Source organism: Micromonospora sp. NPDC005979 (genome assembly GCF_040614415.1).
In the GTDB taxonomy this organism is placed as follows: Bacteria; Actinomycetota; Actinomycetes; order Mycobacteriales; family Micromonosporaceae; genus Micromonospora.
In genome coordinates this window covers 111,066-226,408 of the sequence record NZ_JBEXUR010000006.1, presented here as the reverse complement: position 1 = coordinate 226,408, position 115,343 = coordinate 111,066, and the positions used below count along the sequence as shown (strand labels likewise).

At 71.2% G+C, this 115,343-nt stretch carries 91 protein-coding genes and 2 riboswitches (2 of these 93 cut by a window edge); of the genes, 53 read left to right on the top strand and 38 right to left on the bottom strand.

Features of this window, described 5'->3' with window-relative positions; translation table 11 throughout:
* The 4 genes in view from ABZ272_RS12940 to ABZ272_RS12925 are tightly spaced (at most 32 nt apart) and all read left to right on the top strand, a layout consistent with a single transcriptional unit that may run on beyond the window.
* Nucleotides 1–806, top strand: the 3' portion of a protein-coding gene (locus tag ABZ272_RS12940) for a multicopper oxidase domain-containing protein (protein WP_355050114.1). Its footprint begins 199 nt before the window's first position; the window shows 806 of its 1,005 coding nt (coding positions 200–1,005); the start codon falls outside the window, past its left edge; its stop codon occupies nt 804–806.
* A gap of 19 nt (nt 807–825) precedes the next feature.
* Nucleotides 826–4,776, top strand: a complete 3,951-nt coding sequence (locus tag ABZ272_RS12935; RefSeq protein ID WP_355050113.1) for a ThuA domain-containing protein — start codon at nt 826–828, stop codon at nt 4,774–4,776.
* Between the two features lie 8 nt (nt 4,777–4,784).
* Entirely contained in the window at nt 4,785–6,314 is a 1,530-nt protein-coding gene (locus ABZ272_RS12930) for a plastocyanin/azurin family copper-binding protein (RefSeq protein WP_355050112.1), read from the top strand.
* A gap of 32 nt (nt 6,315–6,346) precedes the next feature.
* Nucleotides 6,347–7,324 carry a hypothetical protein gene (locus ABZ272_RS12925; protein WP_355050111.1) on the top strand — a complete coding sequence of 326 codons (978 nt, stop codon included), beginning with the start codon at nt 6,347–6,349 and terminating at the stop codon, nt 7,322–7,324.
* 659 nt (nt 7,325–7,983) lie between these two features.
* Here the strand turns inward: ABZ272_RS12925 and ABZ272_RS12920 are convergent.
* Together ABZ272_RS12920 and ABZ272_RS12915 are read right to left on the bottom strand one after the other, a co-directional pair.
* Nucleotides 7,984–8,562 (bottom strand): HD domain-containing protein, encoded by a 579-nt coding sequence (locus tag ABZ272_RS12920; protein ID WP_355050110.1) that lies wholly within the window; start codon nt 8,560–8,562, stop codon nt 7,984–7,986.
* A complete protein-coding gene (locus ABZ272_RS12915; RefSeq protein ID WP_355050109.1) occupies nt 8,559–9,686 on the bottom strand; it encodes a helix-turn-helix transcriptional regulator in 1,128 nt (375 codons plus the stop codon). The genes ABZ272_RS12920 and ABZ272_RS12915 overlap by 4 nt, the downstream gene beginning before the upstream one ends.
* Nucleotides 9,687–10,090: 404 nt before the next feature.
* Here ABZ272_RS12915 and ABZ272_RS12910 point away from each other — a divergent pair, with 404 nt between their 5' ends.
* The gene (locus tag ABZ272_RS12910; RefSeq protein WP_355050108.1) at nt 10,091–10,333 is read left to right on the top strand and encodes a hypothetical protein; all 243 of its coding nucleotides are present in this window, start codon (nt 10,091–10,093) and stop codon (nt 10,331–10,333) included.
* A gap of 172 nt (nt 10,334–10,505) precedes the next feature.
* Here the strand turns inward: ABZ272_RS12910 and ABZ272_RS12905 are convergent, their stop codons facing one another.
* Nucleotides 10,506–11,636 (bottom strand): DUF1996 domain-containing protein, encoded by a 1,131-nt coding sequence (locus ABZ272_RS12905; protein ID WP_355050107.1) that lies wholly within the window; start codon nt 11,634–11,636, stop codon nt 10,506–10,508.
* 695 nt (nt 11,637–12,331) lie between these two features.
* Between ABZ272_RS12905 and glsA the strand changes: the two genes are divergently transcribed.
* The 4 genes from glsA to ABZ272_RS12885 all read left to right on the top strand — a co-directional run bounded on the left by glsA (nt 12,332) and on the right by ABZ272_RS12885 (nt 17,008).
* Nucleotides 12,332–13,969, top strand: a complete 1,638-nt coding sequence (glsA, locus tag ABZ272_RS12900) for a glutaminase A (RefSeq protein ID WP_355050106.1) — start codon at nt 12,332–12,334, stop codon at nt 13,967–13,969.
* A 63-nt stretch (nt 13,970–14,032) separates the two neighbouring features.
* Nucleotides 14,033–15,052: a glutamine synthetase gene (gene glnII, locus ABZ272_RS12895; protein WP_355050105.1), complete on the top strand. Its 1,020-nt coding sequence runs from the start codon at nt 14,033–14,035 to the stop codon at nt 15,050–15,052.
* A gap of 80 nt (nt 15,053–15,132) precedes the next feature.
* Nucleotides 15,133–16,452: an ammonium transporter gene (locus ABZ272_RS12890; protein WP_355050104.1), complete on the top strand. Its 1,320-nt coding sequence runs from the start codon at nt 15,133–15,135 to the stop codon at nt 16,450–16,452.
* A 178-nt stretch (nt 16,453–16,630) separates the two neighbouring features.
* Entirely contained in the window at nt 16,631–17,008 is a 378-nt protein-coding gene (locus ABZ272_RS12885; RefSeq protein WP_355050103.1) for a MerR family transcriptional regulator, read from the top strand.
* Here the strand turns inward: ABZ272_RS12885 and ABZ272_RS12880 are convergent.
* A complete protein-coding gene (locus tag ABZ272_RS12880; RefSeq protein ID WP_355050102.1) occupies nt 16,984–18,141 on the bottom strand; it encodes an ROK family protein in 1,158 nt (385 codons plus the stop codon). The two genes, ABZ272_RS12885 and ABZ272_RS12880, sit on opposite strands and share 25 nt — an antisense overlap.
* Before the next feature lie 41 nt (nt 18,142–18,182).
* Between ABZ272_RS12880 and ABZ272_RS12875 the strand changes: the two genes are divergently transcribed.
* On the top strand, nt 18,183–19,403 hold the full coding sequence (locus ABZ272_RS12875; RefSeq protein WP_355050101.1) for an MFS transporter: 1,221 nt from the start codon (nt 18,183–18,185) through the stop codon (nt 19,401–19,403).
* A gap of 16 nt (nt 19,404–19,419) precedes the next feature.
* Here the strand turns inward: ABZ272_RS12875 and ABZ272_RS12870 are convergent, their stop codons facing one another.
* Nucleotides 19,420–20,805, bottom strand: a complete 1,386-nt coding sequence (locus tag ABZ272_RS12870) for a serine hydrolase domain-containing protein (protein ID WP_355050100.1) — start codon at nt 20,803–20,805, stop codon at nt 19,420–19,422.
* A gap of 228 nt (nt 20,806–21,033) precedes the next feature.
* On the opposite strand from ABZ272_RS12870, the gene ABZ272_RS12865 reads away from it, so the two are divergent.
* Nucleotides 21,034–22,410, top strand: coding sequence for an FAD-dependent oxidoreductase (locus ABZ272_RS12865; RefSeq protein WP_355050099.1), 1,377 nt, complete (start codon nt 21,034–21,036; stop codon nt 22,408–22,410).
* 51 nt (nt 22,411–22,461) lie between these two features.
* Here ABZ272_RS12865 and ABZ272_RS12860 read toward each other — a convergent pair whose 3' ends face one another.
* Both ABZ272_RS12860 and ABZ272_RS12855 read right to left on the bottom strand, forming a co-directional pair.
* Nucleotides 22,462–22,938, bottom strand: coding sequence for a heme-degrading domain-containing protein (locus ABZ272_RS12860; protein WP_355050098.1), 477 nt, complete (start codon nt 22,936–22,938; stop codon nt 22,462–22,464).
* 17 nt (nt 22,939–22,955) lie between these two features.
* Entirely contained in the window at nt 22,956–24,407 is a 1,452-nt protein-coding gene (locus ABZ272_RS12855; protein ID WP_355050097.1) for an SDR family NAD(P)-dependent oxidoreductase, read from the bottom strand.
* Nucleotides 24,408–24,558: 151 nt separating this feature from the next.
* Here ABZ272_RS12855 and ABZ272_RS12850 point away from each other — a divergent pair, with 151 nt between their 5' ends.
* Nucleotides 24,559–27,735: a BTAD domain-containing putative transcriptional regulator gene (locus ABZ272_RS12850; protein WP_355050096.1), complete on the top strand. Its 3,177-nt coding sequence runs from the start codon at nt 24,559–24,561 to the stop codon at nt 27,733–27,735.
* On the opposite strand, the gene ABZ272_RS12845 is transcribed toward ABZ272_RS12850, so the two are convergent.
* A complete protein-coding gene (locus ABZ272_RS12845; RefSeq protein WP_355050095.1) occupies nt 27,736–28,563 on the bottom strand; it encodes an ABC transporter permease in 828 nt (275 codons plus the stop codon). It lies immediately after the preceding gene.
* Nucleotides 28,560–29,540 (bottom strand): ATP-binding cassette domain-containing protein, encoded by a 981-nt coding sequence (locus ABZ272_RS12840; RefSeq protein ID WP_355050094.1) that lies wholly within the window; start codon nt 29,538–29,540, stop codon nt 28,560–28,562. The genes ABZ272_RS12845 and ABZ272_RS12840 overlap by 4 nt, the downstream gene beginning before the upstream one ends.
* A 229-nt stretch (nt 29,541–29,769) precedes the next feature.
* Here ABZ272_RS12840 and ABZ272_RS12835 point away from each other — a divergent pair, with 229 nt between their 5' ends.
* The 3 genes from ABZ272_RS12835 (at nt 29,770) to pdxY (ending at nt 31,818) form a co-directional block, all read left to right on the top strand.
* The gene (locus ABZ272_RS12835) at nt 29,770–29,913 is read left to right on the top strand and encodes a hypothetical protein (RefSeq protein WP_355050093.1); all 144 of its coding nucleotides are present in this window, start codon (nt 29,770–29,772) and stop codon (nt 29,911–29,913) included.
* A gap of 122 nt (nt 29,914–30,035) precedes the next feature.
* The gene (locus tag ABZ272_RS12830; RefSeq protein WP_355050092.1) at nt 30,036–30,821 is read left to right on the top strand and encodes a serine protease; all 786 of its coding nucleotides are present in this window, start codon (nt 30,036–30,038) and stop codon (nt 30,819–30,821) included.
* Nucleotides 30,822–30,966: 145 nt separating this feature from the next.
* The gene (pdxY, locus tag ABZ272_RS12825) at nt 30,967–31,818 is read left to right on the top strand and encodes a pyridoxal kinase PdxY (protein WP_355050091.1); all 852 of its coding nucleotides are present in this window, start codon (nt 30,967–30,969) and stop codon (nt 31,816–31,818) included.
* 24 nt (nt 31,819–31,842) lie between these two features.
* Here the strand turns inward: pdxY and ABZ272_RS12820 are convergent, their stop codons facing one another.
* Nucleotides 31,843–32,769, bottom strand: a complete 927-nt coding sequence (locus ABZ272_RS12820) for an acetamidase/formamidase family protein (protein WP_355050090.1) — start codon at nt 32,767–32,769, stop codon at nt 31,843–31,845.
* 94 nt (nt 32,770–32,863) lie between these two features.
* Nucleotides 32,864–33,931, bottom strand: coding sequence for a hypothetical protein (locus tag ABZ272_RS12815; RefSeq protein ID WP_355050089.1), 1,068 nt, complete (start codon nt 33,929–33,931; stop codon nt 32,864–32,866).
* 352 nt (nt 33,932–34,283) lie between these two features.
* Between ABZ272_RS12815 and ABZ272_RS12810 the strand changes: the two genes are divergently transcribed.
* The gene (locus tag ABZ272_RS12810) at nt 34,284–35,027 is read left to right on the top strand and encodes a cellulose binding domain-containing protein (protein WP_355050088.1); all 744 of its coding nucleotides are present in this window, start codon (nt 34,284–34,286) and stop codon (nt 35,025–35,027) included.
* A 33-nt stretch (nt 35,028–35,060) separates the two neighbouring features.
* Here ABZ272_RS12810 and ABZ272_RS12805 read toward each other — a convergent pair whose 3' ends face one another.
* The 8 genes from ABZ272_RS12805 to ABZ272_RS12770 form a co-directional block, all read right to left on the bottom strand.
* Nucleotides 35,061–35,858 (bottom strand): SAM-dependent methyltransferase, encoded by a 798-nt coding sequence (locus ABZ272_RS12805; protein ID WP_355050087.1) that lies wholly within the window; start codon nt 35,856–35,858, stop codon nt 35,061–35,063.
* A 108-nt stretch (nt 35,859–35,966) separates the two neighbouring features.
* Nucleotides 35,967–36,347, bottom strand: a complete 381-nt coding sequence (locus ABZ272_RS12800) for a YccF domain-containing protein (protein ID WP_355050086.1) — start codon at nt 36,345–36,347, stop codon at nt 35,967–35,969.
* Nucleotides 36,348–36,398: 51 nt separating this feature from the next.
* On the bottom strand, nt 36,399–37,133 hold the full coding sequence (locus tag ABZ272_RS12795) for a cellulose binding domain-containing protein (RefSeq protein ID WP_355050085.1): 735 nt from the start codon (nt 37,131–37,133) through the stop codon (nt 36,399–36,401).
* Nucleotides 37,134–37,204: 71 nt separating this feature from the next.
* A complete protein-coding gene (locus tag ABZ272_RS12790) occupies nt 37,205–37,585 on the bottom strand; it encodes a DUF742 domain-containing protein (RefSeq protein ID WP_355050084.1) in 381 nt (126 codons plus the stop codon).
* The gene (locus tag ABZ272_RS12785; RefSeq protein WP_355050083.1) at nt 37,563–38,012 is read right to left on the bottom strand and encodes a roadblock/LC7 domain-containing protein; all 450 of its coding nucleotides are present in this window, start codon (nt 38,010–38,012) and stop codon (nt 37,563–37,565) included. Before ABZ272_RS12785 ends, ABZ272_RS12790 begins: the two co-directional genes overlap by 23 nt.
* Nucleotides 38,009–39,985: a nitrate- and nitrite sensing domain-containing protein gene (locus tag ABZ272_RS12780; protein ID WP_355050082.1), complete on the bottom strand. Its 1,977-nt coding sequence runs from the start codon at nt 39,983–39,985 to the stop codon at nt 38,009–38,011. The genes ABZ272_RS12785 and ABZ272_RS12780 overlap by 4 nt, the downstream gene beginning before the upstream one ends.
* 25 nt (nt 39,986–40,010) lie before the next feature.
* Entirely contained in the window at nt 40,011–42,578 is a 2,568-nt protein-coding gene (locus ABZ272_RS12775) for a LuxR C-terminal-related transcriptional regulator (RefSeq protein WP_355050081.1), read from the bottom strand.
* Nucleotides 42,579–42,583: 5 nt separating this feature from the next.
* Entirely contained in the window at nt 42,584–43,855 is a 1,272-nt protein-coding gene (locus ABZ272_RS12770) for an Hsp70 family protein (protein ID WP_355050080.1), read from the bottom strand.
* Between the two features lie 296 nt (nt 43,856–44,151).
* On the opposite strand from ABZ272_RS12770, the gene ABZ272_RS12765 reads away from it, so the two are divergent.
* From ABZ272_RS12765 to ABZ272_RS12750, 4 genes are all read left to right on the top strand, one after another.
* Nucleotides 44,152–45,039: an IniB N-terminal domain-containing protein gene (locus tag ABZ272_RS12765; RefSeq protein WP_355050079.1), complete on the top strand. Its 888-nt coding sequence runs from the start codon at nt 44,152–44,154 to the stop codon at nt 45,037–45,039.
* 115 nt (nt 45,040–45,154) lie between these two features.
* Entirely contained in the window at nt 45,155–47,011 is a 1,857-nt protein-coding gene (locus ABZ272_RS12760) for a dynamin family protein (RefSeq protein ID WP_355050078.1), read from the top strand.
* A complete protein-coding gene (locus ABZ272_RS12755) occupies nt 47,008–48,468 on the top strand; it encodes a GTP-binding protein (protein WP_355050077.1) in 1,461 nt (486 codons plus the stop codon). The genes ABZ272_RS12760 and ABZ272_RS12755 overlap by 4 nt, the downstream gene beginning before the upstream one ends.
* Before the next feature lie 218 nt (nt 48,469–48,686).
* On the top strand, nt 48,687–54,308 hold the full coding sequence (locus tag ABZ272_RS12750) for a GH92 family glycosyl hydrolase (protein WP_355050076.1): 5,622 nt from the start codon (nt 48,687–48,689) through the stop codon (nt 54,306–54,308).
* A gap of 12 nt (nt 54,309–54,320) precedes the next feature.
* Here ABZ272_RS12750 and ABZ272_RS12745 read toward each other — a convergent pair whose 3' ends face one another.
* The 4 genes from ABZ272_RS12745 to ABZ272_RS12730 are packed head-to-tail and all read right to left on the bottom strand — an operon-like array spanning nt 54,321 to nt 56,109.
* Nucleotides 54,321–54,470: a hypothetical protein gene (locus tag ABZ272_RS12745; protein WP_355050075.1), complete on the bottom strand. Its 150-nt coding sequence runs from the start codon at nt 54,468–54,470 to the stop codon at nt 54,321–54,323.
* A 15-nt stretch (nt 54,471–54,485) separates the two neighbouring features.
* Nucleotides 54,486–55,118, bottom strand: coding sequence for a histidine phosphatase family protein (locus ABZ272_RS12740; protein ID WP_355050074.1), 633 nt, complete (start codon nt 55,116–55,118; stop codon nt 54,486–54,488).
* The gene (locus ABZ272_RS12735) at nt 55,115–55,915 is read right to left on the bottom strand and encodes a CbtA family protein (RefSeq protein ID WP_355050073.1); all 801 of its coding nucleotides are present in this window, start codon (nt 55,913–55,915) and stop codon (nt 55,115–55,117) included. The genes ABZ272_RS12740 and ABZ272_RS12735 overlap by 4 nt, the downstream gene beginning before the upstream one ends.
* The gene (locus tag ABZ272_RS12730; protein ID WP_355050072.1) at nt 55,906–56,109 is read right to left on the bottom strand and encodes a CbtB domain-containing protein; all 204 of its coding nucleotides are present in this window, start codon (nt 56,107–56,109) and stop codon (nt 55,906–55,908) included. The genes ABZ272_RS12735 and ABZ272_RS12730 overlap by 10 nt, the downstream gene beginning before the upstream one ends.
* 58 nt (nt 56,110–56,167) lie before the next feature.
* A riboswitch (cobalamin riboswitch) is annotated at nt 56,168–56,241 on the bottom strand.
* 186 nt (nt 56,242–56,427) lie between these two features.
* A riboswitch (cobalamin riboswitch) is annotated at nt 56,428–56,641 on the top strand.
* Nucleotides 56,642–56,834: 193 nt separating this feature from the next.
* Between ABZ272_RS12730 and ABZ272_RS12725 the strand changes: the two genes are divergently transcribed.
* Both ABZ272_RS12725 and ABZ272_RS12720 read left to right on the top strand, forming a co-directional pair.
* Nucleotides 56,835–59,171: a ribonucleoside-diphosphate reductase subunit alpha gene (locus ABZ272_RS12725; protein WP_355050218.1), complete on the top strand. Its 2,337-nt coding sequence runs from the start codon at nt 56,835–56,837 to the stop codon at nt 59,169–59,171.
* A 50-nt stretch (nt 59,172–59,221) separates the two neighbouring features.
* Complete coding sequence (locus ABZ272_RS12720) at nt 59,222–60,217, top strand: ribonucleotide-diphosphate reductase subunit beta (RefSeq protein WP_355050217.1); 996 nt, start codon at nt 59,222–59,224, stop codon at nt 60,215–60,217.
* Between the two features lie 159 nt (nt 60,218–60,376).
* Here the strand turns inward: ABZ272_RS12720 and ABZ272_RS12715 are convergent, their stop codons facing one another.
* Nucleotides 60,377–62,104, bottom strand: a complete 1,728-nt coding sequence (locus ABZ272_RS12715; RefSeq protein ID WP_355050216.1) for a family 43 glycosylhydrolase — start codon at nt 62,102–62,104, stop codon at nt 60,377–60,379.
* A gap of 491 nt (nt 62,105–62,595) precedes the next feature.
* Complete coding sequence (locus tag ABZ272_RS12710) at nt 62,596–63,366, bottom strand: FadR/GntR family transcriptional regulator (protein WP_355050071.1); 771 nt, start codon at nt 63,364–63,366, stop codon at nt 62,596–62,598.
* Between the two features lie 150 nt (nt 63,367–63,516).
* On the opposite strand from ABZ272_RS12710, the gene ABZ272_RS12705 reads away from it, so the two are divergent.
* From ABZ272_RS12705 to ABZ272_RS12670, 8 genes are all read left to right on the top strand, one after another.
* On the top strand, nt 63,517–64,785 hold the full coding sequence (locus ABZ272_RS12705) for an extracellular solute-binding protein (RefSeq protein ID WP_355050070.1): 1,269 nt from the start codon (nt 63,517–63,519) through the stop codon (nt 64,783–64,785).
* A 4-nt stretch (nt 64,786–64,789) separates the two neighbouring features.
* A complete protein-coding gene (locus ABZ272_RS12700) occupies nt 64,790–65,770 on the top strand; it encodes a sugar ABC transporter permease (RefSeq protein WP_355050069.1) in 981 nt (326 codons plus the stop codon).
* Nucleotides 65,770–66,597 carry a carbohydrate ABC transporter permease gene (locus tag ABZ272_RS12695; protein WP_355050068.1) on the top strand — a complete coding sequence of 276 codons (828 nt, stop codon included), beginning with the start codon at nt 65,770–65,772 and terminating at the stop codon, nt 66,595–66,597. Before ABZ272_RS12700 ends, ABZ272_RS12695 begins: the two co-directional genes overlap by 1 nt.
* A 1-nt stretch (nt 66,598) precedes the next feature.
* Nucleotides 66,599–67,834, top strand: a complete 1,236-nt coding sequence (locus ABZ272_RS12690) for a mandelate racemase/muconate lactonizing enzyme family protein (protein ID WP_355050067.1) — start codon at nt 66,599–66,601, stop codon at nt 67,832–67,834.
* 137 nt (nt 67,835–67,971) lie between these two features.
* The gene (locus tag ABZ272_RS12685; RefSeq protein WP_355050066.1) at nt 67,972–69,000 is read left to right on the top strand and encodes an alcohol dehydrogenase catalytic domain-containing protein; all 1,029 of its coding nucleotides are present in this window, start codon (nt 67,972–67,974) and stop codon (nt 68,998–69,000) included.
* On the top strand, nt 68,997–69,758 hold the full coding sequence (locus tag ABZ272_RS12680) for an SDR family NAD(P)-dependent oxidoreductase (protein ID WP_355050065.1): 762 nt from the start codon (nt 68,997–68,999) through the stop codon (nt 69,756–69,758). The genes ABZ272_RS12685 and ABZ272_RS12680 overlap by 4 nt, the downstream gene beginning before the upstream one ends.
* Nucleotides 69,755–70,633, top strand: a complete 879-nt coding sequence (locus tag ABZ272_RS12675) for an amidohydrolase family protein (protein ID WP_355050064.1) — start codon at nt 69,755–69,757, stop codon at nt 70,631–70,633. Before ABZ272_RS12680 ends, ABZ272_RS12675 begins: the two co-directional genes overlap by 4 nt.
* Nucleotides 70,630–71,601, top strand: a complete 972-nt coding sequence (locus ABZ272_RS12670; RefSeq protein ID WP_355050063.1) for an aldo/keto reductase — start codon at nt 70,630–70,632, stop codon at nt 71,599–71,601. Before ABZ272_RS12675 ends, ABZ272_RS12670 begins: the two co-directional genes overlap by 4 nt.
* An 84-nt stretch (nt 71,602–71,685) precedes the next feature.
* On the opposite strand, the gene ABZ272_RS12665 is transcribed toward ABZ272_RS12670, so the two are convergent.
* On the bottom strand, nt 71,686–75,240 hold the full coding sequence (locus ABZ272_RS12665) for a ThuA domain-containing protein (protein ID WP_355050062.1): 3,555 nt from the start codon (nt 75,238–75,240) through the stop codon (nt 71,686–71,688).
* Between the two features lie 525 nt (nt 75,241–75,765).
* Here ABZ272_RS12665 and ABZ272_RS12660 point away from each other — a divergent pair.
* From ABZ272_RS12660 to ABZ272_RS12630, 7 genes are all read left to right on the top strand, one after another.
* Nucleotides 75,766–77,283 carry a sugar ABC transporter ATP-binding protein gene (locus ABZ272_RS12660; protein ID WP_355050061.1) on the top strand — a complete coding sequence of 506 codons (1,518 nt, stop codon included), beginning with the start codon at nt 75,766–75,768 and terminating at the stop codon, nt 77,281–77,283.
* Between the two features lie 120 nt (nt 77,284–77,403).
* A complete protein-coding gene (locus ABZ272_RS12655) occupies nt 77,404–78,378 on the top strand; it encodes an ABC transporter permease (protein ID WP_355050060.1) in 975 nt (324 codons plus the stop codon).
* 2 nt (nt 78,379–78,380) lie between these two features.
* Nucleotides 78,381–79,358 (top strand): ABC transporter permease, encoded by a 978-nt coding sequence (locus ABZ272_RS12650; RefSeq protein WP_355050059.1) that lies wholly within the window; start codon nt 78,381–78,383, stop codon nt 79,356–79,358.
* Nucleotides 79,359–79,368: 10 nt separating this feature from the next.
* A complete protein-coding gene (locus ABZ272_RS12645; RefSeq protein WP_355050058.1) occupies nt 79,369–80,559 on the top strand; it encodes a substrate-binding domain-containing protein in 1,191 nt (396 codons plus the stop codon).
* Between the two features lie 6 nt (nt 80,560–80,565).
* Nucleotides 80,566–81,417, top strand: coding sequence for a sugar phosphate isomerase/epimerase family protein (locus ABZ272_RS12640; protein WP_355050057.1), 852 nt, complete (start codon nt 80,566–80,568; stop codon nt 81,415–81,417).
* A gap of 73 nt (nt 81,418–81,490) precedes the next feature.
* Nucleotides 81,491–83,887: an RICIN domain-containing protein gene (locus ABZ272_RS12635; RefSeq protein WP_355050056.1), complete on the top strand. Its 2,397-nt coding sequence runs from the start codon at nt 81,491–81,493 to the stop codon at nt 83,885–83,887.
* Nucleotides 83,888–84,150: 263 nt separating this feature from the next.
* Entirely contained in the window at nt 84,151–85,827 is a 1,677-nt protein-coding gene (locus ABZ272_RS12630; RefSeq protein ID WP_355050055.1) for a ricin-type beta-trefoil lectin domain protein, read from the top strand.
* Nucleotides 85,828–85,956: 129 nt separating this feature from the next.
* On the opposite strand, the gene ABZ272_RS12625 is transcribed toward ABZ272_RS12630, so the two are convergent.
* Nucleotides 85,957–86,982, bottom strand: a complete 1,026-nt coding sequence (locus ABZ272_RS12625; protein WP_355050054.1) for a LacI family DNA-binding transcriptional regulator — start codon at nt 86,980–86,982, stop codon at nt 85,957–85,959.
* A 360-nt stretch (nt 86,983–87,342) separates the two neighbouring features.
* Between ABZ272_RS12625 and ABZ272_RS12620 the strand changes: the two genes are divergently transcribed.
* From ABZ272_RS12620 to ABZ272_RS12605, 4 genes are read left to right on the top strand one after another with little or no spacing between them, the layout of a single operon-like run.
* On the top strand, nt 87,343–88,698 hold the full coding sequence (locus ABZ272_RS12620; protein ID WP_355050053.1) for an extracellular solute-binding protein: 1,356 nt from the start codon (nt 87,343–87,345) through the stop codon (nt 88,696–88,698).
* A complete protein-coding gene (locus ABZ272_RS12615; protein ID WP_355050052.1) occupies nt 88,695–89,666 on the top strand; it encodes a sugar ABC transporter permease in 972 nt (323 codons plus the stop codon). The genes ABZ272_RS12620 and ABZ272_RS12615 overlap by 4 nt, the downstream gene beginning before the upstream one ends.
* Nucleotides 89,663–90,487, top strand: a complete 825-nt coding sequence (locus tag ABZ272_RS12610; protein WP_355050051.1) for a carbohydrate ABC transporter permease — start codon at nt 89,663–89,665, stop codon at nt 90,485–90,487. The genes ABZ272_RS12615 and ABZ272_RS12610 overlap by 4 nt, the downstream gene beginning before the upstream one ends.
* Nucleotides 90,488–90,490: 3 nt before the next feature.
* A complete protein-coding gene (locus ABZ272_RS12605; RefSeq protein ID WP_355050050.1) occupies nt 90,491–91,645 on the top strand; it encodes a serine hydrolase domain-containing protein in 1,155 nt (384 codons plus the stop codon).
* A gap of 85 nt (nt 91,646–91,730) precedes the next feature.
* Here ABZ272_RS12605 and ABZ272_RS12600 read toward each other — a convergent pair whose 3' ends face one another.
* On the bottom strand, nt 91,731–93,158 hold the full coding sequence (locus ABZ272_RS12600) for an endo-1,4-beta-xylanase (RefSeq protein WP_355050049.1): 1,428 nt from the start codon (nt 93,156–93,158) through the stop codon (nt 91,731–91,733).
* 669 nt (nt 93,159–93,827) lie between these two features.
* On the opposite strand from ABZ272_RS12600, the gene ABZ272_RS12595 reads away from it, so the two are divergent.
* Genes ABZ272_RS12595 through ABZ272_RS12585 form a run of 3 tightly spaced genes read left to right on the top strand, consistent with a single transcriptional unit; the run spans nt 93,828 to nt 96,737 of the window.
* Complete coding sequence (locus ABZ272_RS12595; protein ID WP_355050048.1) at nt 93,828–94,835, top strand: ABC transporter permease; 1,008 nt, start codon at nt 93,828–93,830, stop codon at nt 94,833–94,835.
* Nucleotides 94,836–94,875: 40 nt separating this feature from the next.
* The gene (locus ABZ272_RS12590) at nt 94,876–95,928 is read left to right on the top strand and encodes an ABC transporter substrate-binding protein (protein WP_355050047.1); all 1,053 of its coding nucleotides are present in this window, start codon (nt 94,876–94,878) and stop codon (nt 95,926–95,928) included.
* The gene (locus ABZ272_RS12585) at nt 95,928–96,737 is read left to right on the top strand and encodes an ATP-binding cassette domain-containing protein (protein WP_355050046.1); all 810 of its coding nucleotides are present in this window, start codon (nt 95,928–95,930) and stop codon (nt 96,735–96,737) included. Before ABZ272_RS12590 ends, ABZ272_RS12585 begins: the two co-directional genes overlap by 1 nt.
* Nucleotides 96,738–96,828: 91 nt before the next feature.
* Here ABZ272_RS12585 and ABZ272_RS12580 read toward each other — a convergent pair whose 3' ends face one another.
* Nucleotides 96,829–97,524, bottom strand: coding sequence for a FadR/GntR family transcriptional regulator (locus ABZ272_RS12580; RefSeq protein ID WP_355050045.1), 696 nt, complete (start codon nt 97,522–97,524; stop codon nt 96,829–96,831).
* Nucleotides 97,525–97,532: 8 nt separating this feature from the next.
* Nucleotides 97,533–98,927 carry an enolase C-terminal domain-like protein gene (locus tag ABZ272_RS12575; protein WP_355050044.1) on the bottom strand — a complete coding sequence of 465 codons (1,395 nt, stop codon included), beginning with the start codon at nt 98,925–98,927 and terminating at the stop codon, nt 97,533–97,535.
* A 407-nt stretch (nt 98,928–99,334) separates the two neighbouring features.
* Between ABZ272_RS12575 and ABZ272_RS12570 the strand changes: the two genes are divergently transcribed.
* Entirely contained in the window at nt 99,335–99,829 is a 495-nt protein-coding gene (locus tag ABZ272_RS12570) for an N-acetyltransferase family protein (protein WP_355050043.1), read from the top strand.
* 70 nt (nt 99,830–99,899) lie between these two features.
* Here ABZ272_RS12570 and ABZ272_RS12565 read toward each other — a convergent pair whose 3' ends face one another.
* Together ABZ272_RS12565 and ABZ272_RS12560 are read right to left on the bottom strand one after the other, a co-directional pair.
* On the bottom strand, nt 99,900–100,253 hold the full coding sequence (locus ABZ272_RS12565; RefSeq protein ID WP_355050042.1) for a TraR/DksA C4-type zinc finger protein: 354 nt from the start codon (nt 100,251–100,253) through the stop codon (nt 99,900–99,902).
* 37 nt (nt 100,254–100,290) lie between these two features.
* Complete coding sequence (locus ABZ272_RS12560) at nt 100,291–101,241, bottom strand: ion transporter (protein WP_355050041.1); 951 nt, start codon at nt 101,239–101,241, stop codon at nt 100,291–100,293.
* 164 nt (nt 101,242–101,405) lie between these two features.
* On the opposite strand from ABZ272_RS12560, the gene ABZ272_RS12555 reads away from it, so the two are divergent.
* Nucleotides 101,406–102,098, top strand: coding sequence for a TetR/AcrR family transcriptional regulator (locus ABZ272_RS12555; RefSeq protein ID WP_355050040.1), 693 nt, complete (start codon nt 101,406–101,408; stop codon nt 102,096–102,098).
* Between the two features lie 228 nt (nt 102,099–102,326).
* Here the strand turns inward: ABZ272_RS12555 and ABZ272_RS12550 are convergent, their stop codons facing one another.
* Entirely contained in the window at nt 102,327–103,184 is an 858-nt protein-coding gene (locus tag ABZ272_RS12550) for an SDR family oxidoreductase (RefSeq protein WP_355050039.1), read from the bottom strand.
* A gap of 96 nt (nt 103,185–103,280) precedes the next feature.
* Here ABZ272_RS12550 and ABZ272_RS12545 point away from each other — a divergent pair, with 96 nt between their 5' ends.
* Entirely contained in the window at nt 103,281–103,667 is a 387-nt protein-coding gene (locus ABZ272_RS12545; protein ID WP_355050215.1) for a helix-turn-helix domain-containing protein, read from the top strand.
* Nucleotides 103,668–103,697: 30 nt separating this feature from the next.
* Here the strand turns inward: ABZ272_RS12545 and ABZ272_RS12540 are convergent, their stop codons facing one another.
* Together ABZ272_RS12540 and ABZ272_RS12535 are read right to left on the bottom strand one after the other, a co-directional pair.
* Complete coding sequence (locus ABZ272_RS12540) at nt 103,698–104,333, bottom strand: DUF6624 domain-containing protein (RefSeq protein WP_355050038.1); 636 nt, start codon at nt 104,331–104,333, stop codon at nt 103,698–103,700.
* A 55-nt stretch (nt 104,334–104,388) separates the two neighbouring features.
* Entirely contained in the window at nt 104,389–105,351 is a 963-nt protein-coding gene (locus ABZ272_RS12535) for a helix-turn-helix transcriptional regulator (RefSeq protein WP_355050037.1), read from the bottom strand.
* Between the two features lie 366 nt (nt 105,352–105,717).
* Between ABZ272_RS12535 and ABZ272_RS12530 the strand changes: the two genes are divergently transcribed.
* The 3 genes from ABZ272_RS12530 to ABZ272_RS12520 all read left to right on the top strand — a co-directional run bounded on the left by ABZ272_RS12530 (nt 105,718) and on the right by ABZ272_RS12520 (nt 110,098).
* Nucleotides 105,718–106,380: a hypothetical protein gene (locus ABZ272_RS12530; RefSeq protein WP_355050036.1), complete on the top strand. Its 663-nt coding sequence runs from the start codon at nt 105,718–105,720 to the stop codon at nt 106,378–106,380.
* An 84-nt stretch (nt 106,381–106,464) separates the two neighbouring features.
* Entirely contained in the window at nt 106,465–108,417 is a 1,953-nt protein-coding gene (locus ABZ272_RS12525) for a Xaa-Pro dipeptidyl-peptidase (RefSeq protein ID WP_355050035.1), read from the top strand.
* Nucleotides 108,418–108,589: 172 nt separating this feature from the next.
* Nucleotides 108,590–110,098, top strand: a complete 1,509-nt coding sequence (locus ABZ272_RS12520) for a phosphoesterase (RefSeq protein WP_355050034.1) — start codon at nt 108,590–108,592, stop codon at nt 110,096–110,098.
* Between the two features lie 73 nt (nt 110,099–110,171).
* Here ABZ272_RS12520 and ABZ272_RS12515 read toward each other — a convergent pair whose 3' ends face one another.
* Nucleotides 110,172–110,696 carry a MarR family winged helix-turn-helix transcriptional regulator gene (locus ABZ272_RS12515; protein ID WP_355050033.1) on the bottom strand — a complete coding sequence of 175 codons (525 nt, stop codon included), beginning with the start codon at nt 110,694–110,696 and terminating at the stop codon, nt 110,172–110,174.
* Between the two features lie 113 nt (nt 110,697–110,809).
* On the opposite strand from ABZ272_RS12515, the gene ABZ272_RS12510 reads away from it, so the two are divergent.
* From ABZ272_RS12510 to ABZ272_RS12500, 3 genes are read left to right on the top strand one after another with little or no spacing between them, the layout of a single operon-like run.
* On the top strand, nt 110,810–112,402 hold the full coding sequence (locus tag ABZ272_RS12510; protein WP_355050032.1) for an LLM class flavin-dependent oxidoreductase: 1,593 nt from the start codon (nt 110,810–110,812) through the stop codon (nt 112,400–112,402).
* Nucleotides 112,403–112,442: 40 nt separating this feature from the next.
* Nucleotides 112,443–113,039 carry a helix-turn-helix domain-containing protein gene (locus tag ABZ272_RS12505; protein WP_355050031.1) on the top strand — a complete coding sequence of 199 codons (597 nt, stop codon included), beginning with the start codon at nt 112,443–112,445 and terminating at the stop codon, nt 113,037–113,039.
* Nucleotides 113,036–114,292, top strand: a complete 1,257-nt coding sequence (locus ABZ272_RS12500; RefSeq protein WP_355050030.1) for an MFS transporter — start codon at nt 113,036–113,038, stop codon at nt 114,290–114,292. The genes ABZ272_RS12505 and ABZ272_RS12500 overlap by 4 nt, the downstream gene beginning before the upstream one ends.
* A 227-nt stretch (nt 114,293–114,519) precedes the next feature.
* Here ABZ272_RS12500 and ABZ272_RS12495 read toward each other — a convergent pair whose 3' ends face one another.
* On the bottom strand, nt 114,520–115,215 hold the full coding sequence (locus ABZ272_RS12495) for an alpha/beta hydrolase (protein ID WP_355050029.1): 696 nt from the start codon (nt 115,213–115,215) through the stop codon (nt 114,520–114,522).
* 39 nt (nt 115,216–115,254) lie between these two features.
* Nucleotides 115,255–115,343, bottom strand: the end of a protein-coding gene (locus tag ABZ272_RS12490) for a VOC family protein (RefSeq protein ID WP_355050028.1). It continues 292 nt past the right edge of the window; only the last 89 of its 381 coding nucleotides appear in the window; the start codon falls outside the window, past its right edge; its stop codon occupies nt 115,255–115,257.

Below are 115,343 nucleotides of genomic sequence, written 5' to 3'. Positions count from 1 at the left end.
GCTACGGCCTCGCACCCGGCCAGGCCACCGTGCCCGGGCCGGTGCTGGAGATCTACGAGGGTGACACCCTGGAGATCACCCTGGTCAACACCACCGACCAGCGGCTGTCCATCCACCCGCACGGCGTGGACTACAGCACCGACTCGGACGGTAGTCCGTTCAACGACTCCTTCAACAACCCCGGCGAGACACGGACGTACGTGTGGCGCTCGCACGAGATGGTGGCCGCGTCGGGTCGCCGGTACATGCCCGGCAGCGCCGGCTACTGGCACTACCACGACCACGCCATGGGCACCGACCACGGCACCGCCGGCGTCGCGAAGGGACTGTACGGCGCGCTGATCGTCCGGCGTCGGGGCGACATCCTGCCGGAGAAGCAGTTCACGGTCGTGTTCCACGACATGACGATCAACAACCGGATGGCACCGAACACGCCCATGTTCGAAGCGAACCTGGGCCAGCGGGTGGAGTGGCTCGCCATCGGGCACGGCAACCTGTTCCACACCTTCCACCTGCACGCCCACCGCTGGGCGGACAACCGCACCGGGATGCTCGAAGGGCCGGCCGATCCGAGCCTGGTCGTCGACAACAAGGACCTCAACCCGGGCAGCTCGTTCGGGTTCCAGGTGCTGGCCGGGGAGGGCGTCGGGCCCGGCGCGTGGATGTACCACTGCCACGTGCAGAACCACTCCGACGGCGGCATGGCCGGGATCTTCCTGGTGCGCAACGCCGACGGCAGCATGCCCCCCGGCGCCGAGGAGGCGATCCACCGGTTCCAGGGCCACACCCACACGCACGGAAGCTGACCGAAAGGTGGGGACGGGGATGACAAGAGACCTACGACGAACCCTCGCCGCGATAGCGGCCTTCGCCACGCTGATCCCGGCCACGACCACGGCATCGGCGGCGGCAGCCGCGCCGCGAGCGGAGACCGCGGCACCAGCGCCGGCGCAGCAGAGCGGCACGGCCGTGCTCGTGTTCCACGGGCCGGTGGCCGAGCAGCAGGACCCGGTGGCGCGCGCGGTGGACACCATCCGACAACTTGCGGCCAGTCATGACATCGATGTCATGGCCACCACGGACCCGGGTGTGTTCACTCCGACCAAGCTGTCCGCGTACCGGAGCGTGGTGTTCCTCTCCGCGACGGGCGCCGCGCTCAACCGCGACCAGGAGTTGGCGCTCCAGGCCTACATGAAGGCCGGCGGCGGCTTCGTCGGAATCGCCGACGCCGCCCGCGCGCAGGTCGACTCGACCTGGTTCACCGGCCTGATCGGCGCCCGCCCGGCCGGCGCGATCCCGGTGGCCGAGCCGGTGGCCCGGGTGACCGCCAGCGGCGAGAACCCGCCCACCGAGACCAAGGAGAAGCTGACCGACGGCGACGCCAACACGAAATGGCTGGTCCGCACGCCCACAGCCTGGGTGACCTACGAGCTGGCCGCGCCGAAGAGGATCACCGGGTACGCGCTGACGTCGGCAAACGACTTCGTCGGACGGGACCCGAAGGACTGGACCCTCCAGGGCTCCACGGACGGCCAGAGCTGGACCGATCTGGACCGGCGCACCAACCAGACGTTCGCCGAACGGTTCCAGACCCGGCGGTTCGACATCGCCTCGCCGCAGGAGTTCAGCCGATACCGGCTGAACATCACCGCCAACAGCGGTGAGCCGCTGATCCAGCTCGCCGACCTGCGTCTGTTCACCGGCACGGCCACCGCGCCGCCGCCGACCCCGGTGAACCGGGCGGTGGTCGACATTCTGGACCGCAAGCACCCGGCCACCGCGTCGCTGCCGCTGACCCTCACCCGGTCGGACCGCTGGGACAACTGGGAGACGAACCCGATCGGCGCGGTGCACACCCTCGCCCAGGTCGAGGAACGGCACTACGACCCGGGTCCGGGCGCGAACGGCCCGTTCCACCCGGTGTCCTGGTGCCGGGACTACGACGGCGGGCGGTCGTTCTACACCGGCATGGGCCACACCGAGGGCAGCTACGGCGAGGAGGCGTTCCGGGCGCACCTGACCGGGGCGCTGAACTGGACCACCGGTCGCGTACGCGGTGACTGCCAGGCGACGATCGCCGCGAACTACAAGGTCGAGCGGCTGACCGCCGCGAACCAGACCGGGCAGCTCGACCAGATCGGCGAGCCGCACGGGCTCACCATCGCCCCGGACGGCACCGTCTTCTACGTCGGCAAGGCGGCCTGCCCGAGCGGCCCGATCGCGGACTGGAACGACCCGAACGTCGGCAAGGGCTGCGGCACCATCCACTCCTACGACCCGCGCAGCAAGCAGGTCAAACTGCTCACCACCCTGGAGGTGATGGGCAACCGGGGCAGTGGCTCGGAGTTGGTGAAGAACGAGGAGGGTCTGCTCGGCATCGTGCCCGATCCGACGTTCGCCGAGAACGGCTGGCTCTACGTCTACTGGATGCCACACGAGTCGATCGACCGGGTCAAGCGGGTCGGGCAGCGCACCATCTCCCGCTTCACCTACGACCGGACGACCCAGACGATCGACCAGGGCACCCGCAAGGACCTGTTGCGGTTCCCGGTGCAGATCCACAGCTGCTGCCACGCGGGTGGCGGCATGGCGTTCGACGCCAAGGGCAACCTCTACGTCGGCTCCGGCGACAACAACTCCTCCGAGGGGTCGCAGGGCTACTCCGGCAACAACTGGACCGAGGAGTACCAGGGGACCTCGTTCCAGGACGCCCGCCGTACGTCGGGCAACACCAACGACCTCGCCGGAAAGATCATCCGGATCCACCCGGAGGCGGACGGCACGTACACCATCCCGCCGGGCAACCTCTTCCCGCCGGGCACGGAGAAGACCCAGCCGGAGATCTACGTCATGGGCGTGCGCAACATCGCCCGCCTCCAGATCGACCCGGTGCACCAGTGGCTGACCGCCGGCTGGGTCGGCCCGGACGCCTCATCGCCCAGCCCGACCCTCGGTCCGGCGAAGTACGAGACGGCCACCATCATCACCTCGGCCGGCAACCAGGGCTGGCCGTACTGCATGGGTAACCGGCAGCCGTACCGGGACCGCAGCAACACCGACGCCAGCGTGCTGACCGGCTGGTACGACTGCGACAACCTGAAGAACACCTCGCCGCGCAACACCGGGCTTGAGGACATCCCGGCGGCCCGGGACAACATGATCTGGTACTCGCCGGACGGCGGCGGCCCGGTCTTCCCGAAGCGGACCGACGGCAGTGGCCTCCCGACCTACGTCGCGGCCGACGCCACCTACACGCAGCCGTACCTGCGCGGCGGCGGGCAGGCCATCATGTCCGGCCCCACCTACCACCGCAGCCTCGTCGACACCGACAGCGGCGTCGCGTGGCCGGAGCACTGGGACGGCAAGTGGCTCATCGGCGACCAGTCGAACCCGGTCAACCGGGTCGCGGTCACCGTCGACGAGGCCGGCGTGCCGCAGGCCGCCCCGCCGGTGTACGCCGAGTCGCTGCGGGCCATCATTCCCAGCGGCAACGGCGACAACCGGTTGCAGAGCTGGATGGACGCCAAGTTCGGCCCGGACGGCGCGCTCTACCTGCTCGACTACGGAGGCGGGTTCTTCAGCCTGCACCCCAACCAGAAGCTGATCCGGGTCACCTACACCGGTGGCGCACCCACCCCGGCGCCCGCGGCGACCTCGGTGGCCGTGCAGAACAAGCCGCTGACGATCGCCTTCACCGGCTCGAAGTCCGGCGGCGTGAGCCACCGGTGGGAGTTCGGCGACGGCGCCACGTCGACCGAGGCGGACCCCCGACACACGTACGCCAAGGTCGGCACCTACACCGCGAAGCTCACCGTCAGGTACGCCGACGGCGAGACGGCGATCGTGCGGACCACCGTCACGGTCGGCTGCGCGGTGCCCGACGCCCGGGCCACGGTCTGGCTCGGCGACACCGACACCGGCGTGCCCAGCCGGACGGTCGGGCAGGGCTGCACGATCAACGACCTCGTCGACGACGAGAGCACCTGGCCCGACCACAACGCCTTCGTCCGGCACGTCACCGCGGTGACCCGCGGATTGCAGGACGACGGCCTGCTCAACGCCCGCGAGGCGGGCACGCTCACCCGCCTGGCCGCCGCCTCCGACATCGGCCGGGACGGTCGCACCGGGTACGAGCCGCTCTACGACGGCACCGCCGAGTCGCTGCGCGGTTGGGAGCAGGCCCCGACGGGCTCGTTCAGCATCCAGCCGGACGGGGCGCTGCGCTCCAGCGGCGGCCTCGGCATGCTCTGGCACACCAGGGAGCTGGGCGACTTCTCGCTGAAGGTGCAGTTCAAGGACATCGCGCCGGGCACCAACCGGGCCAACACCGGTGTCTTCATCCGCTTCCCGGACCTGCGGGTGCCGCTGGAGCAGCGGCCAGAAGGCAGCTGCGGCACCATCGGGTCGGCCCGGACCTCGACCGCCTGGATGGCGATCTACTGCGGACACGAGATCCAGATCTACGACGGCGAGAGCGGCGAGCCGCAGAAGACCGGCTCGGTCTACAACTTCGACCCGGTGCCGCTCGCCCAGGCCGGCGTCACCCCGAAGAACGTGTGGAACGACTACGAGATCCGGGTGGTCGGGCAGCACTACACGATGATCCGTAACGGCGTAGTGATCAACGAGTTCGACAACACGCCGGGCAAGCAGTCCTCCCGGGCCGGCGACCCGCCGACCGACCTGCGGCAGTTCCTGCGCGGCTTCATCGGCCTGCAGAACCACGGTGACAACGACCTGACCGAGTTCCGCAACATCCGCGTGCGCGAGCTCTAGGAGAGACGATGATCCGACGACTCACGGCCGCGCTGGCGGCGGTCCTGCTCACGGTCGCGCCGTTGGCCGCGCCACCCGCCTCCGCCGCCCCGCGTGCCGCCGCGGACCAGGTGCTCACCTGGACCGCCGACGACAACATCACCCGCTACAAGTCCGTCCCCACCACCGCGGTGGCCGGTGCGACGACGATCATCTGGGAGAACAGCGCGGCCACCGGCAACACCACCGGGATGCCGCACACGTTGACCTTCGACACGTCCACCGAGGGTTACAACCACGACGTCACCCTCAACATCCTGGCCAGTCCGTTCGACGCCAACAACGGCCGCCACGAGGCGACCGTCACGCTGACGCCGGGCCGCTACCGCTACTTCTGCTCGATTCCCGGCCACAGCCAGATGGTCGGCGAACTGGTGGTCACCGACGGCGGGGGAGGGGGCGACACCACGCCACCGACCGTCACGGCCGCCGTGTCCGGTGACCGCGACGGCGACGGCAACTACGTGGGCGCGGCGACGGTGACCGTCACGGCCACCGACGCGGGCTCCGGCGTGGACACCGTCGAATATCAGGTCGACGACACCAGCTTCCAGCCGTACACCGAGCCGGTGCAGGTGAACGCGGTCGGCGACCACTCGGTCCAGTTCCGCGCCACCGACCGGGACGGCAACACCAGCGCCGTCGGCTCGGTGTCGTTCCGGGTCGTCGAGCCGACCGAGGAGGACACCACCGCGCCGACGGTCACGGCCGCGCTGACCGGCGACCGCGACGGCGACGGCAACTACATCGGTACGGCCACCGCCACGCTGACCGCCACCGACGCCGGGTCGGGGGTCGCCACCATCGAGTACGCCCTCGACGGGGCCGCCTTCACGGCGTACACGAGTCCCGTCGTAGTGACCGCCACCGGGATGCACATGCTGCACTACCGGGCCACCGACGTCGCCGGCAACACCTCGGCCGAGCAGATGGCCCACTTCACCGTCGTCGCGCCGCCGGCCGAGGACACCACCCCACCCACCGTGACCGCCACGGTGGCCGGCGACCGGAACGGCGACGGCGCGTACGTCGGCGGCGCGACCGTGACCGTCACGGCCACCGACGCCGACTCGGGCGTGGCACGGACCGAGTACGCCCTCGACAGCGGCGCGTGGACCGCGTACACCGCGCCGGTCGTCGTCCGCGCCGTCGGGGCGCACACCCTGCGCTACCGGGCGACGGACACCGCCGGAAACACCGCCGCCGAGCAGTCGGCGACGTTCACCGTCGTGGCCGACGGCACCGACGCCTGCCCCGCCTCCGACACGCGGGACACGGTGGTCATCGACGGCATCGACACCGGAGTGGCGAACGTCGACACCGGGAACGGCTGCACCATCAACGATCTGATCGACGAACACGCCGACTATCCCGGCCACGCCGACTTCGTCCGGCACGTCGAGGCGGTCACCACCGCGCTGGTGACCGCCGGAACGCTCAGCAAGCGCCAGCAGGGCGCCATCGTCCGGGCCGCGGCCCGATCGGACGTCGGCGCATGAGCCCCCGCATCTCATTCAGAGGGAGAACCACGATGCCCGGACGTACCGTCGCCAAGCTGGCCACCGTGAGCGCCGTCATCGCCGCCTCGGTGTTCGCCGTGGCGCCCACCGCCCACGCCGACCTGGTCACCCACTGCATCGGCACCGGCGGCGCGGTGACCGTGCCCAACGACCTGCTCGTCCCGGCCGGCGAGTCCTGCGCGCTGACCGGCACCACGATCACCGGCAACGTCACCGTCGCCGCCGGGGCCAACCTGGTGGTCACCGGCGGGCGGGTCAGCGGAGAGGTACGGATCGCCGCCGACGGCTACCTCGACGCCACCGAGACGACCGTCGACGGCCAGGTCGTGCTGGCCGCCGGGGGCTACGGCGTCTTCCTGTCCGACGCCCGGACCGGCGCGTTGACCGTCCGGCCGAAGGGCTCGGCGACCATCGACAGCTTCCTGTTCGCCGAGGCGTCGACGATCAGCGGAAACGTCACCGTCGGCGCCGGTGAGGTACGCCTCGACGGGGGTACCCAGGTGACGCGCAACGTCAGCAGCACCGGCACGTACTACACCGATGTGCACGACTCGTTCGTCGACGGCACGCTCTCGGTGCTCAACAGCGCCACCGGCAGTGTCGTGTGTGGCAGCGCCGTCCGGGGCAAGGCCACCTTCGCCGGCAACCTCGGCGGCGTCCAGCTCGGCCCGAACGGAACCCTGGACAGTTGCGCCTCGGGCGGCTACTGGGGCGCGGACGTCAGCGTCACCAACACCACCGGTGGCGTCACCGTCGACGACAACATCATCAACGGCCAGTTGACGGTGACGGGCAACGACCCGGCCGCGCAGGTGGCGACGAACAACCGCATCCGGGGCGGCGTGACGGGCGACCAGGCCGCGCCGAGCGCCAACCGGGCGGCCCGGATGTCCGCCGCCGACCGGGAGGACGCGGGCGACGAGCGGGCCGAGGTCCGTCGTACCTCAGCGGTGCAGGAGGCCACCGAGGCGGGCGCGGCGAAGCTCTAGACGAGTAAGTCCCAACGCAAGACGGGCTAGGGCCGGGGCTGGGGCGAAGCGCGCCGGTCAACCCGCTCTGGCTGCCCGCCGTGTCGATGTGCTGGTGAGCGGTATACCTCAGAGGTATAAATATGACTCTGAGGTATACCGCTTACTACCGCAGCCGCCCCAACGAAGGCCACCTAGCGTCACCGTCAGCGGCCGGTCACCCTAGATGACCGGCCGCGGCCGTCGTACCAGGTCGGCCCCGTCACGCGGCGTCTGCCTGGTCGGTGCCGGCGTCTATGGGGTTCAAATTCCGTCGTCGTCTGGCGCAATGGCAGTCCAGGTAGGGAGTGGGTCGACCTCGGACGGAAGTCCGGTAGTACAGCAGCGAAGTACAGCAACCGACGAGACCGCATGAGGTCACTGCGACATCGATCCAGATGCCGTGCAGCGAGGCGAACCTCACCCGACCACCTCGCCGAGTTCTGGGGGACATGCGGTAGCCCTGGCACGGGGTCCAAGGGAGACCCAAGATCAGGCCGTCCCCAGGCCGGCAAAGGCGGACCGAAGGCAGCCGACGTTGACCATTGATGGCAGGTGTAGCAGCAGTTCAGGCGGCATCTCGTCCGCTTTGGCAGCCGATGATTGCGCGCCGAATTAATGCAATGCCAAGTACTGAACGCTTACAGCTGCGGCGGGGGAGTGAGCCAGGCGAGTGGTTGTCCGGTGAGTGCGGCGTCGGCAAGGCGGTGGGCGCTGGCGGTCTTGAGTGCCGCTCGTGAGCTGTCGATCCAGCGCTGCACGTTGTCGATGCCCTGGTGCCGGTACTCGACGGCTTGGACGAGGCATTCCAACTTGTCGGCGTCGCGGGCGACGACAGCCTCGAGTGTCTCGCCGGCTTCGTATTCGGCGACCGCGGCAGTGATGACGTCGGCGACGGCCGGTGGGCAGGCGGCGACCTGGTCGGCGGTGACGGCGGTGTTGGGTACGGCGGTGAGATAGCGCTTGGCGATGTGGGGGATGTCGGTGATTCGGGTTTCCTGGGTGTCGTGCAGGGTGCAGAGCATTGACACGCGGGCTGGGTCAGCGCCCTCCATGGCGGCGAGCATCATTCCGATGAGCGCGGTTCGGAACGAGTGTTCGGCTATGGACTCGGGTTGCTTGACGCCGGCGAACCACCAGCCGGTGCGGGCTGCGCGTTTGAGGACGCCGGCTTCGAAGATGAAGTTCATCGCTGCGGCGGCGTCGTGGTCGTCGGTCATCTGCCCGTCCCTGTGCCGGTGAGTCCGTCCGCCCGCAGGCGATAGACGATTGAGGTTAGTTCCTGCCGTGACTGCGCGGAGATCCGGTCACCGTCCAGGAGCGGGACGCTGCGGTCGAGGAGCGCCCGAGTCGCGGCGGGGTTGTGGAGAGCGATTCCGCGCCGTGCCATCAGCAGAGCCCAGATGTTGTGGATGTTGAGATCCACGAAGGGATGCGCTGGTTCGAGGCGATGAACCAGGTGCCGAAGAAGGGTGGAGCCGTGCCAGTCCGCGAGCGGTTGGGGCATGAAGGAGTCGTCGCGGTGGCGGTACGGGACCTCGCCTACCCAGTAGGCCGAGTAGTTGAGGGCCGCTCGCTCGCAGGCGTCGTCGGGATGCGCCCGAGCGATGAAGTCGCGCAACGGCTCCGGGTCACCCTGGTTGGCGAGGGACGTGACGACGGAGCGGGCCTCTGGCCACAGCGGTGACCAGGTGCGAAAGGTCGTCTTGCGGTGTGCGCGCGTGGTGGTCTGGGTGAGCCAGCCTGCTGCTGCCTTGGTGGGGTCCATGCCGGCGAGGAAGCAGGCTTGCCGGTGTAGCAGCACGTTCGGGTGCCGTCCGGCGGCGGCGCGTTCGGCGAGTAGGTGAAGGTGAGCGAAGAACGCGCGTTGCTGGTCGACGGGCAGGGTGGGCCCGGACGCGACTGGACCTCGGCGGGGATGGGCGAGAGGTAGTCCTCTGGTGATTGTCGGTGGCTGCCGGAGGACGGCCCAGAGGATCAGGTCGGTCAAACGGTGGGTGAGTACGGACCAGCCCAGCGGCGTTTCGGCGATGTCGCAGCGGTCCACGTGTTCGTTGAGGACTGCGGCGAGGATGAGATCCGCCTCGGCGGCATCGTCGAGCGCGGCGAGGAGGAGTGTGTTCGCGCCGAGCCGTCCGAGCCTGCCTCGGACGGTGATCGCCTGTCCGAGCGGTACCGCGGTTAATGGTCTTCGCCCGGATTCCCAGCTCTGCACGGTCACGCGATCGACCTCCAACTCGACGGCGAGCTGCTCCTGCGTGAGCGGGATGGATTCCCGGATCAGCTTCAACAGGTAGCCGGTTATCTCGCCGCGATGTGGCGCTGATCGTCCGCGACCCTGCATGCGTCATCCCTACATTGACCCGTGGTCGACGTTCCGCCGAGAAACGAATGCTGCGGAAGCCCATCTCGCCTGTTCAGTCGTACTGCGGGTGAGTCCCATCGCCGTCGTCGTGATCGTAGCGTCGCAGTTACCGAACGTTCCAGATCCGGTCCCGTGGTTCGGGGTCGGCCACGGCGTGCTGCGCGGTGGAGGGAGCCAGCGATGCGGAACAGGACACCACCAGGGCGACGAGTCACCTACGAGCAGTACCTGATTGCCGTCGCGATGACCCTGGCGCGGCGACACCGCCCGGCCTGGTCGTGGCCGCAGTGGAGGTGGATTTGTCGCTGTGGGGGTGACCTGCCCTGCCGTAGCCGACACCGAATCCCGATCGGTCGGGGCCACTGGCCCGCCGAGGAGGAGCAGTGAGCAACCAAGCGCTGCCGAGCATGACCATGCACGATCCGGTGCTGCCGATCTGGAGCTGTGGCGGCTGCGATGCGCCCTGGCCCTGCCGCACGCGGCAGCGCGAGCTACGTGCGGAGTTCGACGACGCTCCGCTCGCCCTGGCTTTCTACCTGGGTGCCCAACTGGTGCGGGCCTCCGAAGACCTGACCTGGGTGCCGCCGGAGACGCTGCACAGACGCTTCCTTGGTTGGCTTCGGTGAGCATCCTGCGGTCCGGCGACGAGAAGTTCCACTACAGCGACGGCTTCCGCCGACTACGCGAGGTGTCCGGTCTCCGATTCGCTGCGGTGGCTGAGCCGTCCACCGGCGACCTCGTTACGTGTCGATCGCTGGCCCGCGACGAACCGCGGGCCAGCTTAGATCGACGACCGCTCTAGAAGTTGCCGGCGGAGTTGCACTTCACTTTCTGGTCCAGGCAGTTGCGGACCCGTGCGGCCAGCGCCTCGTCCTTCCAGGCGTTGAAGAAGTCCGCGTGCATCGAGAACGAGGTGCCGGACGCGAGGGTGATGCCGTCCGTGTTCGCGCTCAACGGGTACGAGATCACGAATGACACCGACGGGACGGGCACCGGGTGGCTCTTCGGGCAGGCTCCGGTGTGGTCGCCGTTGGCCATGTGCGCCTTGTGGTCGGGGCTGTCCAGGTGCTTGCCATCCCAGCAGTCCGGGAAGGTGATCTGCCGGACGACGTGCGCGGTCTTGGCGCAGACCGGGAAGGTCTTGTCGGCGCTGCGGCCGATCTCGCCGCCGATGCCGGCGCACCAGAAGTGGTTGCCCTGCTTGTCCGGGGTGTCCACCTGGTTCTTGGCATTGCCGGTGATCATCCGCAGACCGAACGGGAAGGGCTGGGTCTTGCTCGGGTCCTTGAGCCGGGAACCGTAGTAGACGGTCACCTCGGTCGGGTCGACGACCTTGCCGTTCTGGTACATGGTCGGCACCCAGTAGGCCGACTGGTCGTCGGGCGAGTTGCAGGTGGTCGCCTTCGACGCGCGCAGCGACTCCGCCGTCGAGTTGGCGTCGGTCGACCTGTTGCCCCAGAAGGTGTGGTTGTGCGAGCCGCCGGCCAGCTTGGGCAGGACGATCGGGTCGTCACCGTTGTGGTGGCTGACCGTGCAGCCGACGTTGAACTCGGCAACCTTCACCGGGTTGCCGGTCACCGGCTTCGGCTTGCGCGCGAAGAACGCCCTCGTCGCGGCGGCCTGCGCGGCGGCGTCGACGGTGATCCAGCCACCCGACGCGGTGGGTGGGGCGGCGGTCGTGGACGAGCTGCCCGGCTTGGCCGGAGTGGACGGGCTGGTCGAGGTGCCCGGGGCGCTCGGTGTGGTCGCCGCGCCCGCCGGGGCGGTCGGCGTCGCGGGCCCGGACGAGCCGATGCCGGTGTCGCTGGACGGGCCGGAAGCGCCGGGCGTGCCCGGAGACTCCTTGCACCCGCCGGTGAAAGCCAGGCCCACCACCAGCAGGGCGGTCAGGGCGCGACGGTGTCGAGGGGTGGATCGCAGATGTGTCAACGAGGGTGCACCTTCCTTCCGAGAAGAAAGAGTACGAGTCGACCTCCTGCGCCTATCCGGCCGCGCCGATTAAATATGCCTTAAATATCGCTCCGGGATTGCCATGTCAGCTCTGCGCGACGGTCTGTCCTGTCGATTTGATATCGATTCTCGAAAAGACGTAATCGGCGGGTTCGTCGGCAGTCCATCCCCGCCGCCGCGCGGGTTCCGGTGATGTCGCCAGCATCCCACGGGGTCGTCCGCCCCGGTGCCCCTCGGCCGCACGAGGCGTCGCGACAGATGCCGTGCCGGCCCGGGCAGCCGCGGTCGCCTTCGTCGACGACGGGCGGACCGGCGGCTACCCGGGCGCGTACGGACGGCTGGGTGACCGCGTGCGCGCGACCATGACATCGGAGGCGTGCGCCCAACGGGATTCACACAACCTGTTCAAAAATGTGCGGGGAATCACCCTAGCGGTAGTGCTGGCCCTATTCACTCACGTGTCCCGGCGCCCCCCGATGGAGCGGTTGGGGGCGGCAGTCGCAGGTAAGAGGAAATCAAGCGGTCGTACACCGGCCCCTCCTAGTCTTCGAAAGGTCGGTGGTTCGACCGTCACCGGAGCGCGACTGCCGGGCGATGGCGTCGCCACCGCGTTGTCACCATTAATTACGGAGTAGTTGAAACCCGCTATGCCCGCGACCAGGAAAACCAGAGCCGTGCCACGTCGCCCCGATCAGGCGTGGTCCCGCGGTCCCGAGCCGTCCGGCTTCGACGATTTCGCGGCCACGGAGTACGGGAAGTTGTTCGGGTCCTTCACTGTCGACGCCGACGGGACGGTCGCGGTGGCGGAACTCGTCGGCCGGCTGCGCGCCGCAGGCATCTCGGAGACGGACCCGCGCCTGGTCGAGGTGCGGTCCGCCACCAGCGGCGACGGTCCGGCCCGCTTCGACATATCCCGTTTCGTCGCGTGGTGCAGGACGGGTGGCGGTGTCATCGAGAGGTCCCTTCGCGGAGACCTCGTCATTCCGGACTTCGCCGCCTTGCAGACGGAGATCTTCTCGATCTACGAGGGCCTCCGGGGTGAGGACGGGGGGCAGGTCGCCGATTACATCCCGCAGCTCGGCCGCGTCGATCCGGAGAATTTCGGGATCGCGTTGTGCACGACCGACGGCCAGCGTTTCGCAGTGGGGGACGCGGAGACCCCGTTCTGCGTCCAGTCGGTCTGCAAGCCGATCAACTATTGTCTGGCGCTGGAGCAGCACGGTGCCGAACAGGTCCACCGGCACGTGGGGCGGGAACCCAGCGGTCGCGGGTTCAACGAGCTGACATTGAACAACGAGGGCCTTCCGCACAACCCGATGATCAATTCGGGGGCGATCATGTGCTGCTCGCTGCTGCGCCCGAGATGGGAGATGGCCGACCGTTTCGACCACGTCGCCGAAACGTGGCGCAGCTTGGCCGGCGGCGGGACGGTCGGCTTCAACAATGCCGTCTACCTCTCGGAACGGCGTACGGCGGATCGGAACTTCGCTCTCGGGTACTTCATGCGCGAGCACCAGGCCTTTCCGGACGGCACCGACCTCACCGAGACGTTGGAGTTCTACTTCCAGTGTTGTTCGATCGAGGTCGACGCGCGGTCGCTGTCGGTCGTTGCCGCCTCGCTCGCCAACGGCGGTGTCAACCCCCTCACCCGGGAGCGGATCTTCTCCGCTGACACCGCCCGCAAGTGCCTGTCGCTGATGTCGTCGTGCGGGATGTACGACTATTCGGGGGAGTTCGCCTTCACCATCGGTCTGCCGGCGAAGAGCGGTGTCTCCGGCGGACTGATGATCGTGGTTCCCGGCGTGATGGGCGTCTGCGTCTGGTCGCCCCGCCTCGACGCGCTCGGCAACTCCGTTCGGGGAGTCGCGTTCTGCAAGGAACTCATCAACCGGTTCAACTTCCACGTCTACGACTCGTTGGCCGCCGGGGAGGACTCTGGCAAACGCGACCCGCGTCGCGGCAGGAACGAGGACGAGGTGGCGTCGACCACGCGGTTGCTGTGGGCCGCCAGTCACGGCGATCTGGAGTACGTCCGGCTCGCGCTGGCCGCGGGGAAGGATCCGAACTCCGCCGACTACGACCGGCGGACGGCGCTGCACCTGGCCGCCTCCGACGGAAACCTCGACGTGGTCCAGTACCTCCTGGACCGGGGGGCCGATCCAACTCTGCGGGACCGCTGGGGAGGGACGGCGCTCTCCGATGCCGAACGCGGAGCACATGACAACGTTGTCGCGCTGCTCACGTCGACGCTGGGCGAGGGCCCTGCGTCCGCCACCCTCGTGCGAACCGACGCGCCGCTCGCGGCGGTCTGAACCGTCCGTTCCACGGATCACGATTTCGTGGGCCATCCGGCCCGATCACAGGAGAAGAGACCCATGGCGTACAAGGCTGAATACATCTGGATCGACGGCACCGCGCCGACCGCGAAGCTGCGGTCGAAGACGAAGATCATCGAGGACGGCGTCACGCCGGGCACGTGGGGCTTCGACGGCTCCAGCACCAACCAGGCCGAGGGCAGCAGCTCCGACCGCGTCCTCGATCCGGTCGCCACCTACGCCGACCCCATCCGCGGCGGGGCGCACCTGCTGGTGCTCTGCGAGGTGTTCAACACCGACGGCACCCCGCACGAGTCCAACACGCGGGCGCTGCTGCGCCCGGTGGCCGAGCAGTTCGCCGGCCAGGAGTCGCTGTTCGGCATCGAGCAGGAGTACACGTTCTTCAAGGGCTCCCGCCCGCTGGGCTTCCCGGACGGCGGCTACCCGGCTCCGCAGGGCGGCTACTACTGCGGTGTGGGCGCGGACGAGATCTACGGCCGCGCCGTGGTCGAGAAGCACCTGGACAACTGCCTCGCCGCGGGCCTGTCCCTCTCCGGCATCAACGCCGAGGTCATGCCCGGCCAGTGGGAGTTCCAGGTCGGTCCGCTGTCCCCGCTGGAGGTCGCCGACCAGCTGTGGATCGCCCGCTGGCTCCTGCACCGCACGGCCGAGGACTTCGGCATCTCCGCGACCCTGGAGCCGAAGCCCGCGCGGGGCGACTGGAACGGCGCCGGCGCCCACACCAACTTCTCGACGCGCGCCATGCGGGAGAACTATTCGGCGATCATCGAGGCCTGCGAGGCCCTCGGCCGGGGCGACAAGCCCGCCGAGCACATCCGCAACTACGGCGCCGGCGTCGAGGCCCGCCTGACCGGCGCGCACGAGACGGCGCCCTGGAACGAGTACAGCTACGGCGTCTCGGATCGCGGTGCTTCCGTCCGCATCCCGTGGCAGGTGGAGATCGACAAGAAGGGCTACATCGAGGACCGCCGGCCCAACGCCAATGTCGACCCGTACACCGTGACCCGCCTCATCGTCGACACCTGCTGCAGCGCCCTGGCGGCCGCCGACCTCGTGTGAGGCGGGCGGACCACGGTCCGCGGACGACATTCACCACGCCGCGGTGCTGCGGCAGCTACCACGACATGGAGTGCATCTCGATGCCAGACGGCTTCGACGCGGGGGATACCGCATTCGTTCTGATCAGTGCCGCGTTGGTCATGCTGATGACCCCCGGCCTGGCGTTCTTCTACGGCGGAATGGTTCGCGTGAAGAGCGTTCTCAACATGCTGCTGATGAGTTTCATCAGCCTGGGCATCGTCAGCGTGCTCTGGGTGACCTACGGATACTCGCTCGCCTTCGGCGACGACGTCGGTGGGCGCGGACTCGTCGGCGACCTGAGCAACGTGGGCCTGAGCGGCATCTCGGACACCACGTTGACGGGCAGCATTCCGGTGCTCGCGTTCGCGGTGTTCCAGATGATGTTCGCCGTCATCACGCCGGCCCTGATCAGCGGCGCGATCGCCGACCGTGCCAGGTTCGGCGCGTGGATGCTGTTCGTCGCGCTCTGGGTGACCGTGGTGTATTTCCCGGTCGCCCACTGGGTGTGGCAGGCCGACGGTTGGATCTTCAAGCTCGGCGTGAAGGACTTCGCCGGAGGCACGGCGGTCCACATCAACGCCGGCATGGCCGCCCTCGGCGCGCTCCTCGTCCTCGGCAACCGGGTCGGCTTCCGGCGTGAGTCGATGCGGGCGCACAGCCTGCCGCTCGTGATGCTCGGCTCCGGCCTGCTGTGGTTCGGGTGGTTCGGGTTCAACGCCGGATCGGCCCTCGCCGCCAATGGCACCGCCAGCGTCGCCTTCATGAACACCCAGGTGGCGGCCGGTGCCGGCATGATCGGATGGCTCGTCTGGGAGCGCGTACGCAAGGGTGGCTTCACCTCCCTGGGCGCCGCGTCGGGCGCGGTCGCCGGCCTGGTGGCGATCACCCCCGCCTGCGCGGTCGTGAACACCTGGGGTGCGACCGCCATCGGTGTCATCGCCGGTGTCGTCTGCGCCTGGGCCGTCGGCCTCAAGGACCGCTTCGGCTATGACGACTCACTGGACGTCGTGGCGGTTCACGCGGTCGGTGGCTTCGTCGGAACGCTGCTCATCGGAGTGTTCGACACCACCGACGGCCTCGTCGCCGGCGCCGGTGCCGGGCAACTGGGGAAGCAGGCGGTCGGCGCCTTCGCCGTCGCCGCGTATTCGGTGGCGCTGACCTGGCTGCTCGTCAAGATCATTGATGTGACGGTCGGCTTCCGGGTGCCGCGATCTGACGAGGTCGCCGGCATCGACCAGGTCCTGCACGCGGAGAGCGCCTACGACTTCGACGTGAGCGAGGGGCGGGTCGACCCGGTCGGCTCGACCGGCGGCCGGGCGCAGGACAGGACCGCCCAGCATCCGATCATGGACGTCGTCAACGGCCCGTACACCCGCTGACCGACTGCGACGGACATCGCCGTGGTCCGGACCGGGAGGGGTGCGCCAACCCCTCTCGGTCCGCCGGCGTACGTCGACGGGAGCCGTCGCGCTGGCAGCCGTCGCGTGGACGACGCTAGAATCTGACGCTGACGTCAGAGGTAAGTGTGGTCGGCGTCACCATGTGAGGGGAGGGGCCGTGCGGATCGGAGAACTCGCCACCAGCACGGGAGTGTCGGTGCGCGCCCTGCGCTACTACGAGGAGCAGTCGCTGCTGATCCCCGAGCGCAGCGGCGGTGGCCAGCGCCAGTACGGCGATAAAGCGGTCGACCGGGTCCAGCTCATCCAGACGCTGTACGCGGCTGGACTGTCCAGCCGGACGATCCTGGATCTGCTGCCCTGCGTCGACGCCCAGGTCAACACGCCGCAGTCCCGTGCCCTGCTGAACGCCGAACGGGACCGCATCACGCACCAGATCGACCAGCTCGTCCAGGTCCGGGATCGCCTCGACGCGGTGATCAGCGCCAGCGAGGATCCGGCCGGCGGCTGCGGCTACGCCGACGAGATCCCGCGATAGTCGCCCGTGGGCCGGTGCTGTCGCACGGTCGTGGGCGGGGTGCCGGGGGTGAGGTCGGGGATGCCGTAGAGCTGGTCGAGGACCTGGATCGCGGCCCCGGCGGCGATCACGTCCGCGCCGAGGCTGGACAGGGTGACGGTCGGGGCCAGCCAGTCCGCCCGCCGCACGTCGGTACGGACGGCCTGCTCCACGGCGGCCCGGTAGACCTCGGCGTGGCGCAGCAGATCCGCGCCGGCGAGGACCACGTGGGCGAGGTCGAGGGTCTGGAGCAGGTTGACGACGCCGATCGCCAGGACCCGGGCGGCACGCGGGACGTCCTCCGCCTCGGTGGCACGGAGGTGGACGACCTCCAGGCAGCCGTGGCGTCCGCAGACGCAGACGGGCCCGTCCAGGTCGACGACCGTGTGGCCGAACTCGCCGGCGTTGGTGTGTGCCCCCCGATGGGCCGCGCCGCCCAGCCAGAAGCCGCCCCCGATGCCGGATTCGACCATGATGAGCGCCGCGTCGCCGAATGTCGCGCCGTGCCGCCACGCCTCGGCGGTGACACCGGCGGTCACGTCCTTGTCCAGGTGCACCGGCAGGCGAAGGCGCGCCTCGGCCAGTTCGCGCAGCGGTACGTCGTGCCAGTGTCGTAGGCCGTGCGCGTCCCGCACGAGGCCGTTGGCGTGGTCCAGAGGGCCGATCATGCCGAGGCCCACGCCGGTCAGCCGGTCCCGTAGCGCGGGGTCCTCGGTGATCGTCCCGATGCCGGCGCAGAGGGCGTCGAGGAGCTGTTCCGGGGTGAAGTCCGCGGGCAGCGGTCGGACCGTCGAGTGGCGCACGGCGCCGGCCAGGTCGACCAGGACGAGTCGCAGCGTGCGCCGGGCGACATGCGCGCCGATCGCGTACCGGCTGTCGGGGACCAGTTCGTAGACGACCGCGGGTTTGCCGATACCCGGGCGGCGGACACCGGCGGGGCGGATCAGGCCGTCGGCGCTCAGGCGCGCAATGACCTTGGAGACGGCCTGCGGGGTCAGGCCGGTGGCGGCGACGACCGTCGACCGTTCGAACGTCCGTGCCGTACGCCCCACGGCCAGCACCTGCGCCTGGTTGTAGTCGCGCAGGAACGTCACGTCCGCTGTGGTACGCGTCATCTCGCCACTCTATTACGCAACGCTGTTGCTAAATTCGCTCGGTGAACGCACTGAGCAGAGGTCAACGGCTCGCGGCGCTCGCCGCCCTGGCACTGGGCGGCGTGGCGGTCGGCCTGACGGAGTTCGTGGCCATGGGCCTGCTCCCCGAGATGGCACGCGACCTGCTCGCGCAGGACTACGCCCGATCCTCGTCGGACGCCGTCGCCCGGGCCGGTTGGATGATCACGGCGTACGCGCTGGGCGTCGTCGTGGGCGCTCCCCTGATCGCCGCGCTCAGCGCGCGCCTGCCCCGCCGCAGGCTCGTACTCGGGCTGCTCGTCCTCTTCGCCGCCGGCACGATCGCCTCGGCGACCGCCCCGAACTTCGAGCTGGTGCTGGTCGCGCGGTTCGTCGCCGCGCTGCCGCACGGCGCGTACTTCGGCGCGGCCGGCCTGCTCGCCGCCACCCTCATGGGTCCCGGCAACGAGGCCCGGGGTTTCGCCACCGTGCTCGGTGGCCTCACCGTGAGCAACGTGGTGGGCGTACCGCTGATCACCCGGCTCGGGCAGACGGTCGGCTGGCGTACGGCGTACCTGGTCATCGCCGGTGTCTTCCTGCTCACGCTGCTGGCCGTGCTCGCGGTCGTGCCGGAGGTGGCCGCGGCGGCGGACGGCTCGCCGGCCGCCGAACTGCGGGCGCTGCGGACCTCGCAGGTCTGGCTGGTCGCGGCCACCGGGGCGGTCGGCTTCGCCGGGTTCTTCGCGGTCGACTCGTACATCGCGCCGGTCACCACCGACGTCGCCGGCCTCTCCGCCGCGACGGTGCCGTGGGTGCTGGTCGCGGTGGGCCTCGGCATGACCGTCGGCAACGCCCTGGGCGGCTGGCTCGCCGACCGGGACCTGCGTCGCAGCATGATGATCGGCTTCGTGGCGATGATCGCCAGCATCGGCGTGTTCAGTCTCGTCGCGTCGCACCCGGTGGGTCTCTTCGTGGGCGCGTTCGGCGTCGGCGCGACGAGTCTCTACCTCGGTCCGGTCCTGCAGGCACGCCTCATCACGGTCGCCCCCGGCGCCCAGTTGATGGGCGCGGCGCTCAACCAGTCCGCCATGAACATCGCGAACAGCCTGGGCGCGGCGCTGGGCAGCGTCGGCATCGCCGCCGGGCTCGGCTACCTCGCGCCGGCCCGGGTGGGCCTGGTCCTGGCGGTCGTCGGGCTGGTCCTGGGAATCGTCAGCTACGCGGGGCGTCGTCGGGACCGGGAGCCGGCCGCCGTGGCGGGCTGACCGCCGCCGGCGTCGGTCAGGTGACCGACGAGGCCAGGAGGTCGCCGACGGCCGCTCGGACCGGATCGGGATTCGCCCAGGACCAGTTCGGGTGGGCCCGGTTCGTGAGCAGGGCGAGCACCAGCTTGCGGCCCGGGTCGACCAGCAGCGAGGGACCGGCGAACCCGGTGTGGCCGAAGGTGCGACCCGACGCGAGCCGGCCCATGAACCACTGCTGGTTGAGCACGACGCCGAGACCGTGGGCGGCCGTGCGGTGCGGACGCTCCGGGTCGACGGCCGGCTTGCCCGCGTTGTGGTTGGTGAGCATCCGGCGCACGGTGTCGGCGCCGAGGACCCGTCGGCCCTGGTAGGTGCCACCGTCGAGGAGCATCTGGCCGATCGCCGCGAGATCGCTGGCGCTGGCGAACACCCCCGCGTGACCGGCGACGCCTCCGAGGTGGTTGGCGACGTCGTCGTGCACGGTGCCACGGAGCAGACCGCGCGACGAGCGGGCGTCGGTGGCGACCATTCGGGCCGCCCTCTCGCTTGCCGACAGCCAGGTCGTGGGGGCGAAGCCGGTGTCGCGCAGGCCGAGTGGACCGGTGAGGTTCGCCTTGAGCGCCTGGTCGAGGCGTTTGCCGGTGACCTTCTCGACGATCTTGCCGGCGACCATGAGGCCGACGCTGGAGTAGCGGAACGTGTCCCCGGGCACGGCGCCCGAGACCAACGGTGTGGCGAGGACCGCGTTCCACCGGGCGGCGTTGTCCGGCAGGCCGGTGACCTTGGCGCCGACCGGGAGACCGCTGGTGTGGGTGAGCAGCATCTCGACGGTGACGCGGTCCTTGCCCGTGCCGGTGAACCCCGGCAGATAGTCGCGCACCGGGGCGGCCAGGTCGACACGGCCCCTGTCGACCTGCTGGAGCAGCAGGATGGCGGTGTAGACCTTGGTGACCGAGGCGAGGTCGAAGATGGAGTCCGGGCGCATGGCGACCCGGCTCTTCGCCGCGAGCAGTTTCGGGCCGGCCGCGTAGCGCAGGGCCTCACCGACCGCGGTGTGCACGGTCATCTTGCCGTCGACCAGCACGAGGGCGACCGCACCGGGAAAGCCGTGGTGCGTGACGGTCTGCGCCGAGGCGGGCAGGTGTCGCCGCAGCAACGCGGTCACGTCCGCGGCGTACCGGGCCTGGTTGCCGGACGCGCCCGCGCCGGCCGTGGGGGAGGCGCTCGGCGTACCCGACGAAGGGGCCGTGGGCTTTCCGGCCGCGCCGAATCCCACCCTGTTCCCCGCCGCGTCGGTGGCCGTCACCGTGCCGCCCGGGTCGGCCCCACCCGCCGACTCGCCGGCGCTGTCGCCGCAGCCGGTGAGAGCGGAGGTCGCGGCGGCCAGGCCAACCCCGAGCAGGGTACGACGGGCGACGGGCATGCCGGTGATGTTGACAGATCCGAATCGTGCGCGCCAAGCCCAATCAGCCGTACGCTCACCTCGTCCAGCGTTCTGGCCGGTTTCCGACACCTGTGCGGGCCGTACGGGCGACCGTCACCGCCTGTGCAACGATCGTCAGGCATCCTGTCGAACGGCCGGCGCCGCCGGTCTGTCCGTGCGGCAGACCCGGGGGAGGGTGCCCTGCCTCGTACTCCTTTGGAGAGCACCATGTCCCTCTCCCCGGTTCGGGTCTTCGCCGCGTTGAACGCCGTGCGACCTCCCGAGCAGCCAACTCCGGTCCTGGGTAAGGCGGTGGTGGTCGGCGGCAGCGTCGCCGGCCTGCTGGCCGCCCGGGTCCTGTCCGACCACGCCGAGAGCGTGATCCTCATCGACCGGGACGACCCGCAGGTCAGCGGCGCCCGGCCCGGCGTGCCCCAGGGCACCCAACTGCACGCGCTGCTGCCCGGCGGTCTTCTGCAACTGGAGCAGTTGTTTCCCGGGTTCCGCCAGCAGGCGCTGGCCCACGGCGCGGTCGAGGCGCCACCCGCCACCCGACGCAGCTACCTCGACGGTCGACGCAAGGTGGTCGTACCCGACGACGACGACAGCCTCGCCGGCAGCCGGCCGCTGCTGGAAGGGCTGATCCGCCAGCAGGTGCTCCGACTCCCCAACGTCAAGACCGTCACCGCCCGCGCCACCGGGCTCGTGATCGAGGGCGACGCGGTCACCGGTGTGTGCTGCGAGGTCAACGGGGTGGCCGGCGTCGAGGGCGGCGACCTGGTTGTCGACGCCATGGGCCGGTCCAGCCGACTCTCCGACTGGCTGGAACAGGCCGGTTGGGAGCGGCCCGCCACCCGCCGGATGCCGGTGCACCTCAACTACGCCACCGCGCTGTTCCGACGCCCGGAGCAGACTCCTGGGACGCGCGTCGTCATGGCCCTGCACACCCCACGGACCATGACGGACGTCGCCGGCGCCGCCTTTTTCGCCATCGAGGACGGTCGGTGGATGGCCATGATGGCCGGCTACGGCGACGACCGGCCGGGACGCACCGCGCAGGACTTCGTCCGACGGCTGCGCGAGCAGTTCCCGCCCGAGTTCGGCGAGGTCGCCGACCAGGAGATGCTCGGTGACGTGCAGACCTACCACCACGCCGACAGCCGGCGTCGGGACTTCCACGCGCTGCGGCGCTTCCCGGCCCGGCTCGTCAGCGTGGGCGACGCCGTCGCGTCGTTCAACCCGGTGTACGGGCAGGGGATGACGGCCGCTGCCCTGCACGCGGCCTGCCTGTCGGCGTACCTACGCCCCGGCCCGGACCTGAGCGTGCCGGCCCGCCACTTCCTCGACCTGCAGAAGGTCGTGGTCGACGCCGCGTGGTCGACGTCGACCTCCGCCGACCTGGCGCTGCCGCACGTCGACGGCCCCTACCCGCGCGGCTACCGGGTCACGAGCTGGGCGAGCCGGCAGATCCTCACGGCGACCGTGACGGACGTGGCGATCGCACGCCGGTTCAACGAGGTCGTCTCCATGCGCGAGCACCCGCTGTCGCTGGCCAAACTCGGCGTGATCCTGGGCGCCGTGCGCGCCAACCGTCGGGCGGGCTGACGGAGAGACCCCGCCGCCCGTCCAGCGTCTGACGGGCGGCGGGTTCGCCAACTACTGCGCGGCCGACCGCAGGATGTCGACGACGAAGCGGTGGTCGTCCAACTGCGGAAGCCCCGAGACGCCCATCCAGCCCACCACGCCGGTGCCGCGCACCCGCAGCGGCAGCGCGCCCCCGGCGGCGGCGTACCGGGAGGCCGGCAGCCCGTAACGCTCGGTCAGCGTCACGTTCTTGTCCTGGCAGAGCCGGGCCACGTAGAGCGACGAGTGCTCGAACCGCACCACCACCCGGCCCTTGCGGCGCAGCCAGGCGTCGTTGTCCTGGGTGGAGCCGGGCAGGCCACAGTGGAACAGCTGACGCCCGGCCCGCCACACGCCCACCGCGACCGGCAGCGCCCGCTCGCTCGCGGCGGCCACCGCGCGCATGCCCAGCTCGTACGCGTCCGTCTCGGACAGGCCGGTACGTTCCAGCTCCGCCTCCTCGCGGAGCAGCTCGTCCAGGGTCGGCCAGGAATCGTGGTCGGATGTCATGGGTTTCTCCTCGTCGTTCACCAGGCGCACGGCGCGTAGTCCTTCAGGAAGCAGCCGTACAGGTCCTCGCCCTGCTCGCCGCGGACGATCGGGTCGTAGACCCGGGCCGCGCCGTCCACCAGGTCCAGCGGGGCGTGGAAACCCTCGTCGGCCAGGCGCATCTTCGTCGGGTGCGGCCGCTCGTCGGTGATCCAACCCGTGTCGACGCTGGTCATCAGGATGCCGTCGGTCAGCATCTCCTGGGCGCTGGTGCGGGTCAGCATGTTCAACGCGGCCTTGGCCATGTTGGTGTGCGGGTGCCCCGGACCCTTGTAGCCGCGACCGAACTGACCCTCCATCGCCGAGACGTTCACCACGTACTTGCGGCGGGCCGGCGCGGCGGCCATCGCCGGACGTAGCCGGCTGACCAGCACGAATGGCGCGGTCACGTTGCACAATTGCACTTCCAGCAGCTCGACCGGGTCGACCTCCTGCACCCGCTGCACCCAGCTGTTGACCGGGTCGAGGTCCGGCACGAGACCGCCGGCGTCGATGGCGGTGGACGCCGCGATCCGCTCCGGCGAGGCCGACCCGCTGGTCAACGCCAGCGCGGTGAGCGCGTGCGGGGTGAGGGCCGGCGACTCCGAGCCGGCGGTGAGCGCACCACCCGCGCCGGCCGCCTTGGTGAACGTGATCAGCTCCGGCAGGGGCCCGTCCGGCAGGGCCGCGGCCTCCGCGGCGACGAGCTGGGCGTACGCCCCGGGCGAGCGGCGGACCGTCTGCGCCGCGTTGTTGATCAGGATGTCGAGGGGGCCCTGGCTGCTGACCGAGTCGGCGAGGGCGATCACCTGCGCCGGGTCGCGCAGGTCGATGCCGACGATCCGTAGGCGGTGCAGCCAGTCCGCGCTGTCGGGCATCGCGGCGAACCGGCGGACCGCGTCGTGCGGGAACCGGGTCGTCACCGTCGTGTGCGCGCCGTCGCGCAGCAGCCGCAGCGCGATGTACATGCCGATCTTCGCGCGCCCGCCGGTGAGCAGCGCGCGCCGGCCGGTCAGGTCGGTACGGGCGTCCCGGCGCTCCCGGTTCAGCGCGGCGCAGGACGGGCAGAGCTGGTGGTAGAAGGCGTCCACCTCGCGGTAGCGCTGCTTGCAGATGTAGCAGCCGCGCGGGTTGTGCAGGAGCCCCGCCGTCGTGCCGCTGGTGGGGGAGGCGAGGGGGATGCCCTGGGTCTCGTCGTCGATTCGACCCGGGGCGCCGGTGGCCGTGGCCTCCGTCACCGCACGGTCGGCCGCCAGGATGGCGTCGCGTCGCTCCTCACGTCGCCGCTGCTTGATCACCTTGTAGAGCCTCGCGGTGGCCCGCTGCACCCGCACCACGTCGGGGTGGTCGGGAGGAAGGGCCTCCAACGCCTCGAAGACGCTCAGGCAGGTCTCCAGCCGGTTCCGGTCGATGCCGCCCTGAGCGTTGTCGGGAATGTTGTCCACCGTCATGCGTCGTTGTCTCGTCCCGTTTCCTGTGCCGGATTTCGCCGGCCCACCCCAAGTCCGACCCGAAACTGTACGCACCGCGGCGTCCCGGCCGCACCCCACGCCGTCGGGCACCCTGCACGGCGCTGTGGTGCGCGTGAGGGATGCTGGTCCCGTGCAGATCACCATCCTCGGTCCCCTCGCCGTCGACGGCCGGCCGGTCCGGGGCGAGCGGTTGGCCGCGGTGCTCCGCGCGCTCGTCGACGCGCGCGGTCGGGCGGTCTCCACCAGCCTGCTCGTGGACGTGGTCTGGGACGGCGGCCCGCCGGACGACGCGACCGGCGCCGTGCAGGCGCTCGTGTCCCGCGTACGTCGTCTCGGGCTGCCCGTGGTGGCCGTGCCGGGGGGTTACCGCCTGCCGACCGAGGAGGTGACCGTCGACGCGGTCGAGGCACGGGCGCTCGTCGAGGGCGGTCGGGTCGCGCTGCGGGCCGGTGACGCGCGCGCGGCCCGCGACGCGGCCGACCGGGCTCGCGCCCTGTTCCCCGAGGTGCCGGAGATCGCCGGCGCGGACGACACGCGCCTGTTCGCCGACGTCGCCGCGCTGCGCGCCGAGGCCGCGCTCGCCGGCGCGGGCCCGTACGACGAGGCCGACCTGCGCCGGCTGGCCGCGCGGACGCCCCCGGACGAGCCGTCGGCCGCCCTGCTCGTGCGGGTGCTCGCCGTCCAGGGGCGGGAGGCGGAGGCGCTGGAGGTGGTCGAGCGTCTCCGCGACGAGCTTGCCGACCGCTACGGTACCGACCCGTCCCCGGTGATCACACAGGTCCACCTGGCCCTCCTGCGCGGCGAACTCACCACGCCGGCCGTCGTGGCGCCACCCCGTCCGCCGGCACGCGTCGTCCTGCCCGCCGCGTGGCGCCGGCCGATGACCGCCCTCGTGGGCCGCGAGCGGGACGTCGAGGCCCTGGACGCGGCGCTCGACGATTCGGCGCTCGTGACGATCGTGGCGACCGGCGGCGCGGGCAAGACCCGCCTCGCCGCCGAGGTCACCCGACGCGCGGCGGCGGCCGGGCAGGGGGTACGGGTGGTCGAGCTGGCCGGTCTGCGCTCGCCCGACGAGGTGCTGCCCACCGTGCTCGCGGCGCTCGGCGGCGCGGACACCTCGTCCACCGGCGGCAACCTGGGCCTCGAACGCCGGGTGCTCAGCCCCGAGGAGCGGATGCGTGCCGTGGCGCCGGACCTCGACGGCCTGATCGTGGTGGACAACTGCGAGCACGTCCTCGACGCGGTGGCCACCGTCGTCGCGGACCTGCTCGCGGTGACGTCACCGGAGGTCGCGGTGCTCGCCACCAGTCGGGCCCCGCTGGGCCTGGCCGGCGAGCGGGTCCACCGACTGACCGCCCTGCCGGACTCCGACGCGCTCGGGCTGGTCGAATCCCGGGCGCGGGCCGGTGGCGCGGTCCCGACCTGGGACACCGCCCGGGCTCTCGAGCTGTGCAACCGGCTGGACAACCTGCCGTTGGCCCTCGAACTGGCCGCCGCGCGGCTGCGGCACATGCCGATCGACGACGTGCTCGCCGGGTTGGCCGACCGGTTCGCCCTGCTCGACGACGCGCTGCGCGGGCTGCCGGAACGCCACGCCAGCCTGTGGGCGATGGTCGACTGGAGCCGCGAACTGCTCGCCCCCGACGACCGGACGCTGCTGGAACGGGTCGCGGTCATCCCCGCGCCGTTCACCGCCGACCTCGCCGCCGCGGTCGCCGGGACGCCGGACGTCCGCCGTGGCCTCGCCACGCTCGTCGAACAGTCCCTGCTGACCCTGGTCGAGGCCGACGGGCCACCGCGCTACCGGATGTTGGAGACCGTCCGTGAGTACGGCGAGGCCCGGCTGGGCGCGTCCGGCGACCGGGACGTGGCGATGGCCGGCCTCACCGGGTGGGCCCGGCACGAGGCTGTGGCGCTGGCCGCCCGCCTTGTCGGTCGCGAGCAGGTCGTGGCGCTCGACCGCTGCGCGACCGAGCAGGACAACCTGCTTGCCGGCCTGCGCTGGGCGCTGAGCCACGACGACGAGCCCGCCGCCGTCGACGTCGCCACCGCGCTGCTGCATCTCTGGACGGTGCGCGGCCTGCACCTGGAGGTCCTCGCCTGGGCGCGTTCGCTGCTGCACGTCGACGAGCCGCGTCGGCGGCGGCGATCGGCGATCCTGGGCGGCCGGGCCAGCGGCCGACCGCTGCCCGACGGTGACCGGCTCGCCTGGACGTGCCTGCTGATCGGCGTGAACGCCGGCATCAGCGCCGACTTCCGCCCGGCCGTGCTCGCCCGGCGGGCCCTGCGCACCCTCCTGGGCGAACGGCCCGCCGAGGTGTCGCCGAGGCTGACCGCGCTCGCGTCGGCGTTGCCCGGTTTCGACACGTCCGACGTCCAGGAGAGCCTGAAGAGCGCAGGTGAGCTGATCGCCCACCCGGACCCGTACGTGCAGGGGCTCGGGCTGTTCGCGCGCGCGGCGGTACGGGAGAACGGCGGCCTGCCGGAGTCGTCGATCGAGGACGCCGAGCAGGCGTACCACCGCTTCGAGGCCGCCGGTGACCACTGGGGCATGGCGATGGCGGCGGGCGCCGTGGGGCAGTTCCTGCTGCCCGGACGGGAGGAACGCTCGGCCGAGTGGCTGACGCTCAGTCTCCGGCACATGGAGATGATCGGCGCCCAGCAGGACGCGCGGTCGGTGCGGGTACGCCTCGACGTGCATCTCGCCCTCAACGGCGAGGAGGAGGCGGAGCGGCGGCTGGCGGAGTTGGTCGGCTCGGGTCAGGCCGAGCAGGTGGACGTGGCGCAGGCGCTGCTCGGCCTGGCCCAACTCGCCTGGCGGCGCGAGCGGTACGACGAGGCGCTCGCCCGCGCCGACGAGGTGAGCCGCATCCTCGTGGACTGGACCGGACCGCCGCCGCAGCCGCGGGTGATGCTGCGGACCGCGGCGGCGGTGCTCTACCTGCGGGTGGCCCACGCGCGGCGGGACACCGGCGGTGCGGCCGACGCCCGCGCCGCCTCGCTGCTGTCCGCCGCCCGCGACGACGCGCTGACGTCGCGGGACCTGCCGGTGATCGGCGCGTGGGCGTCGGGCGGGGCGGAACTCGCCGCCAGTCGTGGTGACGTCGAGACCGCCCGTGAACTGTTCGCGATCGCCCGGCGGATCGGCACGCACATGGAGATGTTCCTCCCCGCCGGGCAGGGCGAACAGCTCATCGCCGCTCTCGGGGACGAGAGTCGGCGTGAGCAGTTGCTGGCCGCGTGGCGCGAGCGTCCGGTCGCCGTCGCGGTCGCCCGCATCCGCGCCCTGATGGACGACCTGCTGTAGCTAGACCTTCTTGCGGTAGGCGCGTAGCGCCATGGGCATGAACACCGCCACGAAGCCGGCGCACCAGGCGAGGGTCCACCACACGTGCGCGTCGAGCGGGGTGCCGAGGAACAGTCCGCGGACCGAGGCCACCAGGTGGGTCATCGGGTTGACCTTGACGAAGGCCTGCATCCAGCCGGGCAGGGTGTCGGTGCCGACGAACACGTTCGAACCGAAGCTCAGCGGCATGATCAGGGCGAACATCAGGCCCTGCACGGCACCCGGGGTACGCACCTTCATCGACACCCAGACCGGCAGCCAGCTCAGGCAGAGCGCGAACAGCACCGCGAGCACGCAGCCGGCGATCGCCCGGAACGGGTCGGTGTCGATCCGGAAGCCCATCAGGTAGCCGATCGCGAGGGTCGAGACCGTGACGATCACGTACCGGACGACGTCGCCGAGGACCGCGCCGACAAGCGGTGCGGAGCGGGGGACCGGCAGCGACCGGAACCGGTCGAAGATGCCCTTGGCGATATCGGTGTTGAGGTTCACGCCGATCGCGATCGCCCCGGTCGCGATGGTCTGCGCCAGGATGCCCGGCAGCAGGAATTGCAGGTAGTCATGGGTGGAGCCGGCGACCGCCCCGCCGAAGATGTAGACGAAGATGACCAGGAACAGCACCGGTTGCAGCGTGACGTCGATCAGCGCCTCGGGCGTACGCCAGGTCTTGATGAGGCTGCGCTTGGCGAGCGCCAGCGAGTGCCGCACCAGTCGGAACGGTCGCGGGTTCACCGCTGCCGTCGACAGCGCCGGACCCGTCGTGGGTGGTGCGTCCAACTGGGTGCTCATGCCGCTACCTCCGTACGCGAAGTGGTGTCGTCCTCGGATGCCGTACGCCCGGTGAGGGTGAAGAACACCTCGTCGAGGCTGGGCAGGTGCAGGGAGAGTTCGGTGACGGCGATGCCGGCGGAGGCCAGGCGGGCGACGCTCTCGGTCAGCGCCGTGTCGTCGGCGACCGGCACGGCGAGGACGCCCCTGCGGATCTCGTCGGCCGACCCGCCCGAGCCCACGTCGGTCAGGATCGCCGCGGTCCGGCGAAGCTGCCCCGGGTCGGTCGGCCGGACCTCGAGGGTCTGCCCGCCGACGATCCGCTTGAGCCCGTCGGGCGTGTCGTGCGCGATGACCCGTCCGTGGTCGATCACCGTGATCGCGTCGGCCAGCGCGTCGGCCTCCTCCAGGTACTGCGTGGTGAGCAGCACCGTCGAGCCGTTGGTCACCAACGACCGGACCACGTCCCACATGTCCTCGCGCTTGGCCGGGTCCAGCCCGGTCGTCGGCTCGTCCAGGAAGATCACGTCCGGCGAGCCCACGAGGCTCGCGGCCAGGTCGAGCCGCCGCCGCATACCCCCGGAGTACGTCTTGGCGGGCCGGTTCGCGGCGTCGGTCAGGTCGAACCACTCGAGCAGTTCGGTGGCCCGCCGCCGGGCACCGGCGCGACCGAGGTCCAGCAGCGTGCCGAACAGTTCCAGGTTCTGCCGCCCGGTCAGGTCCTCGTCGACCGAGGCGTACTGGCCGGTGAGGCCGATACGCTGCCGGACCCGCCCGGCGTCGCGGACGACGTCGAAGCCGCCGATCCGGGCGCTCCCGGCGTCCGGGGTCAGCAGGGTGGAGAGGATGCGGACGGCCGTGGTCTTGCCCGCGCCGTTGGGCCCGAGCACCCCGAGCACCGTCCCCCGGGGTACGGCGAGGTCCACGCCCTGTAGCGCCCTCGTCTTCCCGAAGGTCTTGACGAGGCCCTCGGCCTCGATCACCAGATCGGTTGTCATGCCGACCAGCGTGCGCGGCGCGCCTGACACCGCTCCGACACGCCGCTGACAGCCCCGCCGACGCGGGCTGACACCACGCCGGGCGGTCGCGGCAGGGTGCGCGTACGTCCGGGGGTTGGTGCGCTCGCCGGCCGCTGCCATAATGACGGTGGCGCCCGTCGATGTCCGTGGGCCCGGGGGAAGCCCTCCGCAAGGCGCGGATGGTGGGGGTCGAAACCCGGAGGCCGCGATGGACCTTGTCCCCGACGCTACCGCCCTCTCCAGCCTGGTCGACCTGCTCGGCGCGGTGCTGCAACTGGCCGCCGCGGTGGTCAGCCTCATGGCGGTCGGCGCCGCCCGTGGGCGTCGCCGTCGGCGGGACCGCGACGTCTAACGATCCATAACCCCGGGGTACGACCCAGAGGGGATGACCCGCAACATCCATTCCCATCAATACGATTACCGCTATCGATCAGGTGCGCCCACAAGGTGTGCCGTCCCGAAGCGGAGGAATGCATGGTTCGCTGGCGTACCCTCACCGGCCTGGTGGCCGCCGCGCTGGCCGCGGCCAGCCTCACCCTCGCGGCGCCCGCCGCCGCGGCCGACAACCCCGTCACGCCGAACGTGGTCGGCGGCACCCGCGCCTCCCAGGGCGAGTTCCCGTTCATGGTGCGGCTCTCGATGGGCTGCGGCGGGGCCCTCTACAGCTCCCGGCTGGTGCTCACCGCCGCGCACTGCGTGGGCGCGACCGGCACCAACACCAGCATCACCGCGACCCTCGGGGTGGTCGACCTCCAGTCGTCCAGCCGGATCACCGTCCGGTCCAACTACGTCTACCGCGCGCCCGGCTACAACGGCAACGGCAAGGACTGGGCGCTGATCCGCCTGGCCACCCCCGTCACCGGGCTGAGCACGTTGAAGATCGCCACCACGACCGCGTACGACAGCGGCACCTTCACCGTCGCCGGCTGGGGCGCGGCGCGCGAGGGGGGCGCGCAGCAGCGGTACCTGCTCAAGGCCACCGTCCCGTTCGTCAGCGACTCCACCTGCAACTCCAACTACGGAGGCGACCTCATCCCCGCCGAGGAGATCTGCGCCGGCTATGCCAGCGGCGGCACCGACACCTGCCAGGGCGACTCGGGCGGCCCGATGTTCCGCCGCGACGCCGCCAACGCCTGGATCCAGGTCGGCATCGTCAGCTGGGGCAACGGCTGCGCCCGACCCAACTATCCGGGCGTCTACACCCAGGTGAGCTACTTCGCCTCGTCGATCGCCTCGGCCGCGGCGAGCCTCGGCGGCTGACCGCGCGGCACGAGGGGGCGGCCCGGATTTCGGCGGTCCGGGCCGCCCCAAGTGCCGTCTGGCGTCCGGGCGAACCGCAGTGGGCCAGCCGACAGAATCGGTGGCCCGCGCGTCCCGGGGCGGACGGTGCGGCCATGATGGGTCCGTGCAGATCCTGTCCATCCAGTCGTCGGTCGCCTACGGCCACGTCGGCAACTCGGCCGCCGTCTTCCCCCTCCAGCGTCTCGGACACGAGGTGTGGCCGGTGTTGACCGTCCACTTCTCCAACCACACCGGGTACGGCGCGTGGCGCGGCCCGTTGCTGGCGGCCGCCGACGTGGCCGAGGTGATCGCGGGCATCGCCGACCGGGGCGTACTCGGCAGCGCCGACGCGGTGCTGTCCGGCTACCAGGGCGACCCGGCGATGGGCGCCGTGATCCTGGACGCCGTCGCCCAGGTCAAGGCCGTCAACCCGGCCGCCGTGTACTGCTGCGACCCGGTGATGGGCGACGTCGGCCGGGGGATGTTCGTCCGGCCCGGCATCCCGGAGTATCTGCGCGACACCGTCGTGCCGCGCGCCGACATCATCACGCCGAACCACTTCGAGCTGGACTTCCTCGCCGGCCGTACGACCACCACCCTCGCCCAGGTGCTGGAGGCGGTCGACGTCGTCCGCGCCACCGGGCCGAGGCACGCCCTGGTGACGAGCGTGCTGCACGACGACGTGCCGGCGGGTTCGCTGGAGGTCGTGGCGGTCTCCGACGAGGGCGCCTGGGCGGTCACCACCCCGCTGCTGCCGATCAATCCGAACGGCGGCGGCGACGTCACCGCGGCGCTGTACCTGGCGCACCTGTCGACCACCGGCTCACCGGCCACCGCGCTGGAGCGCACCGTCTCCTCGGTCTTCACCGTCCTCGAAGCGACCCTCGCGGCGGGCACCCGGGAGATCCAACTGATCGCCGCGCAGGACGCGATCGCCGAGCCGCCGGCCCGGTTCACGGCCCGCCGGCTGCGCTGACGCCGGTTTCGGGCCGGCGTCGGCTCAGCGCAGCGCGTCGTCGCGCAGCACCGCGTGCGCGCCGACGGTCTGGTTGACGATCTGGGTCACCCGTACGTCGACGACGACGCTGGCCAGCGCCACCGCGTCCGGCCGGCTGAGACCGTGCAGCCGTTGCAGCAGGGTCATCATCGCCTCCAGGGCGCGGAACGTCGCCTCGTCGAGGGACGCTCCCACGCCCAGCGTCAGCCAGGCGTCGGCGGTGCGGGCCACCGGTCCGGTGACCGGGAAGTCGTCGCGGACGTCGAAGGTCAGCGTCACCTCGTCCATCGGGCACTCGATCGCCGTGCCGCCCACCTCGCCGTCGCCCTGAGCGGCGTGCCCGTCCCCGACCGAGAACAGCGCTCCGTCGACCGTGATCGGCAGCAGCAGCGTGGTCCCGGCGGTCAGGTCCTTGCAGTCCAGGTTGCCGCCGCACTCGCGCGGCGGGGTGGTGGAGTGCCGTCCCGGTTCCGCCGGCGGCATGCCGAGCACCCCCATGAAGGGGCGCAACGCCACCGTGTGACCGTGCTGGTTGCGGCCGGTCATCGTCGCCGGGTCCAGCTCCCAGGCGTGTACCACCTGTGTCGACTCGACGTCGTAGCGCTCGTTGAAGGCGCTCGGCCACCCGCCCGCCACCGTCGTACCCCACGTGCCCGGGACGATCGCGTCGATGCGTACCGCGAGGGTCTGGCCGGCGCGAGCGCCGCGGACCGCGACCGGCCCGACGAGCGCGTGCCCGTCCTCGGGCCGCCGCTGCGGGACCCGGGGGCGGTCCCGGTTCGCGCCGCCGGGGTACGGGCCGGCGGACCACCAGCAGTCCAGGGTGCGGTAGGTGACGGTGTCGCCGGAGTCGATGGTGAGCACCGGCGTGAGGTCGGGGGAGAAGTGCCCGTGCAGGGTCTTGTCGTCCGGTGCGAGGGTGTGTCGCATCTGCGCAGGCTACGTGTCGATCCGGGGTGGCGCGACCGCCGGTGGGCGCAGGTGCGCGGCCGAACGGGTCGGCCGCGCACCTGCGCGGATCGGGTCAGTCGACGGTCGGCGGTGCCGTGCGGGCCGCCTCGGTCAGTGCCTTGGCGGCGGTGGCGTACGGGTTGTAGCTGTAGCCGCGCGCCAACCCGGCCGGGACGGTGAAGTACTCGACCGACAGCTTCGCCGGGTCGCTGGCCAGCTCGCCACGGGCGGGTACGTCGTTACCGTCGTCCCAGCCCCAGGGGGCGTTCGCGGAGTTCGCCGAGCAGCTCCAGGTGCCGACGCCGCAGTCGCCGGAGGTGTCCCCGGCGAAGGTGCCCAGGCTGGCGAAGAGGTTCGTGTTGGTCCGCTGCGCCCACAGGCCGCCGGCGGCGAAGATGTCGACGAGCTGGTAACGAACGTCGCGGTCGTCGCCGCTCTCCGGCGTCTCGGCCACCGTGGACGGGTAGTAGACCAGGCCGTCGCCGTTGATGGCGTACTGCGGGTACGCCTTCAGTCCGTGGCCCTGCGCCTCCTGCGCGGTGACCGGGTGCGCAAAGGAGTCGTGCGGCGAGGACTGGAACTGCAGGGTGCCGTCGACGCTCTCCCGGCCGCTGGTCCAGGTGCTGCCGGCCGGGGTGTACGAGTAGAAGTCGCTGTGGGCCACGGTGACCGCCCCGCGCAGGACGCCGTACGCGGAGCCGTCCCGCTCGATCGCGAAGAGGACGCCCTCGCCGTCGTTCTCGTGCTCGGTCTCGAAGAACGGGTGGTCGGTCCAGTCCCGGGGGTGGAAGAACAGGTACGTGATGTACCAGTGCGTGCTCGTCTCCACGACGGAGTAGTACACGTGCGCGGCGAGCGACGTGCCGGACGTGCCGACGCGGTCCCAGTTGTCGCGTCCGTTGAGGTCGCCGTCGAAGTCCACGGCGGTGACGTAGTCACTCCGGCCGCCCAGGGCGTGGGTGCCGGTGGCGTCGACGTCCTGGTAGTGGATGGGCGCCCAGCGCAGGGCCAGCTCGGCCCGGCTGACCGCGGCGGTTGCGGGTGACGGCGTCGTGAGCGGGGTGAGCGTCAGCGCCAGCGCGGCGGCTGCCGCCGTCAGTGCCCTCGTCACCCGTCGGTTGGTGTTTCTCCTGTCGCGCATGGTGTGCTCCCGCGTCGAAGTGACAGACCATCATGGATGATCGTCGATCCGAGGGCCCGGCGCGTGTCCTCACGGCGACGGGAAGGCGGCGGGCGTCCGACGGGCTCGCGACAGCTCGCTTGTATCGACAATCGTCGAATGCGATGCTGTGGTTTGGCCGCGCTCGGGAGCCGGCGTGGTCGTTTCTGCTCCGGAGTCGGGGACGCGCGAGGTGGCCCTACCACCCGCGCCCGGGCAGTCCCCGTCAGCGGCCGCATGCCGATCGCCGTCGGGCGGCCGTCGCGCAGGTCCGGACCCGTACGGTCGGCCGCCCACCCGTGGCCGCGACGGCGACGGCTTCTCGGAGGTACGGATGCGTCGCATCTTCCTGGCTCTCACGACCATCGCCCTGACTACCGCCACGACCGGCTGGGTCGCGACGACCGGCGTCGCCCAGGCGGCGCCGACGCCCACGGCGTCGGTCACCGCAGCGCCGACACCCACGCCGGTCTGCCCGCCGGTGACGCCCATCGGCGGTCGGGTGTCCGCGGCCAGCACCACCAGCCTGACCATCGCCTACTACATCGCGGTCAGCCCGCCGTGCGGCTACCGGCCGCCGATCACGGTCGGTCTCTTCGCCAGCCGCGACGACGCCTACGCGTGGCGGAACCCGGTGGCCGAGTTGGTCTCCGCCGAGCGCGACGGCACCGTCACCTTCGACCGGCTGACCCCCGACACCGAGTACTGGTTCGGGTTCCGCGACTCCGAGGGCAGGTGGGAGCCCTACTACGGGGGGAGCGGCCGGACGGCCGCGCTGACGTCCTGCCGGGCGACCGCCACCATCGACTCCCGCTGGGGCACCGGATTCGTCGCCACGGTTACGGTCCGCAACGTCGGCACGCAGCCGTTGGACCAGTGGCGCGTCTCCTGGCGCTGGGCCGGCGACGAGCGGATCCAGGCGGTGTGGGGCGGTGTCGTCGACCCGGCCGCCGCCGATGTGGTGGTGCGCAACGCGCCGTACAACGGAACGCTGGCGCCGGACGGGTCGACGACGTTCGGTCTGCTCGCGACGGCCAGCGCGCCGCCGGCCGGGCTGACGCTGACCTGCGCGCGCTGATCCGGGGCGACGTACCCGGGGGTCGACGTCGCGTCAGGGTTTGCGGGCCACCGCGCCGTAGGCGTCGATACCCCGGGCGTCGGCCTCGTCCGGACGCCACAGTGGGATCGGCACGAGACCGGGCTCCACCATCGTCAGCCCGGAGAAGCAGCCGGCGAGGTCCTCCGGGCTGCGCAGGATGTACGGGACACCGCCGTTCTCGGCCAGCCGCTGCGCGCCGGAGACCACCTGCGGGCTGGTGTTGGTGCCGTCCCAGAGCACCAGATGGCTACCGGAGGCGGTCGCGCCCATCGTCCGATCGACGATCGAGCGCACCACCTCCAGATCCGGCTCGTACCCCAGCACGCCCATGAACATGACGGCGATCGGCTGGTCGAAGTCGAGCGTCCGCGCCGCCTCGGTGAGGATGGCCTCCGGGTCGTGGTAGTCGGCCGGCACGTACGTCGTGACACCCTGGACGGTCGTGCTGGCCAGCAGCGCGCGGGCGTGCACGAGAACCATCGGATCGTTGTCGACGTAGACGATCCGCGCGTCGGGCGTGATGCCCTGGGCGACCGCGTGGGTGTTCTGCATGGTCGGCAGGCCGGTGCCGATGTCCAGGAACTGCCGGATGCCGGCCTCGGCGGCCAGGTACCGGACCGCCCGGACCAGGAAGCGGCGGGAGTGCTGCGCCATCAGGACGATCTCCGGGTAGACCTCGGCGACCGCGTCACCGGCCGCCCGGTCGGACTGGAAGTTGTCCTTGCCGCCCATCCAGTAGTTCCAGATCCGCGCCGCGTGCGGCACGTCGGGCTGGAGTGTCGCGGTGAGTTCGGCATCCGGGCCGGCCATGCCAGGCTCCTATCGAGGGATCCGTCGGGGTGAAACGGATTGTCCACTATCGACGCCGCCGGCCCCGACCGGGTCGCCCGCGACCGGGACGGGCGACCCGTCGACGTGTCACGGCGCTTCGACGACCTCCCGGCCCAACGGCCAGAACGCGGCCGGGACGAGCTTGAAGTTGGCGATGCCGAAGGGGATCCCGATGATCGTCACGCAGAGCGCGATGCCGGCGAGGATGTGGGACAGGGCCAGCCACCAACCGGCCAGCACCACCCAGAGCACGTTCGCCAGCCCGGAGCCGACGCCCGCGCCCGGTTTGGGCACCAGCGTGCGGCCGAAGGGCCACAGCGAGTAGACGGCGAGGCGCAGCGCGGCGACGCCGAACGGGATGGTGACGACCAGCAGGAAGCAGATCAGCGCGGCGAAGCCGTAGCCGATCGCCAGCACGAGGCCGCCGCCGAAGATGAGCCACAAGACGTTCAGGACGAAGCGAATCACCCCTTGAGCATGAGCGATGCTCGCCACCGGGTCCGGGCCGCCTGCCGGGCTTCAGTTCGACAGGCCGCCGCAGGCGATCCCGTCGATCGTGCACGCCGTCGGTGTCGCGCCGACCGCCGCGCCGTTGACCCGGAAGGTCACCCGCGTCGAGCCGCTGCCCGGGACCTGCCCCACGCTGCCGTCCGGCACGAACGTCCACACCGCGCCGTCCTGGGTGGCCCGCGCGCCCTCGACCGCGCTGACCCGCAGCGACTCCCGGGGCAGCGTGATGGTCAGCGTCCACCCGGTCGCCGGCACTGGCCCCGGATTGCTGATCGTCACGGCCGCGCCGTAGCTGAGCAGCGCGTTGTCCTCGATGACAAAGTCGGCGGCGAGAGCGGCCGGGGTCGGGGAGGCCGACGAGGGGGTCACGGCCGGCGCGCTGGACGGCGGCTCGACGGGTGGCCGCGCGGCGCTGGCCGAGGGCGACCCCACGGTGGTCGGGCTGGTGGCGGCCGGCTGTGCCTGCCCCCGGGGCGTACCGGGGCCCGGCGTGCCCAGCTGGTCCACCGACGGGGGCGCGTCCAGGGTCACCGGCGCTAGCTGCTCCGGGGTACGCACCACGCTGACGATCGAGACCACCGTCGCCACCACCACCCCGAGCGCCGCGAACACGGCGACCCAGGTGGCCCGCGACACGTCGGCCTGGCCGGTGACCACCCGCCGCACGGCTGCGGCAGCGGCCACGATCCGGTCCAGCAGGATGATCGCCACAGTACGCCGTGGCTGCGGCGGTGTTGCCGGCACTGCCTCTCTCCCCTTCACTTCGTCGCCGGACGCCCGCCCGCGACCGCCGGGTCGCGGTGGCACCCGAGCGGTCACAGGGCGCGCAGCCCGACGAGTATCGACTCGAGCAGCTCCTGCGACGGCAGCTCCGACAGCGACGGCGGTTCGTGCGTCTCGACCAACCCCGCCCCCAGCAGGTCACCGAGGAGGACCCGAACGGTGCCGAGGGGCAGATCCAGCTCGGCGCTGACCTCGGCCACCGACACTGGATGGTGACACAGCTCGACGATCCGCGCCTGTTCGGGGAAGAGCGACGTGGGCGACGTCGCCGACCGCCGCGCGACGACCAGTGAGATCAGGTCGAACCGGCCGCGCTCGGGCGTCGTACGCCCACCGGTCATGGTGTACGGACGGGCGACCGGGCCGGCGTCGTCGTCGTACCACGCCTCGTCAGCGGAGCCGGCGCTGGGCACCAGAATCTCCGCTCCTCGCCGCGGCGGCGGTCTCCAGGCGGATCGGCAGGTGCCGTTCGGCCTGCCCGACGAAGAGCGCGACCTCGTACGCCATGTCGCCCACCTCGACCTCGTCGCCGGAGATCCGCACGGTGAGGATGGTCCCGTTCGAGATGGTGGCGACGAAGAGGAACGCCCGCGACATCTGCACCACGATCTGGCGCAGCGCGCCCGCGTCGCAGGTCCGGGTGGCGGCCAGTCCCAGCGCCAACAGGCCGGCAACGATCCCGGAGATCTCTTCGGCCAGCTTCGCCTGCACCTGCCGGGAACGGCCGAGCGGGAGCCCGTCCGGGGAGAGCACCACGGCGAACTCCGCACCGCGTACCCGGTCGACCAGGCGGTCCAGCGCGCCGGTCAGGCTGTCCTCGGTGACCACTGCGTGCGTCATCGATGTCTCCTCGTTGTTCTCGTGATCGGCAGCTCGACGGTCTCGGGGCCGGCGTTGCCGGGGCCGGGCACGGTCGGCCCGGATTGGCGGATCCGCATCGGCAGACCGTCGGCGCTGCCCGTCGGCCTCGCGTCGGGCGCCTCGACCGCCCCGGGCATCGGCCGGTACGCGGGCCCCGGGGCTGTCGCGTCCGGGCCGCCGGTCACGGTGACCAGCTCGGCCGGCAGGTGCACGATGGCAGCCGTCCCGCCGCGTCGGCTCGGCCGCAGGACGACCCGGGCACCGCACCGGGCGGCCAGCAGGGCGACCGCGTACAACCCTCCGGCGTCGCTCGGCGGGTCGTTCGGCGGGCTGGCGAGCAGGTGGTTCGCCTCGTCGAGCGCGGTGGCGTCGAGGCCGGGACCGTCGTCGACCACCACGATCGCGCAGCCGTGCGGCCGGTGCTCGCCGGTGACCCGGACCGTGGTGTCGGTGGTCGAGAAGGTCAGGGCGTTCTCGATCAGCTCGGCCAACAGGTGCACGACGTCCGTGACGGCGGGGCCGGCGAGCGACCACGGCCAGTGCGGCGCCACCAGGACCCGGTGGTACTCCGGCACCTCGGCGACCGCGCCGCGCGTCACGTCGAGCAGGGGGACCGGGCGTCGCCAGCGGCGCGCGGGCCGCGCCCCGGCGAGGGTGATCACCTTTTCCACGTTGCGGCGGATGCGGGTGGTGAGATGGTCGAGCTGGAACAGCTCGTCGGCCTCCGCGGCGTCGTGTTCCCGCCGCTGCATCGCGTCGAGCAGGTCGAGCTGGTCGCGCAGCAGGACCTGGTTGCGCCGGGTGATCCCCAGGAACAGGTCGGTCGCGTGACGTTCCCGCGCCGGCCCGCCGCCCTGCTGATCGCCGCCGTTCTCGGCGACGGGCGGCAGACGGTCGACGGGTACGTCCGGCGGTTCGTGCCGGCGCTGGTCGGCGCCCGGCGGGGCGTCGTGCGCGTGCTCGCGGCGTACGGCTTTGGCCCAGCCCAGCAGCACCGCGAGTACGGCGATCAGCCCGAGACCCACCACCAGGCCGGTCCGCCCCACGATCACCGCGGCGCCGGGGGTGGCCCGTTCGACGCTCGCGCGGGCGGTCGTCGTCACCAGCTCGTGCAGCGCGCCGAGGGCGGGGTCCGCCGCCGCGCGCCACTCCGGCGCGCTGACCCCACGCAGCGCGTCGGCCCGGTCCGTGCGCAGCAGCGCGTCCTCCACGGCGAGCAGGCCCGCGAACTCGGGGCCTGCCACGAGCCGCTGGTACGCGCGGTGGCCGTCGCCCGGCAGGCCGGCCGTCGCCTCGGCCCGGGCGTACCGCTGGACGGCCACCAGCTCGACCAGCCGGCGGCGCTCCTCGACGCTCAGTCGCCCGCTCAGCACGGCGGCCGTGACCAGGGTGTCCTCCCGGGCCAGCAGCTCACGGGCACGGGCCAGCGCGATCACCGCGCGGGTGTCGACCGCCAGCCTGCTCTCGTGCGCGCCCCACTCCGGTCCGTACACGTCGAAGGCGGCGTCGACGAGCTGGTCGTACCCGTCGACCGCGCCCGCCTGGTCGAGCTGCCCGTCGTCCACCCGGGACCGGATCGCCCCCAGTCCGTTCAGCCTCCGGATCAGGGTCTCGGCCCGGTCGCGGACCGCGCCCGCGCTGAGCAGGCGCAGGTCGTGTCCGTTCCCGAACGCCCGGACCTGCGCCGCCGCCCCGTCGGTCGCCGTCCGTGCCCCGGCCAGCGTGGCCCGCGCGGGCGCGGCGCCGGCCAACGTCTCGGCGGTCGCCCGACGCTCGGTCTGCAGGCTCAGGACCAGCCGGTCGATGGGCTGCCCCAGGGTGTCGGCCAGGGCCCGCACCCGCAGCAGGTCGACGGCGTCCCGGCCGGTCAGGCAGGCCGCGTACGACCACAACGTGAGCAGCACCGCCGCCGTCGCGACGAGCCGGACCCTCGATCGTCGTGCGCGCGTCACGTGGCGCTCCGCCCGGTGCGCCGGCTCATCGGGCCGACCGCTGCGGCCATGGCTGCCCGGCGGCGTCGCTGGCCCGGTCGGCGACCATGGTCCGCAGCAACGCCAGCAGTTCCGCCCGGTTGGCGCAGTGCAGCCGGTTGCGCATGCGCGCCACGTGGTGCTCCACGGTCTTGGCCGAGATGAAGAGCCGGTCACCGATCTCCCGGTAGGTCAGCCCGGCCAGCACCAGTTCGGCCACCTCGTACTCGCGGTCGCTCAGCCCCTGCTGGGTGGGGCCGGCGGCGGCGACGGGCGTGGCGGTCGCGCCGTCGCTCGGGCGCTGCCCACCGGTCGCGCCACCCGGCCGACCCTGGAGCACCCGGGCGCACTCGAGCAGAGTGGTCATCGCCCGCCGGTCCGCGGTGCGGATCGCGGCCTGCCCGGCGAGGCGGGCGCCGTCCCAGCACAGCCCGGTGTCGTGCAGGCCCCGGGCGGCGGCCTCGACCCGCACCGGGTCGACCACACCCCGTAGCACCTCGACCCAGCTCTCGGCGGCCGCGGCGACCACACCGGCGTAGCGGCTGTGCTCGGCGGCGGCGAGCAGGGCGGCGACGTGGTCGTCGGCGGCCGTCGGCTCGCCGGTCAGGATGGCGGCGTGCAGGCCGCTCCAGTGCAGCGGGACGCTCCACAGGGTCGGTGAGCCGAGTCGGTCGAGCAGCGCGGCGCCCTCCCGCAGGTAGGGCGCCAACCGGGCCACGTCACCGAGCCGCGCGCCCGCGATGGCCAACTCGCCCAGCGGCAGCAGCGTGAACAGGTCGACCCCGTGGCGGACCACCGCCTCCAGCGCCTGGCCCCACCCCCGCTTGAGCGCGCCGAGGTCGCTGGTGCGCCGGGCGATGCCCATCCGCAGCGCGGCGGCGAAGAGCAGGTCGCGGGATTCCAACGGGCGTTCGTCGGCGGTGACCGTGGCGAGCCGCTCGGCGGCCGCGAGCGTCTGACCTCGGACCATGAGGATCCAGGCCTGCAACAGCCGGTGCCGGCGGGCCATCAGCGGGCCGCCGACACCGCCGGCCTGCGCGCGGTGCAGGACCCGCTCGGCGATGTCCAGCTCGCCACAGTGCACGGCGGTCAGCGCGGCGAGCGCGGCCGGACTGTCCGGTAGGAGGGCCGCCCGGCCGTCCGGCTCCAACAGGGCGGCGGACTGCACGAGCGCGGAGAGCGCCGCGCTCGGCGTGCCGGTGACGCCCTCGCGTACTCCGTCGGCCATCAGCCGGGCGGCGCTGGCGTGCAGGGTGGGCGGTGCGCCGGCGGGCTCGTCCACGCGCGGCCCGGCGGCGGTCAGGTCGCCGATGGCGAACCCGCCCACGCCGGCGAACGCCACCGACGAGGCGGTGCCCGACCACCGGTACAGCTCGACGCTGCGGCTGGCATGGCCCCGGTGCGCCAGCGCGGTCGCGGCCACCGCGGCCGCCTCGGCGCGGACCGCCGGGTCGGCGGTGGTCAGCAGCCGATCCGCCAGGCGCAGCGCGTCGTCGAGGTCACCGGCGAGCGCGGCCGCGAGAGCCTGCCGGGCGCCGGTCGGGTGCCCGGCCGCGGTGGCGGCGGCGAACAGCTCGGCGGCGAAGGCCGGCTCGTCGGCAAGCGCCTCCTGCGCCGCCGCGGCGAGTGTCGGGGCCGGACAGTCGCCGAGGACGCCCACCGCGAGCAGCGAGCGGACCAGCGGTAGCACCGGGCCGCCCCGGGCGAGCTGCAACTCGGTGAGGCGTCGCCAGAGGGCGCTGCGCTCGGTGGCCGGACTGAGCGTGGTGACGGCCCGGCGGACCAGCGGGGTGAGCCGGCCGTCCGCGCCGATCAGGCCGGCCGCCCGGGTCGTGGCGATCAGCTCGTCGACCGCCTCCGGCTCCTGATCGAGGAGCGGGCCGAGCATGGCCACCGGCAGCGGTACGCCGGCCGCGACCGCGAGCAACAGTCGTCGTACGGGGGCGGGCTGGATCTCCAGCTCCGGCGCGAACTCGAGGACGACGGTCCGGGGCGGCTCGGTCGGGACGGTGGCCAGGCTCGGTGCCGCGCGCAGGCCGCGGGTGAGCCGCTCGACGTCGCGGGGGACGCCACCGGTCTGCGTGTGCACGAAGTCGACGAGTTCGGCGCGCTGGGTCAACTCGGGAACGGCGGCGACGCAGGCCCCGGTCTGCTCCCGGGTGAACGGCCCGAGCAGCACGGCCTGCCCGTCGCGGCGCAGCGTGTCGACCAGCTCGGTCAGGGCTGCCGACCGGGGCCAGGGGCGGTGGGCGACGACCAACCGGTGCCGGCGGGTGGCGACCAGGCGCAGCAGCACGCCGATCCGCTCGTCGTCGAGCAGGTGCGCGTCGTCGACCAGGATCAGGTCGTCCTGGTCGACGGGCTCGCCGGGCCCGGGAACGCCCGTGTGGACGGTGACGCCGGCCCGTTGCTGGAGGCGCGTCAGCTCGGCGAGCAGGGCGGTCTTGCCGTGCCCGGCGGGTCCGGCCAGGCCGACGGTGAGCGGCGCGACCGGATCGTCGGCGACCCGGTCCAGCAGTGACCTGGGCGCCCGGCCCAGCACCAGTCGGGATTCGACGAGGTCTTTCATGATCATGGTGGTCATCCTTCGCGTCCCCGGCTGAGCGTCAGTGCCAGGCGGGACGCCTTCGGCAGGTCGAGGGGCAGGATCCGGACCGGCGGTCGGGGTGGCGGTTCGCCCGGATCGGTGGCGTGGTTCCGGGGTCGCCGCAGAGCCGGGATGCTCGCCCGGCCGCCACCCGGGACGGGCGCCGGATCGCGGACCGGGGCCGGGGGTCCGGGGCGCGGTCGGGGTGACACCACCTGGCAGGCGGCGCTCGCCGCTCCGGTGGCGGCGGTGAGCTGCGCGTCCGGTTCGACCTCGACCGGCACACCGAGCGCCGTGCTGATCAGCTCGGTGACCAGCGGGATGCGGGTCGAGCCGCCGGCCAACAGGACCCCGTCGAGCTGCGTCGGCGTCAGGCCGGCGCCGTGCACGGTGCGCAGTAGGAGGTCCACGGTGGCCTGCACGGTGGGGCGGATCATCGCCTCGAACTGCGCGCGGGTCACCGGTATCCGCGTCGGACCGGTCGGCAGGCTCAACACCACGTCGGCGGCCGGCTCGACGGTCAGCGCCCGCTTGACCCGGTCACACTCGGCCGGCAGGCCGCGCAGGGCCGCCTGGTGGTCCCGCCGCCCGATGGCGGCCAGCTCCCGGGACAGCACGGTACGGACGTGGCTGGCCAGCAGCTCGTCGAAGTCGGCCCCGCCGATCGGGTCGAGACCCTGTGGCGTGCCGAAGCTCTCGTAGGTGCCGCGCGGGGTGCGCCGGACCAGGGCCGCCTCGAAACTGGCGCCGCCCAACGCGTAGACGGCCGCCGTGGTGCCCGCGAAGCCACGCGCCGCGTGACTCTCCGCGACCGTGACCGTGCGGGGGAGCAGTGTCACCGTGCGCAACCCGAGGTCGACGAGCGCCCGGCGCAGCAGCTCCCGCCGGTACGGCCGCCAGCTGGCCGGGTGGCTGAGCACGACCGCCTCGGCCGGGCCGCCTTCCGCGGCGTGCACCTGCTCCACGACCCAGGCCGCCAACTCCGCCGTGAGGGTCTGCGGCGCGCACGCCTCGCCGCCGAGCAGCAGGGGCACGTCGTCGCCGATGCGACGGACGAAATCCCTGCTGGTACGACTGCCGTCGTCGGTGGCGGGCCCGCCGATGTGCAGCGCGCCGTCCTCGGCCAGGTGCAGCACCGACGGTACGAGCGGCGAGCCGGCGTTCAGCGGGACAGCCTCCGGACGCGTCCAGGTACGGCCGTCGCGCCGAGCGACGGCGGCGGCGGTGTTGGTGCTTCCGATGTCTATCCCCAGGACGTACGGCATCCGTCTCTTCTCTTTCCGCGAGTGGCCGGCTGATGGCGATGGCGTCGGCGCTGTCCGGCGACCCACCCCCGGCGAAACCCGCGGGCCCCTACGTTCGTACCAGAGATCACTGCGTGGTCGGCACCCTAATCTGACCGGGACGGTTTCCCCCAGTCCCCCTAACGGGGGAGCCGGCGAATGCCCTAACGCGGCGTGATCGGTTGCGGGCGCAGCCCCGATGTCCGGGACCGCCCCCCGCCATAGCGTTCCTCTCGACGAACGACGGTCGCCGATGCCAATCCGAGGAGAACCGGCACATGGACTCGCAACAGACCCTCCACGACTTCGTGCTCGACCTGCTGACCAACCCCGACGCGCGGTCGGCGTTCGACCTCGACCCGGAGGGCGCGCTGCACGCTGCGGGGCTCAGCGACATCACCGCCGCCGACGTGCAGGACGTGGTGCCGCTGGTGGTCGACTACGCGCCGGGCGCGGGCCTCGCGCCGCTGACCCCGGTGGTCGGGCAGCTCGGCTTCGACCCGCTGGTGACCGACGCCACCGACGTGGTCGGTCAGTTGCAGAGCGTGGCGCAGCAGATCAGCGTCACCAGCTCGCCCTCCGGTGTGGACGTCAAGGCCGGTGTGCTCGGCGCCATCGCGGTCGACCCGTCGACCGTCGCCGCCGGGGTGAGCGTGCTGCCGGGTGTCGGCCTGGGTGTCGGGCCGAGCGGCCTCGACACCGACCTGACCGGGGTGGCCGACGTCGCGCACACGCTCGACGCGGACGTGGTGCAGCCGGTCGACGGGATCGTCGACCCGGTGCTCGGCGGGGCGACCGGTACGGTCGGGGACCCGACCGGCGTACTCGGCGTCACCGACCCGGTGCTCGGCGGTGACGTGACCGGTGGCGTCCTCTCCGGCGTGCACGGTCAGGTCGACGGCCTCGTCGGCTCCCTCGGCGTCCACGACACCCTGGGTGGCCTGGGCCTCGGCGAGGGCGCCGTCGGCGGCGTGGTGCCGCCGGTGGACGTTCCGTCGGTGGTGGGCGGTGTCACGCACCACGTGGACAGTCTCCTTCCCGGGGTCACCGGCACGGTCGGTGACGTGACGGGTGGGCTCACCGACGGTGTGACCGGCGACTCGCACGACGGGGGGCCCGCCTCGTCGGACCACGGGTTGCTGGGCATCACCGGCGGTCTGCTCTGACGGGATTTTCCGTCGGAAGCGGGGGGCCGGGTCGCGTCGAGCAACCCGGCCCTTCCCGGTTTCCTTCCCGGCACCTCTTGCTAATTGAGCCGAAATCCGCACACTTGGTGCGGTGATGGCGGGGATCTGGCTGGACGTACTGGACGAGATCGCCCGGACGTGCACGACACACGGTCGCGGCGATCTGCTGCAGACGGTCCGGCAAAAGCGTGCCCAACTGCTCGACCCGACGTTGCGGGTCCTGGTCGTCGGTGAGCCGAACCAGGGCAAGAGTCAGCTCATCAACGCGATCATCAACGCGCCGGCCTGCCCGGTCGGTGACGGTCGCACCACCGTCCTGCCGACCGTGGTGCAGCACGCCGAAGCCGCCTGCGCCACGATGGTCCAGGCGCCGGCGCCGCCGGCCGGACGGCCAACGGGAGCGCCGGTGGCGACGCTCGCCGAGCGGACCCCCCTGGCGCTCGACCAGGTCGCGGCCGGCGTGTCCGGCGCGGTCGGGCGTCGGCCGGGGGGCGGTCCGGCGTACGTCGAGGTCGGCCTGCCCCGCGCGCTGCTCGCCGCCGGACTCGTGCTGGTGGACACTCCGGGTACCGACGAGGTCGCCGCGCTCGGCGCGGCCGTGGAGGTGGCCGCCTCGACCCGCGCGGACGCCGTGCTGCTGGTCTCCGACTCCACGAGGGAGCTCTCGGTGGCCGAGCTGAACATGCTGCTGCATGTCATGCGCTCGCAACCGAACGTGGTCGTGGTGCAGAGCAAGACCGACCTGGTGGCGGACTGGCGGACGGTCGCCGAGCGCAACCGGCAACACCTCGCCGATGCCGGCGTCGCGGCGCCGCTGATCCCGGTGTCGGCGACACTGCGGCTGCGCGCGGCGGCAGCCGACGACCGTGGTCTCAACGCCGAGTCCGGCTTTCCGGCGCTGATCGCCCGTCTGCAACGGGACCTGGCCGGCAAGGCCGACCACCTGGCGCGGGCGTCGGTGCAGGCGGTGGCCCGTACGGTGGTGGAGCAACTGGCCGCGCCGCTGCGCGCCGAGTTGGCGACGCAGGAGGCCGAGGAGCACTCCGGGCCGATCTCGCGGCTGCACGCGGCCCAGCGGGAGGTCGACGAGCTGCGGCGCTGCTCGACCCGCTGGCAGAACACCCTCAACGACGAGATGGCCGACCTGCTCTCCGACATCGAGTACGACCTGCGGGACCGGACGCGTCAGATCCTGCGGGCGGTTGACGAGGCGTTCGATGAGGCCGACCCGCTCGTCGCCTGGGACACCTTCGACGAGTGGCTGTCGCGCAGCCTGGTCGAGGCCGCGGAGGCCAACCACGAGTGGCTGGTCCAGCGCTGTGACTGGATCGCCCGCCGGGTGGCCGCCCACTTCAACCGGTACGGCTACGACGTGCTGCCGCCCTGGTCGATGACGATGCCGGAGGATCTCGGCGACCGGCTGCCGGACCTGGAACGACCGAGGATCGACCGGTTCACGACGGGTCAGAAGCTGTTCACCGGCATGAAGGGCTCGTACGGCGGCATGCTGATGTTCGGCCTCGCGACCACCCTGGCCGGGATGCCGATGATCAACCCGGTCTCGGTCGGCATCGGCGCCCTCTTCGGCGGCAAGAGCATCCGCGACGAGAGCAAGCAGATGTTGCGCCGCCGGCAGGCGACCGTGAAGACGGCCATCCAGCGGCATGTCGACGAGTTCTTCGTCCGGATGGTCCGGGACTGCCGGGACGCCGCCCGGCAGGTGCAACGGATGCTGCGCGACCACTTCACGGGTCTGACCGAGGAGTTGCAGGAGGCCATCGTGCAGTCGTTCCGCAGCGCGAAGCAGGAGGCCGACACCGACGTCGCCCTGCGCGAGCAGCGGCAGCGGGAGATCCGGTCGAAGATGACCCGCCTCGCCGCGCTCTACGAGCAGTCCCAGCACCTGACCGGCACCCGGTCGACCCCGGTGCTGTTGGAGCCCGGGGCATGACTGTCGGGGTGCGGTTGGACGAGGCGGCCTGGGGGCTGCTGCACCAGGCGCTGGAGGTCTACCAGCACGACGCGCGGGCGGTCGGGCGGTTGCGGCACCAGATCGCGCGGTTGGAGCAGCCGCTGCGGATCGCGGTCGCCGGGCCGTGGCGGGCGGGCAAGTCGACGGTGCTCAACGCGCTGATGGGGGAGGAGGTCGCGCCGGTCGAGGGCGCCGCCGGCGCGTTCACCTGGTACGAGGACGGCGCGTCACCGGGCGCTACCGCCTACCCGGTGGGGCAACCTCCACAGGAGCTGACGGTGGTCAAGTCGGCGACCGGCATGCGGGTGGATCTCGGCTGGCGTGCCGGGGAGGTACGCGACATCGTGGTGCGGTGGCCGACGCGGGCGCTGCGGCAGGTGACGCTCGTCGACACCCCGGCGCTCGGTACGGTCGACGAGCAGGGGCACGCGCCGGTGCTGGACCGGGTGCTGGCCGAGGCGGACGCGGTGTTGTTCCTGACCCGGGATGGCCGCGACAGCGATCTGCGGGTGCTGGAGTCCGGTCGGGACAGTGCCGTCGGGCAGGCCGCCCCGGTCAACGTGATCATGGTGTTGTCCCGGGCGGACGAGGTCGGCGGTGGCCGGATCGACGGGCTGCTCACCGCCCGACAGTTGGCCCGGCGGCACCACCGCGATCCCCGGGTGGGCGCGTTGGCCGTCAACGTGGTGGCGTGTAGTGGAACTGTCGGCCTCGCGGGTCGGCTGCTCAGCGAGTCCGACTTCGCCGCGTTGGCGACGCTGGCCGGGGTGCCCCGCGCCGGGTTGGAGCCCCACCTGCTCTCCGCCGACCGCTTCGTCCGTGGCGACCTGCCGGTACGCCTCGAACCCGAGGTGCGCGCGGGCCTGCTGGACCGGCTCGGCCTCTTCGGTATCCGGCTGGCGACGACCCTGGTACGCGGTGGGTTCGACACCCGGGTGGCGATGTCGGCCGAGCTGATCCGGCGCAGTGGGCTCACCGAGCTGCGTGAGTCGATGACCCGCTGTTTCGTCGATCGGCGCGACGCGCTCAAGGCGCGCTCGGCGCTGGCCGCCGTGGAGTCCCTGGTGCGGGCCGAGCCGGTCCGGGGCAGCGACGAGTTGATCGGCGCGATCGAGCAGATCCTGGCGGGCGCGCACGAGTTCCGTGAGTTGCGCCTGCTGGTGGCGTTGCGCAACGCCCGTCTCGGTTTCGACGCCGAGTTGGCCGCCGAGGCGCAGCGGCTGGTCGGCGGCGAGGGCGTTTCCCTGGCCGCCCGGCTCGGTGTCGAGCACGAGGCGACCGCCCAACGGCTCTGGGAGACCGCCGCAGACGCCCAGTGGCGGTGGCGGGACCGGGCGGAGGATCCGCTGCTCCCACTGACCCAGCGGCGCGGTGCCGAGGTGGTCGTGCGTAGCTGCGAGGGGATGCTGGCCGAGCTGGCGGCGGGCGGGCGCTGAGCGGCCGCGAGTCCACCCGGGACGCTACGGGCGCGTTTCGCGGCGATCAACCCATTGACAGGGCCGTGGTTGCCCGGAAGCATCTGCCCAACATCCACCGGATCTGCCCTCGCTTGTCAGGCACGCCCGATGACAACGATGTCAGAGCTGGTCCACCCTCCACTGCCACCCAGACGCTCGACGTACTCGACCGGATCGAGTCGAAAGGTCCCGCCCCCATGCCGTATCTCCCCCGTACGCGCGCCGTCTCCCTGCGGATAGCCGTGGCGACAACCGCCGCCCTGCTTCCCCTGGGGATGGTCGTCGCCGCGCCGCTGGCCAGCGCCGCGCCGAGCGCCCCGCCACCGGGCGCCTTCCGTTCCTCGTTCGAAACGGCCGACCCGCAGCCCGCCACGAGCACCGTCGAGGTCGACCGCTCGGGTCGGCCCGTGCAGGGCAACCTCAGCGGGTCGAGCGACGCGAACCTGCCCGGCAGCTTGCTCGGCCAGGTCGAGGCCACCACCGCGAGCGCCCAGAACCCGCCGAACGAGATCGCGGCGAACCTCGCCGACGGGAATCCGTCGACCAAGTGGCTGGCGTTCGAATCGACCGCGTGGGTGACGTACCAGCTGGCCAAGCCAGCGGTCGTCAAGCGGTACGCGCTGACCTCGGCGGACGATGAGCCGGGCCGCGACCCCCGCGACTTCACCCTCCAGGGGTCCACCGACGGCAGCGCCTGGGTCGACCTGGACCGCCAGACGAAGCAGAGTTTCGCCAAGCGGTTCGCCACCAACAGGTACGGCGTCACCAACACGACGGCCTACGGCTGGTACCGGCTGGTGGTCTCCGCGAACTCCGGCGACACTCTCACCCAGCTCGCCAGCTGGGACATCAGCGACGGCTCGGACGTCCGACCGCCGGCCACGCCCATGGTCACCGAGATCGGCCCCGGCCCGGCCGGCGGTTACACGACGAAGCCGGGCGTCGGCTTCACCGGCCTGGCCGCGCTGCGCTACTACGGTGGCGCCCAGACCGGCGGCCGCTCGTACGCGACGAACAAGCTGTTCGACGTCGACATCCCGGTCGGGCCGAACACCCGCCTGTCGTACCGGATCTTCCCCGAGTTCACCGGCCAGGACGCCCGCTACCCGTCCACCTACGCCTCGGTCGACCTGCACTTCACCGACGGCAGCTACCTCAGTGGACGCTCGGCCGTCGACCAGCACGGCAACCCGCTGACCCCGGCCGGTCAGGGCACCTCGAAGGTGCTCTTCGCCGACCAGTGGAACGCGGTCAGCGCCGACATCGGCGCCGTCGCGCGCGGCAAGACGATCGACCGCGTCCTGCTGGCGTACGACGACCCGCAGGCCACCGAGGAGACCCTCTTCCAGGGGTGGCTCGACGACGTCGAAGTGACCCCGAACCCGGCGACGATCGACGGCTCCCGGCTCACGAACTACGTCGACACCCGACGAGGCACCAACTCCACGGGCGGGTTCTCGCGGGGCAACAACCTGCCGATCACCGCCGTACCGAACGGGTTCAACTTCTTCACCCCGGTGACCGACGCGACCTCGGACTCCTGGGAGTACGACTACCACCGCGCCAACAACGCCGCCAACCTGCCCACGTTGCAGGGCCTCGCGATCTCCCACGAGCCCAGCCCCTGGATGGGCGACCGCAACCAGATGTCGGTGATGCCGGTGGCCGGCGACGGCCCCCTCACCGGGCCACCCGCCAGCCGGGCGCTGGCCTTCCGCCACGACGACGAGACGGCTCGGCCGGACCTCTACCGGGTCGCGCTGCAGAACGGCCTGGTCGCCGAGATGTCGCCGACCGACCACGCCGGCATCATGCGGTTCACCTTCGGGCCGGGACCGTCGACCGGAAGTCTCGTCTTCGCCAAGGGCACCTTCACCCTCGGTACCGACAGCACGTTCACCGGCTGGGTCGACAACGGAAGCGGCCTCTCGGCCGGACGTAGCCGGATGTTCGTGTCCGGCGAGTTCGACCGCGCGCCGACGGCGGTCACCGCGACGTCCGCGACCTTCGACGTCTCGGCGAACCGTCAGGTGACGATGCGGATCGCGACCTCGTTCCTCTCCGTCGAACAGGCCCGCCGCAACCTCGACCTGGAGGTGACCGGACGGAGCTTCGACGCGATCCGCGACGCCGCCACCGCCGCCTGGAAGGACCGCCTCGGCCGGGTCGAGCTGCGGGGCGCGACCGAGACGCAGCTCGTCACCATGTACTCGAACCTGTACCGGCTGAACCTCTACCCGAACTCACAGTCGGAGAACACCGGCACCGCCGCCGCCCCCCACTGGCAGTACGCCAGCCCGGTGTCCGCGCCGACCGGCACGTCGACCGCCACCCGGACCGGCGCGAAGATCGTCGACGGGCAGATCTACGTCAACAACGGGTTCTGGGACACCTACCGCACGGTGTGGCCCGCGTATTCGCTGCTCTACCCGGACGTCGCCGCGAAGATCTCGGACGGGTTCGTCCAGCACTACCGCGACGGCGGCTGGATCGCCCGCTGGTCGTCGCCCGGCTACGCCGACCTGATGACCGGCACCAGCGCGAACGTGGCCCTGGCGCAGGCGTACCTCACCGGGGTCAAGCTGCCCGACCCGCTCGCGGCGTACGACGCGGCCGTCAAGGACGCGACCGTCGCGTCCGGACGTGGCGCGGTCGGCCGCAAGGGCATCGAGACGTCGCTGTTCCTGGGCTACACGCCGACCAGCACCGGCGAGTCGGTGTCGTGGGCGCTGGAGGGCTACATCAACGACTACGGCATCGGCAACATGGCCGCCGCGTTGGCGAAGGACCCGGCCACGCCGAAGTCGCGGCGCGACCAGCTCACGGAGGAGTCCCGGTACTTCCTGGAGCGGGCCCGCAACTACGTCCACCTCTTCGACGCCAAGACGAAGCTCTTCCAGGGCCGCGACGCGGCCGGCACGTTCCTCGCCGGTGACCCGCTGGACTGGGGTGGTGTCTACACCGAGACCAACGGCTGGAACTTCGCGTTCACCGCACAGCAGGACCCCCAGGGCCTGATCAACCTGTACGGCGGGCAGAAGGCCCTGCGCGACAAGCTCGACACCTTCTTCGCCACCGCAGAGAACGCCGACCGCCCCGGTGGATACGGCGGCATCATCCACGAGATGATCGAGGCCCGCGCGGTGCGGATGGGGCAGCTCGGCATGAGCAACCAGCCGTCGCACCACATCCCGTACCTGTACGACGTCGCCGGCGCTCCGGCGAAGACCCAGGCGGCCGTGCGCGAGATCCTGCGGCGTCTCTACGTGGGCAGCGAGATCGGTCAGGGCTACCTGGGCGACGAGGACAACGGCGAGATGTCGGCCTGGTACGTCCTCAGCTCGCTGGGCATCTACCCGTTGCAGGCCGGGTCGACCCACTGGGCGATCGGCTCGCCGCAGTTCACCCGGATGACCGTCCGCCGCCCGACCGGCGACATCGTGGTCAACGCCGCGAACAACAGCAACCGCAACGTGTACGTGCAGAGCGTGAAGGTCAACGGCAAGAAGCAGCGCGACGTCTCGGTCGAGGTGTCCGCGCTCGCCAGGGGCGGAACGATCGACTTCCAGATGGGACCGAACCCGTCGTCGTGGGGCACCGGTCGGGACGCCACGCCCCCGTCGCTGACCAAGGGCGACGCCGTACCGCAGCCGTTGCAGGACGTCACCGGGCCGGGCCTCGGCACCGCCACCGTCAGCGGCGGTCCGGACGCGTCGACGCTGTTCGACGACTCGTCCACCACCCAGCTGACGACGTCGTCGGGCACGCCGCAGATCGGCTGGGCGACCCGGGGCGGCCGGCAGAAGCCCACCTACTACACCATCACCTCCGGCGCGACCGCGGGCGACCCGGCGGACTGGCGGTTGCAGGGCTCCACCGACGGCCTGACCTGGAGCACGCTGGACGCGCGGGCGGGCGAGGTGTTCCGCTGGCGCAACCAGACCCGGCCGTTCCGGATCGACAAGCCCGGGCGGTACTCCCAGTTCCGCCTCGTCGTGACGAAGACCGTCGGCGCGGCTCAGCCGACCCTTGCCGAGATCGAGCTGCTCGCCGGGGGGGACCTCGACCTGAGCGGCGGTGACATCACGGTGACCGCCACCGATGGCGTGCACGCCCGCTCCGGCGCGCCCGCCACGATGGCCCTGGCCACGGTCACCGGCGGCGTCGCCGACGACTACCGGGCCACGATCGACTGGGGTGACGGCTCACCGGCCACCGAGGGCACCCTGACGCTGAGTTCCCGGGAGGTCTACCGCGTCAGCGGCGAGCACACCTACGCCACGCCGGGCTACCACCAGGCGAGCGTCACGGTGACCGACGGCGTCGGTCAGGGCTCGGTGACGGTCGGCGTCGACGTCGCGTACGCGGCGAACTCCGGCCTCACCGCGGCGTTCGACACCGTGTGTGTCGGCGACGAGGGCACCCTCGCGGCGGACTGCGACGCGAAGTCGTGGGCATACTCGCGGGCGGCACTCGCGGCGGCCGGCGTGACCCAGGGGCAGCGGCACCAGGTGCCGGGCACCGCGCTGGGCTTCACCCTGCCGCAGGTCCCGGCCGGGCAGCCGGACAACGCCACCGGCAACGGCGCGACGATCGCCCTGCGCCTGCCGGCCGACGCCCGGAGCATCTCGTTCATCGGCGCCGGTACGCAGGGCAACCAGGCAACGACCGGCACGGCGACGTTCAGCGACGGCAGCACCGCCAGCATTCCGATCCAGTTCAGTGACTGGACGCTGGGCGGCAACGCCAACGGGACGCCGTCGTACGGCAACATCGTCGTCGCGAAGTCCGCGTACCGGCTCAGTGGCACGAGCCGCGACGGCGCCCAGCCGTTCCTGTTCGCCACCACGCCGTACCAGATCCCGGCGGGTAGGACGCTGGTCTCGGTAACCCTGCCGACGCAGACCGGCGACCCGCGCTCGGCGGGCCGGATCCACGTGTTCGCCGTCGCCGACGACGGCACGCCGGCCGCCCCGCTGGTGACCGCCGCCCCGGGCGACCAGAGCGTCGACGCCGGGCAGGTCCTCACGGCGAATCTCGGATCGGTGACCGGCGGTCTCCCCGACACGAGCGGCTACCACGCCCGCGTCCAGTGGGGCGACGGCACGGTTCCGGACGACGCCACGGTCGGTGCGGACGGCGCGCTGAGCGGCCGGCACACCTACGCCCGTGAGGGCACCTACACGGTGCGCGTCACCGCGTGGGACACGGTGTCCAGCAGCACCGCGACCTTCACCGTGACGGTCCGGCGGACCGGGGCGGCCACCACCCTCGCGGTGTCCGGCACGCAGTCGGTCGCCGCTGGCGACGCGGTCACGGTCGTCGGCAGCGGGTTCGCCGCCGGCGAGCGGGTGACGGTGGGCCTCGCGGCCGGCACGACCCGCGAGGTGACGGTCTCGGCGTCCGCGACGGGCACGGTCCGCGCGACCGTCGCGACCTCCGGGGACACGCCACCGGGGCGGTACGCCGTCCGCGCCACCGGCGCGTCCTCCGGTACGCCGGCGACGGCAACCGTGCAGGTGACCGTGGGTTCGACGGACCCGGCCTACCAGCCGCGCCTTTCGTTGCCCACGCCGTCCGCGCCGCGCGGCACGTCGATCACGGTCGACGGCTCCGGCTTCGCGCCGAACGAGGAGATCACGGTCAGCCTCGGCGGCGGCCGTCGGGTCGGCACGGTACACGCGAACGGTGACGGCATCGTCGCCGGCGGGACCGTCGGCGTCCCGGATTCGACGGAGCCCGGAGTCACCAGTGTGACGCTGTCCGGGTCCCGCTCGAAGGCGACGGTGTCCCGACCGTTCACGGTCACGGCGAAGTAAGCCGGAAGCACATCAGTCGGGCGGGCCGTGCTCCACGGCCCGCCCGACGCCCGTTCCAGGCCGCCCGATCTCGACGCCGAGACGCGGGTCGCGCGACCGCCCGTCCCGCATGGCCGTGCCGCTCCCGGCGAGCGGCGGGGCCAGGTTGCGGATGAGGGACATACCGCAGAGTCATATTTATACCTCTGCGGTATATCGCCTCTGCGGTATGTCACTCGGCGGTGCCGGTGCCGACGCCGCGTCCAGGCGCAACTGCCAGCGTGGGCCGTGGGCGGTGAGTCGGACGATCGCCAGCGGCGCGACGTCGAGCTGTCGGTACGTCGCCAGCGGCAGATCCAGGGCATGCACGAGCGCGACCCGGATCACGAGTGGGTGGGTGACGGCCGTGAGCCGTCGGCCGAGGCCACGCTGCGCGTCCAGCCACCGGCCGACGCGCTGGCGTACCGCGACGATCGACTCACCGCCGTGCGGCGTGGCGTCCGGCGTGGACAGCCACTCGCGTAGCGCGTCCGGCCGCTCCGCCGCGATCTCCGCGAGGGGCCGGCCCGACCAGTCGCCGTAGTCACAGTCGGCAAGGGCCGCCTCGACGGTGGGCGCGAGTCCGAAGATCTCGGCGGTCTCGACGGCCGCCGCCGCGGGGCTGGACAGGCAGGCCACCGCGTCACCTTCACGCCGGCCCGTACCAGCGGGGGACAGGGCGAGGGCGGCACGCCGGCCGCCCTCGTCCAGGCTGTCGTTCCCGCCGAACCGGGCCTGCCGCAGGGCGGCGGTATGACCGTGGGCGACCAGCCGCAGGCTGGTGGCGCTCACCCGGCCAGTCGTGCGCCGGCGACCGCGCGCTGGCGGTGCATCAGGGCGGCGAAGAGCAGGCCGATGCCGGTCCACAGCACCATCTGGGTGCCGAGCGAGGCGAGCCGGAAGCTCCACAGCAGCGTCGCGGGGAAGTCGCCGGGGACCTCCTGGAACGACGGCAGCACCACATAGGACACGACGGTGACCAGCAGGAAACCGCCGACCGCCGCGCTGGCCCGCAGCCACACCGGCGCGTGCTCACCCACCGATCGGTAGCCGAGCGAACCGGACCAGACCGCGACCAGGCCGAGTACCACCATCAGCAGGTAGGTGACCGTGCGCTGGTTGATGGTGGACGGGTCGCCGACGGCCGGTGGATTCGGCGGGTACTTGAGGAACGGCACGATCACCGCGCCGAGCAGCGCACCGCCGGCCAGCGACAACCCGGACCGCCCGTCGTCGGCGGTCCGCCGCCGACGGGCCAGCAGGACGTACGCGCTGGCCAGCAGGCCGCCCATGGCGGCGCCGAACAGGCCGGTGGCCAGGAACAGGCCGCCGCGTTGGCCGTTGCGGCCGACCAGGGCCTCCTCGCCGTGCTGGTGCCCGTCGGCGACGGCCTCGGCGTGCTGGTGCCCGTCGGCGGCGGGCTCGGCCTGGGTGGCCGCTTCCTCGATGGCGATGGCCGCCTCGACGTGTGGTTCGCCGACGACGAAGGCGAACGTCCCGGCGAGCAGGCCGGCCACCAGGCCGGCGAGGAGCCCGCGCAGCAGGACCGTGACGAACGTGGGTGCGGTGCCGGTGCCGGTCAGTGGCACGGGACACCGAGCAGGTGCCGGCCGTCGTGCATCAGCTCGTGCAGGTACATCCCGCTGCGCGAGACCGCGCCCTGGTCGAAGGCGACGAGGTAGGTCAGCAGGGCGAGCACGGCGACGGTGGCCAGGACCGTCCACAGGAGACGGGTCGGGACAGCGGGGTGTGCCAGCGGCTGGCTGGACGTGGAGCTGGACATGCGTGAACGAACCTCCTCGGGGATGACGCGTCCCCATCGCAAGGCTGCGGACGACCGAGCGTCCTGGCTCGCGCCCCCCGGGCTGGGGGCCGCTCACAGTGGCGCGACCGCGCCGGATTCTCACCGGCTTCCCTCGCGTCGCCGCAGATAGTGGGTCGACCGTATCGGTGCCGGTTCGCCTCGGTCAAGCCGATGGCGACGGTCGGGGCGTCACCGCCCGTCGGCCGGCTACCGAGCTGATCGACGAGGGTCGTCATCGTCGACCGCGACACGCGGGACCCGACATGTGGGGTGTGACAAACGTGCTCGCCCCTATATATGGTGTCGACCGCAGCTGGTTCGGCCACTCCTGGTGAGTGGTCGAGGCAAGAGGGAACCCGGTGGAAGTCCGGGACTGTCCCGCAGCGGTGAGTGGGAACGACCGCCGTCATCAGCACTGGGCCAACGGCCTGGGAAGCGACGGCCAGTAGGTGACCGGCCGGCCCGGTCGCGCCCGCGAGTCCGAAGACCTGCCAGCGCGCCGCGTACCCGAACCTCGGGTGCGGGGCGGTCCGAGGCCGCGCGGAACGGCTGACGCCACCTGACCCACGCCCACGCTGGCGTGGCGTCGACGGCGTCCGTCTCCCCGCGTCCGAGGGCCCTTGAGGTCTCGAACTCCCGAGGAGTGAGTGGTGACAGTCACCGAGGTGGTCCCGGTCAGCGGCGAGGCCGCGCGGCGGACCCCGATGCAGGTGCGCAAGCGCGACGGCGGCACCGAGGCCGTGGACGTGAACAAGATCGTCCGAGCGGTCGAGCGGTGGGCCGACGACCTGACCGAGGTCGACCCGATGCGGGTGGCCACCCGTACGATCAGCGGCCTCTACGACGGCGCGACGACCGCCGAGCTGGACCGGCTGTCGATCCAGACGGCGGCCGAGATGATCGGTGCGGAGCCGCAGTACTCGCGCCTGGCCGCGCGGCTGTTGGCCGGCTACGTCGACAAGGAGGTGCGGCGGCAGGGCATCACCTCGTTCAGCGCGGCGATCCGGGCCGGCCACGCCGAGGGTCTGATCGGTGACGAGACCGCCGCGTTCGTCGCCGCGCACGCGGAGACGTTCGACGACGCCGTCGACCCCGACGGCGACCGTCGCTTCGAGTACTTCGGCCTGCGCACCGTCTACGACCGGTACCTGCTGCGTCACCCCACCACCCGGCTGGTGCTGGAGACCCCGCAGTACTGGCTGCTACGGGTGGCCTGCGGCCTGTCCCGTACGCCGGACGAGGCGGTCGACTTCTACCGGCTGATGTCCAGCCTCGCTTATCTGCCCAGCTCGCCGACCCTGTTCAACTCCGGCACCCGACACACCCAGATGTCCTCGTGCTATCTCGTGGACTCGCCGCGCGACGAACTGGACTCGATCTACGCGCGCTACGCCCAGGTCGCAAACCTGTCCAAGTTCGCCGGTGGCATCGGTATCGCGTACTCCCGGGTCCGGTCCCGTGGCGCGCTGATCCGGGGCACGAACGGGCAGTCCAACGGCATCGTGCCGTGGCTGCGCACACTGGACGCGAGCGTCGCGGCGGTCAACCAGGGCGGGCGGCGAAAGGGCGCGGCCTGCGTCTACCTGGAGCCGTGGCACCCGGACATCGAGGAGTTCCTCCAGCTCCGGGACAACACGGGCGAGGACGCCCGGCGTACGCACAATCTCAACCTGGCCAACTGGGTCCCGGACGAGTTCATGCGCCGGGTCGAGGCCGACGAGATGTGGTCGCTGTTCGACCCCGACGAGGTGCCCGAACTGCCGGACCTGTGGGGCGAGCGGTTCGACGCCGCGTACCGGGCCGCCGAGGCACAGGGCCGCTACGTGCGGCAGGTGCCGGCCCGCGAGCTGTACGGGAAGATGATGCGCACCCTGGCCCAGACCGGCAACGGCTGGATGACCTTCAAGGACGCGGCCAACCGGCTGTGCAACCAGACGGCCGAGCCGGGCAACGTGGTGCACCTCTCGAACCTCTGCACCGAGATCATCGAGGTGTCCAGCGACGACGAGACCGCCGTGTGCAACCTCGGCTCGGTGAACGTCGCCGCCCACCTGACCGATGACGGCATCGACTGGGAGCGGCTGCGCGCCACGGTCCGGACGGCGGTGACGTTCCTCGACCGGGTCATCGACATCAACTACTACCCGACCCCGCAGGCGGCGGCGAGCAACCCCCGTTGGCGGCCGGTCGGGCTCGGGCTGATGGGGTTGCAGGACGTGTTCTTCGCGCTGCGGCTGCCGTTCGACGCCCCGGCCGCGCGGGAGCTGTCCACCCGGATCAGCGAGGAGTTGTACCTGACCGCGCTGGAGACCTCCGCCGACCTGGCCCGCCAGTTCGGCGCACACCCGGCGTTCGCGCAGACCCGGGCCGCGCGGGGCCGCCTGCAACCGGACCTGTGGGGTGTCGAGGGTACGCAGACCGCGCGCTGGGCCGCGCTACGCCAGGAGGTCGAGGAGTACGGGCTGCGCAACTCGCTGCTGGTGGCTGTCGCTCCGACCGCGACGATCGCCTCGATCGCCGGCTGCTACGAGTGCGTCGAACCGCAGGTGTCCAACCTGTTCAAGCGCGAGACTCTTTCGGGGGAGTTCCTCCAGGTCAACACCGCTCTGGTACGCGAGTTGAAGGCCCGTGGCCTGTGGACCGAGCAGATCCGGTCGGCGATCAAGCGGGCCGAGGGCTCCGTGCAGTCCGTCGTGGAGCTGCCGGCCGACGTGCGGGAGCTGTTCCGCACCGCGTGGGAGCTGCCGCAGCGTGCGCTGATCGACCTGGCCGCCGCCCGGGCGCCGTTCATCGACCAGTCTCAGTCGCTGAACCTGTTCCTGGCGTCGCCCACCATCGGCAAGCTCTCCTCGATGTACCTGTACGCCTGGAAGACCGGGCTGAAGACCACCTACTACCTGCGGTCCCGGCCGGCCACCCGGATCCAGCAGGCCACCGTCAGCGCGGTGCCGCCCCTCGCCCCCCTCGTCCCTGTCGCGGTCGACGCCGAGGCGCTGGCCTGCTCGCTGGAGAACCCCGAGTCGTGCGAGGCGTGCCAGTGACCGTCGCCGACACCACCACGGACCGCACCACCGACGCGAGGACCACGCACATGCTGCTCGACCCCGGGATGGACCTGACTCTCCGTCCGATGCGCTACCCGCACTTCTTCGACCGGTTCCGGGACGCCATCCGCAACACCTGGACGGTCGAGGAGGTCGACCTGCACGCCGACCTCGCCGACCTGGACCGGCTGTCGCCGGCCGAGCGGCACCTGGTCAGCCGCCTCGTCGCGTTCTTCGCCACCGGCGACACGATCGTCGCCAACAACCTCGTGCTCAACCTGTACCAGCACGTCAACAGCCCGGAAGGTCGGCTCTACCTGTCGCGGCAGCTGTTCGAGGAGGCCGTGCACGTCCAGTTCTACCTGAACCTGCTCGACACGTACGTGCCCGACGAGACCGAGCGGTTCGAAGCCTTCGCCGCGATCGAGAACATCCCGTCGATCCGTCGCAAGGCCGAGTTCTGCTTCCGCTGGATCGACTCCCTGCACGACCTGCGGGAGCTGCGTACCCGCGAGGACCGGCGGACCTTCCTGCTCAACCTGATCTGTTTCGCCGCCTGCATCGAGGGGTTGTTCTTCTACGGCGCGTTCGCGTACGTCTACTTCCTGCGATCGCGTGGCCTGCTGCACGGGCTGGCATCGGGGACCAACTGGGTGTTCCGCGACGAGTCCATGCACATGGCGTTCGCCTTCGACGTCGTCGACACCGTACGCGCCGAGGAGCCCGATCTGTTCGACGACGACCTGGCCGACCAGGTCCGCCGGATGCTCACCGAGGCGGTCGAGTGCGAGGTCCAGTTCGCCGAGGACCTGGTGGGCCAGGGGGTGCCCGGCCTCACCCTGGCGGACATGCGGCAGTACCTGCAGCACGTCGCCGACCGCCGGCTCGCCCAGCTCGGGATCGCGCCGCACTACGGGTCGGCGAACCCGTTCGCCTTCATGGAGTTGCAGGACGTGCAGGAGCTGTCCAACTTCTTCGAGCGGCGGGTGTCGGCGTACCAGGTCGGGGTGACCGGCACGGTCGCCTTCGACGACGACTTCTAGAACCCCCACCCCACCCCCGGCCCCGCCCCGTCGATCATGAAGTTGTTGCTCCCCTATCGGCGTGTCGGGGGCATTAACTTCATGATCGACGTCGGCGGCGGACGGGGTGTGGGGATGGGGTGGGGGTGTCTTTGGGGGGTGGGAACCCGGGGGAGTTGGTTAGGCGGGGGTGCAGGTGGGGGTGGTGGTCGGGGGACTGCTTGAGGTGGTGGAGCTGAGGTAGCCGGCGGTGGTCGAGGTTCCCGGCGCGAGCTGGCCGTTGTAGGCGGCGTTCGCGACGGTCACCTGGCTACCCGACTGGGTGAGGGTGCCGTTCCAGACCTGGGACACCGTCTGCCCGCTGGCGAGCGTCCAGGTGACCCGCCAGCCGTTCAGCGCCGACGATCCGGCGTTGGTGACCGTGAGCCGCCCCTCGAAACCGCCCTGCCAGGTGTTCACCACGGTGTTGGTGACCGCGCAGGACGTCCCGGCCGGGCTGGTCGGCGTGGGTGTGGTCGTGGGCGTCGGGGTGGGCGTCGGCGTCGGCGTCGGGTCCGCGGTCGGGCTCGGCGTCGGGGTCGGCGTCGGGGTGGGCGTGGTGCCGTTGGCCTGGAACTGCCACCAGTTGAGGTTGAACAGGGTGCCGCTGCCGCCGGTGAACCGCAGGTACAGGTCCTGGGTGCCGGTGACGCCGGAGACCGGGCAGGAGACGGTCTGCCACGTCTGCCACGCACCGGTGCCGGGTACCGCGCAGCTGCCCACCCGGGTGCCGGTGGGGCTACCGAGGCGCAGTTCGATGGTGCCGCCGGACGTCGCCGAGGCGACCCGGGCCGAGAAGGACGTCGCGCCCGTACCGAAGCCGACGCCCTTGACCTTGATGTAGTCCCCGTTCTCGATCCACCCGACGTTCATCCCGCCCTCGCTGGCCGGCTCGGTCTCGATGCCGGAGCCCCAGGCGATGGTCTCGGCCTCCTGCCGCACGTACGGGTTCAGCGTTCCGATCTGCGGCGCGCCCGTCGTGGTCATGTTGATCGTCGGGATGGTGCCGTTGGTGTTGTACGTGAACTTCTCCACGGCCACCGAACGGGTGTAACCGCCACCGCCGGGCAGCGCCCCGTTGTGGTAGAAGAAGTACGAGCCGCCGTTGAAGTCGATGACTCCCGGGTGGTTGGTGAAGCTCGCACCCTGGCGGGGCATGACCGTGCCGCGATAGGTCCACGGGCCGGTCGGGCCGGTGGCGGTCGAGTATCCGATGAACTCGGAGCAGCACTCCGCCGCGAACACGTTGTAGTAGATGCCGTTGCGCTTGTAGACCCAGGGGCCCTCCTCGTAGAGGGTGGGCCGGCTGGCGTTGCCGCTGCGGGCGCCGAACCCGGCGGTGGTGAGCGGGATCTTGGTGGCGCTGCCGCTGTAGGAGATCATGTCGGCGTTCAGCCGGACGTACCACAGGTTAGGGTTGCCCCAGTACAGGTACGCCTGACCGTCGTCGTCGACGAAGACCGTGGGGTCGATCTCGCCGTTGCCCACCAGGGGGCGGCCGATGGCGTCCCGGAACGGCCCGGTGGGGCTGTCGGCGACCGCGACGCCGATGGCCATGGAGTTGGTGGCCCGGGCGGTGACCGGCACGTACCAGTAGAACTTGCCGTTGCGGGCGACGACCTGGCCGGCCCACGCGTTGGCGCTCGCCCAGCTGAAGGTGGCGAGGCTCAGTGGCGAGCCGTGGTCGGTCCAGTTGACCATGTCGGCGGACGACCACACCCGCCAGTCCTTCATGGTGAAGTACGTCGAGCCGTCCTCGTCGTGGCCGGTGTAGAGGTAGACGCGTCCGTTGTGGACCAGGGGCGCCGGGTCGGCCGTGTAGATGTGTTGGACGATGGGGTTGTCCGCGCGGGCGGCCGTGGCCGGCATCAGCGTCGAGACGAGCAGCAGGCTCGCGAGCCAGGCGAGGCCCCGCCGGAGCCGGGTCGTGGTCCGCGGTGGCGGTGTGGGGCGCATCGGTACCTCCAGGGTGGGTCACGACGGGCGGGCGGCCCGCCGCATGCGCTGGCGGCGTGTCGCGGGTGTCGTCGCGGGTCGCTCGGGTGGGCTGCGGCGGTGCCGCGAGCACGGCAGGAGGGCTCGGGTGTCCACCCTGGCTCCCGCGTGCGGCGGCCCGCCGTCGTCGACGGCGGTGGTCAACGTCCCTGAGGGGAGGCCCGGTCACCCACCAGCGGGCGTTTGGTCATGCACTGCTCCATCGACCTCGGCGGATCGAGTGGAGCGGTGAAGCGTGCCCTTCGCCTCTGCGGCCCGAGGGTAGTCTGTTATCGCTAACATTCTCAAGCGATGGATGGACCTGGATTTCTCGCCGGCCTCACGGACGGGTCGGCGTGGGGTCGCACCAGGGGTCGGCGGAGCGGTCAGCGCTGCAGCCGGGTCGGGCTTCCCGGTCCGCTGCGGCGCACGAGCCACGCCTCCGTGATGTGCGTGAACATCGCCTGCGCGGCACCGTCCGGGTCGTGGGCGGCGATGCGCTCGTAGATGCGCCGGTGCCCCTGGTTCGACGCCACGCACATGGCCCGCTCGGGCTGGCCCATGTACCGGGCGGTGTTGACGACCTGACTCTCCAGGGACCGGACGACGCCCCGGGCGATGCGGTTTCCGGACGTCTGCATGACCGTGTCGTGGAAGGCGCGGTCGTGCTCCTGGTAGGTGACGTGGTCGTCGACCAGCTCGTCCATGCGGTCCACCAGGGCGCGCAGCCGGTCGATCGCCGCCTCGTCGGCGAGGCGGGCGGCCACGTTGGCCATGTCGGACTCCAGCACCCGGCGGGTGACCACCAGGTCGTCCAGGATCGCCAGGGTGTCGTCCTCGGCGATGGTCGCCGCGAGGACGAGTTCGTCGAGCATGTCCCACGACGAGGGCGGGGTGACGAGCGTTCCGCTGCCCTGGCGGACCTGCACGAGCCCCTTCTCCTGCAAGATCTTCACCGCTTCCCGGATGACGGTGCGGCTCACCGAGAAGGTCTCGCAGAGCACCGGCTCGGGGGGCAGTGGCGTGCCCGAGGGGTGTGCTCCCTGGACGATGCGGGTCACCAACTCGGCCGTGATCGCCTGGGCCAGATTCGTCGGGCGACGCGTCCAGGTCGGTGTCGCCGTGCCGTTGACGGCCGACTGGTTCGATGTCGTCACGTTCACCTCCGCGTGGCCGCGGGAGCGGGCCCACGAGTCCGCCCCAGTGTACGGGCAACCGTTGACGTCAGACGTCATACGAGTTACGTTCTCGTCAATCTTGCATCGACGGCCGTTCCCAGGCCACTCCCCATATGAAGGTGAGCAACGATGAAGCAACGAGCAGTGTGGTCCGCGGTCCTCGTTGCAGGGCTGGCCCTGACAGGCTGTGGAAGCGCGACAGGTTCGGGTTCATCGTCCGAAGGCTCGGACAAGAAGCTGGTCGTCTGGGACTGGAAGTCCGGCGAGGCCAGCTCCGCCCAGTACGTGGAGAAGGCCAAGGCCGACTTCGCCAAGAAGCACAAGGACGTCAAGGTCGAGTTCGTCGCCCAGCCGTTCGAGGAGTACTACACGCTGTTGGGCGCGGCCCTCCAGTCGGGCAAGGGGCCGGACGTCATCCTGTTCAACGGTGGCGGCCAGATCCGCGACCGGGTGGCCTCGCTCCAGCCGCTCGACGAGTACGTCGGCGAGGACCGGCAGCGGCTGGCCGGTTGGGAGGCGTTCGCGAAGGACGGCAAGACGTACGCCTCCCCGGTGACGCTGCAGGGCCACCCGATCTACTACAACAAGACGCTCTACGAGAAGGCCGGTCTCGACCCGGCGAAGCCCGCCACGACCTGGCAGGAGTTCGTCGCCAACTGCGGTGTCATCACCAAGCAGACCGGCGCCAAGTGCTTCTCCGTCGGCAACAAGGAGGGCTACGGCATCCAGTTCTTCCTGTCGGCCATGGCATCGGGCGTGCTGACCCCGCAGGAGTACGAGAACTGGATCGCCGGCAAGCGCGACTGGAAGTCGCCGAACGTCAAGCGGCTCTTCGAGCTGTGGAAGGAGACCGGCACCGCCAAGCTGAACAACGACGGCGCGAACTCCACCGCCCTGTTCAACGACGCGTTCGCCGTGTTCCAGTCCGGCAAGGCCGCACACATGATCGGCCTCATGTCCGACATCGGGCACTGGAAGGACTTCAACGAGTTCATCACGCCGGAGAAGCTGGGCGTGATGATGGCCCCGACGGTGACCAGCGGCGTGACCCCCAGCCTGCCGTACGACGGCGGCATCGGGTACGCGGTCGCCAAGTGGACCAAGGACCCGAAGGTGGCCGCCGACCTGGTGCGCTCGCTGAGCTCCACCGAGGCGCTGAAGGCGTTCTACACCAACGCCGGCGCGATCACCGCGGACACGACGATCGACGTGTCGGCGAGTGGGCCGGCCGTCACCACGATCGTCTCCGCGCTCAAGACCGGCAAGCCGGCGGTGCACGTGGCGCTCTCCTCGAAGTCGCTCGACCTGATGGGCCGCCTCTCGCAGCAGTTGCTCAGCGGCTCGATCAGCGTGGACGAGGTCGTGAAGCAGATGGCCGCCTCGGACACGGCGGGCTGATCTCGTGACGATCGGCAAGTCACTCCCGTCGGTCCGTTCGGCTTCGGCCGGGCGGGCCGGCGGGGTCCCGCCCTCCGCACCGCCGCCTCGCGACCGCGCCGTCTCGCGGCGCGCCGCCGGCGGCCGACGCGCCGAGCAACTGGCACCCTTCGTGCTGGTCGCCCCGGCCGTCCTGATCCTCGTGCTGCTGCGGCTGTACCCGCTCGTGCTCGGTGTCAACTTCTCCTTCACCGGCGACGGCGACCGCGACGGGGCGATGGTCGGTTTTGACAACTACGTCCACCTGCTCCAGGATCCGCTGTTCCAGCAGGCGCTGCGCAACGTGGGACTGCTGGTCCTGCTCCTGCCGGTGGCGGTGGCCATCCCGGGTCTACTCGCCACGTTCATCTACCTGCGCGTGCCGGGGCACCGGTTCTACCGCAGCGTCTACTTCTTCCCGGCCGTGCTGTCCCCGGTCATCGTCGGCGCGATCTTCAATCTGCTGCTCTCGTTTGACGGTCCTGTCAACGTTGTCCTGTCCACGGTGGGCATCGGGCCGGTGGACTGGCTCGGTGATCCGGACGTCGCCATGTTCGCGGTCGTCGGTGTGCACGTGTGGGCGACCTTCGGAATGGCCCTGGTTGTCTTCCTCGCGGGCTTCGCGACCCTGGACGCGGCCCTGCTGGACGCCGCGCGGGTGGACGGCGCGTCCCTGGCCCAGGTGATCTGGCACGTGATCATCCCCAGCCTGACCCGCACCATCCAGTTCGTCTTCGTGACCACGATGATCGGGATGCTGACGTCCATGTTCGGCCTGCTCTACGTCATGACCAGTGGCGGTCCGGAGGGCTCGACCTACCTGCCGGAGTACTACATCTGGATCCAACAGGGGCGGATGAACCGACCGGCCCTCGCGTCGGCCGCGTCCACCGTTCTGTTCGTCATCATGCTCGTCGTCGGGCTGCTACAGCTCAAGCTGCTCCGACGCGCGGGGAGGGAGGACTGATGTCCCGCGTCCGACTGGGCAGATGGTTGCTCGTGATCCCGATGGGGCTCCTCGCGGTCGCGACGATCTACCCCCTCCTGTTCACGGCGAACGTCGCCATGAAGACCCGCCGGGAGTACATCCTCGACCGCTTCGGGCTTGCGGACTCCCTGCACTTCGAGAACATCACCAAGGCGTGGACCAGCGTCGGCATGGGCCGGTACACCGCCAACTCGATCCTCGTCGTGGGTTGCGCGGTGTTCCTGCTGCTGCTGTTCGGGTCGATGGCCGGATTCGCGCTGAGCCAACTGCGCTTCCGGGGCTCGACGGCGCTGTTCATCGGCTGCCTCGCGGCGCTCTTCATCCCCTTCCAGGTGATCATGGTGCCGCTGGCCCGGGTGATGGCCGACAGCGGTCTGGTCGACACGTACCCGGGACTGATCCTCGCGTACGTCGCGCAGTTCCTGCCCTTCACGGTCTTCCTGATGACCAGCTACTACCGCACCATCCCGGCGGAGATCGTCGACGCGGCCCGGATCGACGGCAACACCGTGTACGGCGTCTACCGGCGGATCATGCTGCCGCTGGGCGCTCCGGCGCTGCTGTCCGTGGGCATCCTCAACACGCTGTTCTGCTGGAACGACGTGCTCATCTCGCTGCTGCTGATGCCGTCGGCCGACCACCGGACCCTCATGGTCGGGGTGACCTCGCTGCGGGGGCAGTACTCCGAGGACATTCCCACCTTCGCCTCCGGGGTGCTCATCGCGGCGATCCCGGTCCTGGCGGTCTACCTGTTCCTTCAGCGCCAGATCGCCGACGGCGTCGCCGCTGGTTCCACGAAAGGCTGACATGCGCATCACCGGGTATCGAACCCTGACGACGGTCCAGGAGTGGGGCCGACCCGTCGGCGACGCCAACGGCGTGTTCCCCGACGGCGTGACGACACTGCCGATCACGATCGTCGAGACCGACGAGGGGATCGACGGCATCGGCCTCGGGCCGCACGTGGAGATCGACAAGATCTTCCCGGCCATCGAAGGTGAAGATCCCCGCGCGGTGTCCACCCTGTACGACCGGATGCTGCGGCAGACGTTCAAGGCCGGGCACGCCGGCCTGGTGTTCGGGACGATCGGCGCGCTGGACACCGCCCTGTGGGACATCAAGGCGAAGATGGCCGGCGAGCCGCTCTGGCGCCTGCTCGGCGGGCGGGACCGGCGCGTTCCCGCGTACGCCTCCGGTCTCGACATCGGGCTGACCGACGACGAGCTCGTCGCCGAGTACGAGGTCTACGCCGGGTACGGCCTGCGGGCCGCCAAACTCAAGGGCGGCCTCGACATCGAGCGGGACCGGCACCGGCTCGGCCTGGTCCGGGAGGTGCTGACCGAGGCCGGTCACGGTCGACGGCCGGGCCTGATGCTCGACGTCAACGAGGCGTGGTCGCGCAAGCAGGCCGTGCGCCACGTGGCCGAGCTGGAACGTACCCTCGATCTGATCTGGATCGAGGAGCCGGTCCGCCGCTGGGACGCCGAGGGCCTGGCCGCCGTGGGTCGGGGCGTACGGGCCTCGATCGCCACCGGTGAGAACCTCACCGGGCTGGAGCAGTACCGGCCGCTGATCGCGGCGGGCGCGGTCGACATCGTGCAGTCGGCCGCCGTCTGGGGGGTCACCCACTTCCTGCGGGTGGCGGCCCTGGCACACGCCAACGACCTACCGGTCAGCCCCATCGGCAACATCCCCGTCGGTCTCCTGCACGCCGCGACCTCGGTGCCCAACCACCTGGTCAGCGAGTTGCAGGATCTCCGACCACCGAAGGGCATCGGCCTCGACCTGCACGTCGAGGATGGCGCGTTCGTCCTGGGTGAGACACCCGGCCTCGGGGTACGGGTGGACGAGGCGGCGATCGCGGCCGCCGGACACCGACCGGTCACTCCGACCGCCGACAGCCCGAACGTCCGTCCGGAGCGAGCCGGCAAGCGGCTGCTCGCGGTGGCCGAGCACCCGGTCGCCGCCGTGCCGGCCGGGGTCGAGGCCCTGCTCGTCGACGCGGTCACGTCCCCGAACGACGTGGCGCCGCTGCGGCACTGAGCCGGTACGGACCGTAACCGCGCTGGACCTCAATTGGTCGGATGATTACCGTGTCCGTGGCGCCGACACCGCGGACGCGGCTCCGGCCGCCCTGTCACCCGCACCGTACGTATCCACCACGTCGAGACGGAGCAGCAGTGAAGGCAGTTGTCTACAAGGGAGCACGGGACCTCGGGATCGAGGACCGCGCACCGGAGCCGCCGGGCCCCGGCCAGGTACGGATCGCGGTGGCGTACACCGGGATCTGCGGTACGGACCTGCACATCTTCCACGGCGACATGGACGCCCGGGTCGGCGCGTCGGCGGTCCTGGGACACGAGATGTCGGGGCGCGTCGCCGCGGTCGGCGACGGTGTGACCGACCTGCGGGTCGGGCAGCCCGTCACCGTGATGCCCACGCGCGCCTGCGGGCAGTGCCCGGCGTGCCGTCGCGGCCACTCGCACATCTGTCACGCGATGGACTTCCTCGGTATCGACTCGCCCGGCGCGATGCAGTCGTCCTGGACGGTGCCGGCCGACCTGGTGCTGCCGCTCCCCGATGACCTGCCGTTGGACCGCGCGGCGCTCGTCGAGCCCGTCGCCGTGGCGGTGCACGACGTCGGCCGGGCGCAGGTGGCCTCCGGTGAGCACGTGGTCGTCGTCGGCGGGGGCCCGGTGGGCGTCCTCATCGCCGCCGTCGCCCGTGAGCGGGGGGCGCAGGTCCTGCTCGTCGAACCGGACGGTTTCCGGCGCGGAGTCGCGTCGGGCATCGGCATCGAGGCCGTGGATCCCGGGCCGACCGACGTGGCGGCGCTGGTCAACGAACGGACCGGCGGCGCGGGCGCGGACGTCGCGTTCGAGGTGTCCGGTTCGGCCGCCGGCGTCGGCACGGCGGTGGACGTGCTCACCACCCGGGGCCGGCTGGTGATGGTGGCGATCCACCCGCAGCCACGTCCGGTGAACCTGCACCGCTTCTTCTGGCGGGAACTGGAGTTGCTGGGCGCGCGGCTGTACCGCCGCGAGGACGTCGTCGAGGCGATCCGGCTGGTGGCGGCGGGCGTCATCCCGGCCCAGGAGCTGATCTCCCGGGTGCTCCCGGTGGCCGGCGTCACGGACGCGTTCACGGCCCTGGAGTCCGGCGGAGGTGTCATGAAGGTGCTGCTCGACTGGCGGGAGGAGGAGCGATGAGCGTCCTGTTCGACCTGACCGGACGGACCGCCCTGGTGACCGGGGCCCGGCGGGGGATCGGCCTGGCGATGGCCGAGGCGCTGGCGTTGGCCGGCGCGGACATCATCGGAGTGTCGGCGCAGTTGGAGCCGGAGGGCAGTGAGGTCCAACGGCGCGTCGAGGCCACCGGTCGCCGGTTCACCGGCATCCGGACCGACCTGGGCGACCGGGCCGCGGTGTACCGGCTGGCCGAGGAGGCCGAGGCGGTCGCGCCGGTGGACATCCTGGTGAACAACGGCGGCACGATCGCCCGGGCGCCGGCCGTGGAGCACCCCGACGAGATGTGGGACCGGGTGGTGCAGGTCAACCTGTCCAGCCAGTTCGTGCTGACCCGGGAGATCGGCCGGCGGATGGTCGACCGGGGCCACGGCAAGGTCATCTTCACCGCCTCGCTGCTGAGCTTCCAGGGCGGCATCAACGTCGCGAGCTACACGGCGGCCAAGTCCGGCCTCGCCGGGCTGACCAGGGCGCTGTCCAACGAGTGGGCCGGACACGGGGTCAACGTCAACGCGATCGCGCCCGGCTACATCGCCACCGACAACACCCAGGCGCTGCGCGACGACCCGGTACGCAACGACGCCATCCTGGGTCGGATCCCGGCCGGCCGGTGGGGACGCGCCGACGACCTGGCCGGCGCCACCGTGTTCCTGGCCGCCAGCGCGTCGGACTACGTGCACGGCACCGTCCTGCCCGTCGACGGCGGATGGTTGGGCCGATGACCGGGCCCACGCCGACCGGGCGTCCCGGCATCATCGACGCGCACCACCACCTCTGGGTCCGCGCCCGGCACCCGCAACCGTGGATCGACCCGGACACGATGGCGGCCATCGACAACGACTTCACCCCGGCGGATCTCGCTCCGGCGGCGCGGGCCGCCGGGGTCACCGAGACCGTCGTCGTGCAGTCCATCGCCTCCGTGGCGGAGACCGAACACCTGTTGGGCATCGCGGCCGACGATCCCCTTATCGGCGGCGTCGTCGGCTGGGTCAACCTCGCCGCCGACGACATCGACGAGCGCCTCGACCGGCTGCGCGCCGCCCGCGGCGGGGAGCGGCTGGTCGCCATCCGCCACCTGGTCCAGTCCGAGCCCGACCCGGCGTACCTCGACCGGCGCGACGTCCGGCGGGGCATCGCGGCCGTCGGGGCCGCCGGTCTCGCCTACGACCTGCTGGTCCGCGACCACCAACTGCCGGCGGCGACCCGGCTCGTCCGGGACCTGCCCGAGGTGTCGTTCGTCCTGGACCACCTCGCCAAGCCCTCGATCGGCAGGGGAGACCTGGGCGACTGGCCCGCGAATCTGCGGGCGCTCGCCGCCGAGCCGAACGTCACCGCGAAACTCTCCGGCCTGGTGACCGAGGTGGACGGCTCGTCCTGGTCCGCTGCCGACCTGCGCCCCGCCATCGACCACGCGCTCGACGCGTTCGGGGCGCACCGGCTGATGTTCGGCTCCGACTGGCCGGTGTGCCTGCTCGCCAGCTCCTACACCCGGTGGGTCGGCGTCCTCGCCGACCTGCTGGAACCGCTCGCCGACGAGGAGCAGGCGTCGATCTGGCGGGAGACCGCCGTCCGCGCGTACGGGTTGGGGGAGCCGTGACGGGCCGGGAGCTGCCCCGGCGACCGGGGGTACGCCTCACCACGCTGGGCTTCGGCGCGGCGCAGGGCGGCAACCTGTACCGGGGGACGTCGGACGAGGAGTTCGCGGCGGCCCTCGACACCGCCTGGGACGCCGGCATCCGGTACTTCGACACCGCGCCGCACTACGGTCTCGGCCTGTCCGAGCGCCGGGTGGGGGCGGCGCTGCGGTCCCGGCCCCGCGACGAGTACGTGGTGTCGACGAAGGTCGGGCGGCTGCTCGTACCCTCGCCCGAGGGCGCGCGGGACCGCGACCCGGAGGGGTTCGACGTGCCGGCCGACCACCGGCGGGTCTGGGACTTCAGCCGCGACGGTGTCCTGCGGTCGTTGGAGGCCAGCCTGGAGCGCACCGGCCTGGACCGCGTGGACGTGGTGTACCTGCACGACCCGGACGAGCACTGGGAGCAGGCGGCGACCGAGGCGGTACCGGCGCTGGTCGAGTTGCGTGACCAGGGGGTCGTCGGCGCGATCGGCGCCGGCATGAACCAGTCGGCGATGCTGGCCCGCTTCGTCCGGGAGACCGACATCGACGTGGTGATGTGCGCCGGCCGCTACACCCTCCTCGAACAGGGCGCGGCCGACGACCTGCTGCCGGCCGCGCAGGCCGCGGGGGTGGGCGTGGTGATCGCCGGGGTCTACAACTCCGGGCTGCTGGCCCGCGACCAGCCACCGGCCGACGCGACCTACAACTACCAGCAGGCGCCGCCCGAGGTGATCGAACGGGCCCGGCGGATCGCGGCGGTCTGTCAGGAGTACGGCGTCACGCTGCCGCAGGCGGCGCTGGCGTTCGTCCGCCGGCACCCGGTGGTGGTCTCGACGGTGGTCGGCCTGCGGGACGAGGCCCAGGTGACCGAGACCCTGCGCCGCTTCGACGCGGACGTCCCGGAGCAGCTGTGGGTGGCGCTGCGCGACGCCGGACTGCTCCGCTGACGGCGCGGCGCTGAAAAGCCGGAGCGCCGGCCACCCGTCGTCAGGAGCGGGTGGCCGGCGCTTCGTTCGCGCCAGGTCCGGTGGTCAGACCTGGGTGAACCGCCACTGCTGGTTGGCGGCGCTGTGGCAGCCCCACTGCAGCAGTCGGGCCCCGTCGGCGGTCGAGGCACCGTTGACGTCCACGCAGAGCCCGCTCAGCGCGCTCTTGACCGTGTAGACACCGGTGGTGCCGGTCGCCGTCACGGTGAACTTCTGTTGGTTGGAGTTGTTGCAGGTGGTGTGTTGCAGGAAGGCGCCCTGCGCGGTCGAGCCTCCGACGACGTCGAGGCACTTACCGCTGTGCACCGCCTTGAGGTAGACGGCGCCGCTACCGGCGTCCACCGCCTGCCACTTCTGGTTGTTGGCCCCGGTGGCCGCCCACTGCACCACCTGGGCGCCGTCGGCGGTGGAGACACCGCTGACGTCCATCAGCTTGCCGCTGTGCTGGGCCGTGAGGGTCCAGGTCTTTCCGGCCACGCCACCACCGGTGTCGCTGCCGGGGACCCCCACGCCGTTGCCGCCGAAGGTGAAGGCGTCGAGGTCGAACCAGTTGGACGAGCTGCCCTTGAACACCATGTAGAGGGTGTGCGTCCCGGACAGGGCCGCGACGCTCGTCGCCGCCGTGGACTGGTAGTTGTCCCAGCCGCCGGTGCTGGGCACCGACGTCGTCGCCAGCAGGGTGCCGGTCGGCGAGTCGGCCCGCAGCTCGATGGAACCCCCACCACTGGGCGACGACAGCCGGTAGCTGACGGTGCTGATGCCCGACAGGCTCATCGGGTTGAACGCCACCCAGTCGTTGTTGGAGATGTCGCCGACGCGCTTACCGCTCTCCGCGGCGCTCTGGTCGACGACCCGGATGCCGGACTGGCTGCTGAAGTACTCGGCCTGCTTGTGCTTCGGTTGCAGGATCGCCGTCGCGTAGCCGGTCAGCGGCGAGCCGCCGCCCGAGCCGCCGTTGTCGGTGTAGCGGGCGTTGAGCACGTAGTACAGGTTCGCGCCCTCGGGGTGCCCACCGAGCAGGTCGGTGGAGATGGTCCCCGAACACCCCGGGTACTCGGTGGTCTCGTGGGCGTGGTCGTCGTGGCCGAGGGCCGGGTTGACGAACACCTTGGTGCAGTCGATGGCCGCGCCGCCAGGGTCGGAGACACTGACCGTGTATGAGACCTTGTCGCCGAAGTTCAGCATGCCGCCGTTGGGCGGCACGTTGATGGTGACCACCGGGGCGGTGTTGCCGACGGTGATCTGCACGTTGGCGAAGCCGGTCTTGCCGGTGTTGTCGGTGACCTTCAGCTGTGCGGTGTAGTCGCCGTTGGCCGTGTAGGTGTGTGCCGGGTTGGCTGCCGTGGACGTACCACCGTCACCGAAGGTCCACTGGTAGCTGAGGGTGTTGCCAGGGTCCGGGTCGTTGGTGCCGGCGCTGCTGAACTGGACGGTCAGCGGGGCGCTGCCGCTGGTCGGCGTGCCGACGGCCTTCGCGATCGGTGACCGGCCGCCCTGGATGTAGTCGATCCGGTAGAGCCCGGAGTCGTTGTTGCCGCCGCCGAAGTTCGAGCCCCACTCCAGCAGGTACAGCGAGCCGTCGGGGCCGAACTCCATGTCCATCGGCTTGTTGAAGTTGCCGCCGGGCAGGAACGGGTTGGTCCGGGTGACCGCCGTCGAGGAGTCGAAGTGGACCTCCTTGACGTAGTTGCGGGCCCACTCGTAGAAGAAGTGCACGCCGTCGTAGTACGGCGGGAACTTCGTGGCCGACGGGTTGTTCGCGTTGTACCGGTACACCGGGCCGCCCATCGGGGCCGACCCGCCGGAGCCCAGCTCGGGGAAGGTCGTCGAGGCCGGGTAGCCGTACCAGATGTTCGGCGAGACGACCGGCTTGAGGTTGACCAGGCCGGTGTTGTTGGGCGAGTTGTTGACCGGCGCGCTGCAGTTGAACTTCGCCCCGACCACACCGGTGTCCGGGTTGAACGGCGCGTACGGCTGGTTGTTGCCGTGGCAGAACGGCCAGCCGTAGTTGCCGGCCGTCTTGATCACGTTCAGCTCGACGAGACCCTCCGGGCCGCGGTTGGTCGTCGGCGGGTTGCGGTCCGGCCCGTAGTCGGCCAGGTAGACCCACCCGGTGGTCGGGTCGATCGAGAAGCGGAACGGGTTGCGGAAGCCCATGGCGTACACCTCGGGCTTGGTCTGCGCCGTGCCCTGGGGGTAGAGGTTGCCCGTCGGGATGGTGTACCCGCCGCTGGCCGAGGGCTTGATGCGCAGGAGCTTGCCCCGCAGGTCGTTGGTGTTACCGGCGGACCGGGCGGCGTCCAGGTTGGACTTGCCCGAGCGCCAGTCCAGCGGGGCGTACCCCTGCCAGTTGGGGTCGAGGTTGGGCGGCGTGTCGTCGCCGGTGCCGATGTAGAGGTTGCCGTCCGGGCCGAAGTCGATGTAGCCGCCGGTGTGCCCGGGCTCCGCGAAGGTCCGGTCCCGGTACGCGGGGATGTCGATGATCCGGGCCTCGGTGGACAGGTTGAGCGTGTCACCGGAGAGCGTGTAGCGGGACACCCGGTTGACGTCGGTCGAGCTGCTCGCGGGTGAGTGGTACAGGTACACGTACCCGTTGCTGGCGAACGCGGGGTCTATCGCCACGCCGGTCAGGCCGTCCTCACCGCCGGTGTAGACGCTCAGCGTGGCAGCGGTGACGGTGCTGTTCGTGCTCGGCTTGAAGATCTTGACCTGGCCACCCCGCTGGACGTACAGGACGCGACCGTCCGGCAGCACGGACAGCGCCATCGGGTCCGCGGTGTTGTCGTCGAGGGTGCGCTTCTCGAAGTTGCCCCAGACGGTGCCGCCGCAGTCGCCGGGCAGGTTGCCGGCGGCCCACTTGATGCCGCCCAGGACGTGGTTGCGGAAGTAGGTTTCGCTGTAGGAGTCGATGGCGTGGCCCATCGCGGTGGCCCACACCCGTCCGCCACCGGTGTTGCGGCACCACGAGATCGGGTGGTCCGGGCCCATCGCCCGTGAGCCCGGGTTGTAGGTGCGCTCGTCGGCGGTCACCAGGACGTGCACGTTGCCGCGCGGGTTGGAGTCGAAGTTGTACCACTCCTCGCTGCGGCTCCAGCGGTCCGGCAGGCCGACCGTCGAAGGGTGCTGCTTGTCGGCGACGATGGCCGTGCCGGCCAGCACGCCGGGGGAGTGCTCCGGCATGTGGGCGCCGCCGTTCATCATCTGGTCCCACCACGGGTACTCAGACTCGATGCCCATGTCGGTGGCGTTGTGCACGCCCACGATCCCCTTGCCACTGGCGAGGTAACCCTCGATGGCCTGCCGCTGGGAGGCCGAGGTCCAGACCATGCCGGAGGTCTGGAGCATGATGACCACGTCGAAGGTGGCGAGGTTGGCGGCCGTGAAGACGCTCGCGTCCTCGGTCGCCACCACCTCGAAGTTGTTCGCGGCGGCCTGCTGCTGGATCATCGAGATCCCGGCGGGGATCGAGTCGTGCCGGTAGCCGGCGGTCTTGGTGAACAACAGGGCGCGGAACGCCGGGGCGGCCGACGCTGGCGGAGCCAGGCCGAGAGCCACCAACAGGCCGACGATCAATCCGATGAGCATTGTGGGGCGACGCATGCCGTCTCCTAGGTCTGGGCGGGCAACTGGCGATTGCGAGCACGGGCCGACAGCGCGTCAGGTCGTGCCTGGGCGCGCGAGAGCCACGGGTGTGCTGGTCGCGGTCGTCGTGCCGTACGTCGAGACGGCAGTCAGCCCCGCTGGAATGTCACACAGCGTGATGTGGGCTGTGATCTCGTCCATGGTCTGCGAGGTCAGGATGAATCATCCATTGAAGAGTGTCAATATAACGTCGAGCGTCTGATGTTACCCCCGGGTAGGGGTGGTCGGGCCTGACCGGTCCATACCCGCACTCGTGCCGATCGAGTGCTGGGCCTGGCTGTCACCGCAGATCGAGGATTGCGGACCCGCATCCAAACATCTATCTTCATACGTGTGATGTTTCCTCGATGTCAAGGAAATGTTTGCACCATAAAAACGCAAGTTCTTCAGCAAGCTGCGAAAGTGCGTCACTCAGCGCGTCGAACGGCCTACCGGCGGCTGTGCTGACCTCGTCGATGACTACTATCTGTAAGGGCTATCGGGATGTCAGATCCACCACCGGCACCGCTGCTGGCCCTGCGGGGCATCGGCAAGTCGTTCCTCGGTGTACGCGTCCTCGAGGGGGTCGACCTCGACGTCGCGCCGGGCGAGGTGCACGCCGTCGTCGGTGAGAACGGCGCCGGGAAGTCGACGCTCATGAAGATCGTCTCGGGCGGGTACGCCCCGGACGAGGGCACCGTCGAGTTCGCCGGTCAACCGCGCGCGTTCCACGGCCCCCGTGATGCCCAGCGCGCCGGCGTCGGCATCATCCACCAGGAATTCAACCTGCTGCCCGAGCGCACCGTCGCGGAGAACGTCTACCTGGGCCACGAACCGGTCCGGCGTGGGTTGGTCGACCGCCGCGCGATGCTCGACCGCACCCGCGACCTGCTCACCTCGATCGGCGAGACCGCCCTGCCGGCCGACGCCCGGGTCGGGCGGCTCGGCGTCGCCCAGCAGCAGGTCGTCGAGATCGCCAAGGCGCTCGCTCTGGACGCGCGACTGCTCATCATGGACGAGCCGACGGCGGCGCTGGCGGACCAGGAGGTCGAACTGCTCTACGGGCTGGTGCGCCGCCTCCAGGAGCGCGGGATCGGTCTGCTGTACGTGTCGCACCGGCTCACCGAGGTCTTCGACCTGTCCAGCCGGATCACCGTCCTCAAGGACGGTCGCCGGGTGACCACGGTGGACACCGCGAGCACAAGCGCCGACGAGCTGGTCCGACACATGGTCGGCCGCGAGCTGTCCAGCTACTACCCCGAGCGGGCCGGCCCCGACGACCGCGGACCGGTACGGCTCACCGTCCGCGACGGGGGTAACCGCAAGCTGCGGGGAGTGAACCTCGAGTTGCGCGCCGGCGAGGTGCTCGGCGTCGGCGGCCTACAGGGCTCCGGACGATCCGCGCTCGCCCGGGCGCTCTTCGGCGTGGCGCCGTTCACGACCGGCGCCGTCGAATTGGACGGCGAACCGGTGCGACTGCGCTCGCCGCGCGCCGCCATGCGGGCCGGCATCGCGTACGTCACCGAGGACCGCAAGGGCGAGGGCATCGTGGCACGGCAGTCGGTGCTCGACAACGCGCTGCTGGCCAGCCGGGCCGCCTTCGCGACACGGTCCGGTCGCGCCGCCCGCACGGCACGGGTACGCGAGCTGCTCGCCGCCGTGGAGGTCCGCGCGGCCGGCGACGACCAGGAGATCCGCTTCCTCTCCGGCGGCAACCAGCAGAAGGTGGTGCTGGCCCGGTGGCTGGCGCTGAGCCCGCGCATCCTGATCTTCGACGAGCCGACCCGGGGCATCGACGTGGGGGCGAAGTCCGCCATCCACGACCTCGTCCGCCGCCTCGCCAGCGACGGCGCGGCGGTGCTGATGATCTCGTCGGAGCTGCCGGAGCTGCTCGGTATGAGCGACCGGATCGTCGTCCTGCGCGACGGTCGGATCGCGGGCGAGCTGCCCGCCGGCGCGACCGAGGAGGACGTCGTTGCCCTGGCCGTCGGCACCACCACCGTCCGAGAGGCTGCCGCGTGAGCGCGAGGAGTGAGCCGGTGTTGCGAGCCCCGCAGTCGCGAACGAAAGGTGGTTCTGCGTGAGCGCGAGGAGTGAGCCGGTGTTGCGAGCCCCGCAGTCGCGAACGAAAGGTGGTTCTGCATGACCGCCCTGTCGCTGCGTCCGGCCCGCCGTGCCGTGCCGGGCGTGTACGTGGCCCTTGCCCTCACCCTCGTCGTCGGCTGGCTGATCGTCATGCTCGACGGCGGTCAGCTCTTCAACCAGTCGACGACGGTGAGCCTGCTGCACGTCGCCGCCGGCCTCGGGCTCGTCGCCGTCGGGCAGACCCTGGTCATCCTCGGTGGGTCGCTCGACCTCTCCGTGGCGTTCGTGATCAGCCTCAGCACCCTGGTGGCGGCCGAGGCGATGAACGGCAGCGACGGCGCCCTGCTTCCGGCGATCGGGCTGGCGCTCGCGGTCAGCGCCGGCGTGGGACTGCTCAACGGGCTGCTCGTCACCAAGCTGCGGATCAACGCGTTCATCGCGACCCTCGGCGTCGGACTGCTGCTCAAGGGCTACCTCGACAACGGCTACGACGGCCCGGCCGGCGAGAGCGCCCCCGCTCTGGTCCGGACGCTCGGCTACCAGCGGATCGGCCCGGTGCCGGTGTCCTTCCTGCTGCTGCTCGCGGTGACCGCGGCGGCCTGGTTCGCCCTCTCGCGTACCCGGTTCGGCCACCACCTGGTCGCCGTCGGGGGCGATCCGGAGGTCGCCCGGCTCTCCGGCGTCCGCAACGACCGGGTCCTCGTCACGGCCCACGTGCTGTGCTCCCTCTGTGCCGGGCTGGCCGGCGTCTACCTGGCCAGCCGGCTCGGCTCCGGCGCCCCACGGGTGGGCACCGAAGGGCTCTACGACCTGGAGTCCATCGCCGCGGTGGTCCTCGGTGGCACCGCCCTCGCGGGCGGGCGCGGGGGCGTCCTCGGCACGATCGGCGGCGTGCTGCTGCTCGCCAGCATCGACGCGGTCTTCAACCAGCTCGAGGTCGACGCGTTCTTCAAGCAGGTGATCCGTGGCGTGATCATCATCGCCGCGGTCGCCGTCTACGCCCGACGGGCCATGCGAAAGGCGGGGTCCTGACCATGCGGGTCGCCGAGCGTCGTCCGCTCACCCTCCGGATCCGCCCCGACGGGATCGCGCCGATCGCCGCGCTCCTGGCGGTGCTGCTGATCATCATCGCGTTCGTCCAACCCGACTTCCTCGCCCCCGGGTCGCTGATGTCGTTCCTGGGTCGCTCCGCGCCGATCATCCTGCTCGCCGCCGGTCAGTACTTCGTGATCGTCAGCGGCGAGTTCGACCTCTCGGTGGGCTCTCTGGTCACGGCGCAGGTCGTCGTGGCCGCCCGCCTCATCGACAGCGACCCGTCGCGCACCTGGCCGGTGGTCGCGTTGCTGCTCGTCGGCGGCGCGTTCGTCGGGCTGGTCAACGGTCTGGTCACCACGGTGCTGCGGGTGCCGTCCTTCATCACCACCCTGGGCATGTTCCTGATCCTCGTCGGCGCCGTCTACCTGTGGTCCGACGGCGCACCGAAGGGCGGCCTCTCCGAGGAGTTCCGCCGGTTCGGCCGACGGGCCATCGAGGACGTGCCGCTGCTCGGCCGGATCCCGTACGCGCTGCTCGTGCTGCTGGTCGTCGCCGCGATCGCCGTGGTGCTGACGCGTTCGGACTTCGGCCGCACGCTCGTCGCCGTCGGCGACAATCCGCGCACCGCCGAGTTGAGCGGCGTACGCGTCAATCTCACCAAGACGATCGCGTTCGTGCTCAGCGGTGTGGCGGCGGCGGTCGCGGCGATCCTGCTCGGCGGGTACAGCGGTGTGTCGTTCCAGGCCGGCGTCGGCCTGGAGTTCGCCGCGATCACCGCCGTCGTGCTCGGCGGGGTCGCCCTCGGCGGCGGTCGCGGTTCGGTCGTCGGGGCGATGCTCGGCGCACTGACCCTCGAGACGCTCTTCGCGCTGATGAACTTCACCGGCGTCTCCGGTGCCCTCAGATCGACCGTCCAGGGCGTGATCATCCTGCTCGCCGTGGCGGTCTCGGCTTCGCGTTCCTCCTCCTCAAGATAAAGGTGATTCGATGAGACGATCCATGACCGCCCTGGCCGCGGTCGGTGTGCTGACGCTGGCCGCCGCCGGGTGTGCCACGGACGAGCCGACCGCGTCCCCGTCCGGCAGCGCGTCCGCCGCAGCGGGGTCCGGCACCGGGGAGCAGTCCAAGTTCTTCGTGCAGGCCGACTACGACAACGAGCTGGCGTTGCTCGACGCCGCCCCGACGGGCCCGGCGGACAAGCCGTGGGAGCAGGTGCTCAACCCGAAGATGGTGGACACCGCGAAGTTCAAGAAGGCCGGTCCGCACAAGATCTGCTTCTCGAACGCGGCGCTGAACAACCCGTGGCGGCAGGTCGGGTTCAAGACCATGCAGGCCGAGGTGGAGGCGCAGAAGTCCCGCATCAGCGAGTTCGTGCACGTCGACGCCGAGGGCAAGGACCAGAAGCAGATCGCCGACATCAACGATCTGCTCGGCAAGAGCTGCGACGCGCTCATCGTGTCGCCGAACACCACCGCCACGCTCACTCCGGCCGTCGAGGCCGCGTGCAAGGCCGGCCTGCCGGTGGTCGTCTTCGACCGGGGCGTCAACACGACCTGCCCGGTGACGTTCATCAACCCGGTGGGCGGCTACGGCTTCGGACACGTCGGCGCCGAGTTCGTCAGCCAGAAGATGAAGCCCGGCGGCAAGCTGCTGGCGCTGCGCATCCTGCCCGGCGTCGACGTGCTGGAGACCCGCTGGTCGGCCGCGAAGATCGCGTTGGACAAGGCGAAGGTCGACGTCGTGGGCGTGGAGTTCACCGACGGCGACCCCGCGAAGACCAAGAAGATCGTGAACGACTACATCCAGCGGTACGGCACGATCGACGGGGTCTGGATGGACGCCGGAGCGGTCGCCGTGGCGGCGGTCGAGGCGTTCCAGGACGCCGGCAAGCCCGTGCCGCCGATGAACGGCGAGGACCAGCTCGACTTCCTGAAGCTCTGGAAGGACAAGCAGCTCACCGCCATCGCGCCGACCTACCCGACGTACCAGTGGCGGACGCCGGTCATCGCCGCTCTGGACATCCTCGACGGCAAGCAGGTGTCCAGCCCGTGGAAGCTGCCGCAGCCCACGATCACCCAGGACAACCTGGACCAGTACCTCGACGCGAGCATGCCGCCGCTGCACTACGCGATGTGCGGCTGCCGTGACCTGCCCGGTTACCCCCAGCGCTGGAAGTAGGTTGCGGTGTACGCCATTGGCGTCAACCCCTGGGTGTGGGCCTCGCCGGTCGACGACGAGGCCCTCGCCCGGTTGATCCCGCGGATCGCCTCGTTCGGGTTCGACGCGGTCGAACTGCCGATCGAGCAGCCCGGCGACTGGGATCCCGTGCGCACGCGGGACCTGCTGGCCGAGCACGGTCTCGCCGCGGCCGGGGTCTGCGCGGTCACCCCGCCCGGGCGGGACCTGGTGGACGCCCCGCCGGCCGTCGTCGAGTCGACCGTCGCGTACCTCATGGGGTGTGTGGCGAGCGCGGCGGCGGTCGGCGCGCCCTGCGTCGGCGGTCCGGTGTACGCGGCCGTCGGGCGCACCTGGCGGATGTCGGCGGCGGCCCGCGCCGCCTGCTACGCCGACTTCCGACGGGCGCTCGCGCCGGTCGCGGACCGGGCCGGCGAGTGCGGCGTGAGCATCGGTGTCGAGGCGTTGAACCGCTACGAGACGAGCGTGCTCAACACCGTCGAGCAGACGATCGAGGCGATCGACGGCCTGCCCCCGAGCGTCGGCATCATGATCGATACGTACCACATGAACATCGAGGAGGCGGACCCCTACGCGGCCCTCGCGCTGGCCGGTCCGCACATCAAGCACGTCCAGGTCAGTGGCACCGATCGGGGCGCTCCCGGCGCGGACCACTTCGACTGGCCCCGCTTCTTCTCCGTCCTGCGGGGCACCGGCTACCGGGGCGCGGTCTGCATCGAGTCCTTCACGGCCGAGAACGAGACCATCGCCACCGCGGCGTCGATCTGGCGGCCCCTAGCCCCCACACAGGACCGCCTCGCCGTCGACGGCCTGCGCCACCTCCGCAAGGTCGTCGCCTGACCGGGCGTCGGCACGCCCATGTTGTTAGCGCTAACCCCACCACCCCACCTCTACCCCCCCAGGAGACCGTCCCGTGTCCATCCCATCCATCGCCGTGGCGCGCCGGGTTCTCGCCGGCGCCGCCACGGCGGCACTGACCGCTCTGGTCGCCGTCACCGCCTCGGCCACACCGGCCGCCGCGGCGACCACCACCCTCTACGCGTCCCCGTCCGGTAGCGGTAGCACCTGCTCCGCCAGCCAGCCGTGCTCGCTGGCCGGCGCCCAAGCCGCCGTCCGGACGCTCAACAGCTCCATGACCGGCGACATCGTCGTGGAACTGGCCGACGGCGTGTACCGGCTCACCTCGCCGCTGCGGCTGACCGCCGCCGACTCCGGCACAGGCGGCTACCAGGTGATCTGGCGGGCGGCCGCCTCGGCCCGCCCGACGATCAGCGGCGCGCGGGCGGTCACCGGCTGGTCGCTCGTCGACTCCGCGAAGAACATCTGGCGGGCCAGCGTCCCCACCGGGCTGGACAGCCGCCAGCTCTACGTCAACGGCGCCATCGCCACCCGGGCGCGTACCGCCGTCAACCGCGCCGACTTCACCTTCACCACGACCGGCATGCGGTTCAGCAACAGCGCGCTGAGCTACCTGAACAACGTCGGTAACCAGAGCCGGGTCGAGGTGGAGAGCGTCGGCTCGTTCACCGACCGGTACTCGCCCGTGCAGAGCATCAGCGGGAACTTCCTGACGATGCAGCAGCCGGCCTGGAACAACAACACGTTCGGCTTCGACACCCTGTCCCGTCCGCACCGGGCCGGCCCGTTCTACCTGGAGAACGCGTACGAGTTCCTCGACTCGGCGGGGGAGTGGTATCTCAATCCGGGCAGCGGACAGCTCAACTACATCCCGCTCTCCGGGCAGAACATGAGCAGCGTGAGCGTGGAGCTGCCGCAGGTGCAGTCGCTGGTCAGCGTGGGCGGCACGTACGACGCGCCCGCGCACCACATCTCGTTCAGCGGTATCACCTTCACCGGCACGAGCTGGCTCGGCCCGAGTAGCAGCAACGGTTTCGCCGACCAGCAGACCGGCGCCCACATCGTCGGCACCTGGGCCCGCCCGTCCGACGCGTTGACCTCCTGCCAGGAGGGCTGCCCGCTGTTCGAGGCCACCCGGCCGAGCTGGGCCCAGATGCCCGCGGCCGTGCAGGTGTCGGCCGCCAACACCATCTCCTTCAGTGACTCCCAGTTCGTCAACCTGGGTCAGACGGCCATCGGCATCGGCAACGACGCCAACGCCCACGCGAGCGGTGTCGGCCTGGGCACGAGCAACATCACGGTCACGCGCTCCGAGATCGCCCGCAACTCGGCCGGTGGCATCGTGGTCGGCGGCGTGCGCGCCGACGCCCACCACCCCGGCGACCAGCGGATGGTCAACCGCAACGTCACCATCAGCAACAACCGCGTGCACGACCTGGGCGTGGAGTACCGGGGCGTGGTGTCGATCCTGACCACCTACGTCAGCACCTCGTTGGTCTCGCAGAACGAGGTCTACAACATGCCGTACACCGGGCTGTCGGTCGGCTACGGCTGGGGCGCCAACGACGCCGGCGGCAGCCAGCACTACGCCAACCGGGGCCTCTACAACTACCAGCCGCGCTACTCCACGGCCACCACCGCGTCGAACAACCAGGTCATCGGCAACTACGTGCACGACGTGATGCAGCAGATGACCGACGGCGGGTGCATCTACACGCTCTCGGCGAACCCGGGCGGGACCATCAACCAGAACTACTGCCTGCGGACCAACGGCTGGTTCGGGCTCTACTTCGACGAGGGCTCGCGCTACTACACCGCCCGCAACAACGTGTTCTCCTCCACCGGCACCTGGGCTACCGCGAACTACTACTACGCGGAGAACATGGGCAACTTCACCGTCACCAACAACTGGTCGACCAACGGCAGCACCAACGTGACGAACGGCGACCGGGGCAACGTGGTCAACAGCAACGTCACGGTCTCCAACGGGAACTGGCCGTCGGGCGCGCAGTCCGTGATCGCGGCGGCCGGCGTCCAGGGCGGCGGCAGCACCAACCCGCAGAGCGGGCAGATCGTGGGCGTCCAGTCGGGCCGCTGCGCCGAGATCGGCGGATCCGTCACCACCAACGGTACGCAGGCCCAGCTCTGGGACTGCATCAGCGGGGCCACCAACCAGCGGTGGACGGTGACCGCCAGCCGGCAGCTCATGGTGTACGGCAACAAGTGCCTGGACGCCTCCGGGGCGGGCACCGCCAACGGCACCAAGGTGGTGATCTGGGACTGCAACGGCCAAGCCAACCAGCAGTGGAACGTCAACGCCAACGGCACGATCACCGGCGTGCAGTCGGGCCTCTGCCTGGACGCGAACGGCGCCGCGACGGCGAACGGCACGAAGCTCATCCTCTGGTCGTGCAACGGCGGCACCAACCAGCAGTGGCAGTTGCGCGGCTGAGCCAGGGCTCGCCCCGGCAGGCGGTCCCCGTCGGTCACCCGAGACCGACGGGGGCTGCCCCTGCCCGTCGACCGCCGGCCCGAGCTTCGACCGGCAGGAACCGGCAAGACGTCAACACATAGAACCAGTTGAATTCGACGAAACGGCTCCGTAATATGACCGGCGTCTGCTGTTAACGCTAACAGTGGTCGCGCACACGACGGTGCCCGCCTCATCCGGGCTGCCGTCCCCCGTGGATGGCACTACCGAAAGGACGCTCCCGAATGAAGCGAATCCGAGCCCGTCACTGGGGGCGGGCAGCGGCGGCCGGGCTTCTCGTGGCCGCCGCCCTCGTGGGCCTGCGGGCGCCCGGGGCCCAGGCGCTGGAGAACGGCGTCGCCCGGACACCCCCGATGGGATGGAACAGCTGGAACTCCTTCGGTTGCAACATCAACGAAGGGCTGATCCGGCAGACCGCCGACGCGATGGTCAGCAACGGAATGCGCGATCTGGGCTACCAGTACGTCGTGGTCGACGACTGCTGGTTCAACCCGAACCGCGACAGCTCCGGCAACCTCCAGGGCGACCCGACCCGCTTCCCGAGCGGGATGAAGGCGCTCGGCGACTACCTGCACGCCCGGGGGCTGAAGTTCGGCCTCTACCAGGTGCCGGTGGACAAGACCTGCGCCCAGTACTTCAACAGCTACCCCGGCGCGACCGGCAGCCAGGGTCACGAGGCGCAGGACGCCCGACAGTTCGCCGCCTGGGGCGTCGACTTCCTCAAGTACGACTGGTGCTCGCCGAACGGCAGCATCAACGACCAGGTCACCACGTTCGCGAAGATGCGCGACGCGCTGGCCGCGACCGGACGACCGATCGTCTACAGCATCAACTCCAACAGCATCCACGCCAAGACCGGCCCGCAGCGAAACTGGGGCGACGTGGCGAACATGTGGCGCACCACCGAGGACATCACCAACGCGTGGGACACCGGGCAGACCAACGGCTACCCGATGGGCATCCAGAACATCATCAACGTGACCGTTCCGCTGGCCTCGTACGCGCGCCCGGGTGGATTCAACGACCCGGACATGATGGAGGTCGGCCGGGGCGGCATGAACGACACCGAGATGCGCAGCCACTTCGCGATGTGGGCGATGATGGCGTCGCCGCTGATCGCCGGCAACGACGTCCGCAACATGAACACCGCGACGCAGACGATCCTCAAGAACGCCAATCTGATCGGCATCAACCAGGACGCCCTGGGCTTGCAGGCCGGCCAGGTGTCGTTCGACGGCACCCGTCGCGTGCTGGCCAAGCGGCTGGCCAACGGTGACGTCGCGGTCGCGCTGTTCAACCAGGGCGGTTCGACGACGACGATCTCCACGACGGCCGCCGCCGTCGGCAAGTCCGGCAGCTCCTTCACCCTGGTGGACGCCTGGAACAACACCACCAGCACGAGCACCGGCTCCATCTCCGCCAGCGTCCCGGCGCACGGCACGGTGGTGTACCGGGTCAGTGGCGGCGACACCAGCACCCCGCCGCCGACCACGCCGCCGCCGACCACCACGCCGCCGCCGACGACCTCCTTCGCGCTGGCGAGCGTTGCCTCCGGCCGCTGCCTGGACGTCCCGCAGAGCAACACCACCAACGGCACCCAGCCGGTGATCTGGGACTGCAACGGGGCCGCCAACCAGCGGTGGACGGCCAACGGACAGACCCTCCAGGCGCTCGGCAAGTGTCTGGACGCGCCCACCAACGCCAGCGCCGGCAGCAAGGTCCAGATCTGGGACTGCAACGGCGGCGCCAACCAACGGTGGACGTTCAACTCGAACGGCACGATCAGCGGAGCGTCGTCGGGCCTCTGTCTCGACGTCAACAACAACGCGACCGCCAACGGCACCACGGTGCTCCTCTGGACCTGCACCGGGGCCTCCAACCAACGCTGGACCCGGCGCTAGCCACACCGCGCTGACAGCTCGACAGGTCCGGTCCGGGGCGGCACGGCCCCGGACCGGACCTGTCGTCGTCCGGCCCCGTCGAGCCGGGCGTGTGCCGGTGCGGGCCTGCCCGCGCAGGGAGCGCCCGGATCAGGAGGCGGGAGGCGCGAGGGACCGGCGTCGGCGCAGCGGCATCGCGACGAGCGACGGTTCGGCGGCCCCGCCGTCCAGGAGCAGTTCGACCGCGCGCCTCCCCATCTGCTCGTGCGGTAGCGCGGTGGTCGCGAGGCCGGGACGTAGCCAGGAGGCGATCGGATCGTCGTCGAACGAGATCACCGAGATGTCGTCCGGCACGGTCAGGCCCGCCTCGCCGAGTGCCTGGTAGGCGCCGAACGCCAGCCGGTCGTTCATGCAGATGATGGCGCTCGGTCGTTGCGGCCGGTTCAGCAGGGCGCGCGTGGCGGCGTAACCGTGCTCGGGCAGCCACTCGGTGCAGAACGACTCCGCCAGGAGGGTGACGCCCGCGTCGCCGAGCGCCTGCTGGATGCCGTGCAGGCGGGCCCGGGCGGCGAGGGAGATCTCCTGGTCGCCCTCCTTGATCCGGTTGCGGCCGATGAGCGCGATGGCGTCGCGGTGACCGTACTCCAGCAGGGCGGTGGCGACCGCGCGACCGGCCCGGTCGTCGTCGGGAAGCACGCAGGGCAGGTTGTCCGAGCTGGTGGCGTTGAGCAGCACCACCGGGCCGCCGAGGATGGCGGGGGGCACCGTGAGCCGCCGGGTGGCCATCGCCGCGTAGATCACCCCGTCGACCTGTCGGTCGAGCATGGCCTCGATGGCGTACTGCTCGAAGGTGGCGTCGCCCTGCGTCTCGGTGATGAGCAGCACGTGGTCGCGTTCCCGGGCCGCGTCGAGCGCGCCGCGGATGAGGCCGCCGGCGAAGCGGGTGGTGGCGACGATGTCGGAGACGAACGCGATGGTCGCGGTCTTGCGGGTACGCAGGCTGCGTGCCGCCAGGTTGGGCCGGTAGCCCAGCTCCTCGGCGGCGGCGAACACGCGCTGGTGTGCCTCGGCCGAGAGCCGGGTGCCCTCCCTGCCGTTCAGCACCATCGACGCGGCGGTCTTGGACAGCCCGGCCCGCCGTGCGACGTCGGCCAGGGTTGCTCTGTTGCGGCCCATCTGTCCTCCGAATCAGGCGCGGCGCCACGGGCTCCCGCTCCCGCCCATCATGGTGCGTCGGCGCCCGGAGTCCGGCCCCGGTCGGGTCGAGCGTGGTGTGAACCCGATGTTTCCGGACCGTTGCCAGGTTGTCCTTGACAGCCTCCGGTGTCACGCGCATGCTCTGCTAAATCAGTTTAGCGGCCACTTTTGGCGCGTCGACAGACGCCGTCGGTCGCTTGCTGAGTCGGTACGCGAGCGCGGCGGCGCGAGGTGGTCACGGTGTACGTGTCGTGTCCGCTCGCCCGTCGCGAAGGTCCCGGTGGAGCCGTCGCGCGGCCGTGGGTCGTGGGACGCGCGGAGGAACATAGGAGTCATGACATGGCACAAACGCTGACGACATTCCCGCGACGCGGCGCGCTGCTCCTCGCACCGCTGCTGGTGCTGGGGCTCGCCGCCACGGCGTGCAGCGCGCCCGGAGCCGACCGATCGTCGACCGCCGGGCCCGACGCCGCCGTCAAGACGGACCTGGGCACCGAGCCGGTAACCCTCCAGATGTACGCGGAGACCGGCTTCCCGCTGGCCAAGGCGCTGGCCGACGAGTTCTCCAAGCAGCACCCGAACGTCACGTTCAACATCCGCGAGGACCAGTTCACGGTCATCGTGGAGAACGCCCCCCGCGTGATGGCCTCGGACAACGCGCCCGACATCATCCGGCTCCCCACGATGGTCGACCTCGTGAAGGACGACCTGCTCAAGAACCTCGACCCGTACGTCACCGCGTACGGCTGGGACAAGTTCCCCGCCTCGCAGCTCGTGCAGTTGCGCGTCGGCGACGAGACGCGGGGGACCGGATCGCTCTACGGCATGGGGCTCGGCTACAGCGTCACCGGCGTCTTCTACAACAAGAAGCTGGCCGCCCAGGTCGGCATGACCCAGCCGCCGGCCACGGTCGCGGAGTTCGAGCAGGTGCTGGCGAAGGCGAAGACCAGCGGGGTCCAGCCGATCATGCAGTTCAACAAGAACACCGCGGGCATCAACTTCCCGCACCAGGCGCTGCAGAACCAGTTCGGCGACCCGGCCCAGGTGGCGGACTGGATCTTCCAGAAGCCGGGAGCCACCTTCGACACGCCGGCCGCGCTGAAGGCCACCCAGACCATCCAGAAGTGGGCGCAGGCCGGCTACTTCACCAAGGACGCCAACGCCCTGGACTACGCGGGCATGGTCGGGCAGTTCCAGAAGGGCAACGGTCTGTTCATGTTCAACGGCGACTGGGAGTCGGCGAACCTCGACAAGACGATGGCCGGCAACGTGGGCTTCTTCCTGTTCCCCGGCGAGGCCGCCGGCGCCAAGCACGTGGCGATGTCCGCCCCCAACACCTTCGGGGTCTCCGCCAAGGCCAAGAACCCGGACGCCGCCGCGTTCTTCCTCAACTGGGTCCACACCGACGCCAAGGCGCGGGAGATCGCCGTGACGGTCGGCGGGTCCAGCCCGGGTGGCCCGAGCGACCTTCCGGTGCCGGCCGCCGCCCCGAACACCGTGCTGGCCGAGACCCTCAAGGCGGCGCAGCAGCTCGGGGCCGAGAACGGCGCGGTCGACTTCACCGCGAACGCGACCGGTGGCATCTTCGCCGCCGCGATCACGCCCGAGATGCAGAAGCTGGTCGCCGGCCAGCAGACGCCCGAGGGGTACGTCAAGGCGGTCCAGGCCGAGTACGAGAAGGAACTGTCCCGATGACGTCTGCCCTCGGCAGCGCACCACCAGGGCGGGACGGCCGGGCGTCGTCCGTGGGTCGTCCCGCCCGTCCCGCCTCCGCGCGGGCCCACCGACGCCGGTGGGCCCGCGCGGCCGGGACCGGCTGGTTGTTCGTCCTGCCCGCCTTCGTGATGTACGCGGTCTTCGTCCTGCGGCCCCTCGCCCTGACCGTCCAGTACTCGCTCTACGACTGGAACGGGATCGGGGTCGCCCGCTGGGTCGGCCTGGACAACTACGTCACCGTTTTCACCGACAGCGATCTACTGAAGATCATCTCCAATGCGATCATCCTGATCGTCTTCTTCAGCCTCATCCCGGTCGCGCTCGGGTTGCTGGTGGCGAGCGTGGTCCGCCGGATCACCACCGGCGCGTTCGGCACCGTGGTCCGGACGATCCTGTTCCTGCCGCAGGTCATTCCCCTGGTGGCGGCCGGCATCGCGTGGAGTTGGCTGCTCTCCACCAACGGGCTGGTCAACCAGGTGCTGCGCGCCCTCGGGCTGGGTGGCCTGGCCCGCGCCTGGCTGGGCGACTTCGACACCGCGCTGCCCGCCGTCGGGGTGATCGGGGCGTGGGTCCTGCTCGGCCTCTGCACGATCCTGCTGGTCACCGGCATGAGCAAGATCGACCCGGCGCTCTACGAGGCCGCCCGGCTGGACGGCGCGGGGCCGGTCCGCGAGTTTCTCGCGGTGACCCTGCCCAGCCTGCGCCAGGAGATCGGGGTCTGCCTCACCGTCACGATCATCGCCGCGTTGGCCAGCTTCGACATCGTCTACATCTCCACCAGCGGCGGACCGGGCCTGCAGACCACCGTCCCCGGTCTGGAGATCTACCGGCTGGCCTTCTCGCAGCGCCAGGTGGGGTTGGCCTCGGCGCTCGCCGTCGTACTGATGGTCCTGGTGCTGGCGTTCGTGCTGCCGATCCAGCGACTCACCCGGGGGGAGAAGCCGTGAACCTGAGCCGACGTGAGCAGCTGACCGGTCGGGTCTTCCTGATCGCCCTGATCCTCGTGACCCTGCTGCCGTTCGTGAGCATGCTCTCGGCCGCCCTGCAACCGCGCGGCACCGTGCCCGACGGTCTGGCCTGGCCGTCGGACCCGCAGTGGGGCAACTTCGCCGACGCGTTCACCGCCGCCAACATGGGCGCGCTGCTGCGCTCCAGCCTGCTCATCGTGGCGGGCGTCGTACCGGTGTCCGTGCTCATCGCCACCATGGCCGGTTTCGGACTGGGTCAGTTGCGGGTGCCCGGCGGCCGGCTCGTCTTCGGCCTGCTGCTGCTCGGCCTCACGCTGCCCTTCGAGGCCGTCGTCACCCCGCTCTACTACCAGATGCAGGACCTCGGCCTGCTCAACACCCGGTGGGCCATCATCCTGCCGCTGATCGGCCTCTACATGCCGTTCGCGGTGTTCTGGATGCGCGCCCACTTCACCAACGTGCCGGTCGAGCTGTCCGAGGCCGCCCGGGTGGACGGCAGCAGCACCTGGCAGCTGTTCTGGCGGGTGCAGGTGCCGCTGGCCCGCCCGGCCATCGCCTCGCTGACGATCCTGATGTTCCTCTGGACGTGGAACCAGTTCCTGCTCGCGATCGTGCTGGTCGACGACGCCACCAAACGCACGATGGCCGGAGCGCTCGGCGCGTTCCAGGGCCAGTGGGGCACCGACCTGGTGCTGCTGTGCGCTGGCTCGCTGCTGATCCTCACCCCTACCCTCATCGTGTTCCTGATCTTCCAGCGACAGTTCATCAAGGCCCTGATCCAGGGCTCACTGAAGGGATAGGCAGTGGCCACGCAGCCGCAGATCCACGGCGACGTCGACGAGCGCTACGGGCGCGTCGCCGACGCGTTCCGCGACAACTTCACCCTCCGCGGTGAGGTCGGCGCCGCGGTCACCCTCTACGTGCGCGGCCGCAAGGTCGTCGACCTGTACGGCGGGCTGGCCGACACCCGCACCGGGCGGCCCTGGACGGCGCACACGCCGGTCGTCGTCTTCTCGTGCACCAAGGGGATCCTGGCGATCTGCGCGTACCTGCTCGTGCAGGAGGGACGCCTCGACCTCGACGCGCCCGTGACGCGTTACTGGCCGGAGTTCGGCCAGCACGGCAAGGCGGACATTCCCGTACGGTGGCTGCTCACCCACCAGTCCGGCCTGCCGGCGCTGGACCGGCCGCTGACCCTCGACGAGGTGCTCGCGTGGGACCCGGTCATCGCGGCGATCGAGGCGCAGACCCCACTGTGGGAGCCGGGTACGGCGCACAGCTACCACTCGATGACCTACGGGTGGCTCGTCGGCGAGGTCATCCACCGGGTCACCGGTCAGCTCCCCGGCGCGTACTTCCGCGACGCCGTCGCCGGCCCGCTGGGACTTCGTACCTGGCTCGGGCTGCCCGCCGCCGAGCGCGACGGCGTGGCCTGGGATCTGGCCCCACCACCGGACGCCGATCCCTTCGTCGACCCGGTCGCCGAGCGGGGGATCACCATGGGCGGCGCGTTCGCCTTTCCCGCCGACGCCGAGGGTCTGGTCAGCTTCAACGACCCGGACATCCAGGCGGCCGGCATTCCGGGCGCGGGTGCGGTGAGCACCGCGGACGGCCTCGCCCGCCTCTACGCGGCCTGCGTGTCCGACGTGACCGGCGGGCCCCTGCTCACCGGGGCGTCGGTCGACGACGCGGTCGTCGTCCGCTCGCGGGGCCAGCAACGGCACGGCCCGCCCGACACCGGCCAGCGCTGGGGCACCGGTTTCCTGCTGCACTCCGAGCCGGCCCGGCCGCTGCTGGGGGAGCGCAGCTTCGGCCACGACGGCGCCGGCGGCAATCTCGCCTTCGCCGACGCGTACCACGAGGTGGGTTTCGGCTACGTGGTCAACCAGATGTACGGCGCGCGCGACGAGCGCGCCAACCGGCTCACCGCCGCCGTCCGCTCCTGCCTCGACGCCTGACGCGGGCGCAGGCGAGCACCCCCGGGGCGCGCGGTGGTCCGCGCGGCCCCGGGGGCGCTCAGGGGGTGAGCTGAGAGGGGACGGGTCAGCTCGCGGTGCAGGTCGGAGTGGCGGACGGGCCGGCGCCGGTGCCCTGGAAACCGAACTCCGTGCTGCCGCCCGCGCCGATCTGGCCGTTGTAGTCGACGTTGCGGAAGTCCACCGCACCCGAGGAGCCGCTGGCCTGCGCGCTCCAGGTGTTGGTGACGGCGGCGCCCGAGGGCAGCGTGATCCGGACCAACCAGCCCCGTACGGCCGTCGAGCCGGCGTTGACCTTGACCGTGGCGACGAAGCCACCGTTCCACGAGTTCAGCGACACCGAGGCGGTGCAGCCGCTACCGGTGGGCGGAGGAGTGGTCGGCGGCGGCGTCGTGGGCGGGGGAGTGGTCGGCGGAGGGGTGGTGGGCGGAGGGGTGGTGGGCGGCGGCGTGGTCGGGGTGCCGGTGCCCGCGTTGAGGGCGTTGAGGACGGAGGTGTACGCCGCCTTCTTGTTGCCCGACCGGTCGAACAGCAGCGGGTTGTCGTTACTGCGCCACGAGTCGCTGTCCCGGACTCCCCACACCGTGATGCCGGTGCAGCGGGGGATCGCCATGCAGGCCCGGGTCACCTGGGCGTAGGCGTTGGCCTGGTTGGAGCCCTGGGCGATGTCCAGCTCGGTGATCTGGACGTCGACGCCCAGGTCGGCGAAGCGTTGCAGGTTGGCCTGGTAGTCGCCCGGCACCGAGGTGCCCAGGTGGGACTGGAAGCCGACGCAGTCGATCGGCACGCCGCGGGACTTGAAGTCGCGGACCATGTTGTAGATGCCGGTGGACTTGGCGTTGATGCCGTCGGTGTTGTAGTCGTTGTAGCAGAGTTTGGCGCCCGGGTCGGCGGCGCGGGCGGCGCGGAACGCCGCTTCGATCCAGTCGTTGCCGGTGCGCTGCAGGTTCGAGTCGCGCCGGCCGCCGGAGTTGCCGTCGGCGAACGCCTCGTTCACCACGTCCCAGGCGTAGATCTTGCCGCGGTAGTGGGTGGCGACCTGGGTGACGTGGTTGATGGCGGCGTTGCGCAGCGCGGTGCCGGACATGCTCTGCGCCCAGCCCGGCTGCTGCTGGTACCAGAGCAGCGTGTGGCCGCGCACGATCATGCCGTGGGACTGGGCGTGGGCGACGATCTGGTCCCCGCCGCTGTAGTTGAACCGACCCTGCTGGGGCTCGGTGGCGTCCCACTTCATCTCGTTCTCGGGAGTGAGCTGGTTGAACTCCCGGTTCACGATGCCAGCGAACTGGCTGTCGGACAGCTTGAAGGCGGGTACCGCGGCGCCGTAGTAGCGGCCCTTCTCGGCCGCCGAGGCGCCCAGCGTGGTGCCGGCGTTGGCGGTCGAGGTCACCGCCACCGTCGCGGCGACCGCCGCGAGGGTGGCCGCGAGCGGCACCAGCACCCGACGGCCCCGGAACCGGGGTCGCGGTGCGCGTTCGTCGGGGATCTTGTCCATGGTCCTGCCTTTCGACAAATGGTGGCGGCGGAGTCGAGGTCGGGTTGCCCGACCGGCGAAGGGCTGCCGGGGGGCCGTACGGGGCGGATTCGGCGGTGCCCGGGACGGTCCGACGGGTCGACGACGGTGCTGTCTGCGGGGTTCACGTCACGGTGGACAGCCGCGTGCGCGGACGCGGGAATGACGTAACGCCGGACAGGTGTGGCTCGGACAGCTCACCGGCCGTCGACCGGGTCGTGGGACCCGATGCCCTTCGAGGTGCCGGTGGTTCCGAACGGGAGGGACGTGCCCTCGACTCCTTGGCGGAACATAGCATGTTATCGATAACATGCTCAAGGCGACCGGTGGCCGGGCGGCAGACCCCTCCGCTGACGACGTCGGTGGCCGTCCCGGACCGGACTCGGTCAGCGGGTTTTTTGGTCGGACGTATCGCGTCCGAGGTCCGAATAACGATGCCACAACATGCCGGTAAGACCTTGGCAACACGAGTGTGACCATGGCAAGGTAACGCCTGATCATTGCAAACATCTGATCTATCGTGCGGGCATTGCGGGGCGTGGCCCGTGCGTGACTTCCTGGGGAGGTCCGGTTGCGAGCGAGAGCGTCAATCACCGGCGGCGGCGCGTGCCGAGCCGGGCGAGACACAGTGGACGACGGCCGGGCCCGGCGATGAGTGCCGTCGAGGCGACCGACCAGGCCCACGGCGGCGCGCTGAACGACTGGGTGCGCGAGCGCATCTCCCACGCGCTGTCCGAGTTCACCGCCGCGACCGCGCTCGTCGTCCTGTTCGTCGCGTTGAGCTTCGCCAGTCCCTACTTCCTGACGGCGGACAACCTGTTCAACATCGGCGCGCAGACCGCGGTGATCGCCATCATCGCCGCCGCGCAGACGATGGTCATCATCACCAAGGGCATCGACCTGTCGGTCGGCTCGGTCGCCGCGCTCGCCGGCGTGGCGGGCGCGATGGTCGTACGGGACCTGGGTTTTCCGCTCCTCGCGGCCACGGCGGTCGCGATCGGTGTCGGGGCCCTGGCGGGACTGCTGAATGGGTTGCTGGTCACCGTCGCCCGGATCCCCCCGTTCATCGCGACGCTGGGCACGATGTCGGTCGGCCGAGGGCTGGTCTTCATCATCACCGGCGCGGTCGGCGTCTACGGGCTGCCCCGGTCGTTCCAGTTGCTCGGCAACGGGGAGATCATCGGCATTCCGTTCGCCGTGGTGATCACCGCCCTGGTCGCCGTCGGGGTGGCCTTCCTGCTCTCGCAGACGCGCTTCGGGCAGTACACCTACGCGATGGGTTCCAACCTGGAGGCCGCCCGCCGCTCGGGCATCCCGGTGGGCCGCTACCTGACCTACGTGTACGTCCTGGCGGGTGTCCTGGTCGGCCTCGGCGGCATGATCGCCGCCTCTCGGGTCAACTCCGGGCAGCCGAACTACGGAATCTCGCTGGAACTCGACGTCATCGCCGCCGCGGTCATCGGCGGCGCCAGCCTGTTCGGCGGGCAGGGCCGCATCGTCGGGACCATCATCGGCGCCTTCCTCATCGCCCTGGTCCGCAACGGCGCCGTCCTGCTCGACATCAGCATCCACTACCAGCAGGTGATCGTCGGCCTGATCATCTGGGCTGCCGTCTACTTCGACCAGTACCGCCGTCGGCGGCTGGAGTCACGGGGCTGATCTGCCGTTCCCGCAGCTCACCAGAGGAAGGACGCACACCATGGCACACACCACCATCCGCCGACGTCCACGGGGTCACCTCCTACGCGCGCAGGCCATCCTCGCCGCCGCCGCGGCGGCCGCGCTGCTCAGCGCCTGCGGCGGAGTCGAGGTCCGCGACGGAGGCGACGGCGCGACCAAGGACGCCTCCGGGCCGCTGAAGCTCGCCGTCGTACCCAAGGCCGTCGGGGCCGACTACTGGAACACGGTGAAGGCGGGCGCCGAGTGCGCCGCGCAGCGCGCCGGCAACGTCACCGTCCAGTGGGACGGGGTGACCACCGAGACCGACGTCGAGGGTCAGGTCAACCTGATCCAGAACTTCGTCACCAAGAAGGTCGACGGGATCGTCTACGCGGCCACCGACTCCCGCGCCTTGGCGCCGGCCACCGACCAGGCGATCGGCGCGAACATCCCGGTCGCGATGATCGACTCGGGCACCAGCCCGCAGCCGTCGAGCGTGCCGCTCTTCGCCACCGACAACAAGGCGTCGGCCGTCGAGGCGGCCAAACTGCTCGCCACCGAGCTGGGCCCCGGTAACCACGACGTGGCGCTGGTGGAGTTCCAGCCGGGCTCGCAGACCAACACCGAGCGGGTCGACGGCTTCAAGGAGGGCCTCAAGCAGTTCCCCAACCTCAAGCTGGTCGGCCAGCAGCCCAGCCGCAGCGACGTCAACGAGGCGCGGCGGGTCACCGAGAACATCCTCACCGCGAACCCCAACCTCGCCGGCATCTTCGCCGCCAACGAGCCGAGCGTGCTCGGCGCGGCGCAGGCCATCCAGGCGGCGGGCAAGTCCGGCAAGGTGGTCATCATCGGTTGGGACGCCGCCCCGGACGAGATCGCCGGACTGCGCAACGGCCAGATCTCCGCGCTGGTCGTGCAGAATCCCTTCAAGATGGGCTACTTCGGCGTCGACAAGATGGTCAAGCACCTCCGGGACAAGGCGCCGCTGGCGTCGGCGGACACCGGCGTCACCTTCGTCACCAAGAAGAACATCGACTCGCCGGAGATCAAGGCGGTGCTCGAGCCCAGCTGCGCCAACCCCCCGGTGCAGTGATGGCGACGACCTCCGCGCCGACGACCGACAACGACCAGCGGCGGTCTCCCGAGGAGCCGCCGGTGCTCGAAGCCCGGGGGATCGTCAAGCGGTTCGGCCACGTCGAGGCGCTGCGCGGCGCCGACTTCACGGTCCACCGGGGCGAGGTCGTCGCCCTCATCGGTGACAACGGCGCCGGCAAGAGCACGCTGGTCAAGACGCTCTCCGGCGTGCACGCGCCGGACGAGGGCGAGATCCGGATAGGTGGTCGTCCCGTTCAGTTCGGGACCCCGGTGGACGCCCGGCGCGCGGGGGTGGAGACCGTCTACCAGGATCTCGCGGTCGCCGACGACCTCAGCGTCGCCGCCAACCTCTACCTCGGGCGGGAGATCCTGCGGTCCGGGCCGCTCGGTCGGCTGGGCCTGCTCGACAAGCGCGCCATGCGCCACGGCGCCGCCGCGGCCCTCGACGAGTTGGGCGTACGGATCCCACGGGTCACCACGCCGATCGCGATGCTGTCCGGCGGGCAGCGGCAGTGCGTCGCAGTCGCGCGGGCGATCATCTGGGCGACGAACGTGGTCATCCTCGACGAGCCCACCGCGGCGCTGGGCGTCGTGCAGACCGAGCGGGTGCTCGACGTCGTGCGGCGGGCGCGTGCGGCGGGCATGTCGGTGGTGCTGGTGAGTCACAACATGCCGCAGGTTCTGGAGATCGCCGACCGGGTGGAGGTGCTGCGTCTCGGCCGGCGGGCGGCTCGGCTGCGCGCCGCCGAGGTCAGCACCGACGATCTGGTCGCGGCGATGACCGGAAGCAAGAGCGACGAGCGGTGACAGGGGTCGCCCGCCCGTGAGCGCGCGCGGTGCACCGGAAAACGGTGCCACCGACGAGCGGCACGGGCGGGCGATCAGTCGACGGCGCCGGTCAGCCCTCGTCGGGCAACCCCTGGAGCGACTCCTCCACACCGATCAGGTGGTTGGCCATCCGGGTGCGGGCCCGCTCCGGGTCGCGCGCCCGCAGGGCCTTGAGGATCGCCACGTGCTCGTCGTGGGTGCGCCGGTCCGCGCCCTCCTCGTGCAGGCTCCGCCAGAGCCGCCCGCGCAGCGTGCGCCCGGCGAACGCCTCGATCAGGCCGATGAGTACCGGGTTGTCGGCGTGTGCGGCGATGATCCGGTGGAACGCGATGTCGATTTCCATGATGCGCTCGTGGTCCTGCGGCGACCGGCCGGCGATCCGGGCCGCCTCGTCGAGCAGTTCGGCGGCCTGGGCCAGGGCCTCGTCGGTGATCCTGGTCGCGGCCAACCGGGCGGCCTCGCACTCGAGCAGGCGGCGGACGGTGTGGATGTGCCGTCCGTCGCCCTGCCCCTGGAAGTCGACCACGAAGCCCATCGGGGCCAGCAGTTGTGGCGCGTCGAGGTTCGTGACGTACGTGCCGTCACCCTGGCGGATGTTGACGATGCCGAGGATCGACAGCGCGGACATCCCCTCGCGCAGCGAGCCCCGCGAGACGCCGAGGGATTCGGCGAGGTCCTTCTCGATGGGCAGCCGGTCCCCGGGCTTGAACGTCCCTTCCAGGATCATCCGCTTGATGCCGTTCACGACCTCGTCGGTGCGGGACATGACACCTCCTAGCGGCCGGCGGGGGTGGCGGCTCCACCCGCGATGACGTACGGCTCCGGAGATGACACGGTAGCCGCCTCGGTCGAAGCCCAGTAGCGGCCGTCCGGGAACCGGTACCGTTCGATCGACTCGGGGTGCATACGGGTGGAGTAGCCGGGCGCGTCGGGCAGGACGTATCCGCTGCCCCAACCGGTGTCCCGGATGACGCACGGATCGGTGAAGTGCTCGTGCAGGTGGTCGACGAACTCGGTGACGCGGCCGGTGAGATCCCCCGAGACCGCGACGTAGTCGAGCACCGAGACGTGTTGGACCATCTCGCAGAGCCCGACGCCGCCCGCGTGCGGGCACACCGGGACGCCGAACTTCGCGGCGAGCAGCAGCACCGCGACGATCTCGTTGACGCTGGCCAGCCGGCCCGTGTCCAACTGGCAGAAGTCGATGGCCTCGGCCTGGAATAACTGCTTGAACATCACCCGGTTGTGGCAGTGCTCGCCGGTGGCGACGCCGACGGGAGCGACGGCGCGGCGCACGGCCGCGTGGCCCAGGATGTCGTCCGGGCTGGTCGGCTCCTCGATCCACAGTGGGGTGAAACGGGCCAGCGCCCTGACCCACTCGATGGCCTGGTCGACGTCCCACACCTGGTTGGCGTCGAGCATCAGGTTGCGGTCCGGGCCGAGGATCTCCCGGGCGATGGTGCACCGACGGATGTCGTCGTCGAGGTCGGCGCCCACCTTGAGCTTGACGTAACCGTAGCCGGTGTCGACGGCCTCCTGGCACAGCCGGCGCAGCTTGTCGTCGCCGTACCCGAGCCAGCCCGCCGAGGTGGTGTAGGCCGGGTAACCGGTGCGTGCCAGCTCGGCGAGGCGGTCGGCCTTCGTGCTCTGCTGTGCCCGCAGGATGTCCAGCGCCTCGTCCCGAGTCAGCGCGTCGGACAGGTAACGCAGGTCCGCGATGTCGACGAGTTGTTCGGGGGACATGTCGGTGAGCAGCCGCCACAGCGGCTTGTCGGCCAGTCGCGCGACCAGATCCCAGGCCGCGTTCAGCACGGCCGCCAGGGACAGGTGGACGACGCCCTTCTCCGGGCCGAGCCAGCGCAGCTGGGTGTCGGAGGTGAGCAGGCGGTAGACCGCGCCCATGTCGGCGGCCATCGTGGCGACGTCCAGGCCGACCAGGCGGTGGGCCTGGTGGGCCGCCGCCGCCACGACGATGTCGTTGCCTCGACCGATGGTGAAGGTGAGGCCGTGACCCGCGAGCGGTACGCCGGCGCTGTCGACGCCGTCGGTGTGCAGGATGACGTAGGCCGCCGAGTAGTCGCCGTCCTTGTTCATGGCGTCGGACCCGTCAGCGGTCAGCGAGGTGGGAAAGCGGACGTCCTCGACGGTGACGCCAGTGATCTGCGGCATGCGCTCCTCGCCCGGCTCGGCTAAAGATCAGATGATCATTCGGAGTATACGGAGGGCGGTTTGGATGCGTCAACGACGCCGTCGAGCCCATACGCATAGACATCCAACGTTTCCTCGCGCTCTCCGCGACGGACCGCGCCGGTCGCTCGCGGCGGCTCACGCCGTTGTGGTGCGGTTGCGGTAAGGGAACCTGCGAGTTGCGGGGAAGATTGGACGTTCGCATTCGCGGCCGATCGAACCGACGAGGCGAGCTGCCACCATCGAATCGATACATCACATCTTTCGAGGAGCGGACGCCGGACGTGCGGGATGCCGGTGAGCGCGGCGGAAAGCCGGTGTGCCCGCACGGTACAACTGTCTGACACAGCAGACCCGCGACACCGTGGAGAGAAGATCGGAGCCTGACCGTGGCCGAGACGACCCTGCGACCGATGAGCCCCGGTGACGCGGACCGCGTCCTGGCGATCTACCAACTCGGCCTCGACGGCGGGGATGCCAGCTTCGAGGTCACCGCACCGACCTGGGCGGCCTTCGACGCCAGCCGGATCGCCGCGCACCGGTTCGTGGCGGTCGCCGACGGCCTCGTCCTCGGCTGGGTCGCCGTCACGCCGACGTCGAGCCGCCCGGTCTACGCCGGCGTCGTCGAGCACTCCGTCTACGTCGATCCGGCGGCTCAAGGGCGCGGAGTCGGCCGGCTGTTGCTCGACGCGCTGATCACCTCGACCGAGGGCGCCGGCATCTGGACGATCCAGTCCGGCATCTTCCCCGAGAACACCGCCAGCCTGGCCCTGCACCGCCGGGCCGGCTTCCGTGTCATCGGCGTACGCGAGCGGATCGGCCGCCACCACGACCGCTGGCGTGACGTCGTCCTGCTGGAACGCCGCAGCTCCACCGTCGTCTGACCGGAACCCGTCCGCGCCCGGACACCCCCGCCGCGTCCGCCGGGCACCGGGTCCGCGGGCGCCGCCACCGTCACCGCCGGCTGGCGCAGGCGACGCAGGTACGCGCCGACGGGCGGGCCGCGAGCCGTTCGGCGGGGATCGGGCGGGAGCACCGTTCGCAGACGCCGTAGGTGCCCGCGGCGACGCGGCTCAGCGCCTCGTCCAGTTCGGCGACGCGTCGACGGGCCGCGGCCAGCACGGCGCTCAGTTGTGCCCGCTCGAACGCGATCGTGCTGCCCTCGGGGTCGTGTTCGTCGTCGGCGTTCGAGGACCGGGACGCCTCGAACAGGCTCCGCAGGTCGCCCTCGAGCGCGGCGATCTCGGCGCTGGTCTCGTCGCGTCGTCGGTGCAGATCCGCGCGAATCGCGCTGGGCTCGGTGTCCATGACGGTTCCACGCTACGCGCGGGGAACGATCGCGGGGTCAGCGTTCGGCGCGCACCTGGACGCGATGCGGCCGGCCGTGCGCGTCCTCCCGGTCGATCCGCAACTCCCGCTCCAACTCGCCGATGACCGCGCGCAGGTCGTCCAGCCGTTGGGTGAGTGCGATGCGGTCCACCTCGTCGGGGATGCCGTCACCGTCCTCGTCGTAGCCGGGGGCCAACCGCTCGGTCATCTCCAGACGACGGGCCTCCTCCATGGAGTTCACGATGACCGCGATGAGGATGTTGAGCAGCAGGTTGACCGTGATCACCACGTAGCTGACGTAGTAGAGCAGCGTCCACGGCGAGATGGCGAGCCCCTGCTCGATGAGGTCCGGCAGCGTCTCCAGCGACAGCAGCACGAACAGCGTCAGCAACGACCTGCCGATATCCCCGTACTCGTCGGGATACCGATCGCCGAAGATCAGCCAGCCGGCCATCCCGTACACGTAGAGCGTCACCACGGCCAGCGCGAGGAATCCGGTGACGCCGGGCAGACTGCGCCACAGCGCGGAGACGATGGTCCGCAGGCCCGGCGAGAACCGCACCAGCCGGACCATCCGGGCGACCCGCACCACGCGCAACAGTGCCGCGTCGCCGTGCAGGCCCGGAACGAAGATGGCGGCGATCACGAGGAAGTCGAAGACGTTCCAACCGTGCCGGAAGAAGTCCTGTGGACGCCGGCCGTACGCCGCCAACCGGACGCCGATCTCGATGGTGAAGACGGCGCGGAAGAACAGCTCCAGTCCGTGCAGCGCGCCGGTCGCGGGGAACAGCCCCTCGTACGTCTCCAGCCCGAGGACGATCCCGTTGGCGAGGATGACCACGACGATGCCGATCTCGAAGGGACGCGACCGGGCGAGCCGTCCGCACGCGTCGGCCAGCCGATGTCGGCGGCCGTCGGGACGTGCGCGGTCGCCTCGCTGCGTGGGAGTGGAAGGTCCGCTCACCACCGGGCGGCCGATCCGTCGGTGGGTGCCGAGGTCGCCGCGCGGGCCCACCTCCGGTCGTCGTGGCGGCGCGGAACCATGGCGACCACCCTAGTGCCTCAGGTAAGGAGTGGTCGGCCGCGCGGCACCTGAGCGGCCAACCCCGTCCCCGGCTCTAGAGTGACCTGGTGACCGACGCAGCGGGCAGGTCCGGCGACCGCGGGGCCGGCCGGCAGCCGATCTGGGCCAGACCCGAACGGGGAACCCGTGGCCCCGCGCCGACGCACAGCCGGGAGGCGATCGTCGCGGCGGCGATCACCCTGGCCGACGCCGAAGGGCTCGCCGCGGTGTCGATGCGGGCCGTCGCGGGCGCGCTCGGCACCGGCGCCGGATCGCTCTACCGCTACCTGTCGTCCCGCGACGACCTGCTCGACCTGATGACCGACCACGTCGTGGGGGAGCTGCGGCCGTACCCGCCGGAGCAGGCCGACTGGCGGGACGAGATGCTGCTGGTGGCCCGTCGGCAGTTGGCCCTGTTCCGCGCCCACCCGTGGCTGGTGGACGTGATCCAACGGCCGTCGGGCGTCGGTCCCGAGAGCCTGGCCTGGTTCGACAACTGCATCCGAATTCTGGAACCCGTGCGCTGCGCCGTCAGCGCCAAGTTCGAGGCGATCGCCGTGCTGACCGGCGTGGTGAGCCTGTTCGCCCGCAGCGAGGCCGCCGCCGGGTCACCCAGCTTCGCGGGGGTCGACCTCGGGGCGTACCCACATCTCGTCGCGGCCCTCGGCCGGGTCGGGCCGCCGACGCCCCCGACGGACCTCTTCGAGCGGACGCTGCGCAGCCTGCTCACCGGCCTGCTGACGCCGGCGTCCGCCGATTGAACGGGCGGGCGACGGAGGGCGTGCCCCCGTCGCCCGCCAGCACGACGAACCCGGGCCCGACTTAGGGCGTGTGTCAAAGCCCTCTGGCCGGCCTACGGCGGGCCCAGACGACGGCCGGCGGCGTTGGAGATGGGCTCGGATACAACACCGGTATCCGAGCACATCTTCGCCTTGCCGGACCGCCGCCTGGACTCCGCCTCGGCTCGACCGAGGACTTTGACACGCGCCCTAGGCGCGCGCGGCGCGGATGGCGTCGCGGAGCCCGGTCGTGGGTCGACCGATCAACCGGCTGAGGTCGTCGCTGTCGGTGGCCAGCTCGCCGATGGCGATCGAGTGGTCGAGCGCGGCCACGAACCCGGCGGTGCCGGCGTCGAGCCCGACGTTCTGGAGCGCGGAGGCCAACTCGGCGGTCGACATGTCCCGGTGCACGACGGTCGTGCCGGTGACCTCGGTGACGGCGTCGGCCAGCTCGTCGAAGGTGAACGCGGTGCCGCCCAACTCGTAGACGGCGTTGCCGCCCTCGTCCCGGGTCAGCGCCGCCGCGGCGGCGGCCGCGTAGTCGGTCCGGGGAGCGGCCGAGACCTTGCTGCCGCCGGTGGCGCCGAGGATGGTGCCACTCGCGAGGTACTGCGGGAGCTGATCGGTGTAGTTCTCGGTGTACCAGCCGTTGCGCAGCACCGTGTACGACAGGCCCGACGCGGCCAGCACCTCCTCGGTGGCCTTGTGCTCGGGAGCGAGCGGGTTCGTGGTCGTGTCGGCCTTCAGGATGCTGGTGTAGACCAGGCGCTCGACCCCGGCGAGCCGGGCGGCGTCGATGACCGCGGTGTGCTGGGGCACCCGCTGCCCCGGGGTGTCCCCGGAGATGAGCAGCAGACGGCGTACGCCGGCCACGGCGCCGGGCAGCGTCGAGGGATCGTCGTAGTCGGCCTGCCGGATCTCGACGCCGCGGGCGGCCAGGTCGGCGGCCTTCTGCGGGCTGCGGACGACGGCGGCGATCTCGGTGGCGGGCACACCGGTGTCGAGCAGGTGCTCGATCACCAGCCGGCCGAGACGGCCGGTGGCGCCGGTGACGGCATAGGTGGGCATGGGGACCTCCGATGGGCGGTGACTTCTAGTAAGCGCTTACGAATCTACAGCACAAGTCGTTGAGTAAGCTTCGGGTAGGCTGGTGACGTGACCGACATGCCGGCCCAGGACCCGGCGGGGCCTACCCAGGAATTCGTCAGCGATGTCTTCGCGCGGAGCTGCACCTCCCGTGCCGCCTTCGAGGACGTCACGTCGAAGTGGGCCTCGCTCGCCCTGCTCGCGCTCGGCGAGGGCAGCTACCGGTTCAACGCCCTGCGGCGGCGCATCGAGGGGGTCAGCGAGCGGATGCTCTCCCAGACCCTGCAGACGCTGGAGCGCGACGGGATGCTCACCCGGGAGGTGCTCACCGCGATCCCGCCGCGCGTCGAATACACGCTCACCCCGCTCGGTGTCCGGGTCGCCGAGCAGCTCCGTGGCCTCGCCGACCTGCTGGAAGCCTCGGTGCCCGAGGTGCGGGCCGCCCGCGAGCGGGAGCGGCCCTGAGGGTCCTTCGCGCACTGGACAGGCACCCGCCTAGTTGGTGTCCTGGGCGCAGATCGTGGTCATCTCGGCGAGGTAGCTCGCGAGTGTGGGCAGGCCAGCCTCGGCGCGGCGGCGTTCGACGCCCGGCTCGTCCCTGATCGGGGTCGCCGGGACGGGACCGTCCGGCCCGCAGCGGATCTGTGTCCCGTACACCTGGGGCTCGCCCTTGGCCACGGCGACCCGGTCCTCGAGGTAGGCGAGGTTGCCCGGCGACGCCTGGCCGGCGGCGACGGCCGCGCGCAGCAGGTTCAGCGCCTCCTGTTGGAAGGCGGGGTCCAGGTCGGAGTGCTGGACGATGGCCCACGCCGCGTTGCCCCCGTCCTCGCCCACCAGAGCGAAGGTCGGCCAGCCGTGGGTACGGATGATCTCTTTCAGGCGGAGGGTGCGCGCCTGGTCGGACTCGGTCTGCGGGGTGCCCTCGCGATCGGCCTGGTCGCGCTCCAGCATCGCGATCAACTCGTCGTGCAGCGCCTTGTCGAAGGCGGCGGGGGAGACGGAGGTTGCGGGGGAGGGGGACGTGGGCGGGGGGTCGCCCGTAGGGCCGTCGGTGGTCCCGGGCGAGGTGCCGCAGCCGGTGAGGAGCAGCAGGCACACCAGCGGCCGGACGAACCTCGACGGTACCTTCACAGCATCGATTTTCGTCGCTGCCAAGACGTGTCACAAGGTCGGCGCCGGGGCGACCTCAGGCGTGCAGCGTCTCGCGGGGCGGCACCCCGTAGCTGGCGTGGTACCAGGCGGTGAACCTGCTGTGGCTGGCGAACCCCCAACGACTGGCGATGGCCGACACGGTCTCCCGTCGAGGGTCGGCCCGGACCAGGTCGTGGTGCGCCCGGTCCAGCCGGACCCGGCGCAGGTACGCCATCGGTGTGGTGCCGAGGTGGCGACGGAAGGCGAGCTGCACCGCGCGCAGGGAGACGGCGGCGGCGTTGGCGATGTCGGCGGCGCCGATGTTCCGGTCGGCGTTCTCCTCCATGAAGGCGATGGCGCGACGCAGGGTCGCGGTGCTGGCGTCGTGGCGGTCCCGGGCCGTCTCGTCGGTGAACGCCGTGTTGGGAAAGATCGCGAGCGCCGCCGCGGCGAGCATGCGGGCGGCGCTGCCGATCACCAGCGGCTGGGCGCTGGCGGTCGGGCTGTTCAGGACGACGTCGTTCACGTACCTGGTGGTCCGTCGCCACTGCCGGGTGAGGGTCGCGTCGACGGGGCCGAGGTCGGTGAAACGGATCGGACCGGGCCGCCGAGCCGGCGCGGCGGTCGCCACCTGTCTCAGTACCCCGAGGTCCAGGACGCAGAGTTCCACCTCGCCGGGTTCCCACCGCAGGTTGAACGGCTCGCCCGGCCGGTTGGTCAGGAACACGTCGCCGGGGCCGAAGCGGTGGGTCTCCCCCTGAGAGGTACGGCTGATCAGGGCGCTGCGGGTACGGCAGATGATCAGCCCGTCGATGTCGCCCACCTCGATGTCGAGATGGGCGCTCTGGCCGGTCGTGGCGAGGGCGAACGGCCCGGCGTCGACGCGCTGGTGGACGAGGTGGTAGCCGGTCTCGCCCGCGTGGATACGCAGGTCCGCGGTGTACGTGCTGGCCAGGAAGCGGTGGATGGCCGCCGGGTCGTGACTCTCGAATGCTCGGGCCTGCACTGGTGACGTCATCCGCTGTCTCCGTCCGAGAGGAGACCGCCGGTCGGATCGGGACCGGCGGTGTGGTCGGGACGTGGCTGGGCGCACGTGCCGGTGATCGCGGCGCGTTGCCGGCCGGTTCGGCGGTGGTGGTGGCGTCATTCCCAGCGAATCACATATCTATTTATGGGAATTCCACCATACGGCAACCGGCTGTGTACGTCGGTCGATCCGCCGTTTTGCCGAGTCGATTTCGCTTTCCGGCTATCGCACGCGGTGATCCTGCGCCCGCTGTCCTAGTCGCCTCCGGCGCGGCAGCGAAATCTTGTTCATGATCTCCCGGGCGTCCCGACGCCCGGACAACAGCCGGAGATCCGGCCGACAGGCGGGGGTGAGTCGTTGGACGGTACCGATCCGGACCGCGTCGTACGACTGGCGGTGGCCGAGGCGTTGGCGCGGGTGGCGGACGAGGACAGCCTGGGATTGGGCGAGGGTGACGCGCTGATGAGCCTCGGCGTCGCGCTGCGGGAGGTGCTGCGCCGCGCGCTCGACGACCGTGTCCCGCTGACCACGCCCGAGTTCGTCGACCTGTGCCGCGACCTGCGGCTGAACCGCGACTCGTTCGACCTTCTGGGGCACTACCTGCTCACGGCGTTGCTGGCCCACCACGTCGGGCCGGACGCCCTGGTACGCGTCGGGGCGCTCCTCGGCACCGTCCGGCGCTACCTGCCCGGCGCCCGGCCGCCCGCGCACCGCAACGAAGGGCCCGAGCGCCGGCGACGCGACGTCCGCGCGGACAACAGCGTCGTGGGCCGTTACCGGCGTGCCAAGCTGCCCGAGCACCTGCCCAACCCGCCGAGCTGGACGTGTACCGGCTGTGGCCGCGAATGGCCCTGCGCGACCAAGCAGAGTCAACTGCTCGCCGAGTTCGGTGGCGCGCGCGCCTCCCTCGCCGTCTACCTCGGCTCGTGCCTCGTCGCCGCCGCCCAGGACCTGCCGACGCTGCCCCTGCCCAGCGCGCGACACCGCTTCCTGGGCTGGCTGCCCCGCGCCCGGATCTGACGACGGCGCGCCGCCGTGGGGGCTGGGCAAAGAGGCATCGATGCGATGGAATGTCCTGGACGCGTCGTACCCGGAAGGACACCGATGCCGACCTCCCGAACCCGCGCACGTAGTGCCGCTGCCATCGCCGGCCTGCTGGTCGCGATGCTCGCCGCCGCTCCCGCCAGCGCCGACCCGTCCGACCGTCACCGTCCGACCCCACCCCACGTCGTCGGCACCGCCACGGTCCCGGCCTACTCGTACGCCAGCGCCATCCGGGAGAGCGTCTGGGTCGAGACCCGTACCGACAGCGACGGCGACGGCGTCCGCGACCGGGTCGCGGTGGACATCGTCCGGCCCCGGGAGGCCGCCGCCGCAGGGGTCCGCGTACCGGTCGTCATGGAGGCGTCGCCCTACTACCTCTGCTGCGGACGGGGCAACGAGGGCGAGTTCAAGGCGTACGACGCGTCCGGCGTCATCGCCTCGGTGCCCCTGTTCTACGACAACTACTTCGTCCCGCGTGGGTACGCCTTCGTCGCCGTGGATCTCGCCGGCACCGCCCGCTCGACCGGGTGCGAGGACGTCGGAGGCCTGGTCGAGGTGGGCAGCGCCCGGGCGGTGGTGGACTGGCTCAACGGCCGGGCTCGCGCGTACACGGCCGACGGGCGGCCGGTCGACGCCGGCTGGACCACCGGCCGCGTCGGCATGATCGGCAAGTCGTGGGACGGCTCGGTCGCCAACGGGGTCGCCGCCACGGGCGTGCCGGGCCTGGCCACCATCGTGCCCATCTCGGCGATCTCAAGCTGGTACGACTACGTGCGATACCAGGGGACGCTGGTGTCGACCGACTATCCCGGCTGGTTGCACTCGGTCGTCAGCAGCCGCCCGGAGGCCGCCTGCGCGGCGGTGCTCGCCCGGCTGCGGGCGGACAGCGCCGAGCAGACCGGCGACTACAACGGGTTCTGGGGCCAGCGCGACTACCGACCGTCGGCCGACCGGGTGCGGGCCAGCGTCTTCGTGGCACACGGTCTCAACGACCTGAACGTCACCACGAACCAGTTCGCCCGCTGGTGGCAGGAGCTGGCCGAGCGGGGCGTACCCCGCAAGCTGTGGCTCTCCCAGGCCGGCCACCAGGATCCGTTCGACGTACGACGCGCCGAGTGGGTGGCGACCCTGCACCGCTGGTTCGACTACTGGTTGCAGGAGTTGCCGAACGGGGTGATGGACGAACCGAGGGTCGACCTGGAGACCGCGCCCGGCAGGTGGACGACGCAGCGCGACTGGCCCGCGCCCGGCACCCGAAACGCGCGGGTTCCCCTCGGCGTCGGCGACGGTGTGACCGGCACCCTCGGCGGCCGCGGTGCGCGGCCCGGTCAGGAGCGGGCGTACGTCGACGAGGCACTGACCGAGGACGCGGTGGTCGCCGAGCCGAACAGCGCGGCCGCCGGCCGGCTGGTCTTCCTCTCCGGCCCGCTGGACGCCGCACTGCGGATCTCCGGCAGCGCGTCGGTGCGACTGCGCGTCCGGGTGGATCGGCCGACCACGCAGCTGAGCGCCCGCCTGGTCGACTACGGCACCGCCGAGCGGAGCTGGTTCGGGGCGGTGCGGACGCTGGACACCGAGTCCTGCTGGGGAGCGTCCACGCCGGCCGACGACGCCTGCTACCGCGACACCGAGGAGATCACCGAGGTGTCCGACCACGCGGTGCTGGCCCGGGGCTGGCTCGACGCCGCGCACCATCGTTCGCTGCGATTCACCACGCCGCTACGGGCGGACCGGTGGTACACGGTCACCGTGCCGCTGAACGCGTACGACGCGGTGGTGCCGGCCGGGCACGTCCTGGGCCTGGTGCTCGGTCAGAGCGACCCGGAGTTCACGATGGCCGAGGACCGGGACGCCACCGTCCGGGTCGACCTCGGGCGCAGCGAACTGGTCCTGCCGGTCGCCGGTCGGACCGGGTTGCCCGCCGTCGACGTCGCGCCGACGGTGGTCACCGCGCCCGCCGCGCCGTCGACGGCCGAATCGGCGCGCGTGGAGCGGGAGCGCCAACGGCCCTGATCCTGCCGTCCCGCTGTCGTGCCGTCACCCGCCGCCGCGATCCGCCGTGCCCTTCAACGGGCTCGGCCAGGGAGTTCACCGGGTACCCGTCCGCCGTACGGCGGGCGTTCACCGACCTCTTTGAGGCTCCTTGATCGAAAGAGCATTCGCTTGATCGAGGAGAGGCTCTGACGTGAGAGACAAGCAAGCCGAAGAGGTCGAGCGCGCGCAGTTGTCGCGGCGCAAGCTGGTCAAGTACGCGGGTGTCGGCGCGACGCTGGCCGCCGCGAGCCCGCTGGTGGGCGGCGGGGCGGCGTGGGCCGACGAGGAGCGCCGGCCGGGCGACGACGAGGGCGACCGGGGCGGTGTCAAGAACCGGTCGTGGCGCGCGGGTGACCACCACGTCCACTCCGAGTACAGCGGCGAGTTCGACACCACCAAGAGCCCGATCGTCTTCCACAAGGGCGCGGACGCGGTCTACCCGATCGTCACCAACGCCATCATGGCCAAGAACTTCGGCCTGACCTGGGCGATGTGCACCGACCACGGTGGACCGACGCACTCGAAGGTCAACATCGAGCAGGCGTACCCCGACCTGCTGCGCTCGCGCAAGCTCGTTCCCGAGGTGCTCCAGTTCTGGGGCATGGAGTTCGACGCGCCCTCGCTGGACCACCACACGCTGATGATCCCGCGCCACGACGACGAGGCGAAGCAGCTCTTCGAGCTGGAGAGCCGGTTCGCCAAGTACGACGCGTTCCCCACCGACCCGACCCGCGACACCGAGGCCAAGATGGTGGAGTTCCTCAAGGTCGCCCGGGGTATGCCGCACAAGCCGCTGGTGATCGCCCACCACGCCTCCCGTTCGGCGCCCGGCCTCGGCGTCTACGGCCAGGACACCCCGCGCGAGTTCCGTAACGGCAACAACGCCGCGCCCGACGTCTACATCGGGTTCGAGGGCGCGCCCGGTCACCAGGCCGGTCCGCTCAACGGCGGCAAGCGTGGCGGGTACGGCAACCACCCCACCTACGGCGGCTTCGACCAGATGACCGCACGGGTCGGTGGGCTCTGGGACTCGCTCCTCGGTGAGGGTCGGCGCTGGTGGATCACCGCGACGTCCGACTCGCACGTGCACTGGACGCGCGGCGGCTCGGACTTCTGGCCGGGGGAGTACAGCAAGACCTACGTGTACGCGCGCCAGGACTACGGCGACATCATGGACGGCCTGCGCAACGGCCGGATCTGGGTGACCACCGGTGACCTGATCCGCAGCCTCGACGTGAGCGCCACGTCGCAGGGCAAGACGGCCGAGGTCGGCGAGACCATCACGGTCAACCGTCGCAGCCGTACCGACGTCGAGATCGAGATCCGGTTCCGCCCGCAGGACGGGGTGAACGGCAACGGCGACCGGCCGGAGGTCCGCCGCGTCGACCTGATCGTCGGGCAGATCACCGGACCGAGCGCCAACCTGGACGCCGACACCAACCCCACCACCAAGGTGGTGGCCCGGTTCGGCCCGCGGGACTGGCGCCGGCAGGGTCACGACTACGTCATCCGGCACACCCTGCGCAACGTCGAGGCCGACACGTACGCCCGGGTGCGCGGCACCAGCACCGACGAGGCCGAGCCCCTCGCGGACGGCCTCGAGAGCCCGTGGGACGACCTGTGGTTCTACTCCAACCCGGTGTTCGTGCACGTCCGCTGATCCCACCCCGCCCTCCCTGTTGATCAAGAGGTTCGCGTCAGGATTCCGGCCCTCGGTGACGCGAACCTCTTGATCAACGAGGCTCCGTGGGTGGGGCGGGGTGGATGTGGGTTACCGCCTCGCAGAGGTTGCGGAGGGGGTCGGTGGCCTGGGTGGAGCAGGCCACTCTTTGCAGCAGGGTTCGCAGGGTCGTCGACTCGGTCGGCGTGAGCGACCCCAACAGGTGCGCCTCCACCCGTCGTAGCGCCTCGCGTCGCTGCTCCCAGGCCGCCCGCCCGGCGTCGGTGACGTCCACCAGTCGGCTGCGCCGGTCGGACGGGTCGGGCCGCCGGGCCACGAATCCGGGGCGTTCGAGGTCGTCGATCAGGTACGTCAGCACCGTGCGGTCGATCCCCAACTCCTCGGCGATCGCGCCCTGGTTGCGGCCCGGTCCGGTGGCCGAGGCGGTGAGCACCTGATAACCGCGCGGGCCGCCGGGAAAATCGGTCAGCACGTGCTCGGCCGCCCGGACGTAGCCACGAAAGACGATCCCCAGCATCCAGCCCAGGTCGTCGTCGAGCGGATCGGGCCGTTCCGGCCGGTCGGTGGCACCCGTCATACCCCGACGATAGCCGAAGTCACAGACCTTGTTGGCAGCAGATGTTCTGTCTGACATAAGGTTGGCCTCGCGACGCATCGCGCGACGCGGCGCGTACGACAGGAGGCTCGCATATGAGCGACTACGGCCACGACCTGGTCTTCGGCTCGTTCACCACGCCCGGGAACGACGACCCGGACCGCACCGTCGGGCTCGCCGTCCTGGCCGAGCAGGTCGGGCTGGACCTGGTCACCTTCCAGGACCACCCCTACCAGCCACGGTTCCTGGACACCTGGACCCTGCTGAGCTTCGTCGCCGCCCGGACCGACCGGGTGCACCTGTCCGCGAACGTCACCAACCTGCCGCTGCGCCCACCCGCCGTGCTCGCCCGCGGCGTCGCCAGCCTCGACCTGCTCACCGGAGGTCGGGTCGCGTTGGGCCTCGGCGCGGGCGCGTTCTGGGATGCCATCGAGGCGATGGGCGGGCGGCGGTTGACCCCCGGGCAGGGCGTCCGGGCGTTGGAGGAGGGGATCGACGTCCTCCGGCAGATGTGGGACGCCCAGGCGCGCGGCGGCGTGCGGGTCGACGGCGAGTTTCACCGGGTGGTCGGCGCGAAGCGCGGCCCGGCCCCGGCCCACGCGGTGCCGATCTGGCTCGGGGCGTACAAGCCGCGCATGCTCGCGCTCACCGGTCGCCGGGCCGACGGCTGGCTGCCCTCGCTCGGCTACCTCGAACCCGGTGACCTGGCCCGGGGCAACGCCATCATCGACGACGCGGCCCGCGAGTCCGGCCGCTCACCCGCCGACGTCCGCCGGCTGCTCAACATCTCCGGCACGTTCGCCGCCGTGGGCCGTGGGCCGTTGCACGGACCCGTCGAGCAGTGGGTGCGGGAGCTGACCGAGTTGGCGCTGGGGGACGGGGTGGGCACATTCATTTTGGCCAGCGACGACCCCGACGACCTGCGCCGGTTCGCCGGTGAGGTGGCGCCCGCCGTGCGCGAACTGGTGGCGACCGAGCGCGACCGGGTCGCCGCGTCGGTGCGTACCCCCGCCGAGGTCCTTGCGGACACCCAGCCGGCGGCGGTCGTCGCGCCCTCCGCGCCGCGGGCCCGGGCGCGGGTGAGCGCCGGCGCCTTCGCGGTCGTGCCGACCCCCGACGACGGCCGCCGGCTCAGCGACCGGCAGGTCTGGGACGAGGCGGCCCGCCCCACCGGGCCGACGCCCGACCCCACCCGCACCTACACCGCCCACGAGCAGGCCACCGGCCAGCACCTGGTGCAGGTGCACGACGGGCTGCGCGCCGAGCTGGCGCAGATCCACGACCTGATCGAGCAGGTCGCGGCGGGCGAGATCGACGCCGGAGCGGCGCGGTCGCAGATCAACACGATGACCATGCGGCAGAACCGGTGGACGTTGGGGGCGTACTGCGAGTCCTACTGCCGCATCGTCACCACCCACCACACCATCGAGGACCAGGCGCTCTTTCCGCGCCTGCGGCAGGCCGACCCTCGGCTGCGCCCGGTCGTCGACCGGCTGGAGCAGGAGCACCACGTGATCCACGAGGTGTTGGAGGGCGTCGACAAGGCGCTGGTGGCGTACGTCGGCGCGCCGGACGGGCTGGCCGAGCTGCGCGCCGCGGTGAACCTGTTGACCGACGCCCTGCTGTCGCACCTGAGCTACGAGGAGCGGGAACTGGTCGAGCCGCTCGCTCGCCTGGGGGTGAGCTGACCGGGTTGCCCCGACAGATCTGAGAGACTACTTTCGAAACATGTCTCTCAAGAATCCGTACGGGGATTTCGAGATCACCGAGCCGCAGGCCCTGCGGGCGTTGGCGCACCCCGTCCGCCTGGCCATCCTGGACCGGCTCCAGCGACACGGCCCGTCCACCGCCACCGGGCTGTCGCCGCACGTCGGGGCCACGCCGTCGGTGGTGAGCTGGCACCTGCGCCACCTCGCGACCTTTGGCCTGGTCACCGACGCCGAGGGCGGCACCAGCAAGCGGGAGCGCTGGTGGCAGGCGACCGCCCGCGGGTTCCGCTTCAGCCTGCCGGACGACGCCGAGGGACAGGCCGCGGCGCGGCAGCTCCGCGGCGAGATGTTCGCCCGGTACGCCGAGACGCCCCAGCACTGGCTGTTGCGGGAGGAGCCCCGGCTCGACGACACCTGGCGCGCGTTGGCCGGGGTGGCCGACACCTCGTTCATCGCCACTCCCGACGAGATGCGTCAGCTGGAGGAGGCGATCGAGAACCTGCTGGCCCCGTACGTGCGGCGCAAGGACGACGAGACACCCCCGGCCGGCGCGCAGGTCGTGCGGATGCTGCGCTACCTGCTGCCCGAGGCCGCCGACGACGAGTCCGCGTCATGACCGCCGTCGACGCCCCGACCGCACCGGCCCGGCACCGCGACCGGCGCTTCCGTACCTTCTGGATCGGTCAGACGATCACGGCGTTCGGCGACCGGATCAGCGAGCTGGCCCTGCCCCTGATCGCCGTCGCCCTGCTCGCCGCGACGCCCGTGCAGGTCAGTGTCCTCACCGCGCTGATCTGGCTGCCCAACCTGCTGGGCCTGCTCCTCGGCGCGTGGGTGGACCAGCGCACCCACAAACGCCGCCTCCTGATCATCGCGGACCTGGTCCGCGCCGTCGTACTGCTCAGCCTCCCGGTGGCGTACCTGTTCGGCGCGGTCACCCTGACCCAGCTCTACCTGGTGGCGCTGCTCACCGGCGCCGGAGCGGTGCTGTTCGCCCTGGGGCAGCAGGCGTTCTTCGTCGCCCTGGTGCCGCGCTCGGCGTACGTGGAGGCCAACAGCAAACTCAGCGTGAGCCGGTCCCTGTCGTTCATCGTCGGCCCGGCCGTCGGCGGCGGGCTCGTCCAGGCGCTCAGCGCGCCGGTGGCGATCCTCGTCGACGCGGTGTCCTTCCTCTTCTCCGCGCTGCTGCTGCGTCGTATCCCGGTCACCGAACCCCCGCCACCGCCACGGCAGACGTCCACGCTCGGCATGGTCCGCGAGGGCATGACGCTGGTGCTGCGCCACCCGGTGCTGCGCGCCGCGCTCGGCTGCACCAGCACCGTCAACTTCTTCACCTTCATCGCCTCGGCGCTGCTGGTGCTCTACGCCAACCGGGAACTCGGCCTGTCGGCCGGCGCGATCGGCGTCGCGTTCGGCGTCGGAGCGCTCGGCGGCCTGGCCGGCGCGGCCCTGGCGCCCCGCATCTCGCGCGCCATCGGGCTCGGCCGGACGGCGATGATCGGCGCGGTGGTGTTCCCCGCCCCGCTGGCGCTGACGGCGCTGATCAACGGCCCGACCTGGGCGAAGGTGGCCATGCTCGCGGCCATCGAGTTGGTGTCCAGCGTCGGCGTGATGCTGATGGACGTCAACCTCAACGCCCTGCTCGCCGCCGTCACCCCGGACGACGCGCGCGGTCGTCGAGCGGGCGCGTACAGCGCCGTCAACTACGGCATCCGGCCGCTTGGCGCGCTGGTCGGCGGCGCGCTCGGCACCACCCTCGGACTGCGGCCGACCCTTGTCGTCGCCGGACTGGGCGGTGTGCTCGCCGTGCTGTGGCTGCTCGCGTCCCCGGTACGCCACATCAGGACCCTCGACAGCGTCACGCCGTGATCGTCCCGGCCCGGCCGTCGCCCGGCTTGTGCCGCTCCTGACTGGCCGTCGCCGGGCTTGTGCCGCTCCTGACTGGCCGTCGCCCGCCTTGTGTCGCTCCTGACTGGAGGCAACTGCCTCCCGAAGCGTGATGCCGGTGAGTCATCTTGATGACTCACCGGCATCACGCTCGTCGCACCGATAGCCCCTCGAGCCGACCTGGACGGCGTGCCGGCACCGGCCGCCGGTCAGCTCGCCTCCGCCGCGAGCAGCGCGGCCAACTCGGCGGGCTGGGAGAACATCGGCCAGTGACCGGTGGCCATCGTGAGGAGCCGCCAGCGCTCGCTGGCGAGCAGCGTCTCCACGATGTCGTTGGGCTCGGGCCCGTCGAGCAGGCACTTGACGTACGTCGTCGGCAACTCGCCCAGCGAACGGGTCAGCACGGCCGGCTCGGTCAGCGAGGGCCCCGGATGCGGGGTGGCGCCCTTGAGCAGCCGCGCGATCTGCTCGTCGGTGAGACCCTGACCGTCGAACTCGGCCGGGGCGAGCGGCGGCCAGTCGCCGCCGTTGTCGGCGAGCACCGACTCGAACGCCGCCTGACCCTGCCACCAGCCGGATGCGAACGACCCGCCGTCGACCGGCACCTCCGAGTCGAGGAAGACCACGCGGGTCAACCGGTCGCCGATCCGCTCGGCGGCCTGCCCCACCGGGATGCCCGAGTAGCTGTGCCCGACGAGCACCACGTCACGCAGGTCGCGGCGTTCGATCTCGTCGACGATGTCCCGCACGTGGGTCTGCTGGCCGGCCGGCACCCCCTGCCTCTCGGCGAGACCGGAGAGGGTCAGGGGAAAGGTCTGGTGGCCGGCCGGCCGCAGAGGCGGCGTCACCTCGTCCCACGCCCAGGACCCCAACCACGCTCCTGCCACCAACACCAGATCAGCCATGGCCGGAACCCTACTGCGGCCCTGCGACAGGTTCGCGCGTCACGACCAGGTCCGGGCCTGGGCGTCGAACACCTCGGGTGGACTCTCGACCGGCAGGACGCAGAGCAGGTGCCCGCCGGGCGCGCGCA

Bases quoted from the DNA above. Each gene is read 5' to 3' on its own strand.
- ABZ272_RS12845 (WP_355050095.1), bottom strand. From the start codon at position 28,563: ATGAGCACCCAGTTGGACGCACCACCCACGACGGGTCCGGCGCTGTCG.
- ABZ272_RS12870 (WP_355050100.1), bottom strand. From the start codon at position 20,805: ATGCCCGTCGCCCGTCGTACCCTGCTCGGGGTTGGCCTGGCCGCCGCG.
- ABZ272_RS12615 (WP_355050052.1), top strand. From the start codon at position 88,695: ATGACGTCTGCCCTCGGCAGCGCACCACCAGGGCGGGACGGCCGGGCG.
- ABZ272_RS12630 (WP_355050055.1), top strand. From the start codon at position 84,151: ATGAAGCGAATCCGAGCCCGTCACTGGGGGCGGGCAGCGGCGGCCGGG.
- ABZ272_RS12770 (WP_355050080.1), bottom strand. From the start codon at position 43,855: ATGCCGTACGTCCTGGGGATAGACATCGGAAGCACCAACACCGCCGCC.
- ABZ272_RS12565 (WP_355050042.1), bottom strand. From the start codon at position 100,253: ATGGACACCGAGCCCAGCGCGATTCGCGCGGATCTGCACCGACGACGC.
- ABZ272_RS12880 (WP_355050102.1), bottom strand. From the start codon at position 18,141: ATGACGCGTACCACAGCGGACGTGACGTTCCTGCGCGACTACAACCAG.
- ABZ272_RS12810 (WP_355050088.1), top strand. From the start codon at position 34,284: ATGCGTCGCATCTTCCTGGCTCTCACGACCATCGCCCTGACTACCGCC.
- ABZ272_RS12650 (WP_355050059.1), top strand. From the start codon at position 78,381: ATGCGGGTCGCCGAGCGTCGTCCGCTCACCCTCCGGATCCGCCCCGAC.
- ABZ272_RS12765 (WP_355050079.1), top strand. From the start codon at position 44,152: ATGGACTCGCAACAGACCCTCCACGACTTCGTGCTCGACCTGCTGACC.
- ABZ272_RS12830 (WP_355050092.1), top strand. From the start codon at position 30,036: ATGGTTCGCTGGCGTACCCTCACCGGCCTGGTGGCCGCCGCGCTGGCC.
- ABZ272_RS12715 (WP_355050216.1), bottom strand. From the start codon at position 62,104: ATGCCGGCCACGGCCGCCCGCGCGGACAACCCCATCGTCCAACACATC.
- ABZ272_RS12580 (WP_355050045.1), bottom strand. From the start codon at position 97,524: ATGTCCCGCACCGACGAGGTCGTGAACGGCATCAAGCGGATGATCCTG.
- ABZ272_RS12620 (WP_355050053.1), top strand. From the start codon at position 87,343: ATGGCACAAACGCTGACGACATTCCCGCGACGCGGCGCGCTGCTCCTC.
- ABZ272_RS12535 (WP_355050037.1), bottom strand. From the start codon at position 105,351: ATGACGTCACCAGTGCAGGCCCGAGCATTCGAGAGTCACGACCCGGCG.
- ABZ272_RS12495 (WP_355050029.1), bottom strand. From the start codon at position 115,215: ATGGCTGATCTGGTGTTGGTGGCAGGAGCGTGGTTGGGGTCCTGGGCG.
- ABZ272_RS12890 (WP_355050104.1), top strand. From the start codon at position 15,133: ATGCCAGACGGCTTCGACGCGGGGGATACCGCATTCGTTCTGATCAGT.
- ABZ272_RS12935 (WP_355050113.1), top strand. From the start codon at position 826: ATGACAAGAGACCTACGACGAACCCTCGCCGCGATAGCGGCCTTCGCC.
- ABZ272_RS12760 (WP_355050078.1), top strand. From the start codon at position 45,155: ATGGCGGGGATCTGGCTGGACGTACTGGACGAGATCGCCCGGACGTGC.
- ABZ272_RS12925 (WP_355050111.1), top strand. From the start codon at position 6,347: ATGCCCGGACGTACCGTCGCCAAGCTGGCCACCGTGAGCGCCGTCATC.
- ABZ272_RS12725 (WP_355050218.1), top strand. From the start codon at position 56,835: ATGCAGGTGCGCAAGCGCGACGGCGGCACCGAGGCCGTGGACGTGAAC.
- ABZ272_RS12705 (WP_355050070.1), top strand. From the start codon at position 63,517: ATGAAGCAACGAGCAGTGTGGTCCGCGGTCCTCGTTGCAGGGCTGGCC.
- ABZ272_RS12625 (WP_355050054.1), bottom strand. From the start codon at position 86,982: ATGGGCCGCAACAGAGCAACCCTGGCCGACGTCGCACGGCGGGCCGGG.
- ABZ272_RS12545 (WP_355050215.1), top strand. From the start codon at position 103,281: ATGCCGGCCCAGGACCCGGCGGGGCCTACCCAGGAATTCGTCAGCGAT.
- ABZ272_RS12920 (WP_355050110.1), bottom strand. From the start codon at position 8,562: ATGACCGACGACCACGACGCCGCCGCAGCGATGAACTTCATCTTCGAA.
- ABZ272_RS12600 (WP_355050049.1), bottom strand. From the start codon at position 93,158: ATGGACAAGATCCCCGACGAACGCGCACCGCGACCCCGGTTCCGGGGC.
- ABZ272_RS12665 (WP_355050062.1), bottom strand. From the start codon at position 75,240: ATGCGTCGCCCCACAATGCTCATCGGATTGATCGTCGGCCTGTTGGTG.
- ABZ272_RS12515 (WP_355050033.1), bottom strand. From the start codon at position 110,696: ATGACGGGTGCCACCGACCGGCCGGAACGGCCCGATCCGCTCGACGAC.
- ABZ272_RS12510 (WP_355050032.1), top strand. From the start codon at position 110,810: ATGAGCGACTACGGCCACGACCTGGTCTTCGGCTCGTTCACCACGCCC.
- ABZ272_RS12865 (WP_355050099.1), top strand. From the start codon at position 21,034: ATGTCCCTCTCCCCGGTTCGGGTCTTCGCCGCGTTGAACGCCGTGCGA.
- ABZ272_RS12745 (WP_355050075.1), bottom strand. From the start codon at position 54,470: ATGTCCCTCATCCGCAACCTGGCCCCGCCGCTCGCCGGGAGCGGCACG.
- ABZ272_RS12750 (WP_355050076.1), top strand. From the start codon at position 48,687: ATGCCGTATCTCCCCCGTACGCGCGCCGTCTCCCTGCGGATAGCCGTG.
- ABZ272_RS12505 (WP_355050031.1), top strand. From the start codon at position 112,443: ATGTCTCTCAAGAATCCGTACGGGGATTTCGAGATCACCGAGCCGCAG.
- ABZ272_RS12815 (WP_355050089.1), bottom strand. From the start codon at position 33,931: ATGCGCGACAGGAGAAACACCAACCGACGGGTGACGAGGGCACTGACG.
- ABZ272_RS12645 (WP_355050058.1), top strand. From the start codon at position 79,369: ATGAGACGATCCATGACCGCCCTGGCCGCGGTCGGTGTGCTGACGCTG.
- ABZ272_RS12525 (WP_355050035.1), top strand. From the start codon at position 106,465: ATGCCGACCTCCCGAACCCGCGCACGTAGTGCCGCTGCCATCGCCGGC.
- ABZ272_RS12775 (WP_355050081.1), bottom strand. From the start codon at position 42,578: ATGATCATGAAAGACCTCGTCGAATCCCGACTGGTGCTGGGCCGGGCG.
- ABZ272_RS12820 (WP_355050090.1), bottom strand. From the start codon at position 32,769: ATGCGACACACCCTCGCACCGGACGACAAGACCCTGCACGGGCACTTC.
- ABZ272_RS12660 (WP_355050061.1), top strand. From the start codon at position 75,766: ATGTCAGATCCACCACCGGCACCGCTGCTGGCCCTGCGGGGCATCGGC.
- ABZ272_RS12680 (WP_355050065.1), top strand. From the start codon at position 68,997: ATGAGCGTCCTGTTCGACCTGACCGGACGGACCGCCCTGGTGACCGGG.
- ABZ272_RS12785 (WP_355050083.1), bottom strand. From the start codon at position 38,012: ATGACGCACGCAGTGGTCACCGAGGACAGCCTGACCGGCGCGCTGGAC.
- ABZ272_RS12550 (WP_355050039.1), bottom strand. From the start codon at position 103,184: ATGCCCACCTATGCCGTCACCGGCGCCACCGGCCGTCTCGGCCGGCTG.
- ABZ272_RS12575 (WP_355050044.1), bottom strand. From the start codon at position 98,927: ATGCCGCAGATCACTGGCGTCACCGTCGAGGACGTCCGCTTTCCCACC.
- ABZ272_RS12755 (WP_355050077.1), top strand. From the start codon at position 47,008: ATGACTGTCGGGGTGCGGTTGGACGAGGCGGCCTGGGGGCTGCTGCAC.
- ABZ272_RS12585 (WP_355050046.1), top strand. From the start codon at position 95,928: ATGGCGACGACCTCCGCGCCGACGACCGACAACGACCAGCGGCGGTCT.
- ABZ272_RS12590 (WP_355050047.1), top strand. From the start codon at position 94,876: ATGGCACACACCACCATCCGCCGACGTCCACGGGGTCACCTCCTACGC.
- ABZ272_RS12805 (WP_355050087.1), bottom strand. From the start codon at position 35,858: ATGGCCGGCCCGGATGCCGAACTCACCGCGACACTCCAGCCCGACGTG.
- ABZ272_RS12860 (WP_355050098.1), bottom strand. From the start codon at position 22,938: ATGACATCCGACCACGATTCCTGGCCGACCCTGGACGAGCTGCTCCGC.
- ABZ272_RS12695 (WP_355050068.1), top strand. From the start codon at position 65,770: ATGTCCCGCGTCCGACTGGGCAGATGGTTGCTCGTGATCCCGATGGGG.
- ABZ272_RS12855 (WP_355050097.1), bottom strand. From the start codon at position 24,407: ATGACGGTGGACAACATTCCCGACAACGCTCAGGGCGGCATCGACCGG.
- ABZ272_RS12690 (WP_355050067.1), top strand. From the start codon at position 66,599: ATGCGCATCACCGGGTATCGAACCCTGACGACGGTCCAGGAGTGGGGC.
- ABZ272_RS12720 (WP_355050217.1), top strand. From the start codon at position 59,222: ATGCTGCTCGACCCCGGGATGGACCTGACTCTCCGTCCGATGCGCTAC.
- ABZ272_RS12835 (WP_355050093.1), top strand. From the start codon at position 29,770: ATGGACCTTGTCCCCGACGCTACCGCCCTCTCCAGCCTGGTCGACCTG.
- ABZ272_RS12840 (WP_355050094.1), bottom strand. From the start codon at position 29,540: ATGACAACCGATCTGGTGATCGAGGCCGAGGGCCTCGTCAAGACCTTC.
- glnII (WP_355050105.1), top strand. From the start codon at position 14,033: ATGGCGTACAAGGCTGAATACATCTGGATCGACGGCACCGCGCCGACC.
- ABZ272_RS12595 (WP_355050048.1), top strand. From the start codon at position 93,828: ATGAGTGCCGTCGAGGCGACCGACCAGGCCCACGGCGGCGCGCTGAAC.
- ABZ272_RS12500 (WP_355050030.1), top strand. From the start codon at position 113,036: ATGACCGCCGTCGACGCCCCGACCGCACCGGCCCGGCACCGCGACCGG.
- ABZ272_RS12915 (WP_355050109.1), bottom strand. From the start codon at position 9,686: ATGCAGGGTCGCGGACGATCAGCGCCACATCGCGGCGAGATAACCGGC.
- ABZ272_RS12675 (WP_355050064.1), top strand. From the start codon at position 69,755: ATGACCGGGCCCACGCCGACCGGGCGTCCCGGCATCATCGACGCGCAC.
- ABZ272_RS12655 (WP_355050060.1), top strand. From the start codon at position 77,404: ATGACCGCCCTGTCGCTGCGTCCGGCCCGCCGTGCCGTGCCGGGCGTG.
- ABZ272_RS12930 (WP_355050112.1), top strand. From the start codon at position 4,785: ATGATCCGACGACTCACGGCCGCGCTGGCGGCGGTCCTGCTCACGGTC.
- ABZ272_RS12730 (WP_355050072.1), bottom strand. From the start codon at position 56,109: ATGTCCAGCTCCACGTCCAGCCAGCCGCTGGCACACCCCGCTGTCCCG.